Consider the following 115,343-nt stretch of genomic DNA (forward strand, 5'->3'; position numbering starts at 1 on the left):
ACGGCAAGAACAGAAAAGAGTCTGCTCCGAAGATTTCTCTTTTGAAACAGCCTCTTGGCCCATTTACTTATCCAAATGTCCCAGCAATTTCAGTATTACTGTTACTGCTTCTGCTCTTGTCGCAGATTGCTGCGGGTAGAATTTGTTTCCGCTTTTACCTTGTACAATATTTGCTTGTTGCACGAGCGCAATACTGCCCTTCGCCCATGCCGGAATGTCCCTGTCGTCGGCGAAACCTGTTGCGGTGTTCTGATTGACGGGTTGACCCAGAGCGACGGCAATCATCACGGCCATCTCGGCACGCGTCACCTCTGCATCAGGACGGAAGCTGCCGTCATTATAGCCTTTAATAATGTTAGCTTGTACCGCCCTTTTATTTCCTTATTCTATTCTATCATTTTAGATTAACCCTTATATAAAGCCTAAAGAAAACTTTAAGTTCGTGCTAGTAAATGGGAAATAGCGCTGAAGTCCGCATTCCACAGGATCTCTTGGACAGCGCTCTAATATAATGGTTTGATCTTCTGGAAATAAGATAGCCTTCTCCAACAGGATCTAGCCGTATCCATGGACTGGGATAAGAGTCGATTGCCACAACATATGACGAGGATGGAAAAACGCAGCGAAACGAAGGACACCCGAACGAGTGCCCTTCGTAATTAATGAAACAGTAATTAGAAACGGTCCATCCAGCGCACCACCAGCGTAGCCATCTGCGCTCGTGTCATCGGCGCAGAGGGATTAAATGTGGTTGCGCTTGTCCCGGTTAACAATCCCTTTTCCTTCACCACTTCGATCGCATCATCTCGGATATCTGCAAATGAAACGGTCGTCGCTACCGGAATATCACCCTCCGTTAAGAATCGCGCTAACATACTCGTCAGTTGACCCCGAGTGACGGGGGCATTAGGCCTGAATGTACCCTCTGGATAGCCTTGAATGTACGCTGCCAACAGCTTCTCTTTCGGGACTTCCAAAGCATAGACGAGGCTAAAGGTGGCCAAAGGGTTGGCTTCAAACTGCAATCCCTGCACACCTGCTTCAAGCCCCATGTTACGTCCTCGTTTGACTTCTGTTGTGCCGTCACTATACTCGATGTACACAACAAGTGAAGATGGTTGCCAAAAATGAGTGGCAGGCACACTCCTCAGAGTCATTTAAAAAATAGCGGCTAAGGGAATTGCTTCCCTTACGCCGCTATTATAACTTTTCGTAATCTTTAAAGTAAGAAGAGATCCACAACGTCTTGAATATCCTTTTTAGTAGACATGGGTGTTGCAAGTTGATTGTTTCTGGATTCCCAATAAGCCAATCTAAGCTCCTCTAAGATGGCATCTAAATTTGAGGAATTTACTCCAGTAATACCAGCACCCTCGAATACATCTAAGGTAGGGCTAGGTCCGCCTTCGGAAGGATTCAAGTAACTATAGATTGATTGTACCCACAGCACTTGAATGACCTCGCCAACAATGGTTTGAACTTGAGGTAATGTTCTTGGCAAAGGTGTCGAATCGTTTTCCAAATAGTATTGGACGGAGATTAGGTTAACTGCTGTGACTCCCGCTATTTCTGCATTGGCAAAAGTCGTCTCATCAATCCCGGTCCAATTACCGGATTCCGATGCAATATTGATGGAAGCAAGTTCCTCTTGTTTAACGTTATCGTTCAATACTGTATTGACAATGGCTTGAATTGTGGATACAGTCCATGGAGCCGTTCCGTTTGCGTCCATTGCGGATATGATGGCAGCTAAGTTTGACGCCGTGACACTTGTTATATCTGCATTGGCAAAGGTCGTCTCATTAATTCCAGTCCAATCACCGGATTCCGATGCTTCATTAATCAAATCCATGGCCGATTTTTTCACGATAATTGTGTATGACGTTGACATGATAGTACTATCGCGCATGCCATTTTGTACCGCAAGTGCTTTGATCGTTTTTGCGCTATTTACGATGATCGGAGCGCTATACACGAGACCATTCGTTCTCGTCGGCGTGCTGCCATCTGTTGTGTAATAGATTGTTGCACCACTCGTTGCCCTTGGCGATACTAGTGTACCCGACTCAAAAACGAGGATCAAGGTGCTGCTGCTAAAAAAAGATGGCTCCTGATTAACACAGAAGTCATCTTCGACAGTATTTCCCACACTTTATTGCACCAGTTTGACCAGTCCCTGGACCAGAACTTGAGGATCATAACTTCCAAAAAGATTGGAACTCATCGTAAATCCCTCGTTGAACGCAATAATTTGCATCGCCTTGTTATGCTTCGTATGCTGGTAGGAATCGACGAGTACCATAATCCAGTTGGGACAATCCTTAAGCATTTGCGCAAGTCCCTGTAGAGTTGCTGTCAGCACTTCTTCCAGCGATGCTTCAGACGGGTTGAATTGTTTGGGAATGTCCGTCCAGTCGCCGGTAATTTCCATTTGATGCTCAAGAATATGTTGAAACAGCTCTTCTTTACTATCGAAGTGATCGTAGAAAGCTCCCTTCGTCTGTCCGGTCAGTTCTACGATACCCCCCAGCGTTGTGGCTGCGTAGCCTTTTTCCGGAAAAACATTTCATCCCTGCTTCAATCAGTTATGTATAGGTAGCTTCTCTTTTTAACTGAAATTTATTTTTGTGCAAAATCATCGCTCCTATCCTAAAGGGCATCTCCTGGCAGGTAACAGCTTATAGGAGATGTCTTTTTCTTTAATTCTGCCGCATTCCCTACCCAGCTGCCGCTAATCGTAGAAAAATACACAATTTGAAGTGTACGGCTGCCGGATGCGGCGGTTAGATTTAAGTTGCCGAGACGGCGCGAGGTCGAGTATCCAGTCAAGTTCCGACCGGCCTGCTGTACTCGAAGGACCGATTAAAGGGGAGTGCAGGATGACGAAATTGAAGGTCGGAATGATCGGCGTAGGAGAAGTAGCCCAGATCATTCATTTGCCTATACTGGAATCGCTGCCGGAGCTTTACGAGATGGCGGCGTTCTGCGATATTTCACCGAAGCTGCTTGCGAAGATGGGAGAGAAGTACCGGGTTTCGAATCTATACGCCAACGCGACAGAGATGCTCGAACGGACGGAGCTGGATGCCGTATTCGTGCTCAATAATATGGAATACCATACCGACTGCACCGTGGCGGCTCTGCAAAGAAACATTCACGTATTCGTCGAGAAGCCGATGTGCGTGACCGAAGCGGAGGCTCATGCGATTATTCGGGCACGGGACGCCTCGGACGCCCAAGTGATGGTCGGCTATATGAGGAGGTTCGCGCCGGCCTATCTAAGGGCATTGGAAGAAGTCCGAACGCTCGGGCCGATCAATTATGCGAGGGTGCGCGATATCATCGGACCGAATGCGTACTTCACGAGCCAATCCGGCACCCGCGTATACCGGTACGACGATATCCCGGCCGAAGCCGTCCAAGACCGCAAGATGAGGAATGCCAGGCTCATGAAAGAAGCCATCGGCGAGCAATCCCCCGAGACTTACGCCGCATACGGCCTATTGCTCGGTTTGAACAGTCATGACGTCTCCGCGATGCGCGAGATGCTCGGTATGCCCAGAAGCGTGAAGGCGGTCGGGTCCTCGCACGGCGGAAGGTTCAAAACCGCGATTCTGGAATTCGACGGCTATAACGCCGTTTTCGAAACGGGCGTAGATCAGCAAGGGCGGTTCGACGCCCATATCGAAGTGTACGGCGAGAAAAAATCGGTTCTCGTCCAATACGATACGCCGTACTTGAGGCAATTGCCGACGACGCTGCGAATTAGGGAGACGATCGGAGACGCGCTGGAAGAGACGGTCATCCGCCCGACGTACAAGGACGCTTATACGTGCGAGCTCGAATATTTTCATCAAGTAGCCGCAACTGGGATACCTCCGAAGACGACGCCGGAAGACTATCTGAAGGATCTCGAGATATTCGGGATGATGATGGATACCATCAAATAGGGAAGTGACAAAGATGAGCGGGACAGGACGCGAAGAAGAGAAACAAGTGGACCGCAATCTGAGGATCGGCGGGCCATCCGGGAAGGACTTAAAATGGTCGTCGGCGCTAGAAGCGCCGTTCCGCGTCACGGGCTTGCCGTGGCTGGAGCGGGATGGCGTCTACCGGAGGTTGCCGGTACATACCAGCCATGCGATCCGGCCGGAAGTCGATCGGCTGGCGAATTACACGACCGGCGCACAGGTCCGTTTCCGGACGGATTCCACGAATCTGTACGTGCGGGTGAAGCTGGCTGCCCCCTATAACATGTATCAGATGGCCGCTACGGGCCAATGCGGCGTTGATTGTTATATCGGGGCGATCGGTGAGCAGAGGTATATCAACACATCGCGCTTCGACTTTGCCCGGACGGAGTACGAATCCGTGCTGTTCGACTCGTTGTCTCGGGAGATGCGCGACATTACGTTGAATCTCCCCTTGTATCAGGGAGTAACGGAGTTTCTGCTCGGCGTCGATCCGTCGTCGAAGATCGCAGCGTTTCCGGGTTTCCCCGTCGACAAGAAGGTGCTCCTCTACGGAACGTCGATTACGCACGGTGCGTGCGCGACCCGGCCGGGCATGGCTTACCCGAATATTCTAAGCCGAATGTTTCCGCTGGAATTCGTCAATCTCGGATTTTCCGGCAACGCTCAGGGGGAGCCGGAGCTCGCCCATCTGATCGGAGAAATCGAAGCCCCGGGTTTGCTGATTCTGGATTACGAGGCCAATACGCCGAGCGCGGAGCGGCTTCGCGAGTCGCTGCCCGAGTTTATCCGGATCTACCGCGCCTGTCATCCCGTCGTTCCGATTCTCGTGCTGTCGCAGATTCGGCTGGCGAGAGAGGCGTTCGACGGAGAACAGGCTTCCCGGAGGGAGGAACGCAAGCGGATGCAGCGGGAAGAGGTCGAGCGGCAGCGCTCCTCGGGAGATCGCAACGTTCATTTCTTCGACGGCGCGTTGCTGCTCGGCGAGGATCCCCAGGATTGCACGACGGACGGCATACACCCTTCCGATCTGGGATACGACCGCATCGCGAAGGCGCTTCAGCCGATCATCGCCGAACTGCTGCATGCGGTCATCGAACGACAAACGAGAAGGGAAGACGGGGAATGAAACGAGCAAAGCCGAGTAATCGATTGAAACGAGTCACGCTGGAAATGAGCTTGAAGCCTTTTACGAGCATGGAACCGTCTACGATCGAAGCGGTATGCGAGGAGGCGATTCGGCAATGGCTGCCTCTGATCGGCATGGCGGATAGCTGCTCGATGCTCCTCTGGGTGGCGGACGGCAGCGAGATTCTCGTCTGGGACGGCAATTGGGAGCGCGAGATTGAATGGGGGCGCTATATCGGCTTCGCGAACGAGGATAAATTCGGACATACGGATAAGAACGATCCCCGCGTAGCTAAGGTTTACCGGCCGGACGCTTGCGCGATTACCTACGCAGATCTTCGCGATATCGTCGCCGCCTTTAAGCGGATCGCCCGAGAGAAGTTCGGCGTCCGGATGGAAGTCGGCGCCACATTCGACGCGGGTCCCGAATTCGCGTATTCCGATTTCAAATACAAGCTGCATCCGGAGATTAACCATGCCGAGCTCGGCGGCAAGGAGGTCGCGCTGAAGGCGGACTACACCGTAGTCTGCACTTGGTCGAAGCTTCGGGAGGATCGGACCGCGTATGCGGCTTATCCGGATGGCATACCCGAGGACACGCCTTTCGGGGAGTTTCTGGGACGACAATGCAACAGCTTCCTGCCGGAGCTCGGGTTCAACTATATTTGGTTCTCGAACGGCTTCGGATTCTCTTATTTCCCTTGGACTTATTTGGGGGCGAACTACGATGGAGCTTCGATGCCGCTGGCCGATCGCGAAGAGCTGGCGGGCAAAACGCTGTCGTTCTGGGAGCACTTCAAACGGGAATGCCCAGAGTACCGCACGGAGGTACGCGGCACCAACTTCGGGACGGGGATGGATCTCGCCAAGGACTTCGTTCCTCTTGCGGAGCTGTACAAGAGAAAATACATCGAGTATCCGCCTCCGAACTCGCCATGGGGAGCGCTCAACTTCGACTTCGGGCTGGAAATCACCTCGCACATGTCGAGAATCGCGGTGCTGCCCGGAGACGCGTATCCGTATCGCTTCTATCCGAACGACCCTTGGTTCTGGCAGAATCCTTGGTGGGACCTGTACGACCGAGAGCCGCACGACATCTATTGTCCGCTGACCGTCGCCCGGATGAACGGCGATGCTGAGCTTGAGAATCCCGGCATCATCGAACTGCTGACGATCGATACGGAGAAGGGCGAATTAAACGCGGATTGTCCGGCGGAGGTCATTCCCCATTTGCGAAGAGCGATCCAGGACTTCCCCGATCAAGCGGGCATCTTAACTTGGTTGTATCCGTTCGGGGAATACCACGAGGCCGTCGCGGCATCGGAGGATGAGTCGAAGACGATTTTCTTCGAAGAGTGGTTCGTGCGCAATGCGGTTAATCAGGGCTTGCCTCTCAATACCGTACTGAGCACGGATGAGTTCGCGGCTATGACGGACGAAGCAAAAGGGAAGCTGCGGGAGACGATCGTTTTCGTTCCGGCTTCTGGGTTAACGGGCGCGAATGGCAGGCTGCTGGCTTCCTTTGTTCGCGAAGGCGGGAAGGCGATCGTCTATGGGACAGTTACCGATCCGCAGTGGCAAACTTTGCTGAACATCCGGCAGGATCGCGGTCTGGAGGGAGAATTCGTGCTTACGTGTACGCTACAGCCCGACACGATACTTGATGATACGGAGGCTTTCCGGATCTTCAAGCACGATCCGCTGATCGGCGGGGGAGCGCTGTGCGAAATCCTTGCCGACGAGGTCGATCGGGCTACTAAAGTATGTGCGAAGGCGAGTCAAGACGATCAAGCCCGGATTCTCGCGTTGACAAGGGAGCTGCCGGAGTGGAACGGCGGTAAGGTTGGCTGGGTACGGGGTTCTCTGCCGTTCGAAGGAGGAACCGTTACGCAGCTTCCCGTTCGGCAAGCCGATGACTACGCGGATCTCTCGATTCTCGTTCGGCAGCTGCTCGCTGAATTCGGATACGAGCTGCGGCAGACGAAGCCCGAAGAAACGAGTAAGCCGGCTCTTCTGTTCGTCTCCCGTCATGACAACGGCTTTTACTTCACGGGATGCCGGCAGGATACTTCCGTTGCCTTGCGCATGCGCTTCCCCGACGGGGTTCCGGTCATTCCCGGTCAGACGGTCAGAGCCGGGAAAAACGCAGCCACTTATTCTTTGGATCGAACGTTTCACGACGAATGCCGCGTTTTCGTCGATCAGCTTGAGACGACGACCGTTTTCTGCCGGGAGTACATGCCTAATCCTACGCCAAGGAAAGTATCGGTCCGGTTTATCCACGTCACTGGCCTGCGCGAGGCAACGGTCACGATCTACCCGCCATTAGCCAGTCTGGAAGCGGGGACGGTCGAGGTAAGAGCTGACAATGCTTATGTGAATCTGGAAGGCCGCGTTTGCGGCGATAGGGTAGTTATCCCGAATATAAGCGGCGAGATGGAAATCACTTGGTAAATCGAGGGGGAATCGAATTGAAGCACAAATTTGCCGTTCAACTATATACGCTGCGCAAGGAATGCGAGGAGGATTTTCCCGCCACGTTGAGAACACTTGGCCGCATGGGATGGGCCGGGGTGGAAACGGCCGGCCTTCACGGCCATTCTGCGAAGGAGATTGCTGAAGTGCTGAGGGAGACCGGATTGAGGACGGCAGGCATGCATGTCTCTGCAGAACGATTGCGATCAGATACGGAGAGCGTCATGACAGAGGCGACACTGTTGGATACGAAGCATCTGATCTGTCCGTCCGTACCCCATGAGTGGCGCAACGAACAAGGCTACTTAAGGTTGCGGGAGGAACTGAACGAGGCGGCTGCCAAGCTGCGGTCAGAAGGCTTCACGGTCGGTTTCCACAACCATGCCTTCGAGTTCGATACAAGCGTCCACGGCATGGATGCGCTGAGTTATCTAATCGAACCAGTGTCGGATAATGCCGTGCTGGCAGAAATTGATGTATACTGGGTAAAAAAAGCAGGCCATGAACCAGCGTCATTCATAAAGCCTTACAGCGGCCGAATGCCCACGATGCACTTGAAGGATATGACAGGCGATGAGCGCAGGACCTATGCCGAGATCGGTACGGGAATTATCGACTTCGAGTCCCTGCTTACATGGGGAGAGAGGAACGGCGTGGAATGGTATGTTGTAGAACAGGATATTTGCGAGTGCGAAGCGCTCGACAGCATAAGGATCAGCCTGGGCAACCTGCACGCTCTCGCCGACCAGCTGAAGGCAATTTCGGAATAAGATCGCACGAGGGACTGGCGGATGCCAGTCTTTTCGGCATTGTCTATGCAAGGCGGCGGAAGCTCCCCGCTAACGTCGCGACGAACCTGAGGAGGATAACCGCATGAAGCGATTTGGGGTCAAAGCTTATTATGCCAAAATGGTTCTCTGGATCAGCATAGCGATCTTGCTCATCATCATCGCGTTGTCGGCGGTCGTCTACGTCAACACCCAGAAGTTGCTAATGAAGAACGAGTATGCCTCCAACCAGAAAATCCTTTTCCAAGTGAAATTTAATATGTCGTTCATGGACGATACGATCAGCAGCTTGTGCAAATCTCTCTTTCTGAATAGCGACGTGGGCGCGGTCATGTATGCTATGCAGGAAAATATGGTCGACGTGGCCAATCGCCTGAACAAAGTAACCAGTTCCATCACATCGACCAATCCGTATATCCATTCCGTAACGATCTACAACCGGAATCTGGACCAGACCTACAGCGCGGGAAGTCCCTCGTTCTTCGAGGACCAGCTGCTGGGAGCGCTATACCATTCGGAGCAGCTGCCGCCGAAAATGAAGCCGATTTTCCGCGATATCAAGAAGCTGGTGAACAGGGAGACGAAGCCTGAGTATGTTTTCTCCTATATCATGTATGAAACTTCAGCAGATGATCTCAAGCCCGACGGTGTTATTATCATCAACGTCCGGTCGGAGTGGCTGCTCGACAACATCCGGCAGATTAATATGATCGACAAGCGCAAGGGAGACAATATTTTTCTCTTGGATCAATCCGGCGAGTTTTTGGCAGACGGCACGGGCGACAGCGAGATTATGCGATGGGTGAAATCCGATCTGGCGGACTATAAGGCCGCCCATCCAGATGTCGGTTCTGATGGATTTTTCCAGAGCAAGCACGGCGGCACCCCTTACCTCGTGACGTATTCGAGCATCGAAAGCGCCGGGCTAACACTACTGAAGACACAGCCGGTTCTCGAAGTCTACCGTTCGATCGCAAGTCTCCGTACCAGCATTATTATCATCACGCTAATTGCCCTCGTTCTGGCATTCGTCATCTCGATTCTGATCTCTCGCAGAATTTATCAGCCGTTCGGCAACCTCGTGAATGCAATCAGGCGAGATAGACACCGCGGATCAGGGGAGGACGAAGTTGTCGACGAAATCTCCTATCTGAACACTGTTTACCAGGAATCCTTGGAAGAGCTCGAACTGTTTTATAAGGAGAAGCACGACAACATGGATGTAATGAGGCATTATTGGCTCAGCCGATTGCTCGACGAGCGCTTTGCGGTTTCTCGGCATGAGCTTGCGGCGTTGTTCAAGGAAATGAGGATTTCTCTGCCCGTAGAGGGCTCGCATGCGGTATGTTTGTTGAAAATCGATAATTACAAAGAGTTCCAGACGTCTTTTGGCGCAAAGGATAAGGAAATGTTCCGATTCGCGCTGCTCAACATCGCCTCCGAGATCGTAGCTAGATCGTATCCGAATGAAGGAATCGATATGAAGGAGGATCATGTGCTGCTTATCGTAAGTGTTCCGGAGCAGGATAACGTTTATTCCGCGGAGTTGGTTACGCTGCTGACCGAGGCGCAAGACCATTTCTCCCGATTTTTCAAAGTCACTTTCACAGCTTCGATCAGCGACAAGACGGATACGCTTAGCGGTTTGCACTCCCTGTACAATCAGACATTGGATCTAGCGATGTACCGACTGCAGCTCGGACATGGTTCGGTCATAACACATGCACGTATTCGCAAAAACACCGAAAGCAAAAAATCCAGCTATTCGAAGGAATTGGAAGAATGGCTCGTGGAAACGATCAAGTCGGGCAATGTCGCTGCGATGAAGGATGTGCTGGCGAATCTGTTCGGGGAAATGGAGACGCTGAATTACCACAATGCTTTGGTCTCGATCATTAGGCTGGTCGATACGGCGATTGAAGCGTTGGAGGAAGCGAACATATCCGCCGCGCCCTCACTTCAGATCGCTTCAATCGGCCGCCACATTCTGGAGAAGGAGACGATGGCCGAAATCCATCGGATCATAAGGGGCGGACTTCAGGACTCTATTAACAAGGAACTGACCGAGAATACGGATACGCTGAACTCTTTCGTCGTGGATGCGGTTACGGAATATATTCATAAAAATTATCAGGACTTGTCCTTAAGCCTACCCTCAATCGCATCCATGATGAAGATCTCCTCACGTAACCTGAGCAAGATTTACAAGGAAGCGACGAATTTGTCGATCCCTGATCTGATCAACGGCGTGCGGCTGTCCAAAGCTGCAGAGCTCCTCATTCAAGAGGATCTAAGTGTCTATGAAGTCGTTCAGAGGGTAGGGTTTACAAACGAAACCTACTTCTTCAGCTTGTTCAAGAAAAAATACAAGGTTACGCCTAAGGAATATGCCCTACAAAGGAATGTGAACAAGATTAATTAATGTGACTGCAAGAGAATAGATTCGAGAGCCAGAGCTTCGGTGATAGCCGCCGGGGCTCTGTTTTTCCGTTTAAACTCCGTTTTAAGGTAGTGGCTGTGGCTTTTTGAAGGAAAATACCGTTTTTAAAATATACAGCTGCGCCTTCCGCACCTAAAGTTGGGGTAGGACAAAACGCAACACGAAAAGGAAGTGCAGGACGCATGATCAGGATTATCAAAAAGAACGCGGGGCTGTCGATGCTGGCGCTGCCGGGATTTCTGCTCATAATTATTTTCAATTACGTGCCGCTCTACGGGTTGTTGTTGCCCTTCAAGTCCTACCGTTACAACTTGGGGATATGGAACAGCCCTTGGGTCGGATTTGACAACTTCGGTTACCTCTTTCACGGCGATGCGCTGTATCGGGTACTACGGAATACGATTCTCTACAACATGACCTTCATCGTGCTCGGAACGACTCTCTCGGTGGTGGTCGCATTGCTTCTGTATGAGTTGAGCCGTCGATTCGTGAGAGCGTATCAAACGATTCTGTTCATTCCTTATTTCATTTCATGGGTCGTGGCCGGGTTCGCGTTCCGCTCGTTGTTCGATATGGAATATGGCGTTATCAACCGTTTCTTAGTTTCTCTTGGCGAAGAGCCTATCATGTGGTACAGCGATCCGAAATACTGGCCTTACATTATTGTGATCGCGGCGGTATGGAAAGGTCTCGGTTACAGCTCCGTCATCTATTACGCAGCGCTGATGGGCATCGATTCCGAATATTACGATGCAGCCAAGATCGACGGAGCAAGCAAGCTCCGGCAAGCGTTCTCTATCTCGGTGCCGATGATCAAACCGATCATTATCATGCTGGTCATTCTGCAGATCGGCAGTATCTGCTACAGCGATTTCGGACTGTTCTACAACGTTACGTTGAACTCGTCGTTGCTCTATAGCACCACGGATGTTATCGATACGTTCGTCTACCGCTCGTTAATCGATTTGGGTGATATCGGGATGGCATCAGCGGCAGGGTTCTTCCAGTCGATCGTCGGCTTCTGCCTAGTTCTCATTACGAATACCATCGTCAAAAAAATAAATCCGGAAAACTCTCTCTTCTAAGGGGCTAAACCATGAAAGAATACGCAACGACGCTCGCAAGAAGACCGCTGCCCGTCGGAAAGCTGATCATCCATCTCCTATTCATAGCTCTATGCGCAGCCTGCATCTTTCCGTTCTTGGTCATCATCGGGACTTCCGTCCAGAGCGAGAACGATATCGTGAAATTCGGGTATTCCATCATACCGAAGAACTTTACCTGGGATGCCTATCGGGTTATCTTGCACAGTCCGCAGACGTTGTTTCAATCGTATTTTGTGACGATAACGACGACCGTCGTCGGATCGATCGTCGGGATGTGGGTGACGACCACCTATGCGTATGCCATTTCGCGAAAGGATTACCGCTTCCGGTCGTTCCTAGCCTTCTTCATTTTCTTCACGATGCTTTTTCACGGGGGGATGGTTCCCTCTTACATTCTGATGGTCAAGTGGCTGGGATTGAAGAACACCATGCTTGCTCTCATTCTACCTTATCTGATTAGCGGATGGTTCGTCATGCTCATGAAAGGATTCCTGCAGACGATTCCGGAAGCGGTCATCGAGTCCGCCAAAATCGACGGAGCGGGCGAACTGAGAATTTTCGCGCAGATCGTCATTCCGATATCCAAACCAGCGCTTGCCACGTTGGGGCTCTTCTTCGCTCTTCAATACTGGAACGACTGGTGGCTGACCTTGCTCTACATCGAGCATGACCATCTGATGAAGCTTCAATACTTGCTCATCCGCGTCTTGAAGAACATGGAGTATTTGAACTCGGCGGAAGCCATTCAATACGGACTGGTCAAGCCGGGAATGCTCGTGCCCTCCCTAAGCGCAAGAATGGCGATGTGTATTCTGGCCGCAGGACCGATGCTGCTCGTATTCCCGCTGTTCCAGAAATATTTCGTACAGGGCTTGACGGTTGGCTCTGTTAAAGGTTGATAATTACTCCATAAGACTTACTGGCTTATGGATGCTAATTATAGATGAAACGCAAAAAAAGGGAGGCAATCTAAGTGAGTCGTACAAAGGCGAAAGTATCGAAGAAGTTGCTCTTATCAGGAACGGGAGCAATACTAGCAGCAATGTTTATCATAAGTGGTTGTAATTCGAAGGATAATGCAGCATCGAGTCCGAGCGGTAGCTCCGAAGCGTCGCAACCCGCATCCGAGGCCTCACAGGCCGCCTCTCCGGAGGATTCCGGCAGCGAAACGAAGGATTTCGTCAAGCTCAGCTGGTACATGCCAAAGCCGATCGACAGCATGAAGGATCAGGATACGGTCGAAGCGGAAGCGAACAAGATTATCTCAGAGAAATTGAATGCCGAGCTGCACCTCAATTTGATCGACAACGCCGGCTGGGAAGACAAAATGAAGCTGATCTCGGCAGCGGGCGAGCCGTACGATATCGTATTCACGACCTTCTCATCCAACCGGATCAGCGATAACGTGCAGAAGGGCGCTCTTCTGCCGCTGGACGATCTGCTTCAGAAGTACGGTCAGAACATTCTAGCCAAGGTAGATTCCCGCGCTTGGAAAGCGGTGACCTATAACGGCAAGATCATGGCAATTCCGGCGCAGACTCCGTACTCTCCGGCAGGCGCCCATGTGTTCAAGAAGGATATGGTAGAGAAGTATAAGTTCGATTATAAGAACGTCAAGAGCATTCAAGATTTGGAGCCGTTCCTGGCAGAGATCAAGAAGAACGAACCCGATATGATTCCGCTCCTGGCTACGGCCAACGGGACGGCTTCGGGGGTTACCTTGTACGATTACACGACGATTTCTCCGGGTATCTCTTATAGCGAACAGGACGGCAAAGTCGTCAAGATTCTGGACGTCGCACAGAACAAGGCCAACTACCAGACGATCAACGATTTCTATAAGAAGGGTTACATCGCCAAGGATGCGGCCATTAAGACGGATTACCTAGCCGAAGCCAAATCTGGAAAATACGCCGTCATGCGCGATTCCGGCGGGTATACAGAGGACGGTTCGAAGTCGACGGCTACTTATGGCTTCCCGACGGTGGAGACGCTGTCCGGCTATCCGACCATCTCGACAAATTCAATGACATCGGCCGCATCGGCCATCAGCGCCACATCCAAAAATCCGGAAAGAGCGATGATGCTGCTTGACCTGATCTGGGGCGATAAGTACTTGTTGAACACGCTTGCCTATGGCGTCGAAGGCAAGAACTACACGGTCAAATCCGGAACGGTAAAAGACGGCAATCCGACGATCGAAGCCACGAGCGGCTCGGAACAAACGTGGGCGATCTGGCACAACTGGCTTGGACCTCTATGGGACCAATGGGATTCCAACTGGAACTCCACTGCCGCGCTGGAAGCGATGAGGAAGAATAACGACAACGGCAAAGCCTCGGGCATTCTCGGTTTCATCTTTAATCCCGAGTCGGTGAAGACGGAGATCGCGCAAGTGAGCGCCATCCAGAAGGAAGCGAATCCGATCCTTACGACGGGCTCCATGCCGGACTTCGAGAAATATTACACGAACCTGCAGAAACGATTGGACGATGCCGGCATGGACAAAATTCTGGTCGAAGCCCAGAAACAGTTCGACGCTTGGAAATCGGCAAATAGCTAAATCGATTTGAACCCGATCGAACCGACGACGGCGGCTCTGCTACATGGTAGTAGGGCCGCCGTTCTCTTCAAACGTTAATCATTCCGATGCCGGTTAGCGGAACAACCAAGGAAGGGACAACGACGATGAAACGAACGATCCTATTGACGGGAGATTGGAAGTTAAAAGGCGAAGGCGAACGACCGGAAGGCGGTCCGGCGAGCATCGATATCGATGCCCGCGTTCCCGGACACGTGCATCAGGATTTGCTCGCGGCGGGATTTATCGCCGATCCGGGTTACCGTAAGCAGGCGGAAGATTGCGCATGGGTCGAGCATTGGCGATGGACGTACTCACGCGAATTCGAGGTCGATCGCTTGGACGCGGGGCGTACGGTGCTGGAATTCGAGGGGCTGGATACTTTCGCGGATGTGTATCTGAACGGGACGCGAGTAGCGCGGACGGACAATATGTTCGTCCGATACCGCTTCGACGTATCGGGATTTCTTCGGACGGGAACGAACGAGCTCGAGGTCAGGTTCCTCACCGTCGCGGAGGGAATTGAGAATAAGCCCTATAGCGGTCGTGGAGCGGCGTTCACGAGCGAACGTCTCTACGTGCGGCGCATGCAGTGCACGTTCGGATGGGATTGGGTGGGACGTCTCGTCAGCTACGGCATCTGGCGTCCGGTCCGTCTCGTCTTCGAGGACGTCGCGGCGATCGACGATCTCTATGTCCATACAAAGGCGATCGACGGAAGGGGAGCGGCCATCGGCTTCGCTTTGGAGACGACCCGGCATGACGGGCAACCACTCAGAGTAGAGGCTGTCATCCTCGATCCTACCGGCCGCATCGTATGGCAGGTCTCGCGGAAGTTGCTTGGGAACAAGCTGGATCTGACGGCGGACTTGGCGGAGCCCGAGCTCTGGTGGCCTGCGGGATACGGCAGTCAACCGTTGTACAAGGCGGTCGCGAAGCTCTACGGAGAAGCGGGAATCGTCGACGAGTGGAAGTGCGCGTTCGGCGTTCGCACGGCGCGAATCGAGCAGCTTCAGGATAAGCCAGGGAGCGCCGAAGCGCGGACAACCGAAAAGTTGCGCGCTCGAAGCGCGGAATGGGACATTAACGGGGAGCGGCCCGGAAGCGGGTTCACGCTGCTGGTGAATGGCGTTCCGATCTATTGCAAAGGAGCCAATTGGGTGCCGAGCGATCCCTTTCCATCGCGCATCCCGAATTCGCATTACGAGAATCTGCTTCGTCTCGCCCGGGATGCAGGGATGACGATGCTTCGCTGCTGGGGCGGGGGCATCTACGAACCGGAGCTCTTCTGGGACTGGTGTGACAAGCTGGGAATTCTCGTCGTCCAAGATTTTATGATGGCATGCGGTACGTATCCCGAAGAAGACGGGGAATGGACTTCTTCGCTAACCGTCGAGGCCGAAGGTGTCATCCGTTCGCTTCGCAACCGCCCGAGCCTCGTCTGGTGGAACGGCGACAATGAGAACGGCATGTTCGATGACGAAGAAGATCCGGACTATCCCGGACGGGCGATCGCCGAGCGAATTACGGGCAGGCTGTGCGCGGAGCTCGACCCATCCCGTTCGTTCCTGCCGACGAGCCCGTTCGGCGGCAACAAGAACAACTCGTTCACGATCGGTACCGCCCATTACACCGGTGCGTTGTTCGATATGTTCGACTTCTTGCGCCATACGGAAATGCGGGGCTATCGATCTTACTTCGCGGGATTGCTTAGCCGGTTCTGTCCGGAGTTCCCGATGTTCGGCACGCCGGAGATCCATTCTCTAAGGCGGTTCATGAGCGAGGAGGACCTGAACGATCCTTCGTTCGACATGCTGGAGTATCATACGAAGAACCATCCCGGGCTGGTCGACTTTACGCTCTTCCGCGCTCTTGAGATGCTTGCCGATAAGCTGATGACCCCGGCCGTCGCGACGGTCGAGAAGATTCGGCGCATGTCCTACGTTCAGCATGAGATTACCCGCCTTGTCGTCGAGGCCTACAGACGCAGTCGGCCTTATACGGGCGGCATTCTATTCTGGATGTTCAACGATTGCTGGCCTGCGAGCGGATGGAGTCTCGTCGATTATTACGGGTACCCGAAGGGCGGCTACTACGGATTCAAGAAAGCCGCCCGACCGATTGCCGCTTCTATCGAAAGGAAGGAAGAAGACGGTCGATACGAGTTTTGGGTCTGCAACGATAAGCCGGAGGCGATCCGGGGAACGGGAACGCTGCGCGTGCTGAAGCTGGCCAGCACGGCCGACGACTCCGCCGTTTGGACGCGGGAGTTTGATTTCGAGGTCGGAGCCGGAAACTCGTCTGCTGTCGAAACGGTGTTATTGGAGGATCTGGAATCGAAGCTCGACGACCGTCACGTTCTGGTCATGGATATCGCCGGTCCATTCGGCGAAGACAGATGCATGTATTTCACCGGCATTCCGGCTGACATGAAGCTTCAGCCTTCCGGAGTGCGAATCGAGTCCAGGGAGGACGAATTCGCAGGCGGGAGCCTGGTCGTTACCGCGGACAGGTATGCCAAAGCCGTCCTGTTGCACGGCGAGTTTGTTTTCTCGGACAATTATTTCGATCTGTTGCCCGGCGAGCGAAGAACGATCGATTATCGGAGTTCGATTACGGAAGCTAGCGGTGTCAGAGACGAGGGGAATTGGGAAATCGAGCTGATCAGTTGGAATTAATCATTTATCAATCATTCAATCAATCTTGCAATTCGCAAAAAGGTGGAAGAGGAAATGAGTATAGCTGCGTTTACGAAGGCGAAAGCCCGCATAGGCGTCATCACGGTCGGTCACGAACCGTATTGGGGACAATTCCCAGGGTTGAAGGAAGAGCTTGAAGGTTACGGACGCGAGTTCGAGAAAATGCTAAGCGGTTACGACGTGGAGATCGTGTCGGCCGGATTCGTCGACAACGTGGACAAATCGTTCGCTGCGGCCGCTCGATTGAGGGTCAGCGATGTCGACTTCCTTTTCTGCAATCTCGGCACGTACGTGACATCGTCGTCGGCTGCGACGGCCATTATGAACCTCGGAGTGCCGACCGTGCTGGTTGCCCTGCAGCCGCTTAAAAGGTTGGACTACCGGAATACGACGACCTATATGCAGCTGGCGAACGATAACATTTGCTCGCTGCCCGAGATCGGCGGCGTGCTCGTGCGCGCGGGCAAACCGGCTGCGGGCATGATCGTGGGGACGCTTCGCGACGATCCAAGGGTCGCCCGCGAATTGAAATCGTGGTGTCAGGTCGCGAATGCGCGGCGAGCGTTCAAGTACGCGCGGATCGGCTACTTGGGCCATACTTACGAAGGCATGTACGATATGAATTCCGACCCTACCGCGTTTACGGCGGCCTTCGGATCCCACGTCCAGATGCTGGAGATGTGCGACCTCGCAAAGCTGGTTAACGGCGCGAAGGCGAGCGAAATCGCGGATAAACTCGAAGAAATCAAGGCCGTCTTCACGATCGCCGATCCATTCATCGATCCGATCACGAGGCCGATCAAGCAAGCGGATCTGGAATGGTCGGCCAAAGTGGCCGTCGGGCTCGACAAGCTGGTCATGGAAAACGGATTGACCGGCTTGGCTTATTACTATCGAGGACTGGACAACAACGAATACGAACGGATCAGCTCGAACATGGTCCTCGGCAATTCGCTTCTCACCGGCAAGGGAATCCCGCTCGCGGGAGAAGCGGATCTCAAGACGTGCGCGGCGATGCTGATCATGGACCGGTTGGACGCGGGCGGTTCCTTCGCCGAGTTGCACCCTTGCGATTTCGTGGACGAGATCGTGCTCGTCGGGCATGACGGTCCGCATAACGTCAAGATCAGCGACAGCCGTCCGGTCATTCGCGGTTTGGACTTGTTCCACGGCAAAAGCGGCTCCGGCATTGGCGTGGAGTTCAGCATCCAAGCCGGACCGGTTACGCTACTCGGCATCTCTCAGACCGCGGACGGCCGCTTCAAAATGATTGCCGCCGAAGGAGAATCGATCAAAGGCGAAATTCCACAAACCGGAAATACGAACACGCGCTGCAGCTTCGATTGCAGCGTCGCGGACTTTATCGAGAGATGGTGCGCCGCCGGACCTACGCATCATTTTGCTCTGGGCGTCGGACATAAGGGCTCGCAGATCAAGCGATTGGCGAACGTTCTCGGCATGGAGCTGGAGATGGTCTGAATCGTACTAGTAAACCAAAAAGCATCGCCTATGCGGCTATAGCCTATAGGCGATGCTTTTTTCTGCGATGGCACAATTAACTAACTTGAGTCTTCCGATTTCCCGCAATAATTCTGAAAAAGAGCTGACGTGTAGACAATAAGTCAACAGACAATAAGTAACATTTTCGCCGTTACTTATGGTACGTTTCACCGTAACATCTATAAAGCGAAAAAAGCTTGCGACCTTAAATAAAGTTGCAAGCTTTTTTATACTATACAAGCTCCTGTAGTTATAATAGTTCCATTATAATTTCAGCAAATCCTAAGTATTTCAAGGTTGAATTCTTGCTTGTCCCCTAAATAAAAATCAGATCCAGAAAAGACTCGATTAAATAGACTGGATTATCCAGTCCTTTTTCAGTTTCAGAATGCTGAGATAAATTCAGATCAACTAGACCATGAATAAATGCATACATAATTGCGGTAGATTGAGTTGGAGTTTTCCGGAGGTTTCCTGCCTTTTCTAAACACTTTTCTACAAGCTTAAATATACCAAAAGCAGAATAATAAAGGTCAGGGTATAGTTCCTTATCCCATTGCTTTCGAAACATCAAATGGTAATGCTCCTGATTTTTGATGCCAAAATCAAAATAAGCATACAAAATAGCATATATACGTTTTCGCGAATCGTTTATGTTTTCAGTTATTTCGTGAATATTGCTGGTTAGCATATCAAAATTCTCAGCCACAATAGCTGCCAGCAAATCCTCCTTATTTTTGAAATGTCTGTACATCGCACTTCGGGACAAGTTCATTTCTTTTCCAAGTTCACGCATACTGATGCCGTCAATGCCTTGTTTATCAATCATTTGTCTGGTGATATGAATCAGCTTTTGTTTAGTATCGTTCATAATAACCTCGTATCCATGGATTAAATATTCATGTTCAAATTTTACACCAGCATGTTGACAACGTCAACATAAAGGGTTTATAATCGCCCTGTGTTGACAGTGTCAACACTTGAAGCGATCTCACCTTCAGATTATGGAGGCCATACCCTTAAGGAGAGTGTTTACAGAATGAGTCCACGGAAACAAACGGTTATCATAACAGGCGGCAACTCAGGATTAGGATATGAATGCGCTAAAAAAGTAGCTGAGTTTGACAAAAATAATCATGTGGTGATCGCTTGCCGCAATGCAGTTAAAGCCAAGAAAGCAGTAGACTCGTTAATTCAGGAAACTGATAATTCAAACATAACTTCCTTGGAGCTTGATCTTTCGTCTCTGGAATCCATTAGAGGTTTTGTACACGAGTTTTCACAAAAGGATTATCCGCCTTTATATGCACTTGTATGCAACGCAGGTGTACAGTTTATCGATAAAACACACTTTACAAAGGATGGGTTTGAGGCCACCTTTGGAGTCAATCATCTTGGACATTTTCTCTTGGCAAATATGTTACTTGAGCAAATAACGCATTCAGGCAGAATCGTGTTCGTCAGCAGCGGAACTCATGATCCATTGAAAAAGACTGGAATGCCAGCACCTGTCTTTGTGGCCCCCAAACTATTGGCCTATCCTGACCACACGAGCTCAAACGAAGCTATATTTTTAATTGGCAGACGTCGCTATACAACTTCAAAGTTATGTAATCTATATTTCACCTACGAGTTAGCTAGTCGAATTAATCAACAAACAGAAACAAATATAACAGTAAATGCGTTCGATCCAGGAATGATGCCAGGTACGGGACTTGCTCAAAGCTATACTCCATTTATGAAATTTGTTTGGAAGTATGTTCTACCTGCTTTAACGCTATTTGTCCCTAATGTGAATACTGTGCGGCAGTCCGGAAAAGCTCTGGCTGCTCTAGTAACCGATAGCAAGCATAATCGAACGACCGGGAAATATTTTGAAGGTACCAAAGAAATACAATCCTCCGAACTCTCGTATAACAATGAGAATAGAAAACAGTTATGGAAAGTCAGTGTAGAGTTATCAAAATTAAATAAAACGGAGACGATTTTAGAAGCTTCGCAATAAAAGAAACGGCTGAAAAATATAGCGTTATGGACACTAGCAGATTAGCTGACTTTGGCATAACAAATATCAATGCAAAAATCTTTTCCATCAATCCCAAACTTACTGAAATCAATAAAGGAGCTGAGCCAGACCACCCCTTCCGATTCAGCTATACGAAATTCTTAGTATATCAAACTGGCGAATCAAAATTTAGAAAAGTGCGATAATCTGCTCATTAAAGACGCCACGTGTAACTTACCCATTTGGATCCTACCTTATTAGAGCCAGCAGGATTACCTTGGTTATCTTCACAAATCATTACAAAGTCATGGGACTTTTCTAGTTGATTTTCAAACTCCTTAATTTGGAGCCTTACGGTGATATTCGTTTTGCAAAGAGCTTCATCTTCAATTGAAATAAATTCGTAAGAGGTTAGTGAAGGTTATTTGGCGTGCTTGCTTTCAATATAGCATATGAATTAGCGTGATATTACTGGAAATGTTGACATGCTATTAGCTGGTATAGATGAGAAACGGCAACCGATCTTCTAGCCGACTGCCGAAGCTTCAACCCAAGTAATGAAAACCGAACATGATCATTTATCCGGCCAGCTTTTTCCTGATTTCATTCCAGAAGCCCGTGTTCTTCCGATTCAAATGTTTCTCGTTGTAAATCAGCAGATCATAGGAGGACCACATTGTAGATGCTCGAATGATTGCATATGCGCCCATGGCGATCAAAACGACGCAAACCGGATAATATGGGACCAATGCGCCTTCGGAGATCCCCTTTTTCTCCAAGAAAAAAGCCATTCCGCCTATCGCAACCATGCCAGCTCCGGCGATGATCACGGCTGAATACCTCCTCTTCAATCGATTAAAACGTTCTGTTAATTGCTTTACATAACCCTGATCCAGCATAAGGGCATCTTTCTCCAACACATGGTAGCGCTCCTCGTCCTTCAGTATGGCGGACAAGAGGACAACGGCACCCGACGCCCCCAACAAAATGATAAGGAAGGAATAAACAACCGGGTCTTGGCGAAACATCAAATACGGCAAGCAGGCCAGAATGAGCAGGCACAAGCCCGTCGCAATGCGGTTGGACGACTTCTGCTGATGACTCAAATACCCTTCCGCCATCTCTTGGCTGACATAATACCCACGCTCTTCCCCACTGTCCTTCTCCTCGGTCTCCTTCAGCAAGTAATCAATGGACACCTCGAACAGGTTGCCGAGCATAAGCAGCTTTTCAGTTTCGGGAAACCCTTGTCCGTTTTCCCACTTGCTGATTGCCTGTCTAGTTGTGCACAGTTTTTCGGCCAGTGCTTCCTGGGAGTAACCCTTTTCTTTTCTTAGTCGCAATAATTTTTCGTTAAATGACATCGGCTTGCTCTCCTTTGCTGTTTGTACCTGAATTATAGAAAAACAACGGACTCGAAGCTATATGCTTGAGGTTGCGTTTGCGCCACTTATGGTTGCAAATGCGTAATACTCAGTATCGGGTCAAATTAGGACATATTCATGACATCCGATAACTTCGTCGTTTCTGTCTAACAAAAGGCAGCCCGTTTTAAAGGCTGCCCTTTGTCCTTTTTGAACTATCGTGTCCCGTTAGCCTAGCGTCTCATGTAATGATCGGAACTCATCTTCGAGAATAGCCATCGTGATAATATCATGAAATTCCCCATTCATATATAGAGCATCTCGCTGTAACCCTTCTCGTTTAAAACCGATTTTCTCGTAAACATGGATCGCTCGTGGGTTAAAAGTATAAACCTCTAAATGAACTCGATGTAGCTTTAACACGTTAAAGCTGCATCGAAGCATTTGGATCATAGCTTCCGTACCGTAACCTTTACCTCGATGATGATTCCCTTGAATTGCAATACGGATACTCGCGCTTCGGTTGATAGAATCGATTTCATTTAACACGACCTCGCCCAGCAGTTCGTTAGTTCTTTTCAATAAGATCACAAAATCAACACGATCGCTGTTTATGACGCTGATTTTCCTAATCCAAGCGGCAATTTCATCACGGGTGAATTCTCTTTGTGAGCCCGTCAGCCGATTACTCTCAGGATCTTGTAAAAAAGTAAAGTAATCATCCAGATCGGACTCCTGAGCAAATCTCAAAAAAATATCACGACCCTCGATTTGAATCCCTGTTAATTGCGCTGTCCTACTGCTTGTCATAATGCGGTTCCTCCTTGAAATTATTACAATCCCATATTACACAACTATTTATATCCCGATCTCCCGCATTTTCGCCATGACCTTCTCCATCCTATCCTCAATATCTACACCACTATACTTCGGAAGCCGCATTTCGCTCACGATTTTTCCGTCGCACATAAACATAATACGCTCCGTCTTCGCCGCAATCTTGGCGTCATGGGTTACAAGCATAATAGCAGTACCAGCCGCGTTGATTTCGGAAAATAGATTCATAATGTCCTGTGCAGCTTCCTGATTAAGCGCACCGGTAGGCTCGTCACCAAAAATAATCTGCGGATTGCTCATAAGGGCGCGGCAGATACCCGCACGCTGAAGCTGTCCTCCCGACGCCTGGGTAATGTCCCGCTTTTCCAGCTCTGCTATGCCCACCTTTTTCATAAGCGTTCTCGCCTGTTCCGTGATTGCCTTGACGTTCCTTCTGTTGTCACGCATGGACGGAAGAATGATGTTATCCAGAATGTTCATATTCTTCATCAACGTAGGCTGCTGAAACACAAAGCCCATTTGGGTTCTGCGCAGGTTAGCCAGCTCATTTTCGCGGAGTGCTGATAAATCCCTGCCGTCAAAAGTAACCTTCCCGCCGTCAATACGGTCCATCCCGCTCATCGCGAACATCAGGGTCGACTTTCCCGAGCCCGATGGTCCCATCACCGACACGAACTCCCCGTCGTTAATGTGGGCGGACACTCCGTCAAGAACCTTGCGCCAGTCATCACCCTGGCCGTAAACCTTTTCTATATTCTCACCGGTTATAATCTTCTTCATATTCATGACCTACTCCTTAATATTGCCGGATATTGTGATTTGTCCCGCTCCCGATGTGCCGATCATCGTTGCGATAAGTACTGAACCAATCAGCATCAGCGGGCACAGCAGATACGCCGATAGCGGATTGACCACAAACGTAAACGACGATGCGCCAAACGAAGAAATAATTGCGCCTGACAATATCTCTCCGAGCGTGTTAGCCAGAAGCGTCCCGAGAACAATTCCGATAATGAGCACAACTACCGAACGCGAAAAATACTGTGTTCTCAAATCAGAGCTGGTAAAACCTAATGACTTCATGACGGCAATCGAATATCGGTCCTTTGTAACAAGCATTCGCATGAACAACACCGTAACCAGAACACTTATAACCAGCATCATCACAATTGCAATCTGTGAGGCCTTACCGACAGAGCTAATGGTCGAGCCGAAGGTCTGCGTAACATATTCATCAATGTCTGATACCTTGGCAAAACGAAATCTTTCCGCATATTCCCTAACTTTTCCGTCAACAACAGCTTCATCTGCAAGCTCCGCATAAATAACGGACCACAGCCTATCCTCCGAACGCTCTGTAATAGCAGCCTTGGCGGTCTTCCCGCCATTGGTAATGTCTGAATACATTCCGCATACCGTGAGATCTCTGGCCTTCCCGTCAATCAACAGCGTAATGACATCGCCAACCTTCTTACCCAGTTCATCGGCGTTCATCACGGACAGAGCAATTTCGTTGTCTGCGGCTGGTCCTCTGCCTTGGGAATACTTCACCGGGAAAATCGAATGGTCGCCGAGCTCGATTTTGAGCCTCTCCTCCGATCCATCCTGCCTCCTTGTTGTAAAGGTTTCCGTTGTAAGCACGACATATCGGGATATGGAGGTGTCGCTCTCCATGACCCTTGCAACTTCCGCTTCTTTTGCAGCGATATGGTCCGTCTGTTGAATGTCCAGGCGCATATCGCTATTGCCTATCCCCATATAGGAAATAAAGCTTTTGGCGGAAATCGTGTTGTACAGGTTCTGGGGAACAATCATAATAAATGAAGCAATCACAAGCACAGCAAGCATTGTCGCGTATAGACTTGTCCTTGCGAGCACATCCTTGACGCCGAGAAAAATATTCGTGTTCAGCAGCCTGTTTGCACTCAGCGTAAAACGCCTTGCTCCCGCGGATTTGTCCTGTGAAATTCCGAACCGAACAGCTTCTGCAGCGGAGATTTTCCGGAAGCGTCTCAGCACGCTGCTCACATAGCCAATGATGGCTAGGAACACTAGCACTACGCTGATTACTCCGAACAACAAGGCTAAGGAAGAGTTCTCGCTCCCTCCCATGTATAACCTTATATTTTCAAGCAGCAAGCCTTTGAACACAAATGAAAGGGCAAATCCAACCATGCAGCCAAAGGCCGCAATTCCCGCGTACTTCGCAAGATAAATCTTTTTAATATCAGATACACGTAATCCTATTGCTTTCATAACACCGATTTCGCGGTAATCACTCTCGACGGTGGCAAGGAGCGTAAAGCGTATACACATAAATGCGATGGCAACGACAAGCACGCTTACTAGAAGGATGACTGCAATCATAAGTCCGTCGGACATGGCATTCAGCATTTTGAACAGGGGGTAGGTGAGCGTGGGGCCATTGCCTTCAAGCTCCGCAGAGGCGTAATCATCTTTGAATGCCCCGAGCATGGATAAGTCTTTGAGTCTGAACTCAATCAGGTATTCGGTGCTTCCGGAGCTCTGTATTTCGGCGTAGTCATGTTCGCTTACAAGAAATCTTTTGGACGAGGCGAGCAGCGAATTCATCTGAGAATCACGGAGAAATCCAGCAACGGTAAATGTCTTTCCGCCGATTACAGCCGTATCCCCGGTCTTCGCGGTGCCGTCCTTCCTATAGCCGATTGGAACATAGAGCTCCCCGTCGGATACCGTGATCCTATTCCCGTCAAGGTCAAGCAGGTAATCAAATTTCCCGCTCTGCGTGCTAAAGCCGTTGTCCTGAACATTGTCCACAAGCGAGTTGCCGTTAATGACAATCCGCGAACCATCAACATTGAGAAACTCAAGCACTTGAAACTCGTCAACCTTATTGTTCTGGTCCGCAAAAGCCGTAAACCGTGCCCTATCCAGTTCCCCTGAATGCATCTGCAGAAAATGCGGGGTTTTTGCCTGCGTCATGAGTGTATCAATTGCACCCGTAAGATTGACGACAAGTATGGACGACAGAGAGACAAGCATAGCCGCGGCAGCGACGAAGATCATGGTGGTCAGCGTAATTAGTTTGCTTTTTAACATATCATTGCGGATTATCCGGTAGTACATACGTCACCTCTGTCTTCAAGCCTTTTAATAGATTTCAGGTTATACAAAATTACAGAAGCAGCACTTAACAGTATTCCGGCGATGATAATCAGAAGTCCCGTTCCCCGGCCGCTGCCTGTACCGATGATCCTGCCCACACTGCCCGCAAGTTCTCCGCCTTCAATCAGCAATGGAGTGAACACATAATCCGCAAGCACACCCGACAGCATATAGGCAACAATGAACCCAAGCTGTGATAATAACCCGATCAGTGACCAAGCCCTGCCCTGAACAGAATTGTCAATGTTGGTGCGGACAAGATAATCCAAGGTTGTGTTGACAAATGGCAGCATGGCAAAAAAGAGAAACCCCGAAATACCCAGAAGGATAATATTTTCCCGAAGTCCAAATACCGCCATGAATATGCCTTCCCAAAATAGCGAAAGTGAAAGGATTTTGACAAAACTCCTTTTGATCCGAACCATTCCAATCAGCACACTCGATACAAGCATCCCCAGAGCGATAATGGTCTCAAGCGTTCCTAATACAGCGCTGTCCGAAAAAGCAAGGATCATGGGCATAGTAAGCGTTTCGATGAAACCAAGAAAAAAGGTCATTACGGAGGTCATAATTACAAGTACAAGCACACCTCTGTTACTAGAAACGGCTCTCCACCCTTCCTTAAATTCACGCATGAACGACCCGGTCTGTTCAGACTTCTTGGAAGCAAGGCCCCTGCGTACCGCAAGCGTCGAAGCAACGGTTACAAAAAAGGTGCAGATGTCGATAATAAGCAGCAGCTTCACATCAGAGACAATCAGCAGATATCCCGCAAGTGCCGGGGAAATCAGATATTTGGCTGAGCCTGCCACCTGAACAAAACCGCTTGCCTTCGTATACTGCTCCTCGGTAAGCAGATCCGTAACCGTAGCTTTATACGCAGGATCAAGCAGCGATGAGAATACCGAGCTTAAGGTCACTCCCACGCAAATCTGCCACAGCTGTGCTTCTCCGTTAAGCAGACAAATCAGAATAAATACAAGTCCTATTGCAGAAAGGCTGTCGCCCAGTATCATTAGAATTCTCCGGTCATAGCGGTCCGCAAGCACTCCCGTCACGGGACTTAACAGCAGTGATGGCATAAATGCAAGCAGAGTGACCAGTGCCATGGCCGATGCCTGCCCTGTCTGCTGATAAATATAAACCCCAAGCCCAAATGCTGTAAGCCCGCTTCCAATCGTTGAGACAAGCTGTCCCGACCACAGCAGAATAAATTTGCCGAAAGCTCCTCCCGGATTATTCATTGCCGTCTCTACCCTTACCCAATATCTGCATAACGTTCATCAGACTTCCGCTTTCGGCACCAAGCAGCCTTTCTACGTTAAAAATAAACGACAGCATACGTGAAGTACGCTCCTCGTTCGTCAAATCAACCCTATCATCATCAAAGATGGCATTCGCATATACGATAACCATCTCCATACATTCATACGGATACGGCGTGTTGAACTTTCCCTGCTCAATACCCTCGCGGATGATTGGTGTCAGGATCGGCGGAACGCCGCTTATAATGACCTTTTGTATCTTCTGATGCATCAGCGCGTTCTGGGGCCTGTGAATATGCTCCATAATTTCCTTGCCGCTTCCGCTCCCGTTTTCGCTGCTTATGTTCAGTGCCATGACCACGCGGAGAATGCGCTCGATGACGGGTACGCTCTTATCCAGGGCAACTTCCTGCGCTGCACCTAAAAGATTGATGCTGTACCGCTCAATCAGAGCGTCCATAATATCCTCCTTCGACTTGAAGTGATGATATAGCGTTCCCCGTGCGATTCCCACCTTGACCAAAATATCGTTCGTACTTGTACCGTCAAATCCCTTCTGCCCAAAAAGCTCATCCGCCGCGTCAAGTATTTCGTTTCTGCGTTCTTCTGCTTCTTTTACAACTCTCATCGTTGCATCTCCTTGTTATCTGCCAGGTTATGCATGAACAGATCGACCGACCGACTGTCTGTCTGTCACTTATGAAGTTAATGATAGCATATTGTTTGAAGGAGTGGAAGTAGGCAGGGCATAAATCATGGGAAAGGTTTGGGAGTCATTCCAAAGCCACAACTCTAGTAAATAGCCGGAGTTGTGGCTTTGGTCGGGCCTCGCTAAGAGTCTACTTCTTCTGCAGATGGCACCTTCCATCCCGGGATGAACTGTCGCACTTCATATACAATCCGTCACAAAGATAAAGTAGGGGAGCCACTCTCGTAGCTCCCCCCTCACCGGCCATATGATAGAAGAGACCTCCGTTCCCATGAGGCACATGGGAACGGAGGTCTCTATGATACGAGTTCAGGCTTTTGAGCAATTCCGTATGTATTATCACTGAGGGGTATCGCCATTAAAAAACCTTATTCCGGTTTTTTTCTTTTTTGCCATGATGTTGTTTGTTTAATCATTTGCAATCCGCACCTCCTATTTGCTCATAGGCCTTATCGTTCATCTCGTATCTCTTGTTTTCCACTTTTTTTCGCCGTCACTTATGGTAGGGTTCCCCGTATCACAAATAGAGCGAATTTAATGACTTAGAAAATACTTTACAATAAAATATACACCAACAGCTAGCCCCATTATCACGATAATACTCACCAGCAATAGTGAGTATTTCACCGTCGGGGACATGTAATAAGGTACTGCCTCTAGCCAGTGATTCAATAGTTTAACTAGATTATAGTTGGATTTTCCGTTCTTCCTCTGGTGATGCTCTGTTAAGGTGTTTGCCATATTAGCTTTACTTTTCAGCAGGATCCCCTGAATAACAGGTTTTGGTGATTGATCCTGAATAATCATCGTCACGATAGCTCTTCTCATGATTACGAAGTTACTAAACGAAACCCTCTGGTTCGTGCTCATGAACACAAGAAAATGATTCAAGCGAGATGCAAGCTGTCTAATCCAAGATTGGTTATAGATTATCCTTTGACCCATGACAACATCGTAACCCTCGTTAATCTTATTAATTAGCTTTATAACCTCACTGGGCGGATTTTGCATATCATCATCCATTAGAACAACAAGCTCACCCCTGCAATGTCTAAGCCCTGTCATTAATGCAAGCTGTTGGCCGCTATTCGTCTCGTTATGAATAACAATAACATTCGTATACTGGTCCCTCAGGTTCTCGCATACTTGACGACTATCATCCTTGCTGCCATCGTTGATTAGAATGATCTCTAATGAAAATAAATCATTGTATAAGTGTAGTAGTGATGTTACCACAATCCCAATGCTGTCCTGTGAGTTATACACGGGAATCACTATAGATAATTCAATATGCTCCACTTTTTTATTCTCTTTCCACATGTCATCGTGTCACTCTTCTTAATATGTAGTAGATCTCCTTCATCTCGAAACCGACAAATGAATACGCTCTTAATGCTTCGAAGTTGTTAGATGAGACCAATAAATTCATTTTGGTAAATCCTGCCTCTGCCGTCCAAGTGAGGACCTCCTTCATGTAGCGTACTCCAATAGCCATTCTTCTATAATTTTTATAAAGGCTGGCTAGTATCGCATGGATGGTTTTATCTTTTCCTTTAAGAAAAAAATAGAAACCGATCTTATTTGACTTTAATGTCGCCTCTACGATTATAGCATTCCCGCTAAGAAACCCATCCCTGATCCAATTCATATAACGTTTGTGCGCTAAGCTACTCCCTAATACAGGATCAAGCGACACTCTATCGGTAACAAAAAGATTCTCATCAATATTGGACAGCATATCTTCCAACCGTTCCATGCTATCTATTGTTTGGAATTGAATGCGCTCCGAATTTGCTTTTGTGAATCGGGATTGTTCTGTGAGGTTCGTTAGATTCACAGTCATTTCCATTTGCATCTCCATAAATCTAAAGCCAGCTTCCTCAAGACCATGTACGAGATCTATTCTAAGCTTAGGTACTTTAGCTACGATATAGTCATAGGTTGTATAATCATCTTCAAGAGCAACCAAACAATCCGCTGAATCATTTGCGTCTATTTCGATTTCCAGCACTTTTTTATCAAAATTCCGCTTTTCCCAATATGCATCTCTCTTATTCATTGTATGACTCCTTAACCTTTTTTGCTTCTTCTTCATCTGCAAAATATCGTTTAATCAAACTTGCCGTATAATGAATATCTTCTTGTTGCAAACCGAAATACATAGGAAGTCTCATAATTTTTTCACTTTCGCTTGTTGTATGGATATCCGCTTCATGAAAGAGTCCGTACCTTTTCCCCATGTCGGAACTATGCAAGGGAGCGTAGTGCACAGTAGTCGTTACCCCATTTTGTTCTAAGTAAGACATTAATCCGGTTCGGACGGTTTGATTTTTGACTTTAATATAAAAGATATGTCCGTTATGATTGACGTCCTTGGGGATGACTGGCAGCATCAGCTTGTCGTCAAGCATTAATTCTTCTAATGCAACATAGTAGGTTTGCCAACTTCTTAATCTATCTGCGTTAATAGGTTCGGCCAATAACAATTGAGGATATAAGTATGCAGCATTCAATTCGCTTAATAAATAAGAAGATCCGATGTCGATCCAAGTATATCTATGGATTGCCCCTTGCAAATACTTTGTACGATTGGTTCCTTTTTCCCTAATGATCTCTGCTCTTTCAATAAATCTTTTGTCATTGATAATCAATGCTCCGCCTTCGCCACAATGATAATTTTTCGATTCATGAAAACTGAAACACCCTAAATGACCGATCGTACCCAAATACTTGCCCTGATACTTGCTCATTAATGCATGCGCCGCATCTTCAATAACAACCAAATTATATCGATGAGCAAGCCTCATAATTTTGTCCATCTCACAGGAGACACCCGCATAGTGTACGGCAACAATCGCCTTCGTTTTATCCGTAATTGCTCTTTCTATTAGCATCTCATTTATATTCATCGTATCTAGTCGAATATCTACGAATACGAGTTTAGCGCCACGAAGGATAAAGGCATTCGCCGTGGAGACAAACGTAAAGGAGGGAATAATAATCTCATCCCCTTCGGCAATATCGAGCAAGATGGCAGCCAACTCGAGCGCATGTGTGCAAGATGGAGTTAAAAGCGCTCTGTCACAAGCTAACGTATCTTCAAACCAACTACTGCATTGTTGGGTCAGAGGGCCATCACCCGCCATTTTCCCGGTTTCCATCACTTTGCGAATATAGAGTTCTTCTTTTCCTGTAATTAGCGGCTTATTAAAAGGAATCATTTCACTGTAGCTCCGTTCATCTCGTTGTCGTATCTACATGACGCAATACGGTATAATTCGTCGGCATCGCTTCTACAGTAATTGCCTCGTAATTGATATTCAGATACTCCCACAGAATCGGGTGCGTATTGCGAAATCGCAGATCATCCCTTCCATCCAAGGCAATATCTCCGAGAATAACCAAACTTACGTTGTTCTGCTTTAATTCTTGAATCTGTTCGCGTTGCCTATCTTCAGTCTCAGGGAACAGCAAATAAATATCCCACAAGGGTGCCTTCAAATTCAAGAGGGGGTACAACGTAGGCGTATGGGGAGCAATAAAAAGATTTTCCCCCGATTTGAGGTATAGATTCTTGATGTCCTGTACAGTTCGAATAAAGTTAGCGGTAAATGCATCTACACTTATCTCATTACCGGCTAGATCCAACTTCACAAACGGATTATCCGGAGGCGCCTGTATTTGTTGATTCAAGGGTTGAACCCTGCCTACAGACAAAAATGAGACGATTAACATGGTGGTCAAAAAAACGATGGATTTAACCTTGCTTCGTTTTAAATATTCTAGAGCCCAAAAACAGGATCCCAGCAGTAGCGGGAAAATCCCTTGAGCTAAATGTCCCAAATCTGCACGCGAGAAAGCAACATGTATATAGGGGATGCCTACAGATACTGAGGCGACAAGATATAAGTTTGTTTTCTTAAAAATTATGCTACGTATCGCCCATCCAGCAGGGAATAGAAGTACTAGAAGAAACAAACAGCCCACAATGAGTCCGCTGACGATGTCCATAACAGGAAGGTTGGTAAAGTCTACTCTCCAAGGCCAAGGAAGAGGAAGAGGAAGATTGGTATTCCCTAATCGGAACAGCCAGATGATTGTATCAATAAAGTTCTTGAAAGATCCAGGGATAAAAATAAACATAAGAAGCCTCGGAGAATACCCGATGAAGATGCCGATTCCTATACAGCCAATTTTCTTCATGAAGTTCGCTCTGTCTATTTTGAAGAAGATGTATAAAGAGGTAATAGCAAATGAGATAAGTAAATACAGCCCATGATTACTACCAAAGAAAGCGGCAAGACCAATAAAGATTCCACTAAGTATATATCGAACAGGTTTTGGTTTCTCCAACAGGAGAATAACCATATATATTGCAATCATGCTGATGCTGATATCGAACATCTTGTGCCTAGGGTATACCCATAACATCAAGATAGTACCTATGATCAATAAGGAGCCCCATGATTTAGTCACACGTCTTACTGAAAGCAGAGCACACGTCAGTCCTATCAGTAGAAATAAAAGTACGGCAAGTCTAAGTGTAAGTATATTGGTGTTGCCGAATATCTTAAACCAGAAGGCTACCCAATAATATCTGCCAGGATCATAAGACTGAAAATCCATTAATGGAATTTCTCCAATAGATGTTTGAATGGCTCCGTACCAGAGATAGCCTTCATCCGACATGTTAATTCCAATATTTGCCTGTATAATAAAAGTGATGCCTATTAAGATAAATGACAACCCGCATATGTATGTCCAATCCGGAATCTTTTTCATATCTACACTTCCACCCTGTTAAATAGCATTCCTTCTCAATATCCATCTCATATCGAAGCTATATTTTTATAAAATTGAAATCTATTATTGTTGTAATATAAAGTAATTATTAGTTATTATATAATAGCTCTTCCTTAATGGATAGTGCTCGGTGTCATGAATGTTGTCATATGACAAATTGTAATTTAGTGGATTAATTGGTCTTAAAATGCCGAGGATGGAGATTGTTTTGATGGAAAATAGTCATTTGGAAAGAAACCTGATTCAAAGAGTCTGCATTGGCGATATGCTCATAAGAACTACCCAACGTTTTCCCAATAAAATTGCTTTAGTTGATGGGGATGTTGCATTAACATATAAGGAATTTAATGAAAAAGTAAATCAGGTTGCTCGTACCATTCTTCAAAGGGGTTACCAAAAGGGCGATGTTGTAGCAACCCTGTGTGAAAATACGAATGAATTCGTCATCACTTATTTTGCATGTGCGAAGTCCGGTTTAGTCGTCATGCCTCTGAATGTAAAGCTGGCGTGTGTCGACCTTGCTTATCAGTTAAACCAATCTGAAACCAAAGTTCTCGTTTTCACACAAAGCTCGAAGGATAAGGTGGAGAATTTAATCGATGAAGTTCCTACCTTACAAGATCTCTTCATGACAGAAGTCGATGTAGAGTCTATGTTAAGGGGAAAGAACATTTTCCCTTTTTCACAACTGGAGTCCGGGGACGCTTCGGAAATTGAAGTTATTATTGAGGATCGAGATACTTTCCAATTAATGTATACCTCTGGAACCACTTCAACTCCAAAGGGAGTAGAGACAAGCCATCTTGCCATTTATTTTTCTGCAATGAGCACAGCTTTGCAATATAAATTGGATCATAATGATTCCTCCATTGTTATGTTGCCCTTATTCCATGTAGGGGGATTAAGCTGTATCCTTCTGCCGAACATTTTGGTAGGCGGGACAAATGTGCTAATAAGACGATATAATGCATCGAATATCTTGAATGCGATGGAAGAATACAGGACGACTTGGACGATGCTTTCTGCCCCGATGTGGCTTGAAATTTCAGACCAACCCAGTCTTTCGGGAAGAGATTTTTCTTCCATGAGACTTTGTGTATGCGCTATTGCGACTTTACCGCTCGCAAGACATCAACAGGTTAAAAATATATTTAATGATGCTACTATTATATTGATATCAGGGCAAACAGAATTTACACCGCCGAATACAGCTCAACGTCCCGAACATGCAATTTCAAAAAGCAGTGCGTGGGGGGAGCCTGTCGTAGCCCAAACCGCCAAAGCAATGGATGATCATGGTAATATATTGTCTCCTGGAGAGCTTGGAGAGTTAGTATACCGCGGTCCTCAATCGATGACACGTTATTTCAAAAATCCTGAAGCAACTGAAAACGCATTCAAGTATGGATGGTTCCATTCTGGTGATAATGGTTTTATTGATGAAGAGAATGTAGTATGGTTTGTTGATCGCAAGAAAGACATGATTAAAACCGGAGGTGAAAATGTAGCTTCGGTTGAAGTCGAATTAGTTGTTAGAAGCCATGCGAAAGTAGCCGAATGTGCAGCTGTTGGTTTGCCTCATGAACGTTGGAGCGAAGCCGTTACTGTATTCGCTAGAATAAAAGAAGGAGAATCCGTTCAGGAAAATGAGCTGATTGATTATTGTAAAGAACGATTAGCCGGTTTTAAAGTGCCTAAGAAAGTTGTCTTTATGAACGAATTCCCAATGACAGCAAGTGGAAAGATTCAAAAGCATGAATTGAGGAATATATATAAAGATCTTTATAATATAAAAGAAGTAAATATATAAGTCCTAGCTATCACCCAGTTTCAGCTAGGGGGCTACGGCAAAAATTTCGCTCTATTTGTGATAAGGTTCAGCTTAACGGGTCTATCGGCGAAAAATGCGAAAGAATCCTGCCGTGGCGCATAATTTACTCGTTCCAAGAGCTATGTTAATAGGCCTTCATAACATACTCAGAAGGCCGTCGAAGTAATCGGCGGCCTGATTGTAAGTGATTCAACTATCGTTTCTCGTTAGTGCAAAGGTTCGAGTAACTCCACCGCTTTACTTTGGTTACGATCAAACATCGAATCGTCAAAGATGAATGCGGTCACGCAGTTATCGGAAGTCAATTTCTCCACTTTCTGAACCGTCGCAGCGCTCAGCGATAAAAGGAATTGCCACCACGCGAATTTTTCGTGTGGTTTAAGAATCGATAAACGGGTGTTTCTATTTTTACAAGGATAGATCTTTATCCTGATGCAGCTTTATTTACCAAAGACCGTCCTTTCAACCCTAGTAGTCCACAAGTTTTCAAATAAAAACAGACGGTATTCACTACCGTCTGAGTAGCTATTTTCCGCCCTGCCTTCCTTTCAACCATAATATACAAACAATAGGGCGAAATCAAAAGGCACCCGCTTGGGTGCCTGCTTTGTGATGAATAACGGTATGAAGCGATATCTCCCTTGCAAATAATACTAACGAAGATGTCTAAGTTGTTCTCGTAGGTGATCATTTTGCGGGTGATGCGGCTTTCGGGCGGAGGCTTAATTCATTCTAAAATCGATATGAGGCGGCAGCGGGAACAGGGCAGAAGCTCGGGCAACAAGCTCATCCGTTATCTCCAGATTGTCCTTCAAGGCCATTTTGCGGGCATGATACTGATACCAGAGCTCAACGATCGACTTATCGCCCTCGCGAAGCGTAGCCACTTCTGTAGCAAACAATCGCTCGAGGAATTCAAACTCGTCCTTCTCCAACGCCGTTGGAGCGACGATAATTTGCAAGCGCTGGTTTGCTTGGGTCGAATCCGGCATTGCCTTGTAGACACTCCAGGCTTCGGATCGCTGGCCGGACTGGATAAGCAGACTTATGTATTCCTCCGCAAACGCCACGTCCGGGAAACCATTCGAAATGTCGATGATTTGTTTCATATAGGAGAGCGCTGCATCTGTGTCCTCCTTGCGCAAAGCCGTCTCTGCCAGATTGCGGTATACCCAGGCAGACGGACGAAGCTGCAGGGAGCGCTCCCACGCTTCGATCGCTTCCTCCTCGGCCCCTTGTTCATACAACATTACGCCAAGATGCATATACGCCGCCCACGACTCATTGTTCCGTTCCGACAGACTGTCCTGCAGCATGTCGCGCCACTCGTCCTGCACCATCCACGAAGCTGGAATATCGTCAATCGAACTGTCCGGCAATCGCCCTGTCTCTAGAAGCTCCAGCCATACATGCTGAGCGGCGGATAGACTTGCAACCTCAAATCGAAGTCCTGCCGGCGTCGAGCGCCCCTCCTTCTTCTCCCTGCGAAGACGCTCAAGAGCGCCCCAGCCCGATCCCGTATGGAGCAGCTCCTTCGGTTCCCGGTCGGCGTAGCTCTGCAGCTTGTCGTGGATACGATAAACCTCATCTTCCGGAAGCAGCTGTTCGATCTCGTCATCGATGTATTTCCGAGCTGTTTTCCAGTTTTCTTCATGAGCTTGATTCGCATCCACGTTAGCAACTCCATACAACTGGGTGAAATCCCAAGCCGTCGTGGCAGGTTGATCCAGACCATGCAACTGCGTTGGAGAAAATCCGGCTTGAATTTCGATATAATCGCCCTCGCCCGGCTTCGCTAAGAAATCGCACCAGCGCCGACCTCCGGCATGGCTTCCCCAGCAGAACATTTTATTGTAACGAAGTCTAGCAGTCGAACGATTGTATACCAATCGGCCATCCTCGTACGCGACGGCTTCCCAAGGCGCTTTGACTTCCTCCGGGTTCTGGAAGAAATAATCGCAGGAGAATGGGAATCGATTGGGATAAGAGAGATCAACATCCGGCATCATTGGCAAATGCGGAAGCTTAGCCGCGCCTAATTCTCTAACACGACTATCTAAGAAGATTACCTCATCGGTGGAGGAGAATACGCGCACCTGTTTCGTCTCAGCAACAGCTGCATTCGTCCACCAATACATGGGAACAGAAGCGGCATTGTCGTTATTGACCCGAACGTAGATGCACAGGTTCTCCGAATCGGGCGGAAGATGGAAGTCAATTTGCCAAAATACGTTTTTGCAGCGCTCATATTCATAAATCCGAAGAAACTCGTTCCCCTCATCGTCCGTCAGCTTCGCTGCATGAAGAGGAGAGCACGTCGTGAACGTATGCCCAAAATGCCCGATATTCCACTCGATTCCGCCCGAGAACCATGCATTCCGGATGGCCAGATTCGCCGGCTGCATGACGGGGTTGCGGAACAGCAGCTCCCGATTCGTCCGCTTATCGACCAACGAATACAATCTGCCGCCATAGTCAGGAAGAAATACTGCTTGCAGGATGTTGTTCTCAAGGATAATCGTCTTAAGCGTCATCATTTTCTTTTCTCTTGTATACCTATCCTGAATACGATATGGCAAAACTCTCACGCCGGTCTCGTAGCCCAGCTTTATTTTCTGTTCAGACGAAAGGGTTCCATTTTCTTTGACGATCTGGTCTTTCGTTCTGCTTCTAAAGATCGGGAGCGGGTTTTCCCCATTCAGCTCTGCTCCTTCAATTAACAATTCAGATTGATAAACGGCCATGATCTTCTCCTCCTATATATTCGATTCCGCTTTTCATATCCCCGAGGTCGGTGATACGGGAACATACTAAAGAAGGGGCATAATTCCATCACCCCTTCAGGAATAATAGCTACACTTAAATCCGTCGGTTGATTGTACAAACTTTTCTTGCGTCGTTGCCGCTAATGTCGGTACTGCCGCAGTTGGAAGCGGTTAATGCCCTAGAAAACGGAAATTATCAAAGTAGACGGTAGTCGGGTTATTCGGCTTCATCCACAGCTCGATTCCCTTCATATGAGTCAGATCGAGATTGCTCAGCTCATTCAGCGGAATGCTTACGGATTGCGATGAATTCGGCCCAATGACGATAGGATGCGTATCGTTCGGCGTGTTATTCTCGTCGAAAAACTTCGCGGCCACCATGACCTGTGTATTGTTCGGATTATAGACGTCAAAATTCACGGAAAGATATTTCGACCAGTCCGCCGACGGGAATGCGGTTCCCGCCCCGAATAATCTCACGCTCGGAAATTCTACGTTTGTCGTATAATCCGCCTTCATTGAATAATTGCCCTGCGTCACATGCTGACTCGATAAACTCAAATTGACATTGTTCCCTTGCCAACGGTCCAGATCCTGGCTCGTTTCCGCGTAATTGAGCGGAGTTACCGTAAGAGGCTCGTAACCGAGAAAATGAAAATTATCAAAGTAGACGGTAGTCGGGGTATTCGGGTGCATCCATAGCTCGATTCCTTTCATCCGGGAAAGATCAAGATTGCCCAGCTCATTAAGCGGAATGCTGACCGATTGCGATGAATTCGGACCAATTACAATTGGATGCGTATCGTTAGGTGTGTTGTCCTCGTCGAAAAACTTCGCGGCCACCATCACCTGCGTATTGTTCGGATTGTAGACGTCAAAGTTCACGGTAATATACTTCGACCAATCCGCCGATGGGAATGCGGTTCCCGCGCCAAATAGTCTCACACTCGGAAATTCTACGTTTGTCGTATAATCCGCTTTCAACGAATGACTACCTTGCGTCACATGCTCGGTCGACAAGCTCAAGTTGACGTTGTTCCCTTGCCAACGAGCCAGGTCCTCGTTTGTTTCCGCATAATTAAGCGGAATTACCGGAAGCTGTTCATAACCGAGAAAATGAAAGTTATCAAAGTAGACGGTAGTCGGGCTATCCGGCTTCATCCAAAGCTCGATTCCCTTCATCCGGGTCAAATCGAGATTGCCCAGCTCATTCAGCGAAATGCTGACCGACTTGGACGAATTGGGGCCGATGACGATCGGATGCGTATCATTCGCCGTGTTGTTCTCGTCGAAAAACTTCGCGGCTACCATGACCTGCGTATTGTTCGGATTGTAGACGTCGAAGTTCACGGAAATATACTTCGACCAATCCGCAGACGGGAATGCGGTTCCCGCCCCGAACAATCTCACATTTGGGAATTCTACGTTTGTCGTATAATCCGCCTTCAACGAATGATTGCCTTGCGTAACGTGCTCGGTCGACAAACTCAAGTTGACGCTGTTTCCTTGCCAATGGGACAGATCCTGGCTCGTCTCCGCGTAATTGAGCGGTGTTTTATACACAGGAGGCGTCGGATCTTGACCGAACAGAACGATGGTTTGCTCTCTCGAGACACCGTTGCCGGAAACCGTCAATTGCAGCTCGTTAATTCCGGGCTGCACATCTACCGTCTTCGTGTAGACGGCATACTGCCCGTGCTGCTCCGTCGGAGACAGCGTCTGGCCCTCCAAGGCGACCGACGTGCCCATCCCGACATAGATGGTCACCTGCTGCTTCAAGTCCTCGACCGTCTCCGAAGTGACGAGAGCGAGCGGACTTTGTTGCAAGGCGACAATTCGTTCGGCAATCTCCCGGCGCGCTTGCAGCAATCGTTCAGGCTCCTCGTCATAACGGCTAACCGACTTATACAGCCGGTCGTAATATGACTTCATCTCCGCGTCGACGTCGAACGAAGCGATGCCGAGCTGCTGGGCCGCAGCCTTCATGCGATCTTCCAGCAACCACAAATATTCATAATCCTCCAAACCTTCGCGAATCGCGTCAAGCCGAATGGACGGTATCGGTCCGTTGATTCCGTGATCCCTGCCCGGATACAATAAGAAACCATCGCCATTCGCTCCCGGGAAGGCCATCGGATCGTTCCATACGTCGCGCTCGACGTCTTGATTCCCGTCATATTTCAGGAAGAACGTGGTAGACCAGAATAGATTGCCCTCTATCTTGTTCTCTCGCTGCATCCATGATAGCAGTCGCGCACCCAACAGGTCGTCATCGATATGATAGGACGGATAAGGATGCTGCGGTACGACGCAAGTATACCACCATAAGTGATCGCCGGCCGCCAGGCGAGCCTGAGCCGCGTTACGGTCGTAGTTGTGCAGGAGCGGCGCCCACGTGTTTACGTAGCCCGTCAGTTCGGGAACCGGCTCTTTGGTCACAAGAAATTTGGCGTCCGGCGCGATCGTCTTTAGCTCGTTCGAGATTTGCTGCACGAGCGAATAGTCGTCGTCGTCTTCCGGCTCATCCGTGCTCCATACATAGAAGTAGCCTTTGCTTAGCCAGCCTTTGTTTCGGAGCTTGTCGACAAGGTCTTTCGTCTTGGTCGGATTGCCCTCGTAATAAGGAATTCGGAAGCTATTCACCCGCGGATCCGTCAGGAACGGCTCCGCCTTCAGAATATATTCGTCGACGTCGTCCGTCGGAATCGGCAAGTCTCCGGAAGCGACTCTATATTCCAGTTGAGCCCAGTAATAATTTTCCATTAAAGTCCAATACTCGGGCATATTGGGCGTTACGCCGTGGTAATCGGCCAATTGTTTGCTCGTAATGGCAAACGCGGTCTGCGTATGGGGGGTGTCGCCTAACTCGAAATCCCAGACGCGAAAGGTGATCGGCACCTGGAATGAGGTCTCGTTGGCCTGAAGGGTAAGCTGCCCTTGATAATCGCCCGGCTGCTGTCCCTTCGGCACCTTGACCGTAAGCCAGACACCTTGGTTCTGCCCGAGCGGCACGTCGAAGACGCTGTTCGGCTTCAGCGGAATGAGGGCATCCGGGTACCAGCCTGTCGGATAAGCCCCTGTCGTAGGCGTCGTCACCTGGATATAATGCTCTCGATACAATTGAATGCTGCTTGCAGGAATGACAGCCGTTCCGCCGCCGGTCACGGTAAGATTAGTGATGCTGGCGTTCACGCCCGTCAAAGCCGTGTCGGTGGCCTTCAAGATGACCTGTCCGCTTTCGTACTCGTTTTTGGCCGCTTCCATGTTCAGAGTCTGCATCGGGTTATTCGGGAACGGCGCATTGCGCAGCACCTTCTCCGTATTGGTCGGCACCCAGAACGACGATACTGCCGCAGGTGCAGGTGGACTGTCCGCATGAACGGACATTGCTCCGCTTGAAAATAGCATTAGAACTGCCAACGCCACTATCAAATGCTTCTTCACGATGATCCCCACTTTTCATAAAGATGATTATTTCAGGCCTGTCATGGAAATGCCCTGCACTAGTTGCTTCTGCACGGCAAAATAGAGCAATAGAATCGGTATGGTGGCCACGGTCAGCATCACCATGATGTTGTTCCATGTCGCGAACGAACCGTTCTGCGCGGTATAGATTCTAACCATAATCGTCCACAGCCTATCGCTGGGAAATACAAATAGCGGCATGATGAAGTCGTTGTACACCGCCATAAACGTCTGCAAAATATTTACGGCGAACACTGGCTTGGAAAGCGGGACAATGATCTGCGCGAACATCCGGAAGGCGCCCGCTCCGTCAATTTTCCCCGCTTCCATCAGCTCATTCGGCAAGCCGTCGAAAAATCCCTTAAACAGAAAGATCATGTACCCCCAGGAAGCGGAGGGCAAAATATACGCCAAGTAGTTGTTCAACAGATTCACGTGAATGATCGGCAGGTCCGATAGCATGATATAAGTCGGAAACATGAGCGCCTGACTGCTGATCATCAGGGTACCGAGAAAGAACAGCAGCAGCGTCTTACTGAATTTAGGCTTAAGCTTGGATAAGGAGAAAGCCGCCATAGCGCTGATCGGGATTTGCGTCAGGATAACCCCTCCGCACAAAACAATCGTGTTCCACAAATTCTCCCACAGCGGATATTTAGTAAACGTATCGACGATACCGGAGAAATCCCAGGTTTCCGGAAGCAGAGTGGGAGGAATCTGGATGATTTCTAGGCTCGTCTTAAAGGAATTGGAGACCATCCAAAAAAACGGAAAGAGCTGAAACGGTATGCCAATGAGCAACAGCGCAATGATGCCCCAATGAAGTGCTCTGCCTTTCGTTTTTTTGATCTCGGCTTCATTCAGGACTGACACGTGCTTTCCTCCTACTTCTCTCGGGAAGTCAATTTCATCTGTAACGCCGTAATAATAAAGATGATGACAAAGGCGATATTCGCGAGCGTAATGGCGTAGCTATAATCAAGATTGTTCATGGCGGATTTGAGAGCATAGAGGATCAGCGTCGTCGTCTCCCCGACCGGACCGCCTCCCGTATACACGAGCGGAACCGCCGCTTCGTTAAATCGATTGATCAAATCCATAATAAACATGACTTTGACGATCGGCATTATGAACGGGAGCGTAATATGCCAGATTCGTTTGGCAACGCCGGCTCCGTCAATCATCGCCGATTCGTACATTTCCTTCGGAACCTCGTTTAATGACGCCATGTAAATAACCATGGACATGCCGCCGGAAATAATAAGACCCGGCAAGTACATCGCCCATTTCACCAGCGCCACGTCGTTCAGCCAAGTCAGACCCGGCAAATGGAAATAATTAAGAATGGCGTTGGCCAATCCATAGTCCGGCGAATAAATGTATTTCCATAGCACAAGAATCGCAATGCTAGGCGCTACGGCAGGAATAAAATAAGTCATTCTGAAAAACGTCTTGCCCTTCCTGACTTCGTTGACGAGCAACGCCAAAATAATGGGAGGCCAGAAATTCAGGATCAAGCCGATTACCCAAAACTCTACGTTGTTCCGAAGCGCGGCATAGAAGTCTGGGTCCGCGAACGCACGTGTATAGTTGCTAAACCCGACGAATTTGCCGGGTAGCTCGACGATATTGATTTCATAGAACGAGATAAAAAAGCCGAGCAGAATCGGATAGTATTTGAACACTAAAAAAGCGAGCAGAGCGGGAAGAAGGAATATCCATGCTGCGAATTGGTCATTCCCGCTCTTTTTTCTCGAAAGAAGTTTCATTTCCGTCAACCACCAAATCTTCAAGGTTTGATTTCTATGATTCTAGGGGTAGCTCCGATCTATTTACGAAAAGAGTCTGGAAATTTGGTGTAAAGCTCATCCGCGGTTTTGTCCAATAGACTCTTGACCTCGTCGCGCGAAATGTCCTTCTTGAGCAGAATTTGCTGCAACGGCTTCGACAGCGCGTTTTTCAGATCGTTCCAGTTCGGGCAGAACGGCTCCGACTTGGCTCCTGCGGCAGCGGCGATCAGTTCTTGCTTGATTCTCTCAGGTACGGTGGTGGACATGCTTAGCTTGAGCTCGTACAGGTCTTTCCTGGCAGGAACGTTCAGGTCGGAAATATTCTCTCTCGCCGCAATCTCCCATTGTTCCTTCAAAACCTCTTCATCATAGGTGATGTAAGTTAATACATCGAACGCCGCTTTCTGCTCTTCCTTGCTGGCCTTCGGATTAATCGTAATGACTCTGCCTCCCGCAAGAGAAGGCCTAGTAATGGACTTGTCTTTCACGGGCATCGGCATGATGCCGAAGTCGTCCAGCTTCTGACCGTACTTATCAAGAGAGGTCTGATCCAGGCCGCTAACGTCAAACCAGGAGAAACCGGCACGACCCGCCATAATATCGTCCTGAAGCTTGTTCCAGTCCTGCAGCGTATCCTTTTGCGTCATTTTGTGCTTCCATACCATTTCGTTCCAGAATACAGCGGCGTCAACGCCCGCTTCTTCATTAAATGCGATTTTATAGGTACCATCCCCGTTCGGTCTAACCATTTCTCCGCCGGCGGACCATACCCATGCCGTGAATGGCCAAGCATTCCAATCCATGCCTACGATTTCATATCCGAATCTCGGTACGCCGACATCGGTAATCTTCTGCCCCAACTCCGCGAATTCCGCCCATGTTTCCGGAAGCTTCTCCGGGTCTCCGCCGCCGGCTTTGATCGTTTTCGCGTTATACAGCGTATTAATGAATCCGCTAAACACCGGAACGGCATAAAATTTCCCGTCCGTTGTCGATATCGATTCGTTGAAGGTGTCAATCATCTTGTCTTTATGTTCCCAAGAATTGTAGAACTCGGTGATATCCGCAATCGTTCCATTTTTGATCCGGGTTGGAATATCCACATTCGGGAATTCACGCCAGCCGGTCGGCGCTTCATTTGCCATCAGCGCTTTGTCATATTCCTGTCTGTAGTCCGTGCCCGGCTTCAGCGTCTCATCCTGGATTTCGATGTTTGGAAATTTCTGTTTTACCTTTGCCATCACCGCATTGTAGGCTTCGACTTTGCCCTTGGGCGCATCCGGCTGAGGCTTTTCCCATAATTTGATTTTTATTTTCGCGCCCTGCTCCGTCTGCCCAGCCTGTTCCGCCGTATTGCCCGACTGCCCGGACGAATTCGGCTCGGACTTGCTTCCCCCGCAGCCGGTTACCGTCATTAAGGTCAAACCGACAACTGCTGATAAACATAGTGATTTCGCTAATTTTGTTTTCATTCTTGTTGCTCTCCCCTTTTGTTAGTTTTCATGTAAATTCACCAGACACGATGCGGAAGACATCCCACCGCTTAACACTTTCATGCCCATGGTCTCGGAATGAACGACGTAGGCTTAAGATTCTACCACCTCCTTTCATCACGGTGAGCGCTTCCATTTCGTTTCCGGTTAAAATTGGATCAGAATTGCGCTAAGCGGCTTCACAACACACGAAAATGTTTCCGATTCATCGGCCTGTAACGTGAGCGGTTGCGAGCCGTCCGGATGCGACAGCAAGACGGCATTCTTCCCGGTGCATGACCCCGTTTCCAAGCAGAACGCCTGCTCTTCGCGGGTATAATTGACGAACAATTGAGCTTGGCTACCGTCGTCTGCCTCCCAGCGGGTTGTAAGCACCGCAGGCACCGCAAGCTCGCGGCCGTCATGCATGCTAAACCGCTTCATCTCAACGTTGGAAAGCGGGTACGGCTTCAACATGCGCCCTTGATATAGATAGGCTTTGCCTGCTCCTGTACGCCATGGATTCGTATTGCGGATGAACTCGAGAATCGGCTCCTGCTCCGGCAGCGGTATATCCTGACCGACTCCCCAGTTCCACGTCATTTCTCCGTTTTCCGTCAGCACCACGGTCGACATATCGCCTGCATGGAACGAATACGCCATCCGGTATAGCAGATTGTCCGGGGAGCGGCCGTGGTCGAAGGCTTCGTGGGCCATGACCTGATTTCCCATGAAATTGTTGATGTAGCGATGGTACAGAAAAGCATATAAGGGAATCGGCGTCCCGATAAAATAGTTAAGGTTAAACCGAGCGTCGTTGAACAGAAGGTCCGGGATATACGGCTCCGCCGAAGCGGACTCGCATCCGAACAGCACCTTCTTGCCGGCGCGTTCGGCCGTCTCTTGCAGCGCGCGGAACAAGGCGCTCATCGCCTCAGTCTGCCATTTGCCCGGCGCAGGCGGGTGGCCATGCGTTTGGCTGTAGCAGAAATAAGAAGTTCCGCCATGGTTTTGGTCGAACGCTTGAATATAGTCGACGCCGCCCTCGATCATTTGCTTGGTCTCGGATATCATCGTCTCGTTTGTAAAGGGATGAGCCGAGCACAAATCGTAACCGCGGCGTTGGGCTGTGCAGATTTTCGAATAAGGCAGATCGCCTTGAGGCGACAGGCACATCGCATCCGCCAGATTTTCCCGATCGAACTGCTCCTTTCGGTTGTACGACGAGATCAGATTGCTCTGCTCCGTCCATCCGATGCCGCTGCAGTAGACGCCAAGGAGATGTCCGGATGCATGCACTCGGTCTGCAAAAGCCCGAAACGCTTCCTCTCCGCCAAACGGCGGCCACACATATGGCGGCGCCCAAGGCGCGCTGCCTTCCCAGTGCATCAGAAGCACCATGATTTTGCCGCCGAACGCTTCCGCCAGCCGTTCGATGTGCGGCATCGCTTCCAAGTAGGGAAACAGCTTGTTCGGATCCATGACATCCATATCGTGTCTGCCCCGCACAGGGTAGGTCACGACTACCGGGGAATCCGAATACCAGTCGGGAAGCCGATTGTTCTCGGCAATCGGCACCGCGTCGCGACGGGGGTTCGCCTCATACCAATCCCGATAAATCGCCGCCGCGTCATGCCAATCCCCTTCGAATACGCCCAACACCATATCGTACGACATCGCATAGGCGCCGCCTCCCGGATACAGCCGAAACTGCAGACGAATCCCGTCTTCCACAGGATAATACTCGACGCATTTCACATGTCCGTCCGGATCGTGCGCCCCGAAATAGAGGCCGCCGCTATCGTCGTAGTAGGCCATGAACTGAGATGGCACAATAGCCGGATAGATGCCGTCGATGCCGCGGCTCGGATAGTTAGGCTCAACGTAGTGCGCAAAGGACGCTTCGCGTACGGTCGCGTCTTCGATCAAGGCACCTTCGTTAAAAGGCCAAACCAGCTTGCCCGTCCCTCCCGTTGCGATCAGGTCATTCGGCACGACGACATTCGGAAAATCGATCCATTCGATGATCCAATCCGTCCCATGATCGGCATCTAGACGCCAGTAGGTAAATGGCGAGTCTAGCGGGCAGCGAATCGTCACCAACACGCGGAGCGGAAGCCCGTCGAACTCCGAATAGCTCACTTCGATTCGCTCGGAACCTTCTGACGCGGATAATGAAACCGCTTTCGATTCATGAGCTGCGATGTCATGAATTCCTCCGCCGGGATCGCGAAAACGAATCGTAAACAGCGGCCTGCTCGCGCCAGCGCGAATGAATTCTTTGTTCCCTTTGTTCAGTGCCAGCAAAGCTCCGGACGTATCGTCCAGTTCCATCCGATAGTAGCGATTTTGTACTTTCATTGACATTACGACCTTCCTTGCAATGATGTTTCCTTTATTATAGAAGGTCGTTCTATGTAAAACAGTCGCACCTTTTTACTTGATAGTGGTCATTTTGTTCCTGGCGTCTCGCATTTTGCTTGGCGTCAGTCCCGTATACTGTTTGAATATTTTATAAAACTGCTTCTTCTCCCCGTACCCGACTTGGCGTCCGATCTCCTCTACCGTCAGGTCGGTTTCCCCGAGGAGCCGGATCGCTTCGTCCATTCGCTTCTCATGGATGAACGCCATCGGACTTTTGCCATAGCATGCTTTAAAGATCCGACTGAGATAGGAGGCGTTGTAACTGTACTTTGCGGCAAGCTCGTTCAACGAGATTTTACCGAAGAAACTCGCTTCCAGATCCCTTAGCATATCAGAAGCCACCTTATGCGGCAGAAGGGGGGCTCGCTCGTTGTCCTCCTCCCTCATCTTTCTGAAAATATACGTGAGAATCACCTGTAAGTACCCTTGAATCGCCGTTTTATAGCCGATCGACTTCTCATCGAATTCTTCCAACATACTCTCGAACAGCAAGTCCAACTTGAGCAGATCTTTTCCCCGAAAAATGACCTTCGGTACAAACTGGCTGACTTTCGTGCTGAACTCCACATAAGCCGACAGCGTCAATATATCTATTGCGTTCTCCGCGTTCATTAATTCCTTGCCGATAAAAACGGGATCAAGCAGGCAATTGACGATCGTCATCTGCGTATCCGACGAGAAAGCATGCGTCTGATCGAAATCGATAAACAGCACGTCCCCTCTCTCAACCGAATAGCTCACCCCGCCTACGTTGTGTATTCCGCTCCCGGAAGCGATGAACACAATCTCGAAGAACTCGTGAATATGCTCGTAATCGCTGCTCGAAGTCGAATACCGGAACATATTGATATTCTCTTGAGGATCGATGTTATCGGAAAGCTTATATTGATACATAGCCGCTTCCTCCCGATGATTTATGTTGGCAAAAATGAGAAGCATCCAAGTAAAATAAGCCGTGACTTAGCAGACAGAACGTTTAATTCGACCAAGCATTTTCTCTGCCAGTACAGTTTGTTGCCTATATTATCGCAAAACCCCCAATTAGTCGACATATAATGTCCATGAATAACATCAAATGCGACAAGGCCTATTTCCTTAATCAGGTCTTTTTGAAGTTGTTCGTCAAGGGGATCGAAATTGAAGCTAAAGACACATCGCGCATGCGGCCGGCAACAAGTATCCCGCTACTATCTAGTTCAGGCGCCGGACTCCTTTCACAAGCATGATATGGAGGAATCCATATGGAATTAAGCAGTCCATATCTAGAAAGGGCAACTTGGCCTTCGCCAACAGGATCTAGCCGTATCCATGGACCGGGAAAAGAGTCGATTACTAAGCTAGCGGACATAACAAAAAATGGGTCAACAGCGTCAAGTAATGCCCCAACGCCATGATCCCATTTTATTCCATTAAGTAAGAACTATCCCAAACCCGATCCGGGCAAAGTAAACACCAAATATTTTTCGAATATTTCGCCCTACTTGTGATACGGTTCAGCTTAACGGGTCTATCGGCGAAAAATGCTAAGGAGCTGCCACGGCATGCTCCTTAGTTGATGTTCTTATGGATTTTTATTTTCATGATCTGCACGACAGGCTGACGATTCGGTGCCAAGGCACTTCGAAAAGTCGGATTCGCCGTTACTTGTGATACGGTTCTCCGCACGTCACTGACTGGTAAAGCAATTTCCGTAAAAGAATCGTCTTCCGTAAACCAGAAGACGATATTCTTAATGCTCTTGCGGTCAGCTTCCATGTCCTTAATCAGCGCCCGTAGTAGTGCTCGTTTTTCTTCATTAGTCGCTTCCTCAAACATGTCCTCAAAATTCTTTAAAGCATCTACAATGATATCCTTATTCAGAATAACATTTGACTGTAACTTTTCAATCTCACGTTCAAGATACGTGATCACTTGCTTGACCTCGTTGATCTTATCTTCAACCTCTTCGGACAACCGATTATATAGTGCCGCGCGAATCTCGCCAGCATAATAATCGGTGTCCTGCTTTTGCTGCTTGTCCAATAACTTCTTCAGACTGGTTTGCTGTATATTCAAATCCTTTTCAAGTTCTGCTGCACCTATAGACTCTTCACGCTTAAGACGGTTCATGATGCTATCAACGATCTCTTCATCGGCAAGCATCGTTCGAATCCACTTTCGTTCACGATTAAAGCTCGTGTTTTTGCGCCGCTCGCCATTCGATAATAAGATCATCGCGCATCGAACGTAAACTCTGAATTTCTTCGCGGATTTGCTGACGCCGGTCTGGTGTCGTATCGGATTTGCCATGCTCGACACCGAGCTTGCAGTGGCGTCTCGTGATGGATAAAAGCATTTGTGTTTGAGTGTCGTCCAGTTCAAGACCGATCAGCGAGCTGCGTTTGATTTCATGTGTAGCACGACAATTTTGAGCAATAGCCGTCATATGAAAAGCCTCCCAAGCAACAAGTTTGTTGCATGTTAGCTTGGGAAAAGGTACTTTGCAATATATTTCTCCGTATTTATATGGAATTACTTCGAGTAGCGAACCTGCCACATCTCATTTTCGAACCATCAATATGACCGACTCCACATGCCTTATATTCCTATACTGTCATTGGATTGAATTCATTAACTCGTAGAAATATTTAGGTTCATGAGTTTTATTAAGACTATACCAAGCGTCTAATGTTTTTGGAGAAAATACATCTAGCGCTTTTAAAACATGAACAGAAAATTCTAATGGAGCTACTCCGGATGCGGTGATCAATTTCCCATCGGTGACAGCAGATTCTACTTTGTAATATTCTTCGCCCGTGTAAGAATGGCAAACCATTTTAAGGTAGGCCAAATCATTGCTTGTGTGCCAACGTGAATCTAACAATCCTGCTTGAGCAAGTCCTAAGGTAGCACCGCAAATTGCTCCAACTACTACCCCTTCCTTTAAACACATCTCGGCAATTTTTAATATGGGCACGTGAATAGCTTCTGTCCATGTATTTCCACCAGGTAATATCAGTGCATCTACGCTTTTAATGCTGCACTCATCCACTTTAATGTCAGGCATTATTTTCAATCCGCCCATTGTAGTTACTGGAGTCTTTTCTATCCCAACGGTGACTATTTTTGCGGGAGCCAGCCCCTGTCTGAAGTATCTTCCAGAGTTCAGTTCGGCGGCTAAATAACCTATTTCCCAATCGGACATGGTATCAAACACATAAAGATATACTGTATTATTCATTTCTAAGTGCTCCTCATAAAGTTTATTAGGTAACAGCAACCATTCATCTTTAATGAGTGGTTATCATTATAATAAAACAACTTCACTGACAACTGCTGTCAGTGAAGTTGTTAAACTTGATAATATTCCATTAACTCTGAAGCAACCGCCACAAGTTTATTCTTTAGATTCTGTGGCTCTATAACTTGAATGGATTTCCCATAGGGAAGAATTATATACGGAACATGTGTATACAGTGATTCTTCCTCAAGTAAAAAAATTGCTTGCATTGATGTCCGCTCCTGCAAATGATGCTCCAAAAACCAATGTATGCATAAATCATCCAACGCCTCTGCCCTGCCACCAATAATTAAAGAAATTAATCCGGATTTACCTACTACATCTGGTAACAGATTTTTCATAAAAAAAGTACGCGCTGAAAAATCATTGGGACGCCTAAATGAGAATGGCGTGCGTGTGATGTTCAGAATTCGTTCTACCCGAAAGCTGCGGATCTCATTCCGCAGGTGGCAAAATGCAATTGTGTACCACTTATTGTTCCAATTAACCACGCCATAGGGGTCTATTACCCTATTTGGGGACTGCTCTTCATGACTGTTACGATAAGAAATTTCTACAGACCATTCATTTGCTACAGCGTGCTCCAATTCCTGCAATACCGGCTGAACAGCGGGGTATCCCCTGCGGTTTATTACTTCAAATCCGGCTAAATGATGGCTTAGTATACTTTCCTGCTCCTGATTCGAATACATTTTCAACTTGGATGTTGCATTCTCTAATGCCTCACTCAAAGGATATCCGGCTTCTTTTGCAAATAGGGCAGCATGAAGCAGTGTCTTTTTTTCATCCATACTAAATAACAGAGGAGATTTGATAAAATTGTGCAGCAAGCTATACCCGCCATTGTGCCCTGTGTCGGATATGATAGGGACGCCACTGGCACATAGTGCATCAATATACCGATAAACTGTTCTTATATTTATCTCTAACTTTTCCGATATTTGCTTTGCAGTCAATTTCTCTCCCGAATTCAACATCCATAGAATTGTTAGCATATTATCATTTTTTGGCATAACATAACCCTCACCTTTGATTACCACTATACTTAACTTCTAACAAGCACTTTAAGTGATTTGTTTGCTAATCCACTGTATTCCTTTATTCTGATCCTAGTAGTGTTGATACACTCCTGAATTCCTTGTTATTAGTAATCAACTCCGTTAGTGTTACAGGAGTGAAGGACAAGGTGCTTTTTCCTCTAAGTTTGCTCCATCCTTTCTCAGCTGTTATTTTAAAATGTCTTATATTAAGTCCATTATACATTTCATATAACAAGGAGCGCAGCCTATTTAGGCACACTCCTCCATTCCATCAATATGACTGATTCCACATGTGCCGCATGCTTAAGCCCTTCTTTGGGCATTTAGCATCGCCGCATCCACCTTCAACTCAATCCGCTGCTTTACCACTATCGATGATACGGTTCAGCTTAACGGGTCAATCGGCGAAAAATCCAGAGCGACGAAACATTCTGTCCCCATCTTAGCCGCATGCAAAATAGCAGATACCGTTTGACCAGTATCTGCCGAATTCAAGCAACTCTATTCTTCTATTCTACTTCTAACGAATGATCAAGACTAGCATTCAGCATGCGTAAGATCATGAGTAACGATTCATATCTAGTAGCATTAGCATTCGGACTGAATAAACCATCCGACGTACCCTTTACGATCCCCATGTCGGATAATATATCAATCTCTGCCTCTGCCCAGTGACCTATAACATCCTTGAACTTCGCATTTTTCACGAAATTCGTGTTCATGACTTTTGAAAGCATCTCTATGATTTCTGCTCTGGTGATCGTCTGATTCGGTTTGAACGTTCCGTCCAAGTAGCCATCAACAATACCTAATGTTTTTAGTGTAGAAATGGCATCTGCTGCCCAGTTACCTTTGGTGTCTACAATGTCGGAACCGCCTTCTGACGTTAATCCAAGTGCTCTTACTAACATAGATGTAAACTCTGCTCTAGTTATCGTAGCATTAGCATGAAATGAACCATCCTCATATCCCTTGATAATCCCAAGCTTAGTCGCTAGTACGATGGCTTTAGCATTTGGAGCATTCGCGGATACATCCTTAAATGATACTGCAGGTACAGAGTTCGATTGTGCTACCATTGCCTTAATTACATCAATATTAACCCCATCAATGTAAAATGATTTTGGTGTTGGTGTTGGTGTTGATGTTGGTGTTGGTGTTGGTGTTGGTGTTGGTGTTGGTGTTGGTGTTGGTGTTGGTGTTGGTGTTGGTGTTGGTGTTGGTGTTGGTGTTGGTGTTGGTGTTGGTGTTGGTGTTGGTGTTGGTGTTGGTGCTGAGGCGCGCATCACTTCAATGGTATACGTCTTCGTCGTCATACCATCTTGCGCCGTCACCAGGACCGTAATCGTGTTGCCTCCCTCGTTAAGTCCAATTCCGTTTGAAGCTGAGGCGCTTGTTGCTGCCACGCCATTCACGGTCACCGTCGCAGCGGGATCAGCTGCGGTTGGGGTTACCGTCAAGCTACTTACGCTGTTTGCCACGCTTGCCGTGTAGCCGGTCGTCGCCGCCGCAAACGGCGATGGGCTCAGCGCTCCGATTGACAACGACAAGCCGCTCAAATCGGCGTTGCTGCTTAGCGCGTGCGCCACATTTCGAGCGGATATCGTTGCCTGACTCTTGATCGTAGGCCACAATAACCGCATAGAGTCCTATATTTGGGGTAAACGTTCCTTGAATACTAACCGTTCCGTATACGGAACCATACACTCCAACTACACCTACCAACCATCTCCCTTTCATTTGAAAATATACATATCTCGTTATGGTTCTCTTTTATGGCATCCATTTGTCCATAATTATTACCTGGCATATGTCACTTTACAATAATAATGCGATTGTTTCTGTAATCTGCGTTACAAAATTGTATGAATTTTTCTAATAAACGGAAAATTTATAGCAATAATAATCCCCAAGCTTCATCTCGTCAACAGATAATGTCCCCTGCATAAATTAGGAATTACATACTTCCGAACCGACCAATAAGCCGAATCATCGAATGGCACACGCTATCCTTCGAACACTTCGCACCAACTAAGACTTGTCGTAAATTTCATGCCATTAAGACCATAATTTTCGACCTACTTATGATACGGTTCACCGTATCATCTATACAGCGAAATCGAAGGCACCCGACTAGGTGCCTTCCATCTGCCTATTACGAATCATTGGGTTGGGCACGTATCATTGAAGGTCAAGGGACGACTACTCACAGCAATAAGCTTTTTGAACCCCCAGTCGAACTGGGGGTTTTCGTTTACAAAGAAATGAAGGACGCCCCGATCGGGCGTCCTTCACAGATACTAGCTAAGCGAATCCAACAACGTCTTCAACTGTGGGTTAAGCTCCAACACATTCAAGATGATCTGCAACGCTTCTGCACGTGTGGAATTGTTCTTGGGATCGAATCTTCCATTCCCTTTACCGCTAACGATACCTGCTTGCGCTGCTGCTTTGATCTCGTCAGCTGCATAAGCACCATTCAAATCATTGAAGTTGCCCTTTGTTGTATCTTTCGCCACGTTATTTAGGTCTACGATACGGGACAGCATAATGACCATTTCTTCACGTGTAATCGTGTTATCCGGCTTGAACGTACCGTCGTTGTAGCCTTTGATTACCCCTGCCGCTACAAGGTTCTCAATATCTTCTTTTGCCCAGCTATCAACAATGTCCCTCAATACAACACTCGTATTACTGCCACCTTGGATATTGAGCACACGATTTAGAATCACTGCAAACTCAGCGCGTGTGATCGGACTGTTCGGTCTAAACGTACCATCTGTGTAGCCATTAATCAGTTTCAGTCTGACGAAGATATCGATGGTCTTCTCAGCCCAGTGCCCTTGCGTGTCAGCAAAATCAATTGTAGCATTTGCTTCCTTGGCTTCCGCTACTTTGGATTCAATCGTCTTTACTAAATTGGCTTCATTAACAACGCTGCTGTTAAATACATCTGCCGTAGGCTGTGTAGAAACAGGTGTCTGTTCCGGATCAGGCGTCGTAGTAGGTGTCGATGGCGTCGATGTATTCGTGCTGCCGGATGGTTGTCTCGGCGTCACGGCATTAGAGGCGTCGGAAGCTACGCTGCTGCCCGCACTATTGACAGCTTGCACCGTAAACGTATATGTCACTCCGTTGGATAGCCCTGTTACCGTGATCGAGCTCCCAGCCCCTGTTACGGTAATATTTCCTGGCATAGCCGTAACCTTGTAGTAAACGATGTCGCTTCCGCCATTCGCCGGGGTGGTGAAGCTTACCGTTGCTTGTCCATTGCCAGCAACCGCGGTTACACCCGTCGGAGCCGATGGAACCGTTCGCGGCGTTGCGCTCACTTCATTGGACGCGGTACTGTCCCCTCCCGGGTTCGTCGCTTGGATGACAAAATAGTACGTTGTGCCGTTCGTTAATCCTGTTACATCATAGCCGTATACCGAACCGCTTACCGAAGCTTCCTCTGATCCATAAGCGCCGGAGGTTGAACTTTTGAATATATTGTACCCCGTGGAACCGATCACCGGATCCCACGTTAGGCTTATTCGAGCATCTCCCGGTGTAGCAGGCCCCAGTATCGGTACTCCAGGCGCTGCAACCTGCGGCGTTGCGCTCACTTCAATGGAAGCTGCGCTGATTCCGGATGGATTCATGGCTTTCACGACAAAATAGTATGTTGTCCCATTGGTTAATCCGGTGGCATCATACGTTAATCCGGTCACTGTAGCGACCGCATCTCCATAAGTGCCGGAAGCTGTCCCCTGGTACACGGCGTAGCTGACTGTCCCATACACTTCACTCCAAGACAAAAGCACATGGCTGTCTCCCGTTGTAACAGAATCCACTCCCGGCGCAGCTACTCCAGGCCAGGGGAGTGTCACAGACTGGCTCGTAATCTGCGTCAAGCCTGATGAATCGAAGGCGAGCTGTGCCCCTGTCACCTCGGCTGCATTTGTTGCGCCAAGGCCGGTAAAGGTTACGACACCTGCGCTCGCTGTTGCCGTTGCTGTTCCGGTCAGCGTCCACGCGCCTGTATCCTGCTTCAATACCGTCACGACCGTGCTGCTGTCGCCCGTGCTCGTATTCCCATAAGCATCGCGAAGCGTCACGACCGGCTGCTGCGCGAACGTGCCTCCATTGCTGGCGGGTGCTGTAATGGCTGTGGTCAGCGCCATCGAAGCCGTGGTGCCCACCGCTGGTGTAATGCTTACCGCGTTCGCTGCCGGCGTTGCCACGCCCGCCACGCTGAATCCGATCGTTTGCGCCGCCGCCTTGTTCAGCTTCAGGTTCGCTGTCGCTACGCCGTTCGCAAACGTAACGCTGACTGTGGTCGTCCCTGCCGTCAAGTCTGTCCCGTTAAAGCTGCCATAAGAGCCGTCGGGCGCTGCTGTATAACCGGAGATCGTCACATTGCGCGCTCCGCTAAACGTTGTATCCGTGTTGCCTAGCGAATCCTGTACCGTCAGCGTGACCGCTTCGTCCGCTCCAACTCCGGGTGTTGCCGATGCGGCAACTGCACTCACAGTATACTTAGGAGATACCGGAAATTTCATCACGGTCGCTTTACTGGAATTCCCCCAATCACTATAGACAACATACGGGATCCCGCTGCTATCTAGCGCTATCGATGTATCATAAGCTTCACCTGCCGATAAACCCGCACTGCCTACGGGCTCCCAACTGCTTCCGTCGTATTTCATTACGGTCGCTTTACTGGAGTTTCCATTATCGGTATAGACAACATACGGGATCCCGCTGCTATCTAGCGCTATCGATGTATAATAAACTTCACCTGCCGAAAAACCCGCACTGCCCACAGTCACCCAACTGCTTCCGTCGTATTTCATTACGGTCGCTCTACTGGAGTTCCCATAATCCGTATAGACAACATAAGGGGTCCCGCCGCTGTCTAGCTCGATCGATGTTTGATAAACTTGACCTGCCGAAAAACCCACACTGCCTAAGGGCTCCCAACTACTTCCGTCGTATTTCATTACGGTCGCTTTACCGGAATTCCCCCAATCACTATAGGCAACATAAGGGATCCCGCTGCTGTCTAACGTGATCGATATACTTTCTGCAGAATTTGCCGAAAAACCCGCACTGCCTACGAGTTCCCAACTACTTCCGTTGTATTTCATTACGGTCGTTTTTTGTGAATTCGCAAGATCCCTATAGACAACATAAGGGGTGCCGCTGCTGTCTAGCGCGATCGATGTATCATAAACTTCGCCTGCCGAAAAACCCGCACTGCCTAAGGGCTCCCAACTACTTCCGTCGTATTTCATTACGGTCGCTTTACCGGAGTTCCCAAAATCCCTATAGAGAACATAAGGGGTACTGTTGCTGTCTAACGCGAAAGATAGATCACCAGCTGTACCTGCCGAAAAACCCGCACTGCCTACGAGTTCCCAACTGCTTCCGTTGTATTTCATTACGTTCGCTTTATTGGAGTTCCCATAATCCCTATAGACAACATAAGGGGTGCCGCTGCTGTCTAACGCGATCGATATATTTACTGCAGCACCTGCCGAAAAACCCGCACTGCCAACGGCTTGCCATTCATAGACACCAGCCGCTTGAACCGTCGCCTGCTGCACAGGCAACAATGGAGTAACCATAGTGACGACCAGCATCCAGATCCAAATCAGTCTTTTCCGCTTCAATTGACGCTTATTTGTTTTCACATTCATACCTCCGTTGTCGCTTGATCCATCATTAAACCTGTAAGATAGTCCTCTTTACCAAGACCGATTGCCTTTCTCTTTTGCTAGGTTTCTTATTTTATCATGATAGTGTAGCCCATTAATGAAACTTAAAGAAAACTTTAAATAGATTCGCAAGGATGGGAATACGAGCAAGTCGCAATCGCTTTACATGCCGGTTATATTATCGGCTTTCACGATGGCACGATGAGAATGGGCAATAGAGTCACACGTCAGGAAGCGGCTGTATTAATTGCTAAGTTCAAGGCAGCTCTCAAGTGAAAATATGTTTTCAACTAGCACAATAGCGGCGTAAGGGAGGTTATCCCTTCGCCGCTATTTATTAATGAATTAGATCTTTAGTTTTAATTGTGGTGAAAGTGCCAGGGGATTGCACCTGTCACAAATTTCGCCCTACTTGTGGTAAGGTTCCCCCCGGTTAATCTTAAAAGCCCGATAAACCTGCTCCAGCAGAAGAACCCGCATCAGCTGATGCGGGTAAGTCATGCGGCCGAAGCTGAGCTTCTTGTCGGCGCGAGCCAGCACGGCGCTCGATAAGCCGAGCGAGCCACCGATGACGAAGGAGATGGAGCCGCCACCGTAAACGGCTTGCTTGTCCATCACAGCAGCGAGCTGTTCGCTTGTCCAGGTCTCGCCATCGATGGCGAGCGCAACGACATGCGAATCCGGTTTCAACGCTGCCAGGATTCGCTCGCCCTCGCGAGACTTCACTTGTTCTTCCTCCGCCGGACTCATCGAGTCTGGCGTTTTCTCGTCTGGGAGCTCGCGAATATCCAACCGCGCATAAGCGCCGAGCCGCTTGGAGTATTCGTCGATCGCCCCAACCCAATACTTCTCCTTCAGCTTCCCGACGCAGACGATCTGAACCTGCATTCCTAGCTTCCCCCACTTATGATGTTCTGAACACGTCCGACCTGACCATCCTGCAGCCTAACCTTGATCCCATGGGGATGCTGAGGTGAATTTGTGAGTAGGTCCTTAACAATGCCGCGCGTTACTTTTCCCGTCCGTTGGTCTTGTTTCAATACGATATCAACCTCAAGGCCTGCTTTGACGTCGCTGCGAATTTTCCCGTTACCTGCCATGCTATCATTCAGCTCCTGCTTCATTTCAACTTGTTACCCCTATCGTACCACAAGGATCACGCAACCAAAAACCCGACCACCCCTCGAGGAGGGCTAGCCGGGTTCTATACTGCCTTAGTATAAACTCACTTTAATTAGAAGAAGCCGTAGTAGATTCAGTTATAGTCGCTCCTACTCTAGCCTTAATTCTTTTCAAGCTAGATGCCATTAGCACCACAACGAATCCTACCGAGATAGCCCACAACACAGTCGCATTAGATCCAACCGAATCAAGCCCCCCGAAATACATAACCTCTCGCAAGCCCCCGGATACGAATCGTAAAGGCGTCCAAGAATAGATCCAATCCTGAGTCGTCTGGGAGAGGAATTCCGGTGCCATGTTCAGTACCGGCATCGAGAAGAACATGAGCAGCACCAGGATTCCCATCGCCGGATACCCGATCCAATTGAGCAAGGTAGACTGAATTAAGAAGAATACAGCCCCACCAAGCCACAAGATTAGCCAAGTATCCACGACGTGCGATAATTCCATTCCGTACCACGACTTAGCCATCCACACCAGAAAACCCGATGCGGCGCCTACGATTATTAAACCAGTCGCAGTCTGTATAGCCTTGATGGACAAGCGTCGAGCAACCGCAACCTTTGTTTTCTGATTGGTTAAGAATAGAATCATAGCTGTTACTAGGCTACCCATCCACATAATCTGAGTAAGTAAACCCGGAGCGCTCCCGCTCGCATTATTCCCACCCACCGGATGAACGCTTTCCTCCTGTACCTCAAAAGGCGTCAACAACGCTTGTGCAACGCTCACTTGAACCTGTCCCCCTGTTTGTTGACCCAGTTGCACGAGCAACTGCTTCGAAAGCTCTAAGCCAACGCCCTTCATCGCTTGCCCTAGAACCTGCTTTACAACCGTAGCGGCTTGCATATTCATTCCCTCGTTTGCAATGACTTGTACAGTTGCTGGTTGAGGAGCAGACGACGCGAGGGATAGCAAACTGCTGCTTAGATTTGCAGGAATGATCAATGCTCCATAATACTCATGTTCATCTAGCCCCGCGCGAGCTTCTTCCTCGGAACCGACCGTTTTCCAAGCAATCGGAAGCTGCGTATTCCCCATCAACTTCTCTTGAATCATCTCCCCAACTGCAAGAGCCCCTCCTGTAGGTAAATCTGCAGGCTGATCGAGAACAACTAGCGCGACAGGCAAGTCCTTAGGCTTCGTTCCCAGCACCGACCCCATCATCGCTACACCAAAAACAATCAAAACAACCATCACGATAACAATACCGATCCATAATATTTTCTGTTTAAAAACAGCCACTTTCTCCACTTCTCCCTCTTAAATATAATGAACATGATGTTGATTATCGACCAATATGTTCATTATAATGAGAACTAGAAACAATACAATAACCAGCTCTGAGCTGATCTGTTCATTACTCAGCAGACTAACGAGCTTCTGTTAATTATCTTTTAATATAAAATATGTAATAAGAAATGAGGCTCTGACATGTCGAGCAAAGTTGACCGGAGACAGGTCCGAACAAAGCAGCTTATGTACACTGCTCTAATGACCCTTATCGAGGAAAAGGGAGCAGAGGGGGTTACCGTAACAGATATTGCAAACCGTGCAAATATTAATCGGGGAACCTTCTATCTCCACTACCGTGATGTACCCGATATGCTGGAACAGCATAAGGAAGAAGTATTCGAGAAGATTACAGAGCAAATCTCTAAGCTAGAAATCACCGACTCCATGCAATATGCCAGCAAAGATGAGTCCTATCCTGTTATTGTCGGGATCTTCGAGGAGATTGCAAAGCATGCCGAATTTCTACGTGTCTTATTCGGTCCTAACGGGGATCTTGCCTATGCGATCCGTTTAAAGAAACTCATTGCTAATCAAATTTTCGAGAAAATGAACCGCTGGCAGCCTCTAGATGAGAAAATGCTTATCCCTCGGGATTACCTGACCGCTTATATTTCTTCTGCCAATTTTGGAATATTCATTCATTGGATTGAATCCGGTATGAAGCAGACGCCTCATGAGATGGGCAGGATAATGGCACAGCTTCTCTACTATGGCCCCGTTGTATCTGCTGGACTAAGAGACAAAACAAGCAGTAAAACTGAATCTATTGATTAGAAACTTATACCATTCCAAAACTTTTCCCAAACCCTTTTAACAAATAGGCTAATATAATGTAAACTAAGATGATCATCATAACGATTACTGTTCTGTGCAGTACACTCGGGAGCGACCCTCTATGTCTATTCCAGCAGCCTCTATAACCCGGACCTATTCAACCCCTGTAAGCATATGGATCATTCTGATCAGTGCAACTCTAATTTTGGGAAGCTTGGTGGGCTTGTTTACTAATGCCTATGAGAAGCGACTTACCCAAGAAATCCATAACGACGCTGCTAACGAGCTATCCTCTACAGTCAACACTCTATCTACTATTATTAATAGTAAGCTTATTCTGTCCAATGGACTCGATGCCTTCACCAAAAACCAACTCACATTTAACTCGAAAATAAACCCGGACCATTTTAACACATTTGCTGCTAACTTCATTGGGAATCTTCAAGGTATTCGCAACCTCTCCATCTATCCGAACGGCGTAGCCGAATTCGTCTATCCACATACGAACAACGAATCTCTGCTGGGCTTGAATTTGTTTACCCATAATGATCCGACCGTTCGAGATAATGCTGTAAGAACCAAGCTCTCAGATCACACAACGATTCTCGGTCCTTTGGAATTAGAACAAGGTGGCTTAGGAATTATTGCTAGAAAATCGATTTATGTAGGCAGCCAGTTCTGGGGCTTTGTTTCTGTCGTGCTGGACATTACTCCTGTGTTGCAGGAAGCGGATTTATTCAATACGAATAAAGGAATCGACTTCGCCATCAGAGCGAATAATCAAATCCTTGTGGGTAATCCTCAGTTGTTCGAATCTCCCCAATTACTTGAGAAAGTAAGGTTATTAGAGGGCTTCTGGGAAATTGCAGCTATACCCAATCAAACAAGACTGGATTCCGTACAAGCGAGGGCCAGAATCTTTCAAATCATATGTGCTTTTTCAGTGCTCCTCGTTATTTATTTCTTGTACGTCCAGCTCACACAGAAGGCCAAGCTTAGATCCCTAGTTACAGAACGCACCCGTAAGCTTGTCCGGACTAACCGACAGTTGGAAGCTACTTTCAAAGAACTCAATTCTGTTGAGGATGAGTTGAGAGAACAGCTCCGGCTTCTAGAGAATAAGGAGCAAACCGTTAGGCATATGGCGTATCATGATGCGGTTACCGGTTTGTATAACCGAACTTACTTCAACGAACGTCTTGCGAAGCTAATCGCTAATAGCAAACAAACCGAGCAGTCGGTTGCGGTATTATTTCTTGATTTGGATCATTTTAAAATGGTAAACGACACAACAGGCCATAGTTACGGTGATCAGCTGTTGAATGAAGTCGGGCAAAGGTTAACCCATACCCTTATGAATGGGGAGACGATCTCCCGCATCGGTGGGGATGAATTTACGATTATCGTGCCCAATGTAACGGACATCGATCAGGTCAGACAAATTGCCAAACAAGTTCGCGGATTATTTCAGCAGCCCTTCAACATACAGGATACAGAGTATTTGATTACGACAAGTATTGGAGTGGCCATCTATCCAGAGCACGGACAAGACGATACGACCCTAATGAAGAATGCAGATCTCGCGATGTATCGTGCTAAGGAAGAGGGCAAGAATCAATACCGCTTCTATGACAGAACCTTAAATCCTAACCCCGAAGATACTGTAGAGATTATGAATAATCTTCGTCGGGCTCTGGACAACGATGAGTTTGTCGTTCATTATCAGCCTCAGATTGAATCCCGTACCGGGAAAATGATTGGATTAGAGGCGCTAATTAGGTGGAACAATCCGATTAGGGGCTTAATTGCTCCCAACAGCTTTATCCCAATCGCGGAAGAAACAGGCCTTATTATTCCTATTGGAGAACGTTTGCTGCAAATCGTGTGCGCTCAGAGTAAGGCCTGGCAGTTGGCTGGATATCCACCCATCAGAATCGCTGTTAATCTTTCCCCAAGACAATTTGGTCAGACAGATCTGGCGGATAGAATCAGAACGATTGTTGAAGAGGCTCAAGTAGATCCGAAATATTTGGAGCTTGAGATTACGGAGAGCATGGCGATAAAGGAAGATTCACTCGCCACGTTGCAAGAGCTTCGCGCACTCGGATTCACGATATCAATCGATGATTTCGGAACCCAATATTCTTCACTAGGTTATTTGAAGCTCTTGCCCGTTAATAAAATTAAAATTGACCGTTCCTTTGTACACGGAATTAACAGAGACCGTAAAGACGAAGCCATCATTCTGGCCATGCTGCTCATCGCAAGTCGTCTCGACTTGACCGTAATTGCGGAAGGCGTGGAAACTACCGAGCAGCTAACGTTCCTGCAGGACAACAACTGCCACGAAATTCAAGGATTTATCTTCCACAAGCCTCAGCCAGCGGAGGCTATCGAACCCTTATTGGCTAAGCAGGTTGCTTTGTTCCTATAGGGAACAAGCATGACAACACCCAAAGCAACACCCAAAGCAACAACCAAAGCAACAACCAAGATGACAACCATGCTTAGAAGGCTTCCGCCTTCCTTAGGGATGGGGGGAGCCTTTTTAGGTCTGATACGATTTAGAAAAGACAGTGACACAGAACTCTAGCTTGCTCTGGAGAGTATTTATCTGTGCAGTTAGATGACACAGAACTGAAGAGTGACTAATGTGTGTTTTGCGGTGTGCAGTTTGGTGACAGCGAATTAGAGAGTGACTAATATGTGTTTTGGACCGTGCAGTTTGGTGACAGCGAACTAGAGCGTGACTAATATGTGTTTTGAGAAGTATAAGAGAGGAATATCCCCTACCACTTAGGTATCCAAGGCCAAATAAGTGCCCTGGTGGAGCGAGCAATTGAGTTGGGACGGCGCGAAGGCCAAATAAGTGCCCTGGCTGAGCGAGAATTCGAGTTTGGTCGCGGCGAAGGCCAATAAAGTGCCCTGGTGCAGCGAGAATTCGAGTTTGGTCGCGGCGAAGGCCAATAAAGTGCCCTGGTGCAGCGAGAATTCGAGTTTGGTCGCGGCGAAGGCCAAATAAGTGCCTTGGCTGAGCGAGAATTCGAGTTTGGACGATGCGAAGGCCATTAATGTGCCTTGGCTGAGCGAGAATTCGAGTTTGGACGATGCGAAGGCCATTAATGTGCCTTGGTGGAAAGACTATTCGAGTTTGGTCGCCGCATGGCAAACAACCGTAAATCAAAAAATCCCACAAAGTCCGATAAAGGACAATGTGGGATCTTAAATTTATCTACTCCGCGATGAACCACGGCCGCCGCCGCTGCCCCGACTACCGCCGGATGAGCCCTTGGAGCCTTTGAAGCCTCCACCACCAAAGCCACCGCTCTTAGGTCCAGCCGATCGACCGCCGCCGAAGCTGCTACCGCCACGTTGCTCAGGCTTGCGCCCCGAGCTAGCGGAACCGCCGCCCGATGAGCGCCCAAAACCGCCGCGTCCTTCTGGCTTACGCTCACTGCTTGCTTGAGCCGCTGCATTCTCTGCTCTGCGCTCACTCGAGTTGCGTCTGCTTGAGCCGCCCTTACCAGGGCGTGCCGCGCGTTCCTCCGTTGGCCGCGCCGTGAAGCCACCACCGCTGCGCCCACCCGGTTTACCGCCGCCGAAGCTCTTGCCTGCTCCGCCAGATGGTTTACGTCCTGAACCCGCTCCGAATCTACCACCCGAAGCTGGCGTCCGTTCGCTACGCTCGGAGAAGGAGAATCCAATCGCTTCATCCGAAGCCGCTTCACTCGCTGTCGATCTACCGCTACGACCAGCCTTCACCGCATCACGGCTCTGACCACGATCAACCCACTCGCCTGCGCTCGAGCGGTTGCCCATACCCGGCTTCGCCGTAGGAGCACCACGTCGCTTATCCCCGCCGCGCCCAAATCCAGCGCCTGCGCCGTAAGACTTATCGCCGCCACGAGACTTGCTCGCGCTAGTGCCACGGCCCGCTTGACCCGCGCTGCTTCCGCTACGCGTACGTCCGCCGCCACTGCCGCCTCGACCAAGACCACCACTGTTGCGTGGACCTTCCAGCCCACCGCCGCCTAGCGACAAGCCTTCCTCGGTTCTGCGCTCCATGATCATCTGAATGCCGTCCTCAATGTCCGCCAACTCCCGGCGATCCTTCGGTGCAATCAACGTAATGGCAAGCCCCTTCTCGCCAGCACGTCCAGTCCGACCGATCCGATGAATATAGCTCTCCACATCAATCGGCACATCAAAGTTAAATACGTGAGTTACGCCTTCAACATCTAATCCCCGTGCCGCAATATCCGTTGCAACTAGCAGCTGCAGTCTTGCATCACGGAACCTTTTCATGACTTGCTCCCGCTTCGCTTGAGACAAATCACCATGCAGCTCATCTGAGGAGTATCCCAATTCCTGTAAAGCTACATTAAGCGTGTTCGCACGTCTTTTCGTCCGGCAGAAAATAATACTCAAGTAAGGCTGAGTCGTTTCCAGCAGCTTAATTAAAGTAGCCTGCTTATCCCGATCTGAAGTTTCCACAGCCCATTGGCGGATGTCCTTAACTGTAATTCGTTCGGCCTTCACCGTAACATGCTTCGGACTACGTAAAATCCGGCCAGCCATTTCCCTAATCGATGCAGGCATCGTCGCAGAGAATAGCATCGCTTGCTTCTTATAAGGAGTTTGGCGCAGGATCTCCTCGACTTCCTTCAGGAAGCCCATGTGTAGCATCTGATCCGCTTCATCCAAGACGAGCATTTTCACACCATCTAGCTTAATGGTCTCCCGGCGCAAATGGTCAAGCAGCCGTCCTGGAGTCGCAATAATGATGTGCATATCACCCTTCAGCTTAAATAGCTGAGCTTCAACATCCTGCCCGCCATATACAGCCAGAACTTTAATACCATCTTCGCGCGTAAGCAGCTTCTTAATCTCCGCTGTAATCTGTATCGCAAGCTCCCGCGTAGGGGTCACGATCAATCCCTGCACCTGAGGCACATTCGTTCTAATTTTATCCAGCATCGGTAGCACGAACGCAAGCGTCTTCCCCGTACCCGTCTGCGCTTGGCTTATTACGTCATACCCTTGAGTCACGATCGGAATCGTTTCCTCTTGCACTGGCGTCGGAGTTACGATCCCCATCTCTTTCAGTATCGCAACCCGACCTTCTGACACGCCTAACTCTGCAAAATCCGTCACCTAATCCACTCCATCCTCTAATCCCTATTTCAATTGGCTTCCCAAACCCAAACCTTACTCATCCGATCCGATTCTTTGGCCATTACCCTCTATCCTACCACATCCAAGCAATCCACATGTACTGTTCTTAACATTCCTCTGCAAGCCTAAACGGATTTCGCCGTCCTTAGGAGTGGAGGAACAACGTTTATGTCGGAGACGATTTAGAAGAGGTTAGCGAATTTTATACTTTCTGAGTCGTTAGAAAAAACCCGCAGTAATCCCAAATATCTTGGGTTACGCGGGTTTCTGGCTTTCAATCATGCTGTTAAATTCCTATTTCTTATACCGGAATCGATATTACATTGCCGCAGAACTCACACTCCTGTGAACGCCCTGGAATCACCCGTGAGCTGGAACCACAGCCAGAGCAAAGAACGGACTGCGCAGCATTTCCGGAATTTCCACCCCTTGAGTTGGAACCTGCTGCAGCCGCTTGTCTATCCTCGTTATGGTTATCTCTCCGCTCATCTGAAGCATTTTCCGATGAATTCGGGCCCGTAGCCGTACGATTATTCAATGTAACCGATCTTCTAACCGTATCTAACTTAGCATCCTGCAGCTTTTCAGAAGCGATCATATAGCTTAAATCCTGAGTCACATTACGAATGCTCTCTCCCGTTAACTCCGTTATGCGATCAATCGATTCTACACCCTGAGCAGTAATGAAATGGTTATACATCTGGTACAGGTTGTCCATCTTCTTCTTTCTCGTTGCTCCTAGGACGTAGAACAATATCGCTGGAATACCGAAGATTATGGCGGAAAGGATAAGAACTGCCATCGCGCCAGACATGTCCTCTTCCTGTGAACTCAATTCTACAAGTAAAACCAAACCAGAAATAGCCGCACCGAAGGTAACAAAGGAGTGTCCCACCAGCGTGTAATCCTTTGCCCGAAAGTGATTGTAGTTTCGATGCTTTATAAACCTAATAATCAACAGCGCAATCCCGACCGGAAAAAAAATAAATACAGCTATTAGAATGAATGCGCTATGGATCTTAGGCTTATCTATAATCTTATCTATACCCACAGTATGATCCCTCTTTCTTATGCCTTCAATTGAATGAGCTGTTGATTTCTGCTCGTAACCAAATTCGAAATCTCACGAATTTGTCTCAGCAGTCGCTGATTATCTACATTAGCGTCTGGCGAGCTTACAAGCTTACTAATCTCACTCGATAGCTGTCTTACCTCATGAAGCAGGTTTTCCTCTGTTACAGTCAGCGTTGGATGTGACGATGGATCGCTATATCTAACCTTTTCATCCAGTTCCAAGATCCCCTTCGTTAGTCCACCACTCGACTCGTTAGTCCAGCCTTCAAGATCATGCTTAATTGAGAGCAAAGTCCCACGCATATCTGGCACCCACTGAAGCGAGGTTACCGAGTGATCATTATCCTGCTGCTCTGCATGCCGGAAATAGATCGTAACTAAGCTCGCCATAATCCCTGCAAGAGCTAAAGCGATGAAGTGCGTAAGGCCGTAGGAGAATGTCGTTGCACCATAAATCAGTGACATTGCGATAATGATTACGATAACAACAGCTAGATATAATCCTGCGATCGCAACGAATGCCAGATATCCTGGGATCAAGGCGCGTGATTTTTTTCCACCGGACAAATATTGAGTCATCAATACGTAAATCGCAGTCTCCGCTAGCATTAAGGCACCAAACGATATCCAAGTATGACTTGGCTGCGAGAATGGTAGCCCCATCAGAAACACGACTGACAAAGTGATCAATATAGCGAGGATATAGATGAACATCACAATTCGAGAATAATCCTTTTGCTTCTCCATGCCGTGCCTCCTAATCAATCAATTTATTGCCGCATTCTAGACAGAACTTCTGTCCAGGCTTCACATCATGCTGGCATTGGCCACATTTCAGTGACATGCTCGTCCCACAATTCATGCAAAACTTACCCGCGGGGTCAACCTGCTCTCCACAATTGCGGCAAGGGTTGCCTCCGAACGAATGACCGCATTTGGCGCAGCTTGCAGCGTCTTGTGCGTTGTCTGCCCCGCATTTCTCACAGGCGTTATAGGGATCACCACAATGCAAGCAGAACTTAGCACCCGCCGGAAACATCTTGCTACAGCTATTGCATTGCACCTCTGTCGCTTGGGGCGGTACTGCAGCCACCGCATAGTTATGTCCGCAAGAAATACAGAATTGAGCCTCTTGGCTAATCATCGTCTGGCACCTCGGACAGGCTTTGCTAGGTACGGGAGTCGCAATATTCAGTTGTCCCGCTAGCCCTGACATCTGATTACCCATGACCCCACCTATGCCAAACCCCATACCCATGCCCATTCCGGCTCCCATGACATTCGCGCTAGCACTGCCTTCGTTCCTAGCCGCGCCCTCGAGTGTATCGAAGGTACGCTCCTGCTGGTAAGTATAGCCGAGAATATCCATCTCCGCCTTCTTAGCGAGAGCTTCCTTTAATCTTTCAGTCGCCGGATCATCATCTGGGATGTTAATGGAATCTATGAAGAAATTCAGAATCCGAATGCCATATTCAAGGAAAACAGGCCCAATTCGTTCTTCAATATGCTTGGATATTTCCGAGATATAAGCGTTAATCTCCAGAACACTAATTTTCTTGAACACTAAGTACGAGGAGATGAGTTCTTTAATATTCATCATCAGCAAGCCGCGGAAATGCTTCGTCATGGCGTCCTTATCGAATACCGGAACTGTACCGATCAGCTTCAAAAGAAATTTACGTGAATCCTCAATCTGCAATCCGAACTGCCCGAAGGAACGCACAGATACGATAATCTGATACTTCGGATCCTGAAGCTGTAACGGTGACGCCGTTCCCCATTTGACATCCAATGCACTAATTTTATTGACATACCATACTTCCGCTGTGAATGGAGACCGTCCTCCGAATGGTAGGTTTACGATCGTCTGTAGCCCAGGTATATTTTGCGTGCTTAACGTGTGCCTGCCTGCTCCGAACAGATCCAGCGCTTTGCCGCCTTTGAACAGTATCGCTTCCTGCGTTTCATTCACGATCAACTGCGTCCAAGTCCCTAACTCCTGGTTAGGATATTTCCATGCGAATATGTCCGCAGGACCATCGAATTTGACCACTTCAACGATTGCCATTGCGCATTTTCCTCCTCTATGATTAATGAACCTGAAACGCGGTCCATAAACTTACATCTGATATTTAATCCCTTCATTCATCATAATTCGACTCTACTTCTATTCTACATTTATTATTTTTTTCCTTTGCATCATTTGACAATAGAGGAAAAGTTTTTTTGATGAGCCGTGTTTTATGGGCGCAAGCATAAACAGCTACCGCCGTCCTTAGGGGATGGCGGTAGCTGTTTATATCCGAGACAATTCTGATAAGGAAAGTGGATTTTATACTGTCTAAATCGTCAAAAAAAAACCGAAACCTCTCCCATTTCGAGAAGGTTCCGGAATCTGCACGTATAAAGCGACCGCCTTCGACCATCCTAGTTACAGGAGGTGAATACGCAATGGCTAAGGATGTACTGTGTGAAGTAAACTCTTGTAAGCATTGGGCGCCTGGTAACGCATGCAACGCTTCTTCCATCTATGTCGTGAACAACCGTAACAAGCAAGCATCTCAATCCGGAGAAACCGACTGCAAGACATTCGAATCGAAAATCTAGGGTGTGCGACTAACACAACCTGGAGAGGCTACCTCATAAGTAACTTTATGGGGGGCCTCTTTCTTTTCCCTCAAATAGCTGAGACCAGTTTAGCAGTTAACCTACCTTGTTCTCTCTCCTAAGTCCCATTCGGAGTAACCTGCTCGCTAACCCTTGTCCCTTGTATTGTATCCAACATTGAGAATTATTATCAGTGCATTCTTTGAAATTTCGCCATCGCGGCAAAATGTTCTGGCAACTGGCTGCTCAATTTCCCATAGATGCTGAACAATTCACGATAAATTTCCACACTCTGTGCATTTGGCTCTATTCTCTTAACAATAGGTGTCCACTGCTTCACTTCGCGCCAATCTTGAATCGTCCCAAGCCCTTGCATCGCTAATACTGCTGCACCAAGCGCAGAAGCCTCTGTCACCCGAGGAACAAGTATTTCCTGCCCTAGCATATTTGCGAGCATCTGCAACCAGAGCGGTGACTTCGCAAATCCACCCGAAGCCCGCACCTCACGCGCTGGTCCAGCTAGATCCTTCAGCGTCTCTGCCACAGACAGGATGGCTAGCATTACGCCTTCCAGTCCCGCTCGAACAAAATGCTCTTGCCTATGATTCAGGCTAGCTCCGAAAAAAGTACCGCGTGCTTCCGAATTGTAGATCGGCGCCCGTTCACCCGTTAGAAAAGGCAGGAATAGCAAGCCTTCCGCTCCCGGGGAAACCCGCTCCGCTGCATCAAGTAACTCTTGTACTGTTTTTTGCCCCGCGAATAAAGATTCCCTCATCCACTGCAGCACAATTCCCCCGTTATTCGTCGCTCCCCCGATAATGTAAGTGGAATCTACAACGTTATAACAGAATGTTCGATGCTGCGCGTCCGTGAGCGGCTGCTCGGTCATCATCCTAACCGCTGCACTTGTTCCAATCGTGACCGCCATTTCCCCAGCATCGATTGCACCTACACCCAAATTCGCCAATGCCCCATCACTTGATCCCAAGAAAAATGGCGTATTCGGAAGCAGCCCCATCCGCTCTGCATAGTTAGCTGACATTCCTTGCAATCTATAGGTACCCGACTGTAGAGCCGAGAGTCTATCTTTTCCAATACCCGCAATCTCTAAAGCCTGCTCGTCCCAATCTAACGTATCCAGCGCCAAGAGTCCTGTAGCAGAAGCGATTGAATGGTCGACAACCCATTCTCCGAACAACTGATGAAGTAAATACTCCTTAATGGATACGAACTTTGCTGCGTTTCCCCATACCTCTGGGCGATGTTCCCTTAACCACAATAGCTTAGGTAATGGAGACATCGGATGAATGGGTGTCCCCGTTCTGCGATACACTTCTAGACCGCCAAGCTGATCTCGAATGCGTCGGGTCTCCATCTCACTTCTACCATCCGCCCATGTGATGCTTCTCGTTAATGGGCGACCTCCCTCATCAACAGCTATTAACGAATGCATAGCAGAGCTGATTCCCACACCAGCTATATCCTTATCGTGCAGCTCGCTGCGTTCCAAAGCGCCCCTGACACTCTCGACTACAGCCGCAACAATAACATCCGGATCCTGCTCAGCCCAGCCTGGTTGATCTTGCAGCAAAGGATATTCCACGGCGAAGCTGCCAAGCACGATCCCTCCCGTGTCGAACGCAACGCTCTTGGTACTCGTAGTTCCAATGTCGATACCGATTATGGCTTGTCTGTCTTGCATAATCTGTCACTCCTCGCCAACCTGACTTATACATAGATGTTATACCATAGCAGATCTGACTGCCGCTACACGTAAGTTGTCAGACGCTAGGAATGGGCTCCAATCTTTATGTATTATTCATTATTCTAAAAATAGTGCACTTTAAGTGCTAAAGTAAATACACTGGCGCTGAATGTAAGATGAAAACGTAATCAAGAAAACATCACGTTTTACAATGATTAGGGGGAACGAGAACAATGGTTAAAACGAAAAAGAAGATGACGAAGGTCATCGCGGGCGTAACAGTCCTCGCAACGAGTGTGGCTCTCTTGAGCGGATGCGGTAGCTCCGACAACAAGGAAAGTGGCAAGGACGGAAGCAAAAATGTAACGCTTACGATGGTCGTTTCCGGAAATAAAGCAGCAGACGGTCAGGATTTCGAGCTTGACGTTCTTCCAAAAATGATTAACGAGAAGTTCCCGAACATTAAACTGGAAGTACAGAAGCTTCCGGATGATCAGTACAACACATCGATCAAAACAAAGCTTGCCGCAGGCGAAGCGCCGGATTTCTTCCGCGTATGGCCGAGAATGGGCTCCGCAGCGAGCATTATCGATCTTTCGAAAGCAGGCTATCTTGCAGATCTTACGGACTTGCCTTTCATGAGCAACATCACTGACGGCGCTAGAACGGACATGTCGAATGATGGCAAGGTATATGGAATTGCTAAAGGCATCGACATGCTTGGAACGTATTACAACAAAGATCTGTTCGCGCAAGTCGGCGTTACCGAAATTCCGAAGGACTGGGAATCGTTCCTTGCGGCGAGTCAGAAGCTGAAGGACGCTGGCATTACACCAATCGTCATGGGCGATAAGGATCCTTGGTGGATTCAATTCGGCGCGTACCAATTAGCAGCGAACACAGTTTACTCGGCTGACAAGGATTTCGACCTCAAGCTTCAAACCGGAGAGACGAAGTTAACGGATCCTTCGTGGGTCAAGGCTATCTCGATGTACAAAGAACTTTACGAAAAGGGATATATCGCGAAAAATTCCCTCGGACTAGGCGGCCCTCAAGCCACACAAATGTTCATCGATGGTAAAGCAGCCATGATCTTTGATGGTACTTGGGATTACCCAACTTTGACAGCCAAGGGAGCAGCAGAATTTGAGCGTGGATTCTTCCCATTGCCAGGTAACGAGAAAGGCCAGCCAGTATGGCAAGCCGTCTCCACAGCAGCTGGCTGGGCAGTCAATGCGAAAACCGATCACCTAGAAGAGGTTAAACAAGTATTGAACTATTGGTTCGATAGCAATTCAGACTTGTTCAAAGAATGGGTGAAGTTGAATCCTTCGATCAGCGCGTTTAATGGCGTGCCGTTGAATAACGATCTTTACAAGGAATCCTACGAGCTGTATCAATCAAGTGGCAACTCTAGCTACTTCGCGAATCAAATGTGGCCAAACGGCGTAGCCGATAACCTTCAAGTGAAATTCGGTGAAATCATCGGTGGTCGTAATACGACTGCAGAAGATGTTGCGAAAGCTATGCAGTCCAAGTTCGATGAGCTCTGGAAAAAATAAGACACCATTACTAGATTCGAATCACGGGGACCTGACAAAGGTCCCCCCTTCCCATTCGATCCATTCGATATAGAAAGGAATTATCAGCATGAATTCAGCGGTTTTGAAAAAGACGATGTACTGGTTCGTTGTGCCTGCTCTGTTGATGTATCTGGTGTTTTGGATATATCCCATTCTGAAGCTGTTCCAATACAGCTTTTCCGATTACAACGGCTTCATTCAAGATTTTAATTATATTGGGTTCGACAACTTTTCTCAGATCTTCAAGGACGGCGTAGCCGCCACTGCCTTATCCAACACATTGATTTACACGTTAGTTTTCGTCGTTTTCAGCAATTTGATTGCTTTGGGTTTAGCATTTCTCCTAAATATGAAAATTCGAGCCACTGGCCTGTATCGTACAGCAGCTTATGTTCCAACTTTATTTAGCGCGATTGTTGTTGGTTTTATTTGGAGTTACGTTTATATGCCGGATAGCGGCTTAATCGCGACCATATTAAGCTGGTTTGGATATGACGGAGCGAACCTTAACTTGCTAGGTAATTACGATTCCGCATTGTACGCGATCACGTCCGTTGATATTTGGAAACACATTGGGACGAGCACCGTTATCTTCCTTGCAGGATTGCAGACAGTACCCGTGGATCTAGAGGAAGCAGGGAAAATCGATGGGGCCAACGCCTGGAAGATTACCCGTTTTATCCGTCTCCCTTTGTTGGCAACATCCATCACGATTAACTTAACGCTTAGCTTGATCAATGGTTTGAAGGCTTTCGATTATTCCTTCATCATGACCAATGGTGGACCGGGGCGGGCAACAAGCACGCTGCTGTTCGAGATTTTCAGAATGGCGTTCCGTGAACAGCAGTACGGCAAAGCTTCGGCATTGGCCGTCGTCTCCTTTGCTCTCATTATTGTCTTAACGTCATACTTTGTTCTGAAGATGAATAAAAGGGAGGTATCCGCATGAGAAGCATCACGAAAAAAACCCTCATACATGTTGGGATCTCCTTTGTGCTCCTATTGAATGTTCTGCCGCTTCTCATCGCGTTGTCTAGTTCATTCCGATCCGTTAAAAACATGACCAATCCGATGCAACTGTTCAGTGAATTTTCACTAGAAAGCTACAAAGTCGCTTTCACGAAGATGCACTTCATGCAAGCGCTTGGCAACAGCTTAATGTTAACGGTCATTTCCGTCATCGTCGTCGTGCTCTTCACATCGATGGCCGCCTATCCGATCGCTCGTCTCAATAATCGGTTAAGCAAAGTTTTGTATTTGTTCTTCCTTTGTGGGCTCGTGGTTCCAAGTCAAATGGTCATCATTCCAATTGTACAGACCATTCAGGGACTCCATATTCCAAGCTCACAATATACTCCGATCCTCATGTTCATTACCTGCAGTATTCCGTTTTCTTCTTTTCTATACACCGGGTTTATTAAGAGCAGTATCCCAATCGAGGTAGAAGAATCCGCTCTCATTGACGGAGCTGGGCTGTTCCGCAGATTTTGGCAAATCGTTTTCCCACTCCTACTGCCTGTAACCGTATCCGTCGTGATTACGCAAGGCGTGTGGATTTGGAACGATTACTTCTTTAATATGATCTTCATTTCCAAGGCTGCGGAATCCCCGTTGCCGCTCGCAATGCTTGGCTTCATGGGTGACCAGACGAATCCAACGGCGTGGAACGTCTTGTTCGCCGCTTGCTTCCTCTGTGCGCTTCCTTTGCTCGTCATGTTCGCATTCTTGCAGAAGTACTTTGTTGGCGGACTTACTGTCGGTTCCGTCAAAGGTTGATCTACGAATTAAAGTTGAATCTAAGAAGAGGCCCGAAGTTCAGGCCTCTTCTTTTTGTTTCCCGGCTGCAAGCCTGTATTCCTCCGGCGTGCAGCCGGTCAGCTTCTTGAATACGCGGAAAAAATATTTGCTATTTTCATACCCTAGCGTCTTAGCAATTTTGTAAACTTTATCGTCGGAGTTTTCGAGAAGAGCTTTGGCATTGTCGATTCGAATTTGATTCACATAGTCGATAAAGTTGACTCCTGTCTTGTCTTTGAACAAATAACTGCAATAGCTGGGATTAATGAAGAAGAGCGACGAAATTTTTTCGAGCGTTAGCACCTTATTGAAGTTGTTGTTGATGTAGGATTTAATATTATCCACGACTTGCTCGGACGAATAGACGTTCTGTTCATTCATCATTGCCGCGATGCTGGGCAGAACCTTCATTAAGTGATCCTTGATTCCATCGATATCGAAAATGCCAGAAAGGGCGGACTCGAAGCTCGTGGAAGGGGATGTGCTTCCGTCGATATGAAAGTAGCGATGCAATAAGCTACGAACCTCTTGCATAAGGAGTCTGCAAGTACTCTTAACCTCACCCAGAGTCAATTCGGGTATCCCATAGAAATAGTCGAACAGCTTGCCCGTCCATTCAGAAGCTTTGACCGCATTCCCGGATTCGACGAAAAACAATAGTTCATCCGTCCGTTCCCAGGTCTGAGTAGCGGTTAGTGCTTTAGTGCCGTTAAACACCGATAATGCCGAACTGCCCTCTCCAATCTGCCTTCCATTTAGTGCCTCGACTGTTTCCTCATACGCCTCAAATAGTTGGTTCAAGGAGGTCTTCATGCCGCTGACGCCGAATTTCGGATTCCCGGGGACAATCTCTGCGAACCGTTCCGCAGTGGTCGATGCATATTCAGCAATATCCTTGCGGTCCCCCGACAAGTAGAAGAGAGCAAAAGCCATATCATCGTTCTGCACATGCGGGATATATACATAATGATCCTTAGCCGACGGGGATGGCGGGGTATGCATTCCTCCTGAGTAAATCGTCATGAGTGCATACTGGTTAGCTTCCGCAACCGCTTGCAGTTTGCTTGACCTCAAGACGGGGACCTTCTCCTTGTGATGGAGACCCAAGATGAGATTACTTAGGGACTGTATATCCACATCGTAACTGATCTCCTGCTTTTCGTGCTCTTGATCCGCCATTTGTTGTAATGCTGATCTTTCGGCATCTAAGAGCGCGATTGCTTTAGTCAAGGTTTCACGGATTTCATCTCGGCTAAACGGCTTCAACAAGTACCCGACCACCTTGGCGGATATCGCTTCTTTCATATATTCATAATCGGAGTAACCGCTGACAACGATCACTTTCTTGTCCGGATAATCCTGCTGCAGCGTTTGCAGGAGCAATTTCCCATCCATCTCCGGCATTCTCATGTCCGTAATGATAATGTCTGGGTTAACGCTGCGGATCAGCTCCAAACCATCTTCTCCGTTATCTGCCTCGCCTGCGAATAACAATTGATCCCCGAAATCGGCCGAACGTATCTTCTTGAGCATTCCCCGTCGGATCAGCACTTCATCGTCTACAACGATATATTTATACATTCATAACACCTCCTTTAAGTCATGATTGGAACGTTAATGATGACCTTCGTTCCTTTATCTTGCTCGCTCTCCAAGGTTAAGCCGTATTGAGAGCCATAGTACAGCGATATTCTGGAATGCACGTTCTTGAGTCCGATGCTGCGCTTGTCCCGATGTCCTAACTCACTAAATGCGGGAGGCTCGCTCAACAACGATTGCAGCTCTTGCAGCTGATCGGCAGACATGCCGACACCGTCGTCTACGATTTCGAAAAGGATTTGTTCCTCATGTTCGATCACCTTCACCGTGACGGTTCCTTTTTTCTTCGTGCTCTCAAGCCCATGGTACAACGCGTTCTCAATTACCGGCTGGATAATGAGCTTTAACACCTTCAATTGCGACAAGCCCTCTTGAATGTCGAATCGGAAATCGATTTTCTCCTCGTAGCGGATCTTCTGGATGGTCAAGTAGTTATTGACGTGCGCGAGCTCGTCTTCTACCGTGACCATTTCGCTGTCCGTCTTGATGCTGTAGCGGAACATGTCTCCGAGTGCTTTGGTCATGATCGCGATGCTTTCGACCTCTTCGATCTCGGCGATGCTATTGATCGATTCCAACGTATTGTATAAGAAATGGGAATTAATTTGCGCTTCCAAGGCTTTCATCTGAGAATCGAGTGTAATCAGCCTGTTCTGGTAGCTCTCTTTAATATACCGATTGATATCGTGAATCATATTGTTGTACTCCGTATACAATACTCCGATTTCGTCCGTCCGCTCCAAATGTTTTTTTGTCGTCACGAGATTAAGAAACTTATTTTTACGCATCGTTTTGCTAAGATCAATGATCGGTTTCGTGATCATGCTCGACAAAATGACAGAAAGGAGAATAAAAATGACCGCACAAGTTACCGCAATGTAGATTAACAACCGCTCTGATACACCGTACTGCTTGTATAATTCGGACAGTTTGATCGAAGCAACGATCTTCCAATCGTTATCGGGAAATGGCTTTACTACGGTCATCGTTCCATTGCTCGTCTCCTCATACGTATCACCTAGATGATTAGCAAACAAGCTGTTCAACGGATCGGGCAAGGGTTGTCCAATTCGATTCTTGTTGTTATCGTACAAAATGGTTCCGTTCCCGTTGACGAGGAACATGTTCGTAATATCTGGCACGATACCCTTATCGATCCCCTTGAAGATGTCCAAGCCGGAATCAAGCATCAGCACGCCGAGAAGCTGACGGGTATCCGGATCGTATAAGGCACGCGAGAAGGTTATCGATCGTTTGGCGTTGATAATGAAATCTTTGCTGTCTGCATCACTAATATACAAGCCACCGCTCTTCTCCAGCGTTTTGAGGTACCAATCATCCTGAAGAGGCTCATAGTCGATAACCAGATCGGTACTGATTCCATAACTGATCGATTTGCCATCTGGCAAGAAGATGTAAATACCGTTCAAATAGGGATTACCCAGAACCAGGTTATTGAAAAAGAAAAGCATGTTGTTTCGGGCGAGAAAATAGTCGTATTGGTCAGCATTCGGATTGTTGATTAACTTATTTAATTCTTGCGAGACTGTGAATGCACCGGGCCTAGTCGAGAATTGCTGGAACGTCAACGTGATCCGATCAATGTTCTGAAATATATTATCAATACGTTCGACGGTGTTGTCTATGGTCCCGGTCGACACGAGGGACACCTGCTTGGCGACAAGGCTCGTGTAGGCATTATAAGAAATGAGCGTCACAATGAAAATAGGAACTATGGAAATAGCTAGAAAGATGAAAAAAAGCTTGTTTCTAATGTTGCGATAGATCATTCGAAATCCTCCGCTTAGCCATATAACTAAAAATAGTATACCATTATTCTCCTTGTTATACTTTCTGATAAATCATGTGAAAAAAAGAGCGCTATAGGCGCTCTTCTCAACATCGTCATCAACACTGGTTATTCTTGAATTACTGTTTCGAACCGGAGATGATCACCGGAACCGTAGGAAATCAGATCGTAATCGTCCGCGGAAGGCTTTCCGTATTTCGGAGCCTTCCTCCACATATTCGGCCAAGCAGTTCGGCGACTGCGATCCGGATCGTGGTGAGGACCTAGGACGTTCTTCAAGCCACCACATACGCGAAGTGTAACCTCGTTCGTTCCAGCTTGAATCCGACTTGTCAGATCGGCTCTCCCGCCATCGTCAAGTCCGATCAATCCGACCCGCTCGCCATTAACGAATATCGAGCAAGCCGTAGCCTCCCGATTCTTCGGAAGCAAGGCGTGGACGGAAATGGAGTTGTCCGGCACCTCTACGCGATACTTATATAGGAATGCTCCGGAGTAGAAGGGATAACCCTGCTTTGTCCAAGCACCGATCGATATGGAGGTAGGATTGTCCAGCACCCAGTCTCCATTCGACACACTTACTGAGAAATTACCCCTGAGATATACGGGTTCAACCTCTAGAATGACGTCAAATCGGTCTGCCGTTAAGGTCAGTGTGTTGGCGCCTTGCAGCAGGAAGGGCCTAATGTCCGCTTGGCCATTGTGATGGTCTAGCCAAGCTGCCCCTGATTTCCAAGGAACAGGCTGACCGTTCACGCTCAGCGCATACGATTGCGATCTCTCCGCAACAAGGTACAGGGGAGCATCATTCGGTAGTTCTCCCGCTGTTACAAACCGGTAAGTGAGCGTGAAACCGCTGTGGGCTCCGAAATGATTACGGTCAAGAATCCGGCGTTTGAATTGAATAGAGTTGTCCCACGGGTTCTGGTTAAAGCCACGTCGACGGAATAACAGGTGTCCAGCTTCGATCGTATTCATATCCGTGTAGGTTTTCCCGTCGACTACAAGATCGCAATAATCGATTACCATGACGTTCGCCTCCTCCGGCACGACGCACTGCATTACCGCATGCAGGTTTTCTGGCTTCGATGTGGGAATCGTTGTGGCAACTTCCGTCGTTACGATCGGCTCGTCTTGGCTTACGACTAGAAGAATAGACTCATTGCGCTGAAGCTTAAAATCAAACCCGGCACCGAATTCCGTTCGGGTGCACGCAACCGGTTCAGTTTCCCCGTTCCAGAGGGTCCAGTTCTCAATTGATTTGCCCTGGAATTCGACGAACGAGTTGAACTCTTCCATGCTGTGATTGACGAAGAAGTAAGCCGTGCGATTTCCTTCCAACTCCCTGCGCATATGGGCCATTCCAAGTGGCCAAGGTACGCTGCTCGCTAGTCGGGGGCTTACAACCTTGCCGAGTTCGGCTACAAGGGCTTCTTTACTGCCGATAATCCGGTAGTTGGGATGCGCCGATAAGGTGGCGAACGCTTCTGGCATGATTTCACCGTCCACGTAAGGTCCCGCTTCACCTTGCGCCAATACGATTCCTCCAGCGCTCATAAATAGATGGAGAAGATCAAGGGTAGAAGACTTCATATTTGTCGTATCACCGGAAATAACGACCGTGTCATAACACTGCTTGCCGATCAATAAGCGGTTATCAGACACGCTTCCGTGACGATCCATAATATACTCGTCCCCTAGATCGAAATCCCATTGGGCTGCCGTCATCGCTTGCAGCATAGCCAGATAGGATCGCATATCGGGGTTCATAGGTGGCTTATTCCACATAATGTCGGAATCTTCTTCTTCCTTGGGAATCAGATACCCACTCGTGGTCGGGTGCAGGACGAGTATGCGTTGGTTCATCGTACCCTGAGAAAGAAGGTACGAGACGCGGCCGTTATAATCATTCATCTCGGTGTAGTCGTTCCACCACGGTTGTCGCCAATCGAAGGATTGAGGATGATCGCGTTTACGCGCGCCGGCCGTCGTCATGAGTGTATAGTGCTGGTTTAGAAAATTGATCCCGTGAACGAACAGCCAGTCTCCCATGCGCTTGTAATCGTCCAAGGTGGAATCCCATCCACCCGCTCCATAGGCTTCGCAAAGTACCCGCTCCTTACCAAGCTGGTTCGCAACGCTCTTTACTTCAAGCAACGTAACGAGCAAGTCATCCGTGGGCTTGTCGCGGAGCGGACTGCCCAGCAATAGATCGATAGCCGGCCACTGGAAATACTCGTAAGCGGACATAATGGAGGGAGAGACCATCATACCCCCGGCGAGCGGCCAGAAGTTCTCAAGAAAGTGTCCCGTCCAAGCCACTCCATGCTCTTCGCACCATTTGGCGATCGGCTGGATGGAATTCTCCACCCACAATTCGCGTACGGTGCTGTAATAGTCGTAACGGACTTTGACGGCTTCTTTCTCGTACCAGGAGCATTCCACGTTTTTAAACAATGCCGGCAAATGATTCAACAGATCATAACCACGACGCTTATGGAATTCGGCAGCGAACCAATAGCTGAAAGGAAGCTCCGTTTTTTTAATGTTATATATCCCGCTTCCCGTAACGGCTGGTTCGTCTGTGAATATGGCTGGAATTTGTTTGCCAAAGTCTGCCCCGAATCGCTCGTAATAAACCTCGTATGTGCACTTCAGGAATGCTTGCGTGACCTCGGGTCGCATCATATCCACGTAGGCAAAGCCACCAAGCCACGACATCGTCTGAGGGGGAACGATCTCGATAGTCATAATCCATTCGCCTTGCTCCTGCCATTGCTCCTGCGGAACATCGGTAATATCGCGGTCGATGCTCAATAAGGTTTGGCCATCCTCTGTTGCAGTTACCGCATAGGCCTTCAAGAAATTGCTATTGACGACCCATTTCGGGGCATCACCAGCGTTTTCCTGAATCTTCGAGATCGGTTCGATCCTGTAGGTGGCCGACGTAGCGAGACAATCCGGCAGTTCAGCGGGGACATGCCCTCCTGCAAATCCGGATGGATAGGAGTTCTCGTCATAAATGTATAGCTTCATGTCCAGTTTCTTCGCCGTGGACAGTGCATATTCCCACTTGGCAAACCAGTCTTCCGACAAATACTCGGTAACGAGACCTGGTCTGGGATGCACGAAGGCACCGCCGAAGCCGTGGTTTTTAAGTTCGTTTAACTGCTCTGTGATAACCTGCTCTGATATTTCGTCGTTCCACACCCATAATGGAGCAGATCTGTATTCGGAAGAAGGAGCTCGGAACCTATCTGCCATGAGGTTTGTCATTCCAATCACATCCCGTTCTATTAATCTAGTATTCTTGCTTTAATAATAAGCTGTCATATGGGTATGATATATTGATTTTGTCTTGCAAACATCCGATGATCTTGCTATAAAATCCAGTAATCTTGCTGTGGGGTGTGCATGAAATGAAAATTGTCGAGGATTTGGATAGGCATCGTTCATCTAGCATGGGGACCTCTCCGACTCCGTTCGTTAAGTCGTCTTTGCTGTACATTCAGTTTATTGGACATTACTATACCCGCCCCGGATATTCCATTGAGCGGGATAATCTGGACTCTTTTTTACTCTTGGTCACGATAAGGGGCAAGGGATATTTGCATTACCGGGGAGCGCAACATGAGCTTAAGAAGGGTGATGCATTCCTCATCGACTGCAAGGAGTACCATCTCTACTATACGGACTCTGATGAACTATGGGAGTTTGCCTGGATTCATTTTAACGGCAATCCTGCTCAGGATTATGTTGATTATTTTCTGAAGCTGAAAGGTCCCCTTGCGGCGGAAACGGTTAGCGACGATTTCGTCTTAGATATTCACCGGATTTACGAGCTTCAGCAGCAACGGGACGAAAGTTCGGATTTGCTCAGCTCCTCATTGCTTGTCCGGCTGATAACGGACATTCTCCAATTGGCATTACAGGATCATCGTAATGAGAAACGGGTACCTCTCTATATTTCTAACATGAAACAATCCTTGGGTGCCCGGTTGAATATCAGCGTCAGCCTGGACGATCTGTCCAAGGAATTCGCGGTTAGCAAGTATCACCTAACACGAGAATTCAAAAAGTACACGGGCTACAGCCCTTACGGATATTTGTTGAACTTGCGTATGATCAAGGCCAAAGAGCTACTTAAAACAACGGACCTCACGATCGAAGAAATTACTCGCCAGGTCGGCTTTACGAATGCAACCCACTTCATCCAAACGTTCAAAAATCGGGAAAAGGCAACACCCTTGAAATTCCGTAAAAACTGGCAGGGTAAACCCTAAATCGTCTAAAAATAGTGCACCCGATTCGCTAAAGTTAATGTACCTTCTTCAAGGTTATGATAGCTTGGAACAGTCATCTATGATCCATTACTATCGATAACCTTTTAGATGGAGGAACTTTATAATGAAGCCCAAGGTGCTCGTGCTAAAGCAGTTACCGGAAGAAGCGAAGCAGCTCATCCGAGAGCACTGCCAAATGATCGAACCACAAGAAAACCTTATAAGCCGCGAACGGTTGACTGCATTGATTTCAGACGTCGACGGTATTCTTACGAACGATGTTCGGATCGATTCTGAGCTATTGGATGAAGCCAAGCAGCTGAAGATCGTTAGCAATCAGTCCGTTGGCTACAATAATTTCGATACCGCAGCAATGAGCGCGCGCGGCGTTATCGGTACGCATACGCCTTTTGTTCTTGATAACACCGTGGCCGACCTCGTATTTGCCTTAATTCTCGCCGCGGCAAGGCGTGTTCCCGAACTAGACTCCCTTGTTAAGCAAGGAAAATGGGGAGAGCCCGGAAACGGGGGCGAAGCTCACTTTGGCTTAGACGTACACCACGCCACGATTGGGATTGTCGGGATGGGCAGAATCGGCGAAGCCGTTGCCCGAAGAGCAGCGCTAGGATTTGACATGAAGGTATTGTACAGCAACCGCACGCGTAAGCCGGATGCAGAGGAAGCTTACGGGGCGCAATACCGTTCGCTGGATCAGTTATTAGAGCAATCCGATTTCATCGTTCTTATGGCGCCAATAACAAGTGAAACCACTCGCATGATTCGCAGCGAGCATTTTGAACGGATGAAGCCGACGGCCGTGTTCGTTAACGCGTCTCGGGGACAGTTGGTGGATGAGCTGGCACTGATCGAAGCGTTGAAGAGTAAGCAAATTTATGCGGCGGCCTTGGATGTCTATGATATAGAACCAATTGAAGCAGGGAACCCGCTGCTCTCGCTTCCTAACGTGGTTACGTTACCGCATATCGGTTCAGCCACGTCGAAAACTCGGTACGATATGGCAATGACGGCCGCGAATAACCTGGTGGGTGGACTACTGAAGGACAGACCCATTTACGTTGTACCTGAATTGCAATCATAAGGAATAAGGTGATCAGAATGAATATACCCACAACGATGAAAGCGGCCGTCATGACGGAGCCGCGTCGAATTGTCACGCAAGAACGTTCTATTCCGGAATTAAACGAGCATGAAGTGCTTGTGAAGGTGATGGCGGTCGGAGTTTGTGGTTCCGACGTACACTACTATGAGCATGGGAAAATCGGCAACGCCATCGTTGAGTATCCGATGATTCTCGGTCACGAATGCGCTGGAGAGGTCGTATCCGTAGGTAAATCCGTATCCCGCGTACAACCCGGCGACCGGGTGGCGATTGAGCCTCAAACGACATGTGGCCGTTGTCCTGCGTGTAAATCCGGTAAATATAATCTGTGTCCGGATGTCGTCTTTTTCGCTACGCCGCCCATTGACGGTGCTTTTGCCCAATATGTAAAAGCCCGCGAAGATTTCCTATTCCCAATCCCCGATCATTTGTCCTATGAAGAAGCGTCGCTTGTAGAGCCATTCTCCGTTGGGATTCACGCAGCGAATCGAACAGGACTGAAGCCAGGCGACACTGTCGCGATCATGGGTATGGGTCCTGTCGGACTGTTGGCCGTTGTCGCAGCGAAAGCCTATGGCGCCAGCCGGATTTACGTAACTGATCTGGAGCCTGTCCGTTTGGAAGCTGCCTTAAAATTGGGTGCCACTCATGCCATCAACGTTCGGGAACAAGATGCTGTGGAAACGATCAAGGAATTGAACGGCGGAACGGGCGTTGACGTCGCATGGGAAACAGCAGGTAATCCGAAGGCGCTGCAATCCGCTCTACTGTCACTACGACGCGGAGGTAAGCTTGCGATCGTAGGCCTTCCTGTTCAAGCGGAGATTCCATTGAATGTGCACTTCATGACCGATCACGAAGTGGATATTTACGGCGTTTTCAGATATGCCGACACCTATCCAGCGGGAATCAAAATATTAGCTTCGGGCATCGCGGACGTCAAATCGTTAATTACGGATAGTTATCCGTTAGAACAGACCCAAGAAGCGATGGATCGGGCAATGAATAATAAGAGCGGAAGCTTGAAAGTCATGGTTTATCCGAACGCATAAGACTCAGAGGGGGGGAAGAACAGACATGACAGATTTCAACATACATTCGTTGACTTGTGAATATCGCGAGAACTTATTCGGAACCGACGTGAAAATTCCCCGATTCGGCTGGAAGCTGTCTTCGAATAAGAGAGGAACGTGCCAGAAAGCCTACCGAATTCAAGTTGCCGAATCGACAGCGAACTTTGATTCACCCATGTGGGACTCCGGTAGAATCGAATCTGACCAGTCAGTTCTTGTGGAATACGGTGGGTCGGAGGTCCGTTCGCGGGCCCGGTATTATTTCCGAGTGATGGTTTGGGACAATTACGGCCTAGAGTCGGATTGGAGTAGTGCCTCTTGGTGGGAGACAGGGATCTTGTCGACCGAGGAATGGAAGGCGGAGTGGATCACTCCAGATGCGTTGGACGCGGACGCGAAGGAAGTCTTCATGCTGCGCAAGCAGTTTCATGCGAAGTCGGAAATCCGTAACGCGAGAATCTATTCCACAGCGGCAGGCGTATATGAGCTCTATCTGAACGGAGCACGTGTAGGCGAAGATTTGCTTGCGCCAGGCTGGACTAGCTATGTTCAACGTCATCAATATCAAACCTACGACGTAACGGCCGCATTGCAAAGTGGCGCGAATGGGATCGGAATCCTGCTCGGTGATGGTTGGTATAAAGGCGAGCTAACCTGGCTGAGCAAACGAAATATATACGGAGACAGACGAGCTGCATTGTTGCAGCTTTGCATCCAATATGAGGACGGCACCGAAGAATGGGTAACTACCGATCCTTCTTGGAAAGCATCTACGGGTGCCATCCGGTTGTCCGAGCTATACGCTGGCGAAATCTATGATGCCCGTTTGCATCAGACAGGATGGAGCAAAGCTGGTTATACGGACAGCGATTGGCATGGGACGGTTTCAGTTCCGCTTGCATTCGACCAACTGGTGGCGCAAGAGAACTTCCCGACCCGCGTTACCGAAACCTTATTGCCGCAACAAATTTTACGAACACCAAGCGGGGAAAAGGTTCTGGACATGGGTCAAAACCTTGTCGGTCGGGTAAGGATGACGCTGGATTTGCCAGCGGGTGCGCACATTCGGATTCAACATGCGGAGGTGCTCGATAAGGAAGGGAACTTCTATACCGCGAATTTGCGCAAAGCCAAGCAAATCGTCGAGTACATCGCAGATGGAGCAGGCAAAGTAGCCTATGCACCGCATTTTACTTTTCAGGGATTCCGCTATGTGCTCATAGAAGGGCTACAGGAAATGACGGATGAACAACTCTTGAACGGAATCCTTGCGGAAGTCATCCACTCCGATATGGAGCCGACAGGAAGCTTCGAATGCTCGAATCCAATGATAAACCGCCTACAGAGCAATATCGTATGGGGACAACGAGGTAACTTCTTGGACGTGCCGACGGACTGCCCTCAGCGCGACGAGCGGCTCGGCTGGACCGGTGACGCACAAGTATTCATTCGAACAGCGGCATTTAATTACCATGTCGGTCCGTTCTTCACCAAATGGTTGCGAGATCTGAAGGCCGATCAGCGCCCAAGCGGTAGCGTGCCTTACGTAATCCCGAATGCTCTTGAGGATTACACCTCGACGATGTGGGGCGATGAAACCTATACCTCTTCAGCTTGGGGGGACGCCGCTACCGTATGCCCTTGGACGGTGTATCAGGTTTATGGAGACCGCCGTCTTCTGAGCGAGCAATATGGAAGCATGAAGGCTTGGGTAGAATTTATCCGAGCGCAGGGCGAGGAAGAACATCTATGGACCACGGGCTTCCATTTCGGCGATTGGCTTGCTCTGGATGCCCATGAGGGTAGTTATTTCGGAGCCACTCCGGTAGAATTGGTCGCTTCGGCTTACTATGCGTTATCGACGCGTATTTTACGGGATAGCGCTTCGGTGCTAGGCGTCGAGGAAGATTATCGGATATATGACGAATTACTGACTGGAATTTTGCGCAAATTCCGCGAATCGTTCCTCACCTCCGAAGGCAAGATGGCCGCTACAACTCAAACTGCCAATATTCTGCCCCTCGTATTCGGTCTAGTGGACGGCATCGAACGTAAGCAAATTGCTTATGACTTAAATGAATTGGTGCTACGCAACGGCTGCCATCTGGATACCGGATTCGTAGGAACACCGTATCTATGCCTCGCATTATCCGAGAATGGGTACCACGATACGGCAGTTAAACTTCTGCTCCAAGAGCAATATCCATCTTGGCTCTATTCCATCACGAAGGGTGCCACCACGATCTGGGAACATTGGGACGGAATCAAGCCGGACGGTTCGTTCTGGAGTGACGACATGAACTCCTACAACCATTACGCTTATGGAGCTATCGGCGATTGGATGTACCGGTACGTGGCGGGTCTGGATATGGACGAGAGCGTACCCGCTTATCAGCGCGTCCGGATATGTCCGGGAATCTCGACAGCGGATCTGACCTATGCGAAAGCGAGCTTTGAATCCTCCTACGGTCGCATGGCGTCCGATTGGCGTGTCGAAGGCAATAGCGTTCACGTAACTTCCACGATCCCTGCTAACGTAAGCGCGGAGGTCTTCTTGGATGGAGCCCGTATGGACTCCGTTACAGAGAGCGGTAAAGCGTTGCAAGATTCCGAGGGAATACTAACCTATGTTGAAACAGAAGACGGAGTCCGCATCTCGGTTGGATCCGGAACTTACCACTTTAGCTTTAAGAGATCCTAGAATTAACATATTGATGGTAATATAGGCTAATGTCGGAGGTTATGAATATTAGTCCCAAGCAAGCCGCTGAACTAGCGGTTTGTTTGATGTAATAAGAGGAGAACGAAACCTATTTTCTACACTCTGAATGACCTAGGAGGTTTATAAGATGGCAGAACAAGCAAAAATTCAATCCACTAAGGTCACGATTATTCGTAATGACGCCTTTGTCCAAACCGCAGACAATCTTAAACCTACATTGTTTAACAATGCCATTACCCCCACGCAATTGATTAATGTTCAATCAGATAGCACTGCAATGCACAATTGGCGCACGGTACATGAAGCAGATATAGCAGCACTCGACAACCGGGCATTCGGCAAAGGGGAATCCGTCATCATCGATTTCGGTGACCATCAGGTTGGATACGTCTCGTTCGATATTAAGCCTGTTGGCAGTCCTCCAGATGCGCCACTGAAGTTGAAATTAACGTTCGGTGAAATGCCCGTTGAAATGGCAGAGCCCTTCTCAAGCTACAACGGGTGGATTAGCAGCTCTTGGCTTCAAGAAGAAACGCTCATTGTGGATGTGTTACCAAGGCATGTTGAATTACCAAGACGGTATAGCTTCCGCTATCTTAAAATCGAGGTTATAGATACTTCTCCCAAGTATCGTGTAAGCTTCTTGAATATGACTTGTAATACGGTGACTTCAGCTGACATAGATAATGCTATTCAATTAAATCATAGTGATCCTTTGCTTCAGGAAATTGATCGTGTCAGTATTAAGACATTGGCAGACTGCATGCAGGATGTATTTGAGGATGGGCCCAAACGTGACCGCAGACTGTGGCTAGGCGATCTTAGACTCCAAGCATTGGCCAACTATCCAACATTCCAGAGTAATGATCTTGTCAAAAGATGCTTATACCTGTTCGCTAGTGTACCCGATGAGCGTGGGGCGATCGCAGCAAATCTTTTCATTGAACCTCATTTGATCGCGGACGATACCTACTTATTCGATTACTCTTTATTTTTTACCGTGACTCTTTATGATTATTACTTGGCTACCCACGATGAAGCGACTTTGAAAGAGCTATGGCCAACGGCAATGCGGCAAGTAGAGTTAGCCCTGGAGCGGTTGGATCATAGAGGAATTGTGAAGGATGAAGACACCTGGTGGTCTTTCATCGACTGGCATGAGCAGCTAAACAAGCAGGCCCCTTCTCAAGCTGTGCTCATTTATACTCTTAGACGCGCAATCCATCTATCTAAAGCGGTGGGATGTAAGCAAAGTGTGGATTTCGAACAACGGCTTATCGATATTGAAAAAGCGACTGTAGAGTGTCTCTGGGATGCAGACCAAGGCTTTTTCGTTAGTGGAGACCAACGACAAGTGTCTTGGGCAACTCAGATTTGGATGGCACTAGCTGAAGTGTTGCCTGAAGACAATAATAAGGCTTTGATGCTTCGTCTACTTTCTGTTAAACCAGAAGTCGGACCGACCACTCCTTACATGTATCATCATTTAGTTGAAGCCTTACTCGTCGTAGGGTGTAGAGATGAAGCCATTGAACATCTAAAGACCTACTGGGGCGGGATGTTAAGCGATGGCGCCGATACCTTCTGGGAGCTGTATGATCCACAGAATAAAGACTTTTCTCCCTATGGTAGTCATCTCATCAACAGTTACTGCCACGCATGGAGCTGTACTCCAACGTACTTAATTCGTCATTATGACTTGTAAGCATAACGAATAGACGCTTAAGAAATACGCCAAGCTTCAACCCTTATGAGTGGTCGAGGCTCGGCGTATTTTGTCGAACTATTTCCGATGCATCTTAAATTCTAGAAATAACTCATTATAGTGGGATAACATTCTTTTACCGAGATTCTGATACACTTCCAGCTTATCCGTCATCTCAGGATCCGGGTAGAAGCGCTCATCCTGCGAGATTTCTTCCGGTAGGAGCTTAAGTGCTTCGGCATTCGGCGTGGAATAGCCCACATACTCCGCGTTACGTGCAGCAATCTCAGGATCCAGCATGAAATTAATAAATTTGTGCGCACCTTCAAGATTTCGCGCAGTCTTAGGGATGACCATGTTATCAAACCACAGATTCGAGCCTTCCTCTGGGATGACGTAGTCCAGCTTGTCGTTCTCGCCCATGATCTCGGAAGCATCACCCGACCAGACAATACCAACAGCTGCCTCTTCTCCCGCAAGTAGCAACTTGATCTCGTCTCCTACGATTGCTTTAATATTCGGAGTCAGGTTACTCAGCTTACGCTTCGCTTCCTGAAGATGATCTTCGTTCGTATCGTTAAGAGAATAATTCAGACTATTCAGCCCGAATCCCATCACCTCGCGTGCACCATCTACGAGCATGATTTGATTACGAAGATCATCGCTCCACAGGTCATTCCAGCTAGAGAAGGTTTTGCCGCCAAGTAGCTCCGAATTGTAGATGATCCCTACCGTTCCCCAGAAATAAGGAATCGAATATTTATTATCCGGATCGAAGCTCAGATTCATAAACCGCGGATCGATGTTGCCGAGATTCGGAATGAGCGAATGATCGATTGGTAGCAGCAAATCTTCATCCTTCATCTTACTGATGGCGTACTCCGAAGGAATACTCACATCAAACGTAGTTCCGCCTTGTTCGATCTTCGTCATCATCGCCTCGTTGGAATCGAACGTCTGATAGATGACCTTAAGTCCTGTTTCCTCTTCGAACTCCGCTAGAACATCCGGATCGATGTAATCTCCCCAGTTATAGATCGTAAGTGTGTCTCCACCCGAATAGCCATTAGACGAGTTGAGGTAAGAAGTGAAGTACATCAACCCAATCGCGATGATAAATACTCCTGCGAACAACCGAACGAGCTGCTTCATGATTGCTGGGCCCCCCATTTCGGCTTGCTTTTACCACGCTGGCTCAAGAAGTAATAGCCTACGACAAGAATGATCGTGAACAAGAAGATCAATGTCGAGAGAGCATTAATGGAGGGAGAGATTCCTTGGCGTGCTCGCGAGTAGATTTCGACGGATAAGGTTGAATAGCCGTTACCCGTTACGAAGAACGTAACCGCGAAGTCATCAAGTGAATACGTGAGTGCCATGAAGAATCCCGCGAAAATACCTGGACGAATAAACGGAATAATGACCTTCGTCAACACTCCCCATCCACTCGCTCCTAGATCCTTCGCCGCATCAATCAACGTAGGACTCATCTCCTGCAGCTTAGGCAGCACCATCAGTACGACAATCGGAACACTGAATGCAATGTGCGACAGAAGCACCGAAGTAAACCCGAGCTTAATGCCGATCATTGTAAAAAAGATCAAGAACGACGCACCAATGATCACATCTGGACTTACAATAAGCACATTATTCATTGTAAGTAGCGTATTCCGGGGTCTACTCCTTCGTACTCGCTGTATCGCGATTGCGCCAATGACGCCGAGAATCGTCGATATCGCTGATGATAGCAATGCGATGACAACCGTATTCAGCACGATAATAAGCAGACGCGTATCATGGAACACTTCCTCGTACCATTCTAAAGTGAACCCTTCAAAGCCGTGCATCGTACCCGAGCTATTGAATGAATAGTACATTAAGTACAGGATAGGTGCGTATAGAATCGCGAACACGATGACTAGATAGAGCTGTGCGGACTTGCTGTTTTTTCTCATCGGATCGAATTCCTCGCTCCCCTGTTGCCGGTCATCATCATAATGATGGCCATGACAATAATTAAGAGGACGGCGATTGCTGAACCCATTCCCCAGTCCTGTGTAACAAGGAAATGCTGCTCAATTGCCGTACCTAAAGTAATTACACGATTGCCCGCAATCAGTCGCGTAATCATAAACAAGGACAATGCCGGAATGAAGACGGCCTGACAGCCTGCCTTAACCCCGCCCAAGGTCAATGGAAACACGACGCGCCGAAACGTTTTCAACGGGGATGCTCCCAGATCCCTCGCTGCATAGATGAGCGATGGATTTAATTCCTCTAGTGCATTGTAGATCGGTAGAATCATGAACGGGATGAAAATATAGACGGACACGAACACGAAGCTAAAGTCCGTAAACAAAATTTGCTGTGTACCAATTCCAACCCACTCTAACATAGAGTTTACGAATCCGTATGTACCGAATAAGCCGATAAAAGCATACGTTTTAAGCAATAGGTTAATCCAGCTCGGTACGATAATGAGGAGAAGCCATAGCTGCTTATGCTTCGTACGCGTTAACCAGTAAGCTGTTGGATAGGCAACTAACAGTGAGAAGGCAGTAATTAAGAATGCATACCAGAAAGAGTTAAACGTCATTTTCAGATATACAGGGGTCAGGAACTTCTCGAAGTTCTCTAACGTTAAATTCCCTTCCACGTCGAAGAAGGATTTGTATACGATCAGAACAATCGGCGTCGCGACGAAGAGCAGCATCCATGCCACATAAGGAATGAGGTAGAGGTTGCGCGTCTTAGTCATTACGAACACCTGTCACTGTCTGCTTGGAATGATCGTTAGACTCCTGGTCATCGCCGCCATAAGCCTCCAGACGTCTATCGAACTCCTCCTCCGTCTCGCCGAAGCGCATAACGTGGATCGCTTCGGGTTCGAACCGCAGACCGACGCTTTCTCCGACTACTGCTTTCTTCGTAGAGTGGACAAGCCATTCATTGCCGGCTTCGTCGTAGCCGCTAATTTCATAATGAACCCCACGGAATAGCTGACTATCGACTTTAATAAGCATGTCCCCTTGATCCGGCGACGTTATCTCTAAATCCTCGGGACGTATCATGATCTCCACTGGCTCGTTCGGCGAGAAGCCTCGGTCAACGCACTCGAACGATTTGCCTGCGAATTCAGCAAGGAAATCGTTGATCATGCGGCCTGGCACGATATTCGATTCTCCAATAAAATCTGCAACAAAGCGGTTAATCGGCTCATCGTAGATATCAATCGGAGTTCCGCTTTGCTGGATTTCTCCATTATTCAGTACGAAGATCTCATCGGACATGGCAAGTGCCTCTTCTTGGTCATGTGTGACGAAAATAAAAGTAATCCCAAGTCTACGCTGAAGCTCACGTAACTCGTATTGCATCTCGGTGCGAAGCTTCAGATCTAGCGCGGACAACGGCTCGTCCAGCAGCAGAATTTCCGGCTCATTCACGATAGCCCGCGCAATCGCTACCCGTTGCCGCTGGCCCCCGGACATCTCAGAAATCTCCCGTTGCTCATAGCCATTCAAGTTAACGAAGCGTAGCGCCTCTTTAACCTTCTCAGTAATGTCCGCGTTCTTCATCTTCTTAATTCGCAAGCCGAATGCAACGTTCTCAAAAACATTGAGATGCGGAAACAACGCATAATCCTGGAACACCGTGTTCACCTGGCGTTTGTCTGCCGGAACTTCATTAATAACCTTGCCATGGAAATAGATGTTACCCATCGACGGCTCAATGAACCCTGCAATCAAGCGCAATATTGTTGTCTTACCACACCCTGACGGACCGAGCAACGTATAGAACTTCCCTCGTTCGATCTCAAAGCTGACCTTATCAAGGACTGTATCTCCGTCATAGGTCTTCGTCACATTTTCGAACCGAATTATCGTCGTATCATTCATCGTAGCTCGGTTTCCTCTTCTCTGGGTAGACATACCCTTTATTCTTATAATCTTCATTATACAAAAATTCGACAGTCCCACAATGATTATAGCTGACGGTATCCCTTTCGCTCAGGAATAACCCATGCTGCTTACCGGAAAACTCATTCTGGCGACGTTGCAAAACTCCTCATAAATGCCTGCTGTGCGGGTGAAAAAGCGTCCGGGACGCTCTCTAGTTTGCTGCCATCTAACTCCACGAGCGAAAACTCGCCCGAAGCTCCCTACAGTTCGGTGACACCTAACTGCGCCACGTAAAACTCGCACAACACTCCATAAAAAAAGGGAGATCCCCCTAGTTTACCCAAGGGTTCTCCCTTTTCCTGCGCAAACCTACGCCACAACCTCTGCAGCACCCAGCTGCAGCTGGTACATGGCGAAGTACTTGCCGCCTTGCTGCATCAGCTCGTCGTGATTGCCACGCTCCGTAATCACTCCGTGGTCGAGCACAAGAATCTGATCGGCTGCGCGAATCGTCGACAGCCTATGGGCGATGACGAACGTCGTCCGCCCACGCTTCAGTACATCGAGCGCTTCCTGGATGATCGCTTCCGTTTCCGTATCAATACTCGCCGTTGCTTCATCTAGAATCAAGATCGCTGGATCAAACGCGAGCGCCCGCGCGAACGAGATCAGCTGTCGCTGCCCCGCGGACAACGTGCTCCCTTTCTCGATCACCGGCTCATCCAACCCACCCGGAAGCTGCATAAACATTTCATATGCACCAACATCGCGTAGCGCTTGCTCCACTTTTTCCCGTGAAATAGATGGATCATCCAAACTCACGTTCGAAGCGATAGTTCCCGTAAACAGGAATGGATCCTGCAGCACGATACCCATATGATCCCGAAGCTGCTGCTTAGACAACTCTCTCACATCGATGCCATCCACCGAGATAACTCCGCGTTCCACATCATAGAACCTGAACAGCAGATTTAGAATCGAGCTCTTACCTGAACCCGTATGCCCTACTAGAGCAACGGTCTCCCCTTGCCGAGCACGGAAAGTAATGTTCTTCAATACATCCTCACCCGGCTTGTAGCCGAACGAGACATCCTCGAAGCTTACGTTTCCTTTGTAGCGCTCCATCCGCTGATCTGATACCTCGATGCCCGGCTCATCCAGCAGTGTGAATACGCGCTCCGCAGATACGCGGGCAACCTCCAGATTCGAAAGCTGATTGACGATCCCGACAATCGGATTCATCATCCGATTCATATAGTCTATGAAGGCGTACAGAACACCAACCGTAACAGCCGTACCCAGAAAATCACCTGCGAACATCCAGACAACAGCAATAAATAGCACGTTCCGGAGAACATTGACCAGGTTGTGGGATGTGACGGAGTTCAGAGTAAGCAATTTATTCTGATATTTGTAATAATCGTCGTTCATTTCGTGGAACTCGTTCATCGTTTCCTTCTCTTTACGGAACGCCTGAATGATCGGCATCCCTTGGATCGACTCGTTAATTATTCCGTTAATATCGCTCAGTCGCGAACGAATGACATGATTATATTTAGCCGCAAACTTGCGGTAAACAACGATCCACACGTACAAAATCGGAATGAACGGAAGTGCGATCAACGCAAGGTTCGTATCGAGCAAGAATAGTGCTCCAATAATAGCTGCAATATAGATGATCCCAGAGAAAAAGTTCGCCAGAACCGACACGTATAGCTCACGGATCGCTTCCGTATCATTCGTAACCCGCGCCACAACTTTACCTGCCGGCAAATTATCAAAGTACTGCACAGGCAAACGCTGAATATGGCGAAAAACATCATTGCGCATCTTACGGATAATCCGGTTTGCAGATACCTGTAGCAGTAATCTCTGCCAATAGGCAAGTACCGCACCAATGAGTAGCAATCCAACATAGCTAATGGCTAGCATGAAGATGCTACGGAATTCCGGCTTATAAAATTCATATGTCTCGCCCTTGGAAAGCTTATTGGCGGGATATAGCTGCGTGCCTTCGTCCTCTCTTTCGATGGACAGCTGACCGTTGCTAAACGTCCGCTTTCCTGTATTTGGAACGCCTACAGAGTCAACAAAGTAGTAGCTACGCCCGGATTGCAGAACTCGCACTTCTCGGCCTTTGTCTTCTCCCTCCGCCCAGTGATCCGCTCTTTTATACCAGCCGCCGTCATAGGAAACTGCATACTTCTCGTCTTGCTTCGTTTCGTACCACGGCTTTTCGATACCCATAATATTCGTATCAATCATCCGTTTCGCTAGGAAAGGACCAACTAGCTCAACGCCTACAGCAACCAATAACAGTACAAGCGCCAATAGAATTGGCTTTTTGTAATTTAAAGCGTATTTGAATAACCGTTTACCGTTGTTTTCCATGAATAATTGTCACCTACATTTCCTCTTTGACTCTCTACATTAGCATTCGTCTCTCTATACGTACTTCCAACCTTTTATCTATGAGTTCGGTACATCTATTTAAGCTTCAACGACAGATGCTAACTGCTGCCGATCATATTGCTCCTTATACCAGCCACCAAGTTGCAATAGCTGCTCATGCTTGCCTTCCTCCACAATTCGGCCTTCATCAAGCACGATGATCCAATCCGCATGCTGCACCGCAGTTAATCTGTGGGTCGTAATGATTGTTGTCTTGCCTGCGCGTTCACTGCGAATCCCTTCCAGAATCTCTGTCTCTGTCTTGGCATCAACTGCCGACAATGCGTCATCGAGCATGAGAATCTCCGGATCGGCAATTACCGCTCTCGCGATGCTGACACGCTGCTTCTGCCCGCCAGACAATGCCACACCTTTCTCACCAACGAGCGTCTCTAAGCCTTCAGGGAGAAAAGCAACATCCTTACGGAACGATGCCAGCTCAAGCGCCCGGTTTAACCTGTCGTCCTCTTTGGCTTCATCCGTTGTTCCATACCAGATGTTCTCACGGATCGATTTACTGAACAGAATAGGCTGCTGAGGTACGTAACCGATCCAGCTCCGAAGCGAATTGAGTTCAAGCTCAGTCAAGGAGACTTCGCCTATTGTAAGTTTGCCGTCTCCCATCGGATATTCACGCAATAACTGCTTAAGTAATGTTGTCTTCCCGCTTCCCGTTCGTCCCACAATCCCAAGAGTCTGGCCTCTACGAAGCGAGAGTGAAATATCGACGAGGTTGTCGATCGACGAGGAAGGATATCGGAACGTGACTCGGTCGAAGGTGATCGACTCCGGAACCTCCAAGGAGATTGGTGCATCAACTTCCACCACGTCTTCCTTCACACCTAAGGTCTCATTGATTCGATCTAAGGAGGCATTACCACGTTGCATGATGTTAATCAGCTCTCCGATAGCGAACATCGGCCAGATGAGCATCCCAAGGAACATGTTAAACGACACCATCTCACCCAGTGTAATTTCTCCCTTGAACACAAGTACTGCTCCATAACACAAACCGATTAAGTAACTTATTCCGACCAAGATTTTAACCGTTGGCTCGAACAGCGCATCGATCTTGGCGACTCTAATATTTTTGTTAAACACATCGTCCGTAGATTTTCTGAAACGATCCCGATCCGCTTCTTCTTGAACGAAAGCTCGGATTACCCTAACACCGGATACGGATTCAAGCACTTGATCATTCAGATTACCGAAGGCATCCTGCGATTTCATGAATCGGTCATGAATCTTCTTTCCGAAATGCTGCATAAGCAGTGCCATGATCGGCAGAGGTAACAATGCGGCAAGCGTTAGCTTCCAACTGATCATTCCCGCCATCACGACGAGGATCGTCAACATAAACAAAGTGGAGTCGATGAGCGTTAAAATACCAAAGCCCGCCGTTACCGACACCGCACCGAGATCGTTCGTTGCCCGGGCCATTAAGTCGCCTGTGCGATTACGCTCGTAGAACGTTGGATTCATTTTCAGCAGATGTCTCATTAGACGGGAACGAAGTAGACGCTCCAGTACGAATGCACCGCCGAATAGTTGATATAGCCAGATATAAGACAGTACGTAACTGGCCACCGTTAGCCCTCCCCAGAAGACTAACAGCTCGGTCAGCTTACCCGATGTCAATGTCTCCTGACGGATTCCGTCAATCGCGACCCCAATGAGCTTCGGAGGAATGACATCAATAATGCCCACAATACACAGCAGCACGATCGCTATGGTGTACCTCTTCCAATGCATCCGGAAAAACCAGCTTAATTTTTTCAATACGATAAACATATTTATGTGTTCACACCCTTCTAAATGAGGAACAAAAAAGGCATACCGCCGTAAGCGATACGCCCTCAGAGGATAGTTACCCGATCCCCTGCCGCATACGGTGTCAAAACCGATCAAGAAGACCGCTTCTACACCGAATGAGATAAAAAAGGCGCACGATTACGTCACCGTAACCATACGCCTCACAACGTTAGCTTAGAGAATCCACCATTCTCTAGTCCGTTAGTGATTGTTAGCGAGAGGGTTACGTCCATGTCCAGCAAATGCTCTGCCAAATGGCTTATTAATGCCACCGTGATATCCGTTTCTCATGTTCGTAACCCCCCTTCCGTTCATCAAAGTATATTTGTCACTTTACCATCGTCCCCTAAAAGTTGTCAACGGGCAAAGCAGAAATATTTATAAGTTTTTTACAAAAGTGTTTTTTATTTATGTTATCCCCCTGTGTTTCTCTCCTTCTACAAACCTGTTTAGCGAGCTCTGAGCCCACCCAAATATAAATAAACCTTGAAGGGCACGAAGCCCATCAAGGTTCTAAGAAACTCATATTTAAGCTATCTGATTTCAAGCTACTTATACAACCAATACTTCTGCCTTGCTCTCGCACCATATGCAGTTTACGGGTGGAGTCCAGTCCGAAAATGACGTCTCATCTAGACTGAATAGATCTGGCGCATCCTCATATTCATCTACGAATTTGTCGATTGCAAGCTCGACATGCTCACGGCATACACAATACATCGATTTATTCCCTTCTAGCTCGCTTCTGCTACTTCATCTTATCGTTCTTCCTGCTCATCTACTTTTTCGACAAGCTTAACTTCAAGCGTACTTTTCTTTCCATCTCGGTAGTAGGTTACCTTCAACGATTCCCCGATTTTTTTCGAATTATACAAATATTTGCGAAGATCCATCGTACTATCAATCGCCTTGCCATCAAGCTCAACAATAATATCATTAAATGCCAAGCCTGCATCAAGTGACGGTCCAACAGACTCTAGCACGATTACACCATCCGTGACACCCTCTGGAATAACAGGTACTGCTACCTCGAACTCTTCGCTATTATCCGTCGATTGTTCTGCATCTTCCTCATCGTTGTCTTCTGCCAGTGGGCTATCGAGATATAATCCCAAGTCCATCGTGTAGACACCCATATAAGGTCGGATCACTTTGCCTTTATCCAGAAGCGCATTGATAATCGGCATTGCATTATCGATCGGAATAGCAAAACCAATGCCTTCGACACCCGTGTCGGCGACCTTCATACTGTTGATGCCAACAAGCTTGCCATTCAAGTCGACCAATGCTCCACCGCTATTGCCTTGATTAATCGCCGCATCAATCTGGATGACTTCCTGCTCCCAATCGTAATTACCGTCCTGATTGATCGATATAGGAATTATTCTTTTCTTATTCGAAACAATGCCTTGTGTTAACGAGTCCCCGAAGCCTAACGGATTACCTATGGCAATGACCATCTCACCGTCGCGCAGCTTATTGGAATGGCCAATTTCAGCGACTGTATCGATACCCGCGTCGTCCACTACCAATACCGCAAGGTCCGTGAGGATATCTTCGCCGATAATTGTCGCTTCTTTCGTTTCCCCATTAACCAGAACCGCCTGAACTTCCCCTGCATCCTGGACGACATGAGCATTCGTGATAATGTAAGCTTTACCGTCTTTCTTCTGAAAAATAACGCCAGAGCCCATGCTCGTATTATACGGTAGCTCGCCTTCTTCTAAATCTCCTTGCATCTCCAGAGCCTGTTTTGTCACATTGATGATACTAACAACCGCAGGTCGCACCTTCTCAGAAGCGGATATAATCCGTTCCGATGTTTCTACCAGCGCTTGCCCTCCCGCCAGTGCCGGCTTCGCCTCAGGCTCCGCCGATCCTCCATTGTTCAGAAGTACAAATAAGAACACAACAATTATCGAAGTGGCAAAAGACGAAATGAAAGCAACACGGAACATAGACCCTTGGCGCAACCCTCTAAACTGTCGGGAATTGGACCCCCTCACATTGCGTGAGCGCCTCTTCACCCGTGTAGAGTAGAAATCATCATCGAACAAACTCATGGTCATGCACCATCCTTCTAGGGGACTATCCCGTTCCCCTCGCCGCAGCGGATCTTCCTCTTAATCATAATAACTAGTTATTTAACTTCTATACTAAACGTTTCTAAAATAATAGGAATGTTTATTAAGGTTTTGACTAGAATAGTAATAGAATGAGAGAAGACAAGCAAGTACTTTCTCCTCATAATCCTAATGTAAAGAAAGGAAGGAAATCCAATGAAAACAACAACGCAACACGGATGGCAATTTCTTAATCTAGCTTCACAAGTCTCAGATATGAAGCATGACAATTACAGACAGCTGCTTGCAATTAGCACTCTCATAGAACTCATGGTGGAGAAGGGTCTTCTGACTGCAGATGAGATCAGAGAGAAGTCCTCACAGATGGAAGCTGAGCTCGACAGACAGCTGCTGTTATAAGCTGTATTCTTGACGGACCGATTACTTAATAACATCCCACATAGTAGGTCGGTCATAATACGTATCGCACAGGACAAATTCATCTTTTTGAAAGAAACAACCATTGTCTTCTAATACTGTATTCACAGTTAGTTTGGCTAACTCCATTAAGTTGTGCTCTTGGCTTAAATGAGCTAAATAAACTCTACGCAAGCTTCCTGTCAGCAAGCTACATAACGCATCACCAGCAGCCTCGTTAGATAAATGGCCGGTGTCGCCTAGGATACGACGCTTAATGTTCCAAGGATATCTGCCCATTCTTAACATGTTGACATCATGATTGGACTCTAGCACCATGACGTCCGAATTTTGCAGCTGGCTCATCACCTTGTCACTCACATAACCAAGATCTGTTGCTAGACTTAACTTCGCTCCATCGGATAGGAAACAATAGCCCACAGGCTCGATAGCATCATGTGAGATGGCATACGATTCGATCCGTAGATCGGCAATTTCCATTACACTATCGGACGGCAATATTTTACGCTGCTCATCGGGAATTTCACCAATTGTTCGCAGCATAGCTCCCCAGGTTTTCTCATTCGCGTAAATAGGAAGCTTATGCCTACGTGCAAAGGCTCCCAGGCCTTTAATATGATCAGAATGCTCATGTGTAACCAATATAGCATCCAGGTCTTTGCCGTAAATCTCTCTTTCTTTCATTAACTCTTCTATTTTTTTGCCGCTTAAACCAACATCAACAAGTACGTTTGCCGAATCCGTAGATACGACTGTCGCATTGCCGGTTGATCCACTGGACAGTACTGTGAATCGAAGTCCCATGATCGCTTTCTAGTCCTCTCCCCAGCGAGTTTCCCAATCCCTTCAACACACAACTGTGCCTACTGGTTAACGAGAGCGTCGCCTTTTTCTGTCGTGACTTCTGCACTAAATGCATTCACATAATACACTTCTTCGCCATTTTCTAGCAAAACCCTCCATGAAGGCTTCGAAACTTGTGTTTCTGCATCTTCAAATATTTCCCCATGATACCCTAATCGAATTTCCTTGACGACAGAGCCTGCTGGTAAGTTGGTTTCAATGACCTTGGCTAATGCCTTCGCTGCAGGCAGCACCTGCTGATCCTTATTTGTCGTCGAAGAATTGATCTCAATAATATCCTGTGTATAGGTTTTGATTTTTCGCTCACTATAAAATAACTTCAAGTGGATATCGAATATCGGCCATTCACCTTCCATCCGATTAAAGGCAAAGAAAACACCTTCACGACTACCCAGTTGATCTAGTTTATAACTGCTAAGCTCTGGAATAACTCCACCAAGTGATTTAATGAGCTCCTCTTCGAAAACAATACGCGACTCCGGAGAAGGATTAATCGGCTTTTGATCAAGAATACGATTCCCTGCAAGATGCTTGATACTGTAAGTCAAATCACGCATCGCCGGTGTCTCTGTCGGAATCTTCGCATTATCATCCACGATAATGTTGTTTTCACGCATGAACTGTAGCGTCTCAGGAGGGAGGGAGGTCCAATTCACCACTGTGTTTAATCTCTCGCGCCATTCCGTCCATAGTTGATAGCCCAGAATAATATTAAGCATGAGAAAAGCAAATATCAACACGCTTTTGGCTCGTCTCCAGTCCATCCCGCTCCCCCTCTCGATCCTTCACCATTAATCGTTATTTTAATTTGCAATAACCGGGCTAGAGTCTGCGACAATAACGACCTCACCGCTAGCTAGTCTCGCCGCCCATACTGGACTCAATGTAATCGTATCCTTCTTCAGAACCGGTCTGAGTGCTGGGAACAGGGCTTCAACGTTCTTACCACTAGAGGCCATTTCCTTAAGGGTAGACCGTAGGATATCGCCACCAGGCAGCTGTCTGCTACGTTTGTTACTGATATCCTTGTCAAGCACGACGAGAGACCGATTATAGGACGATACGCCCCCTTGCTGCATCGTAAGCTGGATAAACCCAAAGTTCATTAAGCTGTCTGAGACAATGGGCACATCTCTGTAATATTGCTGGAAGCGGACGTTTAAACTGCCGGTTTCCGAAGTCGTTTCCTTAACGAACTGGTGCCTTCCGTTCCAACCCCCATGCTCATTTACGAAACTAATCGCAGCCATAACGTTATCCATCATGTCGTTGCGGCCTTCTGTACGCGCCACAAGGTCGGTGAAGGATAACCATGTGCCATCCTGCTCGACCTTAAGCCCTCGCTTGCCATCGGTATAGAACTGGGCCGACTTACTATTTTGTATCGTTTTTGTAATTCCGGGATCGAAGAACAGATTGTCCTGCATTTGCTCCGTCGTATATCGATCAAATGCAACATCCATCTCGACGATTCTTGACGACGACTTCTCCGGGATATAGAGATTGCCATCTTGTGTCGTATACGGATCCCAATACTGACCGAAGCCTACGTAGCCTTCAACATCGCCAATCGTCAAATCTGCACGTTGTGCTTCATAGACGAAGCGGCCATCCGAGCTGAAGAAGAATGTCCGAACTTCGTCGCGGACTTTACTCGTGTAGATCCAGATTCGATCAATGGAATCTCCGAAGAACAGGAAGTCGCTATCAATCTGAATCTCACCCCGCTGGAGTAATTCAAAGGGAATCGGTCGGCCAAAGCGTAGCTCAATCCCTTGATTCTCCCTCCTAATTTGGTTCCAATCTACAGTGTTAACGGGAGCTCGCTGCATACCTTTGAATACGCGGCTTTTCAGCTTTGTCAGAATCAAATCATAAAACGGACCCGTGCTAGGATAGAATACCGTATGCTTGTCATTACCCAGATGGAGGACGAGCTGCTCAGGAAAGATCAGATTTTTAGCCTCTTCCTCCGTCCCGAGTAGCTCCGTCTTTACATAATTTAACTCGGTCTTTTCCTTCGTCTCCATGAAAGGCTTGCTGTAGGCTAGGAAGTAACTTTGAACAAGACTAACAGCCACCAGCAAAAATAGGATAAACGATTTCCCCTTCTCGATCATGCGGTTTCACTTCCTTCCGGCACAATCGGTAGCAGAACCGTTACGACGGTACCCACGTTTGATTCAGACTCAAGCGTAATGGACCCGCCATGGGCTCGAACAATTTCCCGGGCAATTGATAAACCAAGCCCTGTGCCGCCCATATTCCGCGAGCGGGCTTTGTCCACTCGGTAGAACCGTTCAAATATCCGAGCCAAATCCTTCTTGGGAATACCAATACCCGTATCCTTAATGGCAATCGCTAATTGTCCCACATCATTACCCTTTGCTGAAATATCAATTGAGCCACCGTCAAGCGTATATTTAATCGCATTGGAAACGAGATTGTCCAGCACCTGATCAATTCCATCTCGATCTAACCATGCTGTCTCTTGCTTATTCTCAACCTTAACCGAAACAGTAATTGCCTTCTGACGCAGTTGGAAAGAAAACCGATCTACGACTTCCTCTAGCATTTCAATCAAATCGATCTTTTGGCGGCGCAGCTGATTACGGCTAGAATCAAATCTCGATAGGTGGAGGAGATCCGTAACGAGGCGAATCATCCTTTCCGTTTCACTACGGATAACCCCTACAAAGCGGTCAGCGAGCGGGGGCTCGTCCAACGCTCCATCATCTAAGGCTTCAGCATAACTCTTAATCGTAGTAAGTGGGGTTCTAAGCTCATGGGAAACATTCGCTACGAACTCCCGCCTCGATTGCTCTAGCTTCTCCATCTCCGTTACGTCATGTAGCACCGCAATTACACCGGCTACCCCTTTATCCCGACTACGAATAGGCGTGAGTGTCACTCTAAATACCAAATCCTCTTCCTGATCATCCAAGTCCCGATTAAGCAGCAAAGATGACTCTTGTCCTTGAAGCGTGTTTGCTATTGGATCCTTTTCTATACCCAAGGCTTCGGATAATGTCGCTCCATCCTTTAGCTCAGTAATACCTAGCATTCCTCTAGCCCTTCGATTGGTTACAATAACCTGTCCCAATTCATCCGTAGCCAAGACGCCATCACTCATATTCGCGAGAATAGAAGACAGCTTTTCCTTTTCTTCCTCATTAATAGATAGAGCATCACTCAGACGATCGGTCATATCATTGAACGCAATGCTAAGCTGCCCAATCTCATCCTGCCCGAACACCGGCACTCGTTCATCAAACCGCCCCTCGGCTACCGCAGTGGCTTGCCGAGTCAACGCTTTGATCGGTGATGTAATCGTACCTGCAAGCAATATTCCAAGTATAGCCGTAAGTCCAAGCGCAATTAAGGTCGCGGATGCAAATATTCGATTGATCCCTTCCATCGTCTGGTATAGATCTTTCATGGATGCGACGATGTAAATGGCTCCCACAATCTTGCCGTTACTGAATATAGGCTTAGCTATAACTTTATTCCGTGTGTTGTCCTCATCAATAAACTCTTCCTCGTTATCCCGTACACCCTGAAGCGCACGGCTAACAAGCAGAGACGTATTCTTGCTTCCAATATTCGTTTGTTGAAGCTGATTAGAAGTAGCGAGTACCTTCCCGCCAGCATCTAGCACTTGAATCTGTGCACCATTGATCGTATCAAAGCTTCTCATAACTGTACTCAGCATCGCTTCGGTTCCTGCTTGAGCGTTAGCATCCTTATTGCTGTCCGACGATAGACTTTGCCCGGATAAGACAGAGGTTAGAAGGTTCGCCTGATCATTTAAATTACTTGTGAATGAATTAATCAACGAGGTTTTCATCGTACTGATGAAGTACACACCGATCAACTGAACCGCGATCAGAATGAGCAGCAGCACCATCATTATTAACTTAACCTGAATGCTGCGGAACAAACGAACGCCTCTCATCCATAATGACCGCCTGTCATCTTCGGATTACGTACCAAATAACCTAAGCCACGTCTGGTCATAATGATCTCTGGTCGACTAGGATCGTCTTCAATCTTCTCTCTTAGCCGACGAATCGTTACGTCAACCGTACGCACATCTCCGAAATATTCGAAGCCCCACACCGCTTGCAGCAAGTGCTCACGAGTCATGACCTTCCCGCTATTCTTAGCGAGATAATGAACAAGCTCAAACTCTCGATGAGTAAGATCAAGAGGTTGATTATTCTTATAGACAACATACATATCCGTATCGATAAAAAGATTATATAACTTTAAGCCTTGTCGTTCTGCTTCTGGTTGTGCTTCTTCATCCGTTCGAGCGGATTCCACCTTGCGTTGTCGGCGCAAATGCGCCTTCACCCGAGCAAGTAGCTCGCGTGTACCAAATGGCTTCGTCACATAATCGTCGGCACCCAGCTCAAGCCCCAACACCTTGTCGATCTCATTGTCCTTAGCCGTAAGCATAATAATGGGCGTAGAAAGACGTGTCCGCACTTCACGGCATACATCCATGCCATCCTTAATTGGAAGCATCAGATCGAGTAAAATCAAATCTGGCTCCTCTTCGAATGCAAGCCGAACTGCAGCCTCGCCATCGAATGCGCAGATGACCTCGTAGCCTTCTTTTTCAAGATTAAATTTGAGAATATCCGCAATCGGTCGTTCATCATCAACGACTAGTATTTTACCTAACATCTACGTCACCGCCTTCCGCTTCTCGGAAGCTAATCTCTGCTATCTATCTTACCATATTGCTGGCAAGAGCCCAATGGCGTTTCGTGGCAGTCGACCGCTCAATCTCGAACAATATAAAGAAAGGCCTTCCCGAGTCCGATAGGAACTGCGAGAAAGCCTTTATGTTATAGATAGCTTGTCGGATTCTTAAGCTTGCCATTTAGATAAATTTCGAAATGAAGGTGGGTACCCGTTGATCTTCCTGTGCTACCCATAATGCCGATAACATCGCCCTTCTCGACGATCTGGCCTTTCTTCACCTTAACGCTCTTCATGTGGCCGTAGACGGTTTTGAATCCATTATTATGGTTAATAATAATTGCATTCCCTAATCCACCCGACTTGTAGCCGGCAAACTCGATAACACCTTCGTCAGAAGCCAAAATATTTTTACTACCCGTCATGTCGATGCCCTTATGCATCCGGCCCCATCTTGAACCCTGGTAGCTTGAAATCCGAGCGCCTAGCACTGGCCAAGAGAACTTACCAGAGCCTTCACCGCGAATGACCTTAGTCCCCTTCAGAATGCGGGTCGAGACCGGTGCTTTAAGTATTTGCTTATCGATCTGCTCTTCTTCGATAAGCGAACCGTTCCGTTTGATCAAACGGTAGGTCACTTGCTGCTTGCCTTCTGTACCTTCACGAAGGACCTTCTGCTGACCTAGCTTCATAGAGTCGCTCTTCTCATATTCGATCGGCGGCTCAATCACTTCGATCTCCGTCACTTCTTCTTCAGAATTGACATTCAAAATTGGAGGCTCTTCTTCCGATAGATCCAAGACATCTCCAATTTTAATACTATCGTTCTTAATCCACTTGTTGTTCTGGTAAATAAGCTCTTCGCTAATGTCGAGCTTCGAGGCAATGCAGCCTATGCAATCGCCCTTCTTAACCGTGTATTTCCTAGGAATAGGCTCTCCCTCAGTAAGCTTGAGGAACAAGTCATCTGGATCAGATAGCTTCGAAGCATCAATATCCGCCGTGACCGTCTCAACCTTCTCTACGAAGCTTACGGATGTCACAACCCTTGCTGGTTTAGCATCTGCCGATGCAGTCGCAGGCGTCGCACCTGATTTAGCAGATAAAGTCTGAACTTCGGTAGCAGCCTTCTTAGCAATTAAACTAGCAGGAGCATACTTATTCTTCACTCTCTGTAGTAGCTTCTTAGCCGTTGCCTCATCGCGAACAATACCTACTTCCTCACCATCCACAACTACCTTCACACCGACAGGATGAGTTTGAAGCATACTACTAAGTTGCGTCAGCGTGGCTTCATCATCCGTTTTCTTCTTGTAAGCCCTTTCAAGCGTATAGCTGACCTGATCTTTATTCAGCACCAGGCGTACAGGGCTGTCCCCATTCTCCAATTCGGAGGCTTTAGCCGTCAATAATTGCTCGACCTTCTCCTCGCTGCTAACTTCTCCTACTGGCTTACCATTAAGAAGAACGTTATAGTATTCGACGCTATGGGCTTGCACATATTTATACCCACCGATTCCGACTGCAATAAGTGCGGCGATGCCACATGCGGTCACTACGAGAGGCTTACGATATTTGTGGAGTATATTGCTACGAATAAGCTGCGATGGTTTATCGGATTTGAACTTACCTTTCAATTGCGTGAACCGAACATTCCGGATAGTTTGCCTAGTGGCAGTGACGAATTTCCGGATCCGATCCATTCCCCTGAAAACGGCCATGATCTTCTCCTTTTCCCTTGCTTTCGATGATCTTTCCCCGGATATGGCAAAAGCTTGTGTACCTCACTTTAGCATAGGTCTGATTAATCTATCAACCATTTGGCCGGATTAGAATTATGAAAAATGGAAAGAGCCACCGGTTTACGTCCCCGATGGCTCATGTTATTCTGAAGTTATTTTACTCCAAAGAGTCTTCTGTAGCAGGTTGTTTTTGACCTTTGAGTAGTTCAGTCATCTGAATATACTCTTGGTCAGATAAGGAAGATTTGAGCATGCTTTGAACCTGAACTAGCTCTTCGGATGTCAGGCCATCCTTCAAGGAATCCGATAGCTGCTTAAGCTGCTCTGGGTTCAATTTGGACACGACCATAGCATACAACGATTGTCTTTCCTCATCTGTAAGCTGACCCATTGCGATATCTTCGTTAAACGCAGGGACCGCATCTACCTGTCCACCATTATCTGTATTCGTACTTTCGTCGACCTTTGGTTTTACTACTGTATCCCCTGTGGGTGCAGCTTCCTCCTGGGTCGCATTAACCCCATTCCCCGTTGGCACCTGAGTAGCTTCACCCACCTCTTGCGTTTTGGGGGGCGAGCTTTCTATAGCATCACTATCATCTATTGAAGCTGGTGGCTTGCTCACTGAAGCCTCCACTTTCGGACTCTTCTCCGCACCCCACAGTGTTCCCCATACTCCTGACAAAGCAATAGGCTGTAGATCGATTGGTATACCTAGCTGCTTAACTACTGTTTCCATATAGCTGTTCACAATATAACCCGTTGTCCAAATACATAAGAAGCTGAGCAGCAAAGCTGTCGCTCCCATCCGGATCACCCAGCTTACCCACTTAAACATTCCTTTACCTCCTGCTATGCCGTTTTCATAGTTTTAGTATGGGCAAACCTCCTTCTAATCATTCCTATTGAATTTTTATATCTTTCAAATAGCCCTTTAATTCAAACAGACTTCCATTAGAAAAAAGAAGCATTCAAAGCCGCGATCACGTGGTTTTGAATGCTTCTTTGCTATTATCACTCTGCCAACGTTCTGCTAGCATGCTGATATCAGTTACGCAGCAGCTTCCGTCCTAACTTGCGTGCTCATCTTCCGTTGTTTACGGGAGCGTCTAAAGTAAAGCAGTTCGTACATAACAGGAACAACGACCAGTGTAAGAAGCGTGGAGCTCGTGAGACCACCAATGACGACGACTGCAAGCCCGCTTGAGATTACGCTTCCGCCACCAAGACCAATGGCCAGCGGCATCAATGCACAGATTGTGGCTATTGCAGTCATAAGGATTGGACGCAATCTTGTTCCTCCCGCTTCGATGAGGGCTTCACGGATCGTGAGACCATGCTCAATCTGTTGCTGTACACGCTCAATTAACACGATCGCATTCGTCACGACGATACCAATTAGCATTAGGAATCCGATCATGCTAGAGAGGGATAGTGGTTCGCCTACGATAACTGTACCAGCCAAGCCACCTATCAGTGCGAAAGGTAAGGAGAACAATACAGCAAGAGGGGCTCTTCCTTCACGGAAAGCGACGACCATCACGATGTACACCATACCTACGGCGATAAGCATTGCCATAAGCATATCACTCATCATTTGTCCGACCTCTTCGTCGCTGCCTCCTAAAGAGTATTCTACTCCAGTTGGCAAGACTAGCTTTTCAAGTAATTTTTCTAACTCAGAATTCACTTTACCTGCATTCTTGTCTGTGATCTTCGCTGATACGGTTGCAAATTCCGAACCATTCTTGAATTGCAGCGTGCTAGGTAACTGCGTCTCTTTCACTTCTGCAATGTCTTTCACCTGGATATCGGTACCCATCGGTGTGTGTAGCTTCAAGTTACTAATATCCTCAAGAGAAGATATCGAAGCACCATTCAGTGATAAATATAGATCGCTAGCTTTCGAACCGTCTCCAATTCGCCCTGCATTTGTTTCCGTTAAGAACGGACGTAGGATCATCGAAGCTTGTGCTGCCGACAGTCCGTATTTAGCCGCATCCTTCTGCCGAACCTCGATTGCAATTCCTTTTGTTCCATCCTGAAGATTATTACTCACGTTATCGATACCTTGTAAGCCGTTAACGGTTTCTGTAATTTTCTCTGTTGCAAAACGAATATCACTTAATGATGAACCGGTCACGGTAATCGCGATGTTCCCCCCACCGCTCATATCATCTTTAATAAAGCTGAACTCCGATCCTTCAGGAACTTTGACTTGTGCGCTTACCTCATCTGCAAATTCATCCAAATCCGCCTCAGAACGAAGTCCGATAAACCAATCCGCACCATTGGAGACGTCGCTGACTAAGCCACCACCTACAGTAAGGTTTGAATTCTCAACGTCTTGGTTTCCGCGAATGATCACATCCAATCGGTCCGCTTCCTTCTTCACCGCATCAAGAGCAGTCCCCTTAGGCATCGTCATGCTAGCAAATATATATTTATAATCCGTTTGTGGGAGTACTACAACTCCGACTTTACCTGCGAATATCGGCACAAGACTTCCTAAGAAAAGCAATAAAGAGACGGTAATAACAATTGTCTTATGGCCTAGAGACCAATGAAGTACTCGCTTGTAGCCACGGCTCATCGCGGATTCTTTCGTTTCTGCTAATTTAGCATTCTTCATTAGTGCCCATGCCATTAGAGGAACGACGGTAAGAGCAACTAAAAGTGAGGATATTAGCGCAAACCCGACCGTTAAGGCAAATGGGCGGAAGAAACCGCCGATCATGCCCTGCAATAATCCTAAAGGAGCGAATACAGCAACCGTCGTTAACGTCGAAGACGTAATCGCACGACCCACTTCCGCTGTTCCCGATAAGATCAAATCCTTGCTAACCTTCTCACCTTTCATTCGGCGTACAATGTTTTCAATGACCACGATACTATCATCGACAACCCTACCCGTTGCTACAGCCAACCCACCCAGGGTCATAATATTGAGTGTGACATCCGTGAAGGTTTTCAAGCAGATCATAGCGATCAGCATAGACAACGGGATAGATACGATAGCGATCAAAGTCGCCCGGAAATTCCTCAGGAAGAACAGAATCAAGATTGATGCGAACAAAGCACCTAATGCACCTTCACGAGCAAGTGTATTTACGGATTCCTTCACGTCCGTAGCTCGGTTATACAAAACAAGCGATTTCACTTGCCCAGCTTGATCCGCATCAGCATATACTTTGAGAACTTTATCAGATACTTCCACTGTGTTCGCGCTCCCAGATTTCACGATATCGAGCGACACACTTGGATGACCATTCGTCAGGCTAATCGTGCTCAGGTCTTTCCCTTGCTCGATTTGTGCGATGTCCGTAAGCTTCACGTCACCTGCCGGTGTTAAGCTCCATTCCTTCAATTGCTCAATCGATCTGAGATCTCCTTGAACAAATACAGGAAGCTTAGTCTCATTCAAAGTCGCTTCTCCCAGTGGCACACTTAGATTGTTAGCTTGCAGAGCCCCTATGACTTGCTCATAAGTAATGCCTTTCTCGGACATTTTTGGTGCATTCAGTCTGATATACACACCGTCATCTTTAAGACCTGTTACCTTTACTTCGTTAACACCTTCAATCGCTTGTAGCTCAGGAATAATTGATGTTTTGACGAGAGTGTTAAACGCCTCTTGCGATACCCCATCCTTAGCAGCCACAGTCGTATACATAATCGGCTGGTTAGTCGTGGAGAAGTACATGACCTCTGGTTTCTCAACTTCTTCAGGTAGCTGAGCATCGCCTAGTGCTTGCTTTACTTCCTCTTGTTTCTTCTTCATGTTGTCATTCGCGTTAAACTCAATCTGCAACATGGAGACACTATTTGCGGACTCAGAAGTAATATTTTTAACACCATCTACATTCCGTAATATTTTCTCGAGTGGCAATGTCACTTGATTCATCACTTCATTCGGAGCGGCTCCAGGGTACACAGCAGATACCATAATGCCAGGGAATTCGATTTCTGGTTGCTGCTCCTGTTTGAACTGCATCGTTGAGTAAACTCCACCAACTGCAATCAGAATAACAAGCAGGACGATTGCAACAGGGTTCCTCAGTGAAAAATTCGTAAAAAATTTCATTCGTGTTCTCTCCACTCTCTATTTTTAATACTTGCATATGCACTCCACATTTTGGAAGTCTACGGATTCAATTGTAATTTGTTACCACGGATCGCAACATGGTCTTAGGGTTGTTTTTTAACCTAGACCTGCGGCGGAGTACCATTAAGTCTAAGGGCTCGTAGTAGCACAGGTCCTAACGTGTTACGCGGTCCTTAGGGATAGCGGCGGAATGTTTATGTCGGAGACATATCCGATAAGTTTTAAGAGTTAGTTACTACCTAGGTGTCCCCAAAATGTATGCAACGTTCACTGTCAAAAAAAGTTACCTTCATTGAATCATAGTATTTAACCTTGGTTTGCGAAGGCCATAAAAGTGCCTTCGCTGAGCGAGATATCGGGTTGGGTGTGGACGAAGGCCATAAAAGTGCCTTCGATGAGCGAGGTATCGAGTTGGACTAGGACGAAGGCCATAAAAGTGCCTTCGCTGAGCGAGATATCGAGTTGGGTGTGGACGAAGGCCATAAAAGTGCCTTCGCTGAGCGAGGTTGGGTTGGGTTGGGTTGAAGCGAAGGCCACTTTTCCAATATAAAAAAGCCGCTCAGCGGATGATTACATCCACTAAACAGCTAGATATCTATGTTCGTTTATTCTCCGTAAATTGCAGCTACTTGATTCGTCTGCTCACGATTACGACCAACTGAGAAGATCGCGATTGGAATTCCAGTAAGCTCAGTAATCCTCTTAACGAAGTTCTGAGTTGTTTCCGGCAAGTCACTTAACGTCTTAGCTCCGGAAATATCCTCACTCCAGCCTGGAAGCTCCTCGTACACCGCTTCACATTCTTCCAGCAGCTTGAGGTTAGCAGGATAATGCTCCATAAGCTCGTCACGGAACTTGTATGCCGTACAAATCTTAACGGTCTCAAGTCCTGTCAGAACATCAAGGGAGTTCAATGACAATCCTGTAATCCCGCTCACGCGACGGGCATGACGTACAACAACCGTATCGAACCAACCTACACGACGTGGGCGTCCAGTAACTGTACCGTACTCATGGCCTTTATCGCGAATCCATTGACCAAGATCATTGTTAAGCTCAGTAGGGAATGGACCATCGCCTACACGAGTCGTATACGCTTTGGCTACGCCAATAACCTCTTTAATTTTCGATGGGCCAACACCAGATCCGATGCAAACACCACCTGCAGAAGGGTTAGAGCTCGTTACGTAAGGATAAGTTCCTTGGTCGATATCGAGCATAACGCCTTGAGCACCCTCGAACAATACCTTCTTACCTGCATCGATTGCATCATTCAGGATTACGGAAGTATCAGTTACGAACGGACGAAGCAGCTCTGCCAATGCCAAGTAATCCTTAATAATGCTGTCTGCATCTAAAGGGTCTCCATTGTACATCTGCGTAATGACTTGGTTCTTATCCGCAATAATACTGCGAGCCTTCTCTTCGAACGCTTCTGGAACCATGAGATCGGCGATACGAATCCCATTACGGGCAGCTTTGTCCATATAACAAGGACCGATCCCTTTACGAGTCGTACCGATTTTGTTGTCTGCCTTACGATCTTCCTCCAAGCCATCAAGCACAAGGTGGTATGGCATAATAACGTGAGCGCGATCGCTAATTTTCAAATTATCAGTTGAAAATCCGTTGTCGCGAATATATTGAATTTCCTCCACCAAAGCTCCAGGATTAATAACCATCCCATTGCCGATGACGCATAATTTGTTCTGATTAAATATTCCCGATGGAACCATCGTCAGCTTGTATTTTTTGTTCTCTATGAGGATAGTATGTCCGGCGTTATTACCACCTTGATAACGAGCGACGACATCTGCTTTATCTGCAAGAAAATCCGTGATTTTCCCCTTGCCTTCGTCTCCCCACTGCGTACCTACAACAACGACTGTTGACAATGCAATCCCTCCATCCGGAGTGTTCTGCACACCGGCATGATAACGCCACCCAGAATCGCAACTTGCGATCAGGCAGCATGAATAGTTTAGCAATTGAGCGTTTGGAAGTCAACGGAAAAACGAACAATCCCGCGACTGCCTATTTTAATGTTCGGAATTTAGTCTTGATTTAAGCTATTTAAGCACTGCCTGCATAGGCTTCGCTATGAGATCGATCAAGACTTACGAATTTGTTGAAATTTTTCAAAAATACCAGTTCTACCGTGCCTACTGGACCGTTCCGCTGTTTAGCAATAATAATCTCGATGATGTTCTTCTTCTCCGATTCCTTATCGTAGTAATCATCCCGATATAGGAAAGCAACGATATCGGCATCTTGCTCGATGGATCCGGATTCCCGTAGATCTGACATCATGGGACGTTTATCTTGACGTTGCTCTACGCCCCGTGAGAGCTGAGACAATGCAATAACTGGAACCTCTAGCTCACGGGCAATTTGCTTCAATGTACGTGATATTTCCGATACTTCCTGCTGCCGATTTTCCCCGGCTTTGCCGCGCCCTTGAATAAGCTGAAGGTAATCGATGAGAATCATACCCAGACCCTTCTCTTTCTTCAGCCTACGGCACTTCGCCCGAATATCGGAAACCGTAATCCCAGCAGTATCATCAATGTAGATTTGAGCTTCAGACAAAGCTCCAATAGCCATAGATAGCTTCTCCCAGTCATCCCCTTCGAGATGCCCTGTACGCATGCGTGTTGCATCCACATTGGATTCCGCACATATGATCCGCTGGACAAGCTGCGGCGCTGACATCTCCAAGCTAAAGATCGCAACAGTCTCCGAAGAGCGTACGGCTACATTCTGGGCTACGTTCAAGGCAAAAGCTGTTTTACCTACGGATGGTCGTGCCGCGACAATAATGAGATCATTCGGTTGAAAACCATTCGTCATCTTATCGAGGTCAATAAATCCAGAAGGTATACCCGCTACCCCGCCTTTATTGTTATACAGAAACTCAACCTTCTCGAATACTTCCATGAGTACATCGCGAATGCTGATAAACCCGGTCGCCGAACGACGACTCGATATTTCCATAATGCGTGCTTCAGCATCGTTAAGCAGAACACCCACATCATCTTCAGTCGCATAGCCGTTGGAAACAATTTGTGTCGCCGTGCGGATCAACCGTCTGAGAATGGACTTCTCTTCCACGATCTGAGCATAGTATTCCACATTTGCCGCCGTTGGAACCGAGTTCGCAAGCTTGGTCAAATACATGACCCCTCCGACCTCTTCCATCTGCCCTAGATCCTGTAGGCGAGCGGTTAAGGTAACAAGGTCGATCGGTTGATTATCATCATTAAGAGCAACCATCACGTCAAATATGCGTTGATGGGAGACGCTATAGAAGTCTTCCGCTTTAAGGCGTTCCATGGAGGCAATAAGCGCCTCCGACTCGAGCAAAATAGCACCGAGCACGGCCTGTTCGGCTTCTAGATTCTGAGGAGGCACACGATCGTATAGTAGCTGCTGATCCCCGCTTCCATTCATTGGGTCATTCCTCCACGACTTGTACGTTTAACGTGCCCTTTACGTCGGGATACACTTTCACGGTTACTTTCGTTACACCTAATACTCGAATTGGATCATCAAGCTCGATTTTCCGTTTATCAATCGAAATCTTCTGTAGCTCCAGAGCTTCAGCGATTTGTTTGCTTGTGATAGCACCGAATAACCGTCCGCCTTCTCCTGCCTTCGCTTTAATGACAACTGTCATCTCAGATAGACGTGCAGCTAGTGCTTTGAATTCATTCTTCTCGTCTTCCTTCTTCTTCAGAGCAGAAGCCGTCTGTTGATTTAGAGTCTTCTTAGCCCCTTCGGTGGCAAGTTGAACGACCCCTTTAGGCAATAGAAAATTGCGTGCGTACCCTTCAGACACTTCTTTGACCTCACCCTTTTTACCCTGACCCTTAACATCTTGCAAGAATATTACTTTCATTCGAATAACCCCTCTTCCTTCTCAAGATCTGTTAGTACTTGCTTTAACTTTGCTGCGACTTCCGTTACCGGTCCTTGAAGCTGAGCGGCTGCATTCGTAAAGTGCCCACCGCCACCAAGCCGTTCCATTACGATCTGGACGTTAATATTACCGAGCGATCTTGCACTCACACCCACTAAACCATCCTGCCGCAATCCGATGACGAACGAGGCTTTAATTCCCGTCATATTAAGCAGCGTGTCTGCCGATTGGGCGATAAGTAGCTGCGGCAATTGCTTGCTTGAATCGGCCACTGCTATCGCAATGCAATCCCGAAAGGTTTCCGCATTGCGAATGATTTCGGCTTTACGAATGTATTCCTCCAGGTCTTCCTTGAGCATCCGCTGTATAAGAGCCGAATCGGCGCCATTACGGCGAAGGAATGAAGCTGCCTCGAACGTTCTTGAGCCTGTACGGAAAGCGAAGCTTTTTGTGTCGACAGTAATACCCGCCAACAACGCTGTCGCTTCTCTTACGTCAAGCACAACACGCTCATGGATATATTGCAGTAGCTCCGTCACTAGCTCGCAAGTAGAGGAAGCATACGGCTCCATATAGACAAGAACAGCATCATCGATAAACTCTTCACTTCTACGGTGGTGATCTACAATCACGATCCGCTCTGTAGCTTGTAGCAGGCGTGGCTCGGCAACCATTGTTGCACGGTGCGTATCTACCACAACCGCTAACGACCTTTTGCCAATCAAGCCCAGCGCCTGCTCTGGAGAAATGATCCTTTTCATCAGCTTCTCATCTTCTTTAAGCATATCCATCATCCGCTGAATGGCGGGATTAATACCTTCCAGAACGATATAAGCTTCCTTCCCATACAATTGAGCAGCCTTCAATACTCCGATTGCCGCTCCGATTGCATCCATGTCAGGCATCTTATGACCCATGATAATAATATTATCGCTTTCCTTCATGAGGTCACGAAGGGCATGGGAGATTACCCTTGCACGCACTCGCGTGCGCTTCTCCACCGCATTACTCTTACCGCCATAGAAGCTTTGACGCTGACCGAACTTCACAACAGCCTGGTCACCACCACGTCCAAGCGCAATATCCAAGCTTCCTTGCACCAAATGTCCAAGCTCAATGACATTAGCTGCATCAGATGCAAAACCAATACTTAACGTCATCGGAAGCTTCTGCTCAATCGTGATTTCACGTACATCATCCAATAGCTCGAAGCGTGATTGCTCAAGCCCCTTAAGTGCAACTTGATTC

The 115,343-nt window shown here is 47.9% G+C and carries 87 protein-coding genes and 3 pseudogenes (1 of these 90 only partly in view); 25 read left to right on the top strand and 65 right to left on the bottom strand.

Features of this window, described 5'->3' with window-relative positions; translation table 11 throughout:
• Nucleotides 1–63 precede the first annotated feature (63 nt).
• The 6 genes and pseudogenes from M1K58_RS14320 to M1K58_RS29685 all read right to left on the bottom strand — a co-directional run.
• Nucleotides 64–294 carry an S-layer homology domain-containing protein gene (locus tag M1K58_RS14320; RefSeq protein ID WP_256759532.1) on the bottom strand — a complete coding sequence of 77 codons (231 nt, stop codon included), beginning with the start codon at nt 292–294 and terminating at the stop codon, nt 64–66.
• A gap of 6 nt (nt 295–300) precedes the next feature.
• Nucleotides 301–360, bottom strand: a pseudogene (locus M1K58_RS29680) (S-layer homology domain-containing protein); the annotation flags it as partial.
• Nucleotides 361–674: 314 nt separating this feature from the next.
• The gene (locus M1K58_RS14325) at nt 675–1,142 is read right to left on the bottom strand and encodes an S-layer homology domain-containing protein (RefSeq protein WP_256759533.1); all 468 of its coding nucleotides are present in this window, start codon (nt 1,140–1,142) and stop codon (nt 675–677) included.
• A 77-nt stretch (nt 1,143–1,219) separates the two neighbouring features.
• Nucleotides 1,220–2,149: an FN3 associated domain-containing protein gene (locus M1K58_RS14330; RefSeq protein ID WP_256759534.1), complete on the bottom strand. Its 930-nt coding sequence runs from the start codon at nt 2,147–2,149 to the stop codon at nt 1,220–1,222.
• 3 nt (nt 2,150–2,152) lie between these two features.
• Nucleotides 2,153–2,431 carry a hypothetical protein gene (locus M1K58_RS14335; RefSeq protein ID WP_256759535.1) on the bottom strand — a complete coding sequence of 93 codons (279 nt, stop codon included), beginning with the start codon at nt 2,429–2,431 and terminating at the stop codon, nt 2,153–2,155.
• Between the two features lie 27 nt (nt 2,432–2,458).
• Nucleotides 2,459–2,551 (bottom strand): annotated as a pseudogene (locus M1K58_RS29685) (TetR family transcriptional regulator); the annotation flags it as partial.
• Nucleotides 2,552–2,879: 328 nt separating this feature from the next.
• On the opposite strand from M1K58_RS29685, the gene M1K58_RS14340 reads away from it, so the two are divergent.
• The 10 genes from M1K58_RS14340 to M1K58_RS14385 all read left to right on the top strand — a co-directional run bounded on the left by M1K58_RS14340 (nt 2,880) and on the right by M1K58_RS14385 (nt 18,667).
• A complete protein-coding gene (locus M1K58_RS14340) occupies nt 2,880–3,950 on the top strand; it encodes a Gfo/Idh/MocA family protein (RefSeq protein ID WP_256759536.1) in 1,071 nt (356 codons plus the stop codon).
• A 13-nt stretch (nt 3,951–3,963) separates the two neighbouring features.
• Complete coding sequence (locus M1K58_RS14345) at nt 3,964–5,100, top strand: SGNH/GDSL hydrolase family protein (protein ID WP_256759537.1); 1,137 nt, start codon at nt 3,964–3,966, stop codon at nt 5,098–5,100.
• Nucleotides 5,097–7,553, top strand: coding sequence for a hypothetical protein (locus tag M1K58_RS14350; RefSeq protein WP_256759538.1), 2,457 nt, complete (start codon nt 5,097–5,099; stop codon nt 7,551–7,553). Before M1K58_RS14345 ends, M1K58_RS14350 begins: the two co-directional genes overlap by 4 nt.
• A gap of 17 nt (nt 7,554–7,570) precedes the next feature.
• Nucleotides 7,571–8,344 carry a sugar phosphate isomerase/epimerase family protein gene (locus tag M1K58_RS14355; RefSeq protein ID WP_256759539.1) on the top strand — a complete coding sequence of 258 codons (774 nt, stop codon included), beginning with the start codon at nt 7,571–7,573 and terminating at the stop codon, nt 8,342–8,344.
• Between the two features lie 103 nt (nt 8,345–8,447).
• Nucleotides 8,448–10,784, top strand: coding sequence for an AraC family transcriptional regulator (locus M1K58_RS14360; protein ID WP_256759540.1), 2,337 nt, complete (start codon nt 8,448–8,450; stop codon nt 10,782–10,784).
• A 200-nt stretch (nt 10,785–10,984) separates the two neighbouring features.
• A complete protein-coding gene (locus tag M1K58_RS14365; protein WP_256759541.1) occupies nt 10,985–11,887 on the top strand; it encodes an ABC transporter permease in 903 nt (300 codons plus the stop codon).
• Between the two features lie 11 nt (nt 11,888–11,898).
• Nucleotides 11,899–12,807 (top strand): carbohydrate ABC transporter permease, encoded by a 909-nt coding sequence (locus M1K58_RS14370; protein ID WP_256759542.1) that lies wholly within the window; start codon nt 11,899–11,901, stop codon nt 12,805–12,807.
• A gap of 74 nt (nt 12,808–12,881) precedes the next feature.
• A complete protein-coding gene (locus tag M1K58_RS29690; RefSeq protein ID WP_256759543.1) occupies nt 12,882–14,471 on the top strand; it encodes an ABC transporter substrate-binding protein in 1,590 nt (529 codons plus the stop codon).
• A gap of 125 nt (nt 14,472–14,596) precedes the next feature.
• Complete coding sequence (locus M1K58_RS14380) at nt 14,597–17,167, top strand: beta-mannosidase (protein ID WP_256759544.1); 2,571 nt, start codon at nt 14,597–14,599, stop codon at nt 17,165–17,167.
• A gap of 54 nt (nt 17,168–17,221) precedes the next feature.
• Nucleotides 17,222–18,667 (top strand): L-fucose/L-arabinose isomerase family protein, encoded by a 1,446-nt coding sequence (locus tag M1K58_RS14385; protein ID WP_256759545.1) that lies wholly within the window; start codon nt 17,222–17,224, stop codon nt 18,665–18,667.
• A gap of 337 nt (nt 18,668–19,004) precedes the next feature.
• Here the strand turns inward: M1K58_RS14385 and M1K58_RS14390 are convergent, their stop codons facing one another.
• Nucleotides 19,005–19,559: a TetR/AcrR family transcriptional regulator gene (locus tag M1K58_RS14390; protein ID WP_256759546.1), complete on the bottom strand. Its 555-nt coding sequence runs from the start codon at nt 19,557–19,559 to the stop codon at nt 19,005–19,007.
• A gap of 168 nt (nt 19,560–19,727) precedes the next feature.
• Between M1K58_RS14390 and M1K58_RS14395 the strand changes: the two genes are divergently transcribed.
• Nucleotides 19,728–20,693 carry an SDR family NAD(P)-dependent oxidoreductase gene (locus M1K58_RS14395; RefSeq protein WP_256759547.1) on the top strand — a complete coding sequence of 322 codons (966 nt, stop codon included), beginning with the start codon at nt 19,728–19,730 and terminating at the stop codon, nt 20,691–20,693.
• Between the two features lie 26 nt (nt 20,694–20,719).
• Complete coding sequence (locus M1K58_RS14400) at nt 20,720–20,899, top strand: hypothetical protein (RefSeq protein WP_256759548.1); 180 nt, start codon at nt 20,720–20,722, stop codon at nt 20,897–20,899.
• A 372-nt stretch (nt 20,900–21,271) separates the two neighbouring features.
• Here M1K58_RS14400 and M1K58_RS14405 read toward each other — a convergent pair whose 3' ends face one another.
• The 10 genes from M1K58_RS14405 to M1K58_RS14450 all read right to left on the bottom strand — a co-directional run bounded on the left by M1K58_RS14405 (nt 21,272) and on the right by M1K58_RS14450 (nt 32,797).
• Nucleotides 21,272–22,057: a helix-turn-helix domain-containing protein gene (locus tag M1K58_RS14405; protein WP_256759549.1), complete on the bottom strand. Its 786-nt coding sequence runs from the start codon at nt 22,055–22,057 to the stop codon at nt 21,272–21,274.
• Between the two features lie 228 nt (nt 22,058–22,285).
• The gene (locus M1K58_RS14410) at nt 22,286–22,867 is read right to left on the bottom strand and encodes a GNAT family N-acetyltransferase (protein ID WP_256759550.1); all 582 of its coding nucleotides are present in this window, start codon (nt 22,865–22,867) and stop codon (nt 22,286–22,288) included.
• Between the two features lie 48 nt (nt 22,868–22,915).
• Complete coding sequence (locus M1K58_RS14415; protein WP_256759674.1) at nt 22,916–23,674, bottom strand: ABC transporter ATP-binding protein; 759 nt, start codon at nt 23,672–23,674, stop codon at nt 22,916–22,918.
• 9 nt (nt 23,675–23,683) lie between these two features.
• Complete coding sequence (locus M1K58_RS14420) at nt 23,684–26,002, bottom strand: ABC transporter permease (protein WP_256759551.1); 2,319 nt, start codon at nt 26,000–26,002, stop codon at nt 23,684–23,686.
• Nucleotides 25,987–27,285 (bottom strand): MFS transporter, encoded by a 1,299-nt coding sequence (locus M1K58_RS14425; RefSeq protein ID WP_256759552.1) that lies wholly within the window; start codon nt 27,283–27,285, stop codon nt 25,987–25,989. Before M1K58_RS14425 ends, M1K58_RS14420 begins: the two co-directional genes overlap by 16 nt.
• Nucleotides 27,278–27,934 (bottom strand): TetR/AcrR family transcriptional regulator, encoded by a 657-nt coding sequence (locus tag M1K58_RS14430; protein ID WP_256759553.1) that lies wholly within the window; start codon nt 27,932–27,934, stop codon nt 27,278–27,280. The genes M1K58_RS14425 and M1K58_RS14430 overlap by 8 nt, the downstream gene beginning before the upstream one ends.
• Before the next feature lie 615 nt (nt 27,935–28,549).
• Entirely contained in the window at nt 28,550–29,335 is a 786-nt protein-coding gene (locus M1K58_RS14435; protein WP_256759554.1) for a glycosyltransferase family 2 protein, read from the bottom strand.
• A 1-nt stretch (nt 29,336) separates the two neighbouring features.
• On the bottom strand, nt 29,337–30,074 hold the full coding sequence (locus M1K58_RS14440) for a GNAT family N-acetyltransferase (RefSeq protein WP_256759555.1): 738 nt from the start codon (nt 30,072–30,074) through the stop codon (nt 29,337–29,339).
• Entirely contained in the window at nt 30,067–31,236 is a 1,170-nt protein-coding gene (rffA, locus tag M1K58_RS14445) for a dTDP-4-amino-4,6-dideoxygalactose transaminase (RefSeq protein ID WP_256759556.1), read from the bottom strand. Before rffA ends, M1K58_RS14440 begins: the two co-directional genes overlap by 8 nt.
• Nucleotides 31,237–31,252: 16 nt before the next feature.
• A complete protein-coding gene (locus M1K58_RS14450) occupies nt 31,253–32,797 on the bottom strand; it encodes a hypothetical protein (protein ID WP_256759557.1) in 1,545 nt (514 codons plus the stop codon).
• Between the two features lie 232 nt (nt 32,798–33,029).
• On the opposite strand from M1K58_RS14450, the gene M1K58_RS14455 reads away from it, so the two are divergent.
• Complete coding sequence (locus M1K58_RS14455; protein ID WP_256759558.1) at nt 33,030–34,628, top strand: class I adenylate-forming enzyme family protein; 1,599 nt, start codon at nt 33,030–33,032, stop codon at nt 34,626–34,628.
• Between the two features lie 242 nt (nt 34,629–34,870).
• Here the strand turns inward: M1K58_RS14455 and M1K58_RS29840 are convergent.
• The 18 genes and pseudogenes from M1K58_RS29840 to M1K58_RS14545 all read right to left on the bottom strand — a co-directional run.
• Nucleotides 34,871–35,043: pseudogene (locus tag M1K58_RS29840) on the bottom strand (IS4 family transposase); the annotation flags it as partial.
• Nucleotides 35,044–35,371: 328 nt separating this feature from the next.
• Nucleotides 35,372–37,393 carry a DUF5107 domain-containing protein gene (locus M1K58_RS14465; RefSeq protein ID WP_256759559.1) on the bottom strand — a complete coding sequence of 674 codons (2,022 nt, stop codon included), beginning with the start codon at nt 37,391–37,393 and terminating at the stop codon, nt 35,372–35,374.
• Nucleotides 37,394–37,585: 192 nt separating this feature from the next.
• Nucleotides 37,586–40,858: a DUF4091 domain-containing protein gene (locus M1K58_RS14470; protein ID WP_256759560.1), complete on the bottom strand. Its 3,273-nt coding sequence runs from the start codon at nt 40,856–40,858 to the stop codon at nt 37,586–37,588.
• 27 nt (nt 40,859–40,885) lie between these two features.
• Nucleotides 40,886–41,752 (bottom strand): carbohydrate ABC transporter permease, encoded by an 867-nt coding sequence (locus M1K58_RS14475; RefSeq protein WP_256759561.1) that lies wholly within the window; start codon nt 41,750–41,752, stop codon nt 40,886–40,888.
• Between the two features lie 11 nt (nt 41,753–41,763).
• Entirely contained in the window at nt 41,764–42,648 is an 885-nt protein-coding gene (locus M1K58_RS14480; protein WP_256759562.1) for a carbohydrate ABC transporter permease, read from the bottom strand.
• 59 nt (nt 42,649–42,707) lie between these two features.
• Nucleotides 42,708–44,141 (bottom strand): ABC transporter substrate-binding protein, encoded by a 1,434-nt coding sequence (locus M1K58_RS14485; RefSeq protein WP_256759563.1) that lies wholly within the window; start codon nt 44,139–44,141, stop codon nt 42,708–42,710.
• Nucleotides 44,142–44,309: 168 nt separating this feature from the next.
• Nucleotides 44,310–46,508, bottom strand: coding sequence for a DUF6259 domain-containing protein (locus M1K58_RS14490; protein ID WP_256759564.1), 2,199 nt, complete (start codon nt 46,506–46,508; stop codon nt 44,310–44,312).
• A 69-nt stretch (nt 46,509–46,577) separates the two neighbouring features.
• A complete protein-coding gene (locus M1K58_RS14495; RefSeq protein WP_256759565.1) occupies nt 46,578–47,459 on the bottom strand; it encodes an AraC family transcriptional regulator in 882 nt (293 codons plus the stop codon).
• Nucleotides 47,460–48,113: 654 nt separating this feature from the next.
• Nucleotides 48,114–48,707: a hypothetical protein gene (locus M1K58_RS14500; protein WP_256759566.1), complete on the bottom strand. Its 594-nt coding sequence runs from the start codon at nt 48,705–48,707 to the stop codon at nt 48,114–48,116.
• A gap of 25 nt (nt 48,708–48,732) precedes the next feature.
• A complete protein-coding gene (locus tag M1K58_RS14505; protein WP_256759567.1) occupies nt 48,733–48,990 on the bottom strand; it encodes a hypothetical protein in 258 nt (85 codons plus the stop codon).
• A 168-nt stretch (nt 48,991–49,158) separates the two neighbouring features.
• Nucleotides 49,159–49,785 (bottom strand): type 1 glutamine amidotransferase family protein, encoded by a 627-nt coding sequence (locus M1K58_RS14510; RefSeq protein WP_256759568.1) that lies wholly within the window; start codon nt 49,783–49,785, stop codon nt 49,159–49,161.
• Nucleotides 49,786–49,895: 110 nt separating this feature from the next.
• Complete coding sequence (locus tag M1K58_RS14515) at nt 49,896–50,858, bottom strand: helix-turn-helix transcriptional regulator (RefSeq protein ID WP_256759569.1); 963 nt, start codon at nt 50,856–50,858, stop codon at nt 49,896–49,898.
• A 536-nt stretch (nt 50,859–51,394) separates the two neighbouring features.
• Entirely contained in the window at nt 51,395–52,429 is a 1,035-nt protein-coding gene (locus M1K58_RS14520; protein ID WP_256759570.1) for an S-layer homology domain-containing protein, read from the bottom strand.
• A complete protein-coding gene (locus tag M1K58_RS14525) occupies nt 52,347–52,625 on the bottom strand; it encodes a hypothetical protein (RefSeq protein ID WP_256759571.1) in 279 nt (92 codons plus the stop codon). Before M1K58_RS14525 ends, M1K58_RS14520 begins: the two co-directional genes overlap by 83 nt.
• Nucleotides 52,626–53,185: 560 nt before the next feature.
• On the bottom strand, nt 53,186–56,563 hold the full coding sequence (locus tag M1K58_RS14530; RefSeq protein WP_256759572.1) for an S-layer homology domain-containing protein: 3,378 nt from the start codon (nt 56,561–56,563) through the stop codon (nt 53,186–53,188).
• Nucleotides 56,564–56,995: 432 nt separating this feature from the next.
• The gene (rlmH, locus tag M1K58_RS14535) at nt 56,996–57,475 is read right to left on the bottom strand and encodes a 23S rRNA (pseudouridine(1915)-N(3))-methyltransferase RlmH (RefSeq protein WP_256759573.1); all 480 of its coding nucleotides are present in this window, start codon (nt 57,473–57,475) and stop codon (nt 56,996–56,998) included.
• 2 nt (nt 57,476–57,477) lie between these two features.
• Entirely contained in the window at nt 57,478–57,687 is a 210-nt protein-coding gene (locus M1K58_RS14540) for a YwbE family protein (protein ID WP_256759675.1), read from the bottom strand.
• 130 nt (nt 57,688–57,817) lie between these two features.
• Entirely contained in the window at nt 57,818–59,014 is a 1,197-nt protein-coding gene (locus M1K58_RS14545) for a YhgE/Pip domain-containing protein (protein WP_256759574.1), read from the bottom strand.
• Between the two features lie 189 nt (nt 59,015–59,203).
• On the opposite strand from M1K58_RS14545, the gene M1K58_RS14550 reads away from it, so the two are divergent.
• Together M1K58_RS14550 and M1K58_RS14555 are read left to right on the top strand one after the other, a co-directional pair.
• A complete protein-coding gene (locus tag M1K58_RS14550) occupies nt 59,204–59,839 on the top strand; it encodes a TetR/AcrR family transcriptional regulator (RefSeq protein WP_256759575.1) in 636 nt (211 codons plus the stop codon).
• A 121-nt stretch (nt 59,840–59,960) separates the two neighbouring features.
• Entirely contained in the window at nt 59,961–62,273 is a 2,313-nt protein-coding gene (locus M1K58_RS14555) for a bifunctional diguanylate cyclase/phosphodiesterase (protein ID WP_256759576.1), read from the top strand.
• A gap of 362 nt (nt 62,274–62,635) precedes the next feature.
• Here M1K58_RS14555 and M1K58_RS14560 read toward each other — a convergent pair whose 3' ends face one another.
• The 5 genes from M1K58_RS14560 to M1K58_RS14580 all read right to left on the bottom strand — a co-directional run bounded on the left by M1K58_RS14560 (nt 62,636) and on the right by M1K58_RS14580 (nt 68,156).
• A complete protein-coding gene (locus M1K58_RS14560) occupies nt 62,636–62,959 on the bottom strand; it encodes a hypothetical protein (RefSeq protein ID WP_256759577.1) in 324 nt (107 codons plus the stop codon).
• Between the two features lie 108 nt (nt 62,960–63,067).
• Nucleotides 63,068–64,993 carry a DEAD/DEAH box helicase gene (locus M1K58_RS14565; RefSeq protein WP_483862589.1) on the bottom strand — a complete coding sequence of 642 codons (1,926 nt, stop codon included), beginning with the start codon at nt 64,991–64,993 and terminating at the stop codon, nt 63,068–63,070.
• Nucleotides 64,994–65,315: 322 nt separating this feature from the next.
• Nucleotides 65,316–66,065, bottom strand: a complete 750-nt coding sequence (locus tag M1K58_RS14570) for a hypothetical protein (protein WP_256759578.1) — start codon at nt 66,063–66,065, stop codon at nt 65,316–65,318.
• A 17-nt stretch (nt 66,066–66,082) separates the two neighbouring features.
• Complete coding sequence (locus M1K58_RS14575) at nt 66,083–66,835, bottom strand: hypothetical protein (RefSeq protein ID WP_256759579.1); 753 nt, start codon at nt 66,833–66,835, stop codon at nt 66,083–66,085.
• Nucleotides 66,836–66,845: 10 nt separating this feature from the next.
• The gene (locus M1K58_RS14580; protein WP_256759580.1) at nt 66,846–68,156 is read right to left on the bottom strand and encodes an SPFH domain-containing protein; all 1,311 of its coding nucleotides are present in this window, start codon (nt 68,154–68,156) and stop codon (nt 66,846–66,848) included.
• Between the two features lie 383 nt (nt 68,157–68,539).
• Between M1K58_RS14580 and M1K58_RS14585 the strand changes: the two genes are divergently transcribed.
• Nucleotides 68,540–68,695 (top strand): DUF1540 domain-containing protein, encoded by a 156-nt coding sequence (locus tag M1K58_RS14585; RefSeq protein ID WP_256759581.1) that lies wholly within the window; start codon nt 68,540–68,542, stop codon nt 68,693–68,695.
• Nucleotides 68,696–68,885: 190 nt separating this feature from the next.
• Here the strand turns inward: M1K58_RS14585 and M1K58_RS14590 are convergent, their stop codons facing one another.
• Nucleotides 68,886–70,397 (bottom strand): gluconokinase, encoded by a 1,512-nt coding sequence (locus M1K58_RS14590; RefSeq protein ID WP_256759582.1) that lies wholly within the window; start codon nt 70,395–70,397, stop codon nt 68,886–68,888.
• Between the two features lie 236 nt (nt 70,398–70,633).
• On the opposite strand from M1K58_RS14590, the gene M1K58_RS14595 reads away from it, so the two are divergent.
• The 3 genes from M1K58_RS14595 to M1K58_RS14605 all read left to right on the top strand — a co-directional run bounded on the left by M1K58_RS14595 (nt 70,634) and on the right by M1K58_RS14605 (nt 73,759).
• A complete protein-coding gene (locus tag M1K58_RS14595; protein ID WP_256759583.1) occupies nt 70,634–71,962 on the top strand; it encodes an ABC transporter substrate-binding protein in 1,329 nt (442 codons plus the stop codon).
• Between the two features lie 88 nt (nt 71,963–72,050).
• A complete protein-coding gene (locus M1K58_RS14600; RefSeq protein ID WP_256759584.1) occupies nt 72,051–72,932 on the top strand; it encodes a carbohydrate ABC transporter permease in 882 nt (293 codons plus the stop codon).
• A complete protein-coding gene (locus tag M1K58_RS14605) occupies nt 72,929–73,759 on the top strand; it encodes a carbohydrate ABC transporter permease (protein ID WP_256759585.1) in 831 nt (276 codons plus the stop codon). The genes M1K58_RS14600 and M1K58_RS14605 overlap by 4 nt, the downstream gene beginning before the upstream one ends.
• 39 nt (nt 73,760–73,798) lie before the next feature.
• On the opposite strand, the gene M1K58_RS14610 is transcribed toward M1K58_RS14605, so the two are convergent.
• From M1K58_RS14610 to M1K58_RS14620, 3 genes are all read right to left on the bottom strand, one after another.
• A complete protein-coding gene (locus M1K58_RS14610) occupies nt 73,799–75,361 on the bottom strand; it encodes a response regulator (protein WP_256759586.1) in 1,563 nt (520 codons plus the stop codon).
• Nucleotides 75,362–75,375: 14 nt separating this feature from the next.
• Nucleotides 75,376–77,169, bottom strand: a complete 1,794-nt coding sequence (locus M1K58_RS14615) for a cache domain-containing sensor histidine kinase (protein ID WP_256759587.1) — start codon at nt 77,167–77,169, stop codon at nt 75,376–75,378.
• A gap of 128 nt (nt 77,170–77,297) precedes the next feature.
• Complete coding sequence (locus tag M1K58_RS14620; RefSeq protein ID WP_256759588.1) at nt 77,298–80,465, bottom strand: glycosyl hydrolase; 3,168 nt, start codon at nt 80,463–80,465, stop codon at nt 77,298–77,300.
• A 143-nt stretch (nt 80,466–80,608) separates the two neighbouring features.
• Between M1K58_RS14620 and M1K58_RS14625 the strand changes: the two genes are divergently transcribed.
• The 5 genes from M1K58_RS14625 (at nt 80,609) to M1K58_RS14645 (ending at nt 88,092) form a co-directional block, all read left to right on the top strand.
• A complete protein-coding gene (locus M1K58_RS14625) occupies nt 80,609–81,472 on the top strand; it encodes a helix-turn-helix domain-containing protein (protein ID WP_256759589.1) in 864 nt (287 codons plus the stop codon).
• A gap of 124 nt (nt 81,473–81,596) precedes the next feature.
• Nucleotides 81,597–82,571: a 2-hydroxyacid dehydrogenase gene (locus M1K58_RS14630; RefSeq protein ID WP_256759590.1), complete on the top strand. Its 975-nt coding sequence runs from the start codon at nt 81,597–81,599 to the stop codon at nt 82,569–82,571.
• A 17-nt stretch (nt 82,572–82,588) separates the two neighbouring features.
• A complete protein-coding gene (locus M1K58_RS14635; RefSeq protein ID WP_306220406.1) occupies nt 82,589–83,644 on the top strand; it encodes an NAD(P)-dependent alcohol dehydrogenase in 1,056 nt (351 codons plus the stop codon).
• 25 nt (nt 83,645–83,669) lie between these two features.
• Nucleotides 83,670–86,366 carry an alpha-L-rhamnosidase gene (locus tag M1K58_RS14640; protein WP_256759591.1) on the top strand — a complete coding sequence of 899 codons (2,697 nt, stop codon included), beginning with the start codon at nt 83,670–83,672 and terminating at the stop codon, nt 86,364–86,366.
• A 148-nt stretch (nt 86,367–86,514) separates the two neighbouring features.
• The gene (locus M1K58_RS14645) at nt 86,515–88,092 is read left to right on the top strand and encodes an alpha-L-rhamnosidase-related protein (protein ID WP_256759592.1); all 1,578 of its coding nucleotides are present in this window, start codon (nt 86,515–86,517) and stop codon (nt 88,090–88,092) included.
• A 78-nt stretch (nt 88,093–88,170) separates the two neighbouring features.
• Here the strand turns inward: M1K58_RS14645 and M1K58_RS14650 are convergent, their stop codons facing one another.
• The 8 genes from M1K58_RS14650 to M1K58_RS14685 form a co-directional block, all read right to left on the bottom strand.
• Complete coding sequence (locus M1K58_RS14650; RefSeq protein ID WP_256759593.1) at nt 88,171–89,244, bottom strand: ABC transporter substrate-binding protein; 1,074 nt, start codon at nt 89,242–89,244, stop codon at nt 88,171–88,173.
• Nucleotides 89,241–90,047, bottom strand: coding sequence for an ABC transporter permease (locus M1K58_RS14655; RefSeq protein WP_256759594.1), 807 nt, complete (start codon nt 90,045–90,047; stop codon nt 89,241–89,243). Before M1K58_RS14655 ends, M1K58_RS14650 begins: the two co-directional genes overlap by 4 nt.
• The gene (locus tag M1K58_RS14660) at nt 90,044–90,850 is read right to left on the bottom strand and encodes an ABC transporter permease (protein WP_256759595.1); all 807 of its coding nucleotides are present in this window, start codon (nt 90,848–90,850) and stop codon (nt 90,044–90,046) included. Before M1K58_RS14660 ends, M1K58_RS14655 begins: the two co-directional genes overlap by 4 nt.
• Complete coding sequence (locus M1K58_RS14665; RefSeq protein WP_256759596.1) at nt 90,843–91,988, bottom strand: ABC transporter ATP-binding protein; 1,146 nt, start codon at nt 91,986–91,988, stop codon at nt 90,843–90,845. Before M1K58_RS14665 ends, M1K58_RS14660 begins: the two co-directional genes overlap by 8 nt.
• Nucleotides 91,989–92,360: 372 nt before the next feature.
• Complete coding sequence (locus M1K58_RS14670; protein ID WP_256759597.1) at nt 92,361–94,382, bottom strand: ABC transporter ATP-binding protein; 2,022 nt, start codon at nt 94,380–94,382, stop codon at nt 92,361–92,363.
• Between the two features lie 99 nt (nt 94,383–94,481).
• Nucleotides 94,482–96,233, bottom strand: coding sequence for an ABC transporter ATP-binding protein (locus tag M1K58_RS14675; RefSeq protein ID WP_256759598.1), 1,752 nt, complete (start codon nt 96,231–96,233; stop codon nt 94,482–94,484).
• Between the two features lie 573 nt (nt 96,234–96,806).
• The gene (locus M1K58_RS14680) at nt 96,807–96,974 is read right to left on the bottom strand and encodes a CxxH/CxxC protein (protein WP_256759599.1); all 168 of its coding nucleotides are present in this window, start codon (nt 96,972–96,974) and stop codon (nt 96,807–96,809) included.
• A 38-nt stretch (nt 96,975–97,012) separates the two neighbouring features.
• A complete protein-coding gene (locus tag M1K58_RS14685) occupies nt 97,013–98,323 on the bottom strand; it encodes a S1C family serine protease (RefSeq protein WP_306220407.1) in 1,311 nt (436 codons plus the stop codon).
• 210 nt (nt 98,324–98,533) lie between these two features.
• Between M1K58_RS14685 and M1K58_RS14690 the strand changes: the two genes are divergently transcribed.
• A complete protein-coding gene (locus M1K58_RS14690) occupies nt 98,534–98,737 on the top strand; it encodes a hypothetical protein (RefSeq protein ID WP_256759600.1) in 204 nt (67 codons plus the stop codon).
• A gap of 21 nt (nt 98,738–98,758) precedes the next feature.
• Here M1K58_RS14690 and M1K58_RS14695 read toward each other — a convergent pair whose 3' ends face one another.
• From M1K58_RS14695 to M1K58_RS14755, 13 genes are all read right to left on the bottom strand, one after another.
• Nucleotides 98,759–99,559: an MBL fold metallo-hydrolase gene (locus M1K58_RS14695; RefSeq protein WP_256759601.1), complete on the bottom strand. Its 801-nt coding sequence runs from the start codon at nt 99,557–99,559 to the stop codon at nt 98,759–98,761.
• Between the two features lie 59 nt (nt 99,560–99,618).
• Nucleotides 99,619–100,383 carry a two-component system regulatory protein YycI gene (yycI, locus tag M1K58_RS14700; protein ID WP_256759602.1) on the bottom strand — a complete coding sequence of 255 codons (765 nt, stop codon included), beginning with the start codon at nt 100,381–100,383 and terminating at the stop codon, nt 99,619–99,621.
• Nucleotides 100,384–100,422: 39 nt separating this feature from the next.
• Nucleotides 100,423–101,739, bottom strand: coding sequence for a YycH family regulatory protein (locus M1K58_RS14705; RefSeq protein WP_256759603.1), 1,317 nt, complete (start codon nt 101,737–101,739; stop codon nt 100,423–100,425).
• A complete protein-coding gene (gene walK / locus M1K58_RS14710; protein WP_256759604.1) occupies nt 101,736–103,574 on the bottom strand; it encodes a cell wall metabolism sensor histidine kinase WalK in 1,839 nt (612 codons plus the stop codon). Before walK ends, M1K58_RS14705 begins: the two co-directional genes overlap by 4 nt.
• Complete coding sequence (yycF, locus tag M1K58_RS14715; RefSeq protein ID WP_256759605.1) at nt 103,571–104,311, bottom strand: response regulator YycF; 741 nt, start codon at nt 104,309–104,311, stop codon at nt 103,571–103,573. The genes walK and yycF overlap by 4 nt, the downstream gene beginning before the upstream one ends.
• Before the next feature lie 164 nt (nt 104,312–104,475).
• A complete protein-coding gene (locus tag M1K58_RS14720) occupies nt 104,476–106,050 on the bottom strand; it encodes a M23 family metallopeptidase (RefSeq protein ID WP_256759606.1) in 1,575 nt (524 codons plus the stop codon).
• A gap of 178 nt (nt 106,051–106,228) precedes the next feature.
• Complete coding sequence (locus M1K58_RS14725) at nt 106,229–106,909, bottom strand: hypothetical protein (RefSeq protein ID WP_256759607.1); 681 nt, start codon at nt 106,907–106,909, stop codon at nt 106,229–106,231.
• Between the two features lie 213 nt (nt 106,910–107,122).
• Nucleotides 107,123–110,155 (bottom strand): efflux RND transporter permease subunit, encoded by a 3,033-nt coding sequence (locus tag M1K58_RS14730; RefSeq protein WP_256759608.1) that lies wholly within the window; start codon nt 110,153–110,155, stop codon nt 107,123–107,125.
• A 327-nt stretch (nt 110,156–110,482) separates the two neighbouring features.
• Nucleotides 110,483–110,659: a hypothetical protein gene (locus tag M1K58_RS14735; RefSeq protein ID WP_256759609.1), complete on the bottom strand. Its 177-nt coding sequence runs from the start codon at nt 110,657–110,659 to the stop codon at nt 110,483–110,485.
• A 122-nt stretch (nt 110,660–110,781) separates the two neighbouring features.
• Complete coding sequence (locus M1K58_RS14740; RefSeq protein ID WP_256759610.1) at nt 110,782–112,071, bottom strand: adenylosuccinate synthase; 1,290 nt, start codon at nt 112,069–112,071, stop codon at nt 110,782–110,784.
• 178 nt (nt 112,072–112,249) lie between these two features.
• The gene (gene dnaB / locus M1K58_RS14745) at nt 112,250–113,626 is read right to left on the bottom strand and encodes a replicative DNA helicase (protein ID WP_256759611.1); all 1,377 of its coding nucleotides are present in this window, start codon (nt 113,624–113,626) and stop codon (nt 112,250–112,252) included.
• 4 nt (nt 113,627–113,630) lie between these two features.
• Nucleotides 113,631–114,074: a 50S ribosomal protein L9 gene (gene rplI / locus M1K58_RS14750; RefSeq protein WP_256759612.1), complete on the bottom strand. Its 444-nt coding sequence runs from the start codon at nt 114,072–114,074 to the stop codon at nt 113,631–113,633.
• Nucleotides 114,071–115,343, bottom strand: the 3' portion of a protein-coding gene (locus tag M1K58_RS14755) for a DHH family phosphoesterase (protein ID WP_256759613.1). The gene runs 692 nt beyond the window's last position; only the last 1,273 of its 1,965 coding nucleotides appear in the window; its start codon lies off the right edge, out of view; the stop codon is at nt 114,071–114,073. Before M1K58_RS14755 ends, rplI begins: the two co-directional genes overlap by 4 nt.

The sequence above is a fragment of the Cohnella sp. WQ 127256 genome, from assembly GCF_024519285.1.
GTDB lineage: Bacteria > Bacillota > Bacilli > Paenibacillales > Paenibacillaceae > Cohnella.

Coding starts and splice junctions, on each gene's coding strand:
- M1K58_RS14320 (WP_256759532.1), bottom strand. CDS start 294: ATGGCCGTGATGATTGCCGTCGCTCTGGGTCAACCCGTCAATCAGAAC.
- M1K58_RS14335 (WP_256759535.1), bottom strand. CDS start 2,431: ATGGAAATTACCGGCGACTGGACGGACATTCCCAAACAATTCAACCCG.
- M1K58_RS14340 (WP_256759536.1), top strand. CDS start 2,880: ATGACGAAATTGAAGGTCGGAATGATCGGCGTAGGAGAAGTAGCCCAG.
- M1K58_RS14345 (WP_256759537.1), top strand. CDS start 3,964: ATGAGCGGGACAGGACGCGAAGAAGAGAAACAAGTGGACCGCAATCTG.
- M1K58_RS14350 (WP_256759538.1), top strand. CDS start 5,097: ATGAAACGAGCAAAGCCGAGTAATCGATTGAAACGAGTCACGCTGGAA.
- M1K58_RS14360 (WP_256759540.1), top strand. CDS start 8,448: ATGAAGCGATTTGGGGTCAAAGCTTATTATGCCAAAATGGTTCTCTGG.
- M1K58_RS14365 (WP_256759541.1), top strand. CDS start 10,985: ATGATCAGGATTATCAAAAAGAACGCGGGGCTGTCGATGCTGGCGCTG.
- M1K58_RS14370 (WP_256759542.1), top strand. CDS start 11,899: ATGAAAGAATACGCAACGACGCTCGCAAGAAGACCGCTGCCCGTCGGA.
- M1K58_RS14380 (WP_256759544.1), top strand. CDS start 14,597: ATGAAACGAACGATCCTATTGACGGGAGATTGGAAGTTAAAAGGCGAA.
- M1K58_RS14385 (WP_256759545.1), top strand. CDS start 17,222: ATGAGTATAGCTGCGTTTACGAAGGCGAAAGCCCGCATAGGCGTCATC.
- M1K58_RS14390 (WP_256759546.1), bottom strand. CDS start 19,559: ATGAACGATACTAAACAAAAGCTGATTCATATCACCAGACAAATGATT.
- M1K58_RS14395 (WP_256759547.1), top strand. CDS start 19,728: ATGAGTCCACGGAAACAAACGGTTATCATAACAGGCGGCAACTCAGGA.
- M1K58_RS14400 (WP_256759548.1), top strand. CDS start 20,720: ATGGACACTAGCAGATTAGCTGACTTTGGCATAACAAATATCAATGCA.
- M1K58_RS14405 (WP_256759549.1), bottom strand. CDS start 22,057: ATGTCATTTAACGAAAAATTATTGCGACTAAGAAAAGAAAAGGGTTAC.
- M1K58_RS14410 (WP_256759550.1), bottom strand. CDS start 22,867: ATGACAAGCAGTAGGACAGCGCAATTAACAGGGATTCAAATCGAGGGT.
- M1K58_RS14415 (WP_256759674.1), bottom strand. CDS start 23,674: ATGAAGAAGATTATAACCGGTGAGAATATAGAAAAGGTTTACGGCCAG.
- M1K58_RS14420 (WP_256759551.1), bottom strand. CDS start 26,002: ATGTACTACCGGATAATCCGCAATGATATGTTAAAAAGCAAACTAATT.
- M1K58_RS14425 (WP_256759552.1), bottom strand. CDS start 27,285: ATGAATAATCCGGGAGGAGCTTTCGGCAAATTTATTCTGCTGTGGTCG.
- M1K58_RS14430 (WP_256759553.1), bottom strand. CDS start 27,934: ATGAGAGTTGTAAAAGAAGCAGAAGAACGCAGAAACGAAATACTTGAC.
- M1K58_RS14435 (WP_256759554.1), bottom strand. CDS start 29,335: ATGTGGAAAGAGAATAAAAAAGTGGAGCATATTGAATTATCTATAGTG.
- M1K58_RS14440 (WP_256759555.1), bottom strand. CDS start 30,074: ATGAATAAGAGAGATGCATATTGGGAAAAGCGGAATTTTGATAAAAAA.
- rffA (WP_256759556.1), bottom strand. CDS start 31,236: ATGATTCCTTTTAATAAGCCGCTAATTACAGGAAAAGAAGAACTCTAT.
- M1K58_RS14450 (WP_256759557.1), bottom strand. CDS start 32,797: ATGAAAAAGATTCCGGATTGGACATACATATGCGGGTTGTCATTTATC.
- M1K58_RS14455 (WP_256759558.1), top strand. CDS start 33,030: ATGGAAAATAGTCATTTGGAAAGAAACCTGATTCAAAGAGTCTGCATT.
- M1K58_RS14465 (WP_256759559.1), bottom strand. CDS start 37,393: ATGGCCGTTTATCAATCTGAATTGTTAATTGAAGGAGCAGAGCTGAAT.
- M1K58_RS14480 (WP_256759562.1), bottom strand. CDS start 42,648: ATGAAACTTCTTTCGAGAAAAAAGAGCGGGAATGACCAATTCGCAGCA.
- M1K58_RS14485 (WP_256759563.1), bottom strand. CDS start 44,141: ATGAAAACAAAATTAGCGAAATCACTATGTTTATCAGCAGTTGTCGGT.
- M1K58_RS14490 (WP_256759564.1), bottom strand. CDS start 46,508: ATGTCAATGAAAGTACAAAATCGCTACTATCGGATGGAACTGGACGAT.
- M1K58_RS14495 (WP_256759565.1), bottom strand. CDS start 47,459: ATGTATCAATATAAGCTTTCCGATAACATCGATCCTCAAGAGAATATC.
- M1K58_RS14500 (WP_256759566.1), bottom strand. CDS start 48,707: ATGCTTGCCGATGAAGAGATCGTTGATAGCATCATGAACCGTCTTAAG.
- M1K58_RS14505 (WP_256759567.1), bottom strand. CDS start 48,990: ATGACGGCTATTGCTCAAAATTGTCGTGCTACACATGAAATCAAACGC.
- M1K58_RS14510 (WP_256759568.1), bottom strand. CDS start 49,785: ATGAATAATACAGTATATCTTTATGTGTTTGATACCATGTCCGATTGG.
- M1K58_RS14515 (WP_256759569.1), bottom strand. CDS start 50,858: ATGCCAAAAAATGATAATATGCTAACAATTCTATGGATGTTGAATTCG.
- M1K58_RS14525 (WP_256759571.1), bottom strand. CDS start 52,625: ATGAAAGGGAGATGGTTGGTAGGTGTAGTTGGAGTGTATGGTTCCGTA.
- rlmH (WP_256759573.1), bottom strand. CDS start 57,475: ATGCAGGTTCAGATCGTCTGCGTCGGGAAGCTGAAGGAGAAGTATTGG.
- M1K58_RS14540 (WP_256759675.1), bottom strand. CDS start 57,687: ATGGCAGGTAACGGGAAAATTCGCAGCGACGTCAAAGCAGGCCTTGAG.
- M1K58_RS14550 (WP_256759575.1), top strand. CDS start 59,204: ATGTCGAGCAAAGTTGACCGGAGACAGGTCCGAACAAAGCAGCTTATG.
- M1K58_RS14555 (WP_256759576.1), top strand. CDS start 59,961: ATGTCTATTCCAGCAGCCTCTATAACCCGGACCTATTCAACCCCTGTA.
- M1K58_RS14560 (WP_256759577.1), bottom strand. CDS start 62,959: ATGGCCTTCGCATCGTCCAAACTCGAATTCTCGCTCAGCCAAGGCACA.
- M1K58_RS14575 (WP_256759579.1), bottom strand. CDS start 66,835: ATGGAGAAGCAAAAGGATTATTCTCGAATTGTGATGTTCATCTATATC.
- M1K58_RS14580 (WP_256759580.1), bottom strand. CDS start 68,156: ATGGCAATCGTTGAAGTGGTCAAATTCGATGGTCCTGCGGACATATTC.
- M1K58_RS14585 (WP_256759581.1), top strand. CDS start 68,540: ATGGCTAAGGATGTACTGTGTGAAGTAAACTCTTGTAAGCATTGGGCG.
- M1K58_RS14590 (WP_256759582.1), bottom strand. CDS start 70,397: ATGCAAGACAGACAAGCCATAATCGGTATCGACATTGGAACTACGAGT.
- M1K58_RS14595 (WP_256759583.1), top strand. CDS start 70,634: ATGGTTAAAACGAAAAAGAAGATGACGAAGGTCATCGCGGGCGTAACA.
- M1K58_RS14600 (WP_256759584.1), top strand. CDS start 72,051: ATGAATTCAGCGGTTTTGAAAAAGACGATGTACTGGTTCGTTGTGCCT.
- M1K58_RS14605 (WP_256759585.1), top strand. CDS start 72,929: ATGAGAAGCATCACGAAAAAAACCCTCATACATGTTGGGATCTCCTTT.
- M1K58_RS14610 (WP_256759586.1), bottom strand. CDS start 75,361: ATGTATAAATATATCGTTGTAGACGATGAAGTGCTGATCCGACGGGGA.
- M1K58_RS14615 (WP_256759587.1), bottom strand. CDS start 77,169: ATGATCTATCGCAACATTAGAAACAAGCTTTTTTTCATCTTTCTAGCT.
- M1K58_RS14620 (WP_256759588.1), bottom strand. CDS start 80,465: ATGACAAACCTCATGGCAGATAGGTTCCGAGCTCCTTCTTCCGAATAC.
- M1K58_RS14625 (WP_256759589.1), top strand. CDS start 80,609: ATGAAAATTGTCGAGGATTTGGATAGGCATCGTTCATCTAGCATGGGG.
- M1K58_RS14630 (WP_256759590.1), top strand. CDS start 81,597: ATGAAGCCCAAGGTGCTCGTGCTAAAGCAGTTACCGGAAGAAGCGAAG.
- M1K58_RS14635 (WP_306220406.1), top strand. CDS start 82,589: ATGAATATACCCACAACGATGAAAGCGGCCGTCATGACGGAGCCGCGT.
- M1K58_RS14640 (WP_256759591.1), top strand. CDS start 83,670: ATGACAGATTTCAACATACATTCGTTGACTTGTGAATATCGCGAGAAC.
- M1K58_RS14645 (WP_256759592.1), top strand. CDS start 86,515: ATGGCAGAACAAGCAAAAATTCAATCCACTAAGGTCACGATTATTCGT.
- M1K58_RS14650 (WP_256759593.1), bottom strand. CDS start 89,244: ATGAAGCAGCTCGTTCGGTTGTTCGCAGGAGTATTTATCATCGCGATT.
- M1K58_RS14655 (WP_256759594.1), bottom strand. CDS start 90,047: ATGAGAAAAAACAGCAAGTCCGCACAGCTCTATCTAGTCATCGTGTTC.
- M1K58_RS14660 (WP_256759595.1), bottom strand. CDS start 90,850: ATGACTAAGACGCGCAACCTCTACCTCATTCCTTATGTGGCATGGATG.
- M1K58_RS14665 (WP_256759596.1), bottom strand. CDS start 91,988: ATGAATGATACGACGATAATTCGGTTCGAAAATGTGACGAAGACCTAT.
- M1K58_RS14670 (WP_256759597.1), bottom strand. CDS start 94,382: ATGGAAAACAACGGTAAACGGTTATTCAAATACGCTTTAAATTACAAA.
- M1K58_RS14675 (WP_256759598.1), bottom strand. CDS start 96,233: ATGTTTATCGTATTGAAAAAATTAAGCTGGTTTTTCCGGATGCATTGG.
- M1K58_RS14680 (WP_256759599.1), bottom strand. CDS start 96,974: ATGTATTGTGTATGCCGTGAGCATGTCGAGCTTGCAATCGACAAATTC.
- M1K58_RS14685 (WP_306220407.1), bottom strand. CDS start 98,323: ATGACCATGAGTTTGTTCGATGATGATTTCTACTCTACACGGGTGAAG.
- M1K58_RS14690 (WP_256759600.1), top strand. CDS start 98,534: ATGAAAACAACAACGCAACACGGATGGCAATTTCTTAATCTAGCTTCA.
- M1K58_RS14695 (WP_256759601.1), bottom strand. CDS start 99,559: ATGGGACTTCGATTCACAGTACTGTCCAGTGGATCAACCGGCAATGCG.
- yycI (WP_256759602.1), bottom strand. CDS start 100,383: ATGGACTGGAGACGAGCCAAAAGCGTGTTGATATTTGCTTTTCTCATG.
- M1K58_RS14705 (WP_256759603.1), bottom strand. CDS start 101,739: ATGATCGAGAAGGGGAAATCGTTTATCCTATTTTTGCTGGTGGCTGTT.
- walK (WP_256759604.1), bottom strand. CDS start 103,574: ATGAGAGGCGTTCGTTTGTTCCGCAGCATTCAGGTTAAGTTAATAATG.
- yycF (WP_256759605.1), bottom strand. CDS start 104,311: ATGTTAGGTAAAATACTAGTCGTTGATGATGAACGACCGATTGCGGAT.
- M1K58_RS14720 (WP_256759606.1), bottom strand. CDS start 106,050: ATGGCCGTTTTCAGGGGAATGGATCGGATCCGGAAATTCGTCACTGCC.
- M1K58_RS14725 (WP_256759607.1), bottom strand. CDS start 106,909: ATGTTTAAGTGGGTAAGCTGGGTGATCCGGATGGGAGCGACAGCTTTG.
- M1K58_RS14730 (WP_256759608.1), bottom strand. CDS start 110,155: ATGAAATTTTTTACGAATTTTTCACTGAGGAACCCTGTTGCAATCGTC.
- M1K58_RS14735 (WP_256759609.1), bottom strand. CDS start 110,659: ATGGCCTTCGTCCACACCCAACTCGATATCTCGCTCAGCGAAGGCACT.
- dnaB (WP_256759611.1), bottom strand. CDS start 113,626: ATGAATGGAAGCGGGGATCAGCAGCTACTATACGATCGTGTGCCTCCT.
- rplI (WP_256759612.1), bottom strand. CDS start 114,074: ATGAAAGTAATATTCTTGCAAGATGTTAAGGGTCAGGGTAAAAAGGGT.